Origin of the sequence: Thioclava sp. NG1 (assembly GCF_003122275.1) — a bacterium.
Taxonomy (GTDB): domain Bacteria; phylum Pseudomonadota; class Alphaproteobacteria; order Rhodobacterales; family Rhodobacteraceae; genus Thioclava; species Thioclava nitratireducens.
The window spans coordinates 111,686-223,380 of record NZ_QFBB01000006.1 but is presented as its reverse complement, the minus strand read 5'-3'; the positions used below and the strand labels follow the sequence as shown (position 1 = coordinate 223,380).

General features: G+C 63.6%; 110 protein-coding genes (2 of these 110 running past the window's edge). 61 read left to right on the top strand and 49 right to left on the bottom strand.

The features are described 5' to 3' along the window. The 5 genes from DEM26_RS13470 to fliF form a co-directional block, all read right to left on the bottom strand. Nucleotides 1-986 carry the 5' portion of a flagellar motor switch protein FliG gene (locus DEM26_RS13470; RefSeq protein ID WP_075775850.1) on the bottom strand. It extends 31 nt beyond the left edge of the window, so only the first 986 of its 1,017 coding nucleotides appear in the window; it begins with the start codon at nucleotides 984-986; its stop codon lies beyond the left edge, outside the window. A gap of 124 nt (nucleotides 987-1,110) precedes the next feature. After that, entirely contained in the window at nucleotides 1,111-1,974 is an 864-nt protein-coding gene (gene fliP / locus DEM26_RS13465; protein ID WP_088722925.1) for a flagellar type III secretion system pore protein FliP, read from the bottom strand. Next, nucleotides 1,971-2,372: a FliM/FliN family flagellar motor switch protein gene (locus tag DEM26_RS13460; RefSeq protein ID WP_075775852.1), complete on the bottom strand. Its 402-nt coding sequence runs from the start codon at nucleotides 2,370-2,372 to the stop codon at nucleotides 1,971-1,973. The genes fliP and DEM26_RS13460 overlap by 4 nt, the downstream gene beginning before the upstream one ends. Then, nucleotides 2,373-3,023: a FliH/SctL family protein gene (locus DEM26_RS13455; RefSeq protein ID WP_109172610.1), complete on the bottom strand. Its 651-nt coding sequence runs from the start codon at nucleotides 3,021-3,023 to the stop codon at nucleotides 2,373-2,375. A gap of 1 nt (nucleotide 3,024) precedes the next feature. Continuing rightward, entirely contained in the window at nucleotides 3,025-4,698 is a 1,674-nt protein-coding gene (gene fliF / locus DEM26_RS13450; protein WP_369907844.1) for a flagellar basal-body MS-ring/collar protein FliF, read from the bottom strand. A 174-nt stretch (nucleotides 4,699-4,872) separates the two neighbouring features. Between fliF and DEM26_RS13445 the strand changes: the two genes are divergently transcribed. Genes DEM26_RS13445 through DEM26_RS13430 form a run of 4 tightly spaced genes read left to right on the top strand, consistent with a single transcriptional unit; the run spans nucleotide 4,873 to nucleotide 7,364 of the window. Next, on the top strand, nucleotides 4,873-5,418 hold the full coding sequence (locus DEM26_RS13445) for a flagellar basal body-associated FliL family protein (protein ID WP_075775854.1): 546 nt from the start codon (nucleotides 4,873-4,875) through the stop codon (nucleotides 5,416-5,418). A 20-nt stretch (nucleotides 5,419-5,438) separates the two neighbouring features. Next, nucleotides 5,439-6,374, top strand: a complete 936-nt coding sequence (locus DEM26_RS13440; RefSeq protein WP_158275123.1) for a flagellar motor switch protein FliM — start codon at nucleotides 5,439-5,441, stop codon at nucleotides 6,372-6,374. Next, entirely contained in the window at nucleotides 6,355-6,735 is a 381-nt protein-coding gene (locus DEM26_RS13435) for a hypothetical protein (RefSeq protein WP_075775856.1), read from the top strand. Before DEM26_RS13440 ends, DEM26_RS13435 begins: the two co-directional genes overlap by 20 nt. Continuing rightward, nucleotides 6,729-7,364, top strand: coding sequence for a MotE family protein (locus DEM26_RS13430; protein WP_109172608.1), 636 nt, complete (start codon nucleotides 6,729-6,731; stop codon nucleotides 7,362-7,364). Before DEM26_RS13435 ends, DEM26_RS13430 begins: the two co-directional genes overlap by 7 nt. A gap of 78 nt (nucleotides 7,365-7,442) precedes the next feature. Here the strand turns inward: DEM26_RS13430 and flhB are convergent, their stop codons facing one another. From flhB to DEM26_RS13390, 8 genes are read right to left on the bottom strand one after another with little or no spacing between them, the layout of a single operon-like run. After that, nucleotides 7,443-8,576 (bottom strand): flagellar biosynthesis protein FlhB, encoded by a 1,134-nt coding sequence (gene flhB, locus DEM26_RS13425; protein ID WP_233243102.1) that lies wholly within the window; start codon nucleotides 8,574-8,576, stop codon nucleotides 7,443-7,445. 10 nt (nucleotides 8,577-8,586) lie between these two features. Continuing rightward, on the bottom strand, nucleotides 8,587-9,348 hold the full coding sequence (locus DEM26_RS13420) for a flagellar biosynthetic protein FliR (RefSeq protein ID WP_233243101.1): 762 nt from the start codon (nucleotides 9,346-9,348) through the stop codon (nucleotides 8,587-8,589). Nucleotides 9,349-9,351: 3 nt separating this feature from the next. Next, nucleotides 9,352-11,442 carry a flagellar biosynthesis protein FlhA gene (gene flhA, locus DEM26_RS13415; protein WP_109172606.1) on the bottom strand — a complete coding sequence of 697 codons (2,091 nt, stop codon included), beginning with the start codon at nucleotides 11,440-11,442 and terminating at the stop codon, nucleotides 9,352-9,354. Between the two features lie 7 nt (nucleotides 11,443-11,449). Continuing rightward, nucleotides 11,450-12,259, bottom strand: coding sequence for a lytic transglycosylase domain-containing protein (locus tag DEM26_RS13410; protein ID WP_109172605.1), 810 nt, complete (start codon nucleotides 12,257-12,259; stop codon nucleotides 11,450-11,452). Then, a complete protein-coding gene (gene fliQ / locus DEM26_RS13405; protein WP_075775861.1) occupies nucleotides 12,259-12,528 on the bottom strand; it encodes a flagellar biosynthesis protein FliQ in 270 nt (89 codons plus the stop codon). The genes DEM26_RS13410 and fliQ overlap by 1 nt, the downstream gene beginning before the upstream one ends. 16 nt (nucleotides 12,529-12,544) lie before the next feature. Continuing rightward, entirely contained in the window at nucleotides 12,545-12,865 is a 321-nt protein-coding gene (locus tag DEM26_RS13400) for a flagellar hook-basal body complex protein FliE (RefSeq protein WP_088720395.1), read from the bottom strand. Between the two features lie 7 nt (nucleotides 12,866-12,872). Beyond that, nucleotides 12,873-13,283 (bottom strand): flagellar basal body rod protein FlgC, encoded by a 411-nt coding sequence (flgC, locus tag DEM26_RS13395; protein ID WP_075775863.1) that lies wholly within the window; start codon nucleotides 13,281-13,283, stop codon nucleotides 12,873-12,875. 21 nt (nucleotides 13,284-13,304) lie between these two features. Beyond that, nucleotides 13,305-13,676, bottom strand: coding sequence for a flagellar basal body rod protein FlgB (locus DEM26_RS13390; RefSeq protein WP_088720394.1), 372 nt, complete (start codon nucleotides 13,674-13,676; stop codon nucleotides 13,305-13,307). An 86-nt stretch (nucleotides 13,677-13,762) separates the two neighbouring features. Between DEM26_RS13390 and DEM26_RS13385 the strand changes: the two genes are divergently transcribed. Beyond that, a complete protein-coding gene (locus DEM26_RS13385; RefSeq protein WP_199224671.1) occupies nucleotides 13,763-15,112 on the top strand; it encodes a FliI/YscN family ATPase in 1,350 nt (449 codons plus the stop codon). Between the two features lie 21 nt (nucleotides 15,113-15,133). Here the strand turns inward: DEM26_RS13385 and DEM26_RS13380 are convergent, their stop codons facing one another. From DEM26_RS13380 to DEM26_RS13370, 3 genes are read right to left on the bottom strand one after another with little or no spacing between them, the layout of a single operon-like run. Further along, the gene (locus DEM26_RS13380; RefSeq protein ID WP_109172604.1) at nucleotides 15,134-16,990 is read right to left on the bottom strand and encodes a tetratricopeptide repeat protein; all 1,857 of its coding nucleotides are present in this window, start codon (nucleotides 16,988-16,990) and stop codon (nucleotides 15,134-15,136) included. Continuing rightward, entirely contained in the window at nucleotides 16,987-18,333 is a 1,347-nt protein-coding gene (locus DEM26_RS13375; protein WP_109172603.1) for an FkbM family methyltransferase, read from the bottom strand. The genes DEM26_RS13380 and DEM26_RS13375 overlap by 4 nt, the downstream gene beginning before the upstream one ends. 3 nt (nucleotides 18,334-18,336) lie before the next feature. Then, nucleotides 18,337-19,479 carry a hypothetical protein gene (locus DEM26_RS13370; RefSeq protein ID WP_109172602.1) on the bottom strand — a complete coding sequence of 381 codons (1,143 nt, stop codon included), beginning with the start codon at nucleotides 19,477-19,479 and terminating at the stop codon, nucleotides 18,337-18,339. A 231-nt stretch (nucleotides 19,480-19,710) separates the two neighbouring features. On the opposite strand from DEM26_RS13370, the gene motA reads away from it, so the two are divergent. Both motA and DEM26_RS13360 read left to right on the top strand, forming a co-directional pair. After that, nucleotides 19,711-20,580, top strand: a complete 870-nt coding sequence (gene motA / locus DEM26_RS13365; protein WP_075775869.1) for a flagellar motor stator protein MotA — start codon at nucleotides 19,711-19,713, stop codon at nucleotides 20,578-20,580. A 7-nt stretch (nucleotides 20,581-20,587) separates the two neighbouring features. Beyond that, the gene (locus DEM26_RS13360) at nucleotides 20,588-21,025 is read left to right on the top strand and encodes a flagellar FliJ family protein (protein ID WP_109172601.1); all 438 of its coding nucleotides are present in this window, start codon (nucleotides 20,588-20,590) and stop codon (nucleotides 21,023-21,025) included. Here the strand turns inward: DEM26_RS13360 and DEM26_RS13355 are convergent. Then, entirely contained in the window at nucleotides 21,015-21,488 is a 474-nt protein-coding gene (locus DEM26_RS13355; RefSeq protein ID WP_109172600.1) for a hypothetical protein, read from the bottom strand. The genes DEM26_RS13360 and DEM26_RS13355 overlap by 11 nt on opposite strands. 163 nt (nucleotides 21,489-21,651) lie before the next feature. On the opposite strand from DEM26_RS13355, the gene DEM26_RS13350 reads away from it, so the two are divergent. Continuing rightward, on the top strand, nucleotides 21,652-22,047 hold the full coding sequence (locus tag DEM26_RS13350) for a DUF805 domain-containing protein (protein WP_075775872.1): 396 nt from the start codon (nucleotides 21,652-21,654) through the stop codon (nucleotides 22,045-22,047). 61 nt (nucleotides 22,048-22,108) lie between these two features. Here the strand turns inward: DEM26_RS13350 and ileS are convergent, their stop codons facing one another. Further along, the gene (ileS, locus tag DEM26_RS13345; RefSeq protein ID WP_109172599.1) at nucleotides 22,109-25,093 is read right to left on the bottom strand and encodes an isoleucine--tRNA ligase; all 2,985 of its coding nucleotides are present in this window, start codon (nucleotides 25,091-25,093) and stop codon (nucleotides 22,109-22,111) included. Nucleotides 25,094-25,477: 384 nt separating this feature from the next. Here ileS and DEM26_RS13340 point away from each other — a divergent pair, with 384 nt between their 5' ends. From DEM26_RS13340 to DEM26_RS13260, 17 genes are all read left to right on the top strand, one after another. After that, nucleotides 25,478-26,203: a hypothetical protein gene (locus DEM26_RS13340; protein ID WP_369907843.1), complete on the top strand. Its 726-nt coding sequence runs from the start codon at nucleotides 25,478-25,480 to the stop codon at nucleotides 26,201-26,203. Further along, nucleotides 26,193-26,594 (top strand): tol-pal system-associated acyl-CoA thioesterase, encoded by a 402-nt coding sequence (ybgC, locus tag DEM26_RS13335; RefSeq protein ID WP_088720385.1) that lies wholly within the window; start codon nucleotides 26,193-26,195, stop codon nucleotides 26,592-26,594. The genes DEM26_RS13340 and ybgC overlap by 11 nt, the downstream gene beginning before the upstream one ends. Nucleotides 26,595-26,709: 115 nt before the next feature. After that, on the top strand, nucleotides 26,710-27,405 hold the full coding sequence (gene tolQ / locus DEM26_RS13330) for a protein TolQ (protein ID WP_088720384.1): 696 nt from the start codon (nucleotides 26,710-26,712) through the stop codon (nucleotides 27,403-27,405). Between the two features lie 2 nt (nucleotides 27,406-27,407). Beyond that, the gene (gene tolR / locus DEM26_RS13325; protein ID WP_075775876.1) at nucleotides 27,408-27,887 is read left to right on the top strand and encodes a protein TolR; all 480 of its coding nucleotides are present in this window, start codon (nucleotides 27,408-27,410) and stop codon (nucleotides 27,885-27,887) included. A gap of 16 nt (nucleotides 27,888-27,903) precedes the next feature. After that, the gene (locus tag DEM26_RS13320) at nucleotides 27,904-29,160 is read left to right on the top strand and encodes a hypothetical protein (protein ID WP_075775877.1); all 1,257 of its coding nucleotides are present in this window, start codon (nucleotides 27,904-27,906) and stop codon (nucleotides 29,158-29,160) included. 102 nt (nucleotides 29,161-29,262) lie between these two features. Next, complete coding sequence (gene tolB, locus DEM26_RS13315; RefSeq protein WP_075775878.1) at nucleotides 29,263-30,585, top strand: Tol-Pal system beta propeller repeat protein TolB; 1,323 nt, start codon at nucleotides 29,263-29,265, stop codon at nucleotides 30,583-30,585. 71 nt (nucleotides 30,586-30,656) lie between these two features. Continuing rightward, entirely contained in the window at nucleotides 30,657-31,190 is a 534-nt protein-coding gene (gene pal, locus DEM26_RS13310) for a peptidoglycan-associated lipoprotein Pal (protein WP_075775879.1), read from the top strand. Between the two features lie 5 nt (nucleotides 31,191-31,195). Continuing rightward, the gene (gene ybgF, locus DEM26_RS13305) at nucleotides 31,196-32,029 is read left to right on the top strand and encodes a tol-pal system protein YbgF (RefSeq protein ID WP_341865723.1); all 834 of its coding nucleotides are present in this window, start codon (nucleotides 31,196-31,198) and stop codon (nucleotides 32,027-32,029) included. Between the two features lie 10 nt (nucleotides 32,030-32,039). Further along, a complete protein-coding gene (gene tilS, locus DEM26_RS13300; RefSeq protein ID WP_255415032.1) occupies nucleotides 32,040-33,263 on the top strand; it encodes a tRNA lysidine(34) synthetase TilS in 1,224 nt (407 codons plus the stop codon). 82 nt (nucleotides 33,264-33,345) lie between these two features. Then, on the top strand, nucleotides 33,346-35,259 hold the full coding sequence (gene ftsH / locus DEM26_RS13295) for an ATP-dependent zinc metalloprotease FtsH (RefSeq protein WP_075775881.1): 1,914 nt from the start codon (nucleotides 33,346-33,348) through the stop codon (nucleotides 35,257-35,259). 18 nt (nucleotides 35,260-35,277) lie between these two features. Further along, a complete protein-coding gene (locus DEM26_RS13290; protein ID WP_109172598.1) occupies nucleotides 35,278-36,087 on the top strand; it encodes a methyltransferase domain-containing protein in 810 nt (269 codons plus the stop codon). Further along, nucleotides 36,087-36,677 carry an MOSC domain-containing protein gene (locus DEM26_RS13285; protein ID WP_075775883.1) on the top strand — a complete coding sequence of 197 codons (591 nt, stop codon included), beginning with the start codon at nucleotides 36,087-36,089 and terminating at the stop codon, nucleotides 36,675-36,677. The genes DEM26_RS13290 and DEM26_RS13285 overlap by 1 nt, the downstream gene beginning before the upstream one ends. A gap of 81 nt (nucleotides 36,678-36,758) precedes the next feature. After that, nucleotides 36,759-38,426 (top strand): formate--tetrahydrofolate ligase, encoded by a 1,668-nt coding sequence (locus tag DEM26_RS13280; RefSeq protein WP_109172597.1) that lies wholly within the window; start codon nucleotides 36,759-36,761, stop codon nucleotides 38,424-38,426. Between the two features lie 67 nt (nucleotides 38,427-38,493). Next, nucleotides 38,494-38,814 carry a chorismate mutase gene (locus DEM26_RS13275; RefSeq protein ID WP_075775885.1) on the top strand — a complete coding sequence of 107 codons (321 nt, stop codon included), beginning with the start codon at nucleotides 38,494-38,496 and terminating at the stop codon, nucleotides 38,812-38,814. Continuing rightward, nucleotides 38,795-39,673, top strand: coding sequence for a bifunctional 5,10-methylenetetrahydrofolate dehydrogenase/5,10-methenyltetrahydrofolate cyclohydrolase (locus DEM26_RS13270; protein WP_088720379.1), 879 nt, complete (start codon nucleotides 38,795-38,797; stop codon nucleotides 39,671-39,673). The genes DEM26_RS13275 and DEM26_RS13270 overlap by 20 nt, the downstream gene beginning before the upstream one ends. Before the next feature lie 12 nt (nucleotides 39,674-39,685). After that, a complete protein-coding gene (gene folD / locus DEM26_RS13265) occupies nucleotides 39,686-40,588 on the top strand; it encodes a bifunctional methylenetetrahydrofolate dehydrogenase/methenyltetrahydrofolate cyclohydrolase FolD (protein ID WP_088720378.1) in 903 nt (300 codons plus the stop codon). 107 nt (nucleotides 40,589-40,695) lie between these two features. Beyond that, the gene (locus DEM26_RS13260) at nucleotides 40,696-41,550 is read left to right on the top strand and encodes a LytTR family DNA-binding domain-containing protein (RefSeq protein WP_088722939.1); all 855 of its coding nucleotides are present in this window, start codon (nucleotides 40,696-40,698) and stop codon (nucleotides 41,548-41,550) included. Between the two features lie 5 nt (nucleotides 41,551-41,555). On the opposite strand, the gene DEM26_RS13255 is transcribed toward DEM26_RS13260, so the two are convergent. The 13 genes from DEM26_RS13255 to DEM26_RS13195 all read right to left on the bottom strand — a co-directional run bounded on the left by DEM26_RS13255 (nucleotide 41,556) and on the right by DEM26_RS13195 (nucleotide 53,904). Beyond that, nucleotides 41,556-42,866 (bottom strand): ATPase, encoded by a 1,311-nt coding sequence (locus DEM26_RS13255; protein WP_075775890.1) that lies wholly within the window; start codon nucleotides 42,864-42,866, stop codon nucleotides 41,556-41,558. Nucleotides 42,867-43,006: 140 nt separating this feature from the next. Then, nucleotides 43,007-43,507 carry a prepilin peptidase gene (locus tag DEM26_RS13250; RefSeq protein WP_075775891.1) on the bottom strand — a complete coding sequence of 167 codons (501 nt, stop codon included), beginning with the start codon at nucleotides 43,505-43,507 and terminating at the stop codon, nucleotides 43,007-43,009. 4 nt (nucleotides 43,508-43,511) lie between these two features. Beyond that, nucleotides 43,512-44,384 carry a tetratricopeptide repeat protein gene (locus tag DEM26_RS13245; RefSeq protein WP_109172596.1) on the bottom strand — a complete coding sequence of 291 codons (873 nt, stop codon included), beginning with the start codon at nucleotides 44,382-44,384 and terminating at the stop codon, nucleotides 43,512-43,514. 27 nt (nucleotides 44,385-44,411) lie between these two features. Next, nucleotides 44,412-44,981 (bottom strand): tetratricopeptide repeat protein, encoded by a 570-nt coding sequence (locus tag DEM26_RS13240; protein WP_088720374.1) that lies wholly within the window; start codon nucleotides 44,979-44,981, stop codon nucleotides 44,412-44,414. A gap of 4 nt (nucleotides 44,982-44,985) precedes the next feature. Further along, nucleotides 44,986-45,993: a type II secretion system F family protein gene (locus tag DEM26_RS13235; protein ID WP_075775894.1), complete on the bottom strand. Its 1,008-nt coding sequence runs from the start codon at nucleotides 45,991-45,993 to the stop codon at nucleotides 44,986-44,988. Between the two features lie 10 nt (nucleotides 45,994-46,003). Continuing rightward, nucleotides 46,004-46,963, bottom strand: coding sequence for a type II secretion system F family protein (locus DEM26_RS13230; RefSeq protein WP_075775895.1), 960 nt, complete (start codon nucleotides 46,961-46,963; stop codon nucleotides 46,004-46,006). 12 nt (nucleotides 46,964-46,975) lie between these two features. Next, nucleotides 46,976-48,433: a CpaF family protein gene (locus DEM26_RS13225; protein ID WP_075775896.1), complete on the bottom strand. Its 1,458-nt coding sequence runs from the start codon at nucleotides 48,431-48,433 to the stop codon at nucleotides 46,976-46,978. A gap of 19 nt (nucleotides 48,434-48,452) precedes the next feature. Next, nucleotides 48,453-49,724, bottom strand: a complete 1,272-nt coding sequence (locus tag DEM26_RS13220) for an AAA family ATPase (protein WP_109172595.1) — start codon at nucleotides 49,722-49,724, stop codon at nucleotides 48,453-48,455. A gap of 262 nt (nucleotides 49,725-49,986) precedes the next feature. Continuing rightward, entirely contained in the window at nucleotides 49,987-50,634 is a 648-nt protein-coding gene (locus tag DEM26_RS13215; protein ID WP_075776016.1) for an OmpA family protein, read from the bottom strand. A gap of 17 nt (nucleotides 50,635-50,651) precedes the next feature. After that, complete coding sequence (locus DEM26_RS13210; RefSeq protein WP_088720370.1) at nucleotides 50,652-52,043, bottom strand: type II and III secretion system protein family protein; 1,392 nt, start codon at nucleotides 52,041-52,043, stop codon at nucleotides 50,652-50,654. A 210-nt stretch (nucleotides 52,044-52,253) separates the two neighbouring features. After that, nucleotides 52,254-53,123, bottom strand: a complete 870-nt coding sequence (cpaB, locus tag DEM26_RS13205; RefSeq protein WP_109172594.1) for a Flp pilus assembly protein CpaB — start codon at nucleotides 53,121-53,123, stop codon at nucleotides 52,254-52,256. A 104-nt stretch (nucleotides 53,124-53,227) separates the two neighbouring features. Then, the gene (locus DEM26_RS13200) at nucleotides 53,228-53,455 is read right to left on the bottom strand and encodes a hypothetical protein (protein ID WP_088725615.1); all 228 of its coding nucleotides are present in this window, start codon (nucleotides 53,453-53,455) and stop codon (nucleotides 53,228-53,230) included. A gap of 206 nt (nucleotides 53,456-53,661) precedes the next feature. Continuing rightward, the gene (locus tag DEM26_RS13195; RefSeq protein WP_088725616.1) at nucleotides 53,662-53,904 is read right to left on the bottom strand and encodes a hypothetical protein; all 243 of its coding nucleotides are present in this window, start codon (nucleotides 53,902-53,904) and stop codon (nucleotides 53,662-53,664) included. Between the two features lie 355 nt (nucleotides 53,905-54,259). Here DEM26_RS13195 and DEM26_RS13190 point away from each other — a divergent pair, with 355 nt between their 5' ends. Next, entirely contained in the window at nucleotides 54,260-55,150 is an 891-nt protein-coding gene (locus DEM26_RS13190) for a lytic transglycosylase domain-containing protein (protein WP_233243100.1), read from the top strand. A gap of 35 nt (nucleotides 55,151-55,185) precedes the next feature. On the opposite strand, the gene DEM26_RS13185 is transcribed toward DEM26_RS13190, so the two are convergent. The 5 genes from DEM26_RS13185 to tldD all read right to left on the bottom strand — a co-directional run bounded on the left by DEM26_RS13185 (nucleotide 55,186) and on the right by tldD (nucleotide 62,176). Beyond that, nucleotides 55,186-55,815 (bottom strand): CoA transferase subunit B, encoded by a 630-nt coding sequence (locus tag DEM26_RS13185; RefSeq protein WP_075775901.1) that lies wholly within the window; start codon nucleotides 55,813-55,815, stop codon nucleotides 55,186-55,188. A gap of 3 nt (nucleotides 55,816-55,818) precedes the next feature. Next, a complete protein-coding gene (locus DEM26_RS13180; protein ID WP_088720366.1) occupies nucleotides 55,819-56,523 on the bottom strand; it encodes a CoA transferase subunit A in 705 nt (234 codons plus the stop codon). Between the two features lie 185 nt (nucleotides 56,524-56,708). After that, nucleotides 56,709-59,312, bottom strand: coding sequence for a type I DNA topoisomerase (gene topA, locus DEM26_RS13175; RefSeq protein ID WP_109172593.1), 2,604 nt, complete (start codon nucleotides 59,310-59,312; stop codon nucleotides 56,709-56,711). A 101-nt stretch (nucleotides 59,313-59,413) separates the two neighbouring features. After that, complete coding sequence (gene dprA / locus DEM26_RS13170; protein ID WP_109172592.1) at nucleotides 59,414-60,553, bottom strand: DNA-processing protein DprA; 1,140 nt, start codon at nucleotides 60,551-60,553, stop codon at nucleotides 59,414-59,416. Nucleotides 60,554-60,751: 198 nt separating this feature from the next. Beyond that, complete coding sequence (gene tldD / locus DEM26_RS13165) at nucleotides 60,752-62,176, bottom strand: metalloprotease TldD (protein ID WP_075775905.1); 1,425 nt, start codon at nucleotides 62,174-62,176, stop codon at nucleotides 60,752-60,754. A gap of 168 nt (nucleotides 62,177-62,344) precedes the next feature. Between tldD and coxB the strand changes: the two genes are divergently transcribed. The 10 genes from coxB to DEM26_RS13115 all read left to right on the top strand — a co-directional run bounded on the left by coxB (nucleotide 62,345) and on the right by DEM26_RS13115 (nucleotide 71,317). Next, complete coding sequence (gene coxB / locus DEM26_RS13160) at nucleotides 62,345-63,223, top strand: cytochrome c oxidase subunit II (protein ID WP_088720363.1); 879 nt, start codon at nucleotides 62,345-62,347, stop codon at nucleotides 63,221-63,223. Nucleotides 63,224-63,257: 34 nt separating this feature from the next. Further along, nucleotides 63,258-64,193: a heme o synthase gene (gene cyoE / locus DEM26_RS13155; RefSeq protein WP_088720362.1), complete on the top strand. Its 936-nt coding sequence runs from the start codon at nucleotides 63,258-63,260 to the stop codon at nucleotides 64,191-64,193. A 3-nt stretch (nucleotides 64,194-64,196) separates the two neighbouring features. Next, nucleotides 64,197-64,391: a hypothetical protein gene (locus DEM26_RS13150; protein ID WP_075775908.1), complete on the top strand. Its 195-nt coding sequence runs from the start codon at nucleotides 64,197-64,199 to the stop codon at nucleotides 64,389-64,391. After that, nucleotides 64,388-64,981: a cytochrome c oxidase assembly protein gene (locus DEM26_RS13145; protein WP_075775909.1), complete on the top strand. Its 594-nt coding sequence runs from the start codon at nucleotides 64,388-64,390 to the stop codon at nucleotides 64,979-64,981. The genes DEM26_RS13150 and DEM26_RS13145 overlap by 4 nt, the downstream gene beginning before the upstream one ends. A 17-nt stretch (nucleotides 64,982-64,998) precedes the next feature. Then, on the top strand, nucleotides 64,999-65,802 hold the full coding sequence (locus DEM26_RS13140) for a cytochrome c oxidase subunit 3 (protein WP_109172591.1): 804 nt from the start codon (nucleotides 64,999-65,001) through the stop codon (nucleotides 65,800-65,802). Nucleotides 65,803-65,875: 73 nt separating this feature from the next. Beyond that, nucleotides 65,876-66,556, top strand: coding sequence for an SURF1 family protein (locus DEM26_RS13135; protein WP_199224669.1), 681 nt, complete (start codon nucleotides 65,876-65,878; stop codon nucleotides 66,554-66,556). Nucleotides 66,557-66,565: 9 nt separating this feature from the next. Beyond that, nucleotides 66,566-67,963 (top strand): threonine synthase, encoded by a 1,398-nt coding sequence (thrC, locus tag DEM26_RS13130; RefSeq protein WP_109172589.1) that lies wholly within the window; start codon nucleotides 66,566-66,568, stop codon nucleotides 67,961-67,963. Beyond that, nucleotides 67,960-69,219, top strand: coding sequence for a M16 family metallopeptidase (locus tag DEM26_RS13125; protein WP_075775913.1), 1,260 nt, complete (start codon nucleotides 67,960-67,962; stop codon nucleotides 69,217-69,219). The genes thrC and DEM26_RS13125 overlap by 4 nt, the downstream gene beginning before the upstream one ends. Then, entirely contained in the window at nucleotides 69,219-69,803 is a 585-nt protein-coding gene (locus DEM26_RS13120; protein WP_075775914.1) for a GNAT family N-acetyltransferase, read from the top strand. Before DEM26_RS13125 ends, DEM26_RS13120 begins: the two co-directional genes overlap by 1 nt. A 110-nt stretch (nucleotides 69,804-69,913) precedes the next feature. Next, nucleotides 69,914-71,317 carry an FAD-binding oxidoreductase gene (locus DEM26_RS13115; RefSeq protein WP_109172588.1) on the top strand — a complete coding sequence of 468 codons (1,404 nt, stop codon included), beginning with the start codon at nucleotides 69,914-69,916 and terminating at the stop codon, nucleotides 71,315-71,317. A gap of 123 nt (nucleotides 71,318-71,440) precedes the next feature. Here DEM26_RS13115 and DEM26_RS13110 read toward each other — a convergent pair whose 3' ends face one another. The 3 genes from DEM26_RS13110 to DEM26_RS13100 are packed head-to-tail and all read right to left on the bottom strand — an operon-like array spanning nucleotide 71,441 to nucleotide 73,267. Continuing rightward, nucleotides 71,441-71,863, bottom strand: coding sequence for an NUDIX hydrolase (locus DEM26_RS13110; RefSeq protein ID WP_088725621.1), 423 nt, complete (start codon nucleotides 71,861-71,863; stop codon nucleotides 71,441-71,443). Then, on the bottom strand, nucleotides 71,860-72,387 hold the full coding sequence (locus DEM26_RS13105) for an adenine phosphoribosyltransferase (protein WP_088720355.1): 528 nt from the start codon (nucleotides 72,385-72,387) through the stop codon (nucleotides 71,860-71,862). The genes DEM26_RS13110 and DEM26_RS13105 overlap by 4 nt, the downstream gene beginning before the upstream one ends. A 7-nt stretch (nucleotides 72,388-72,394) precedes the next feature. Beyond that, nucleotides 72,395-73,267 (bottom strand): S-methyl-5'-thioadenosine phosphorylase, encoded by an 873-nt coding sequence (locus DEM26_RS13100; protein WP_109172587.1) that lies wholly within the window; start codon nucleotides 73,265-73,267, stop codon nucleotides 72,395-72,397. A 143-nt stretch (nucleotides 73,268-73,410) separates the two neighbouring features. Here DEM26_RS13100 and DEM26_RS13095 point away from each other — a divergent pair, with 143 nt between their 5' ends. Next, on the top strand, nucleotides 73,411-74,289 hold the full coding sequence (locus tag DEM26_RS13095) for a DMT family transporter (RefSeq protein WP_088720353.1): 879 nt from the start codon (nucleotides 73,411-73,413) through the stop codon (nucleotides 74,287-74,289). On the opposite strand, the gene DEM26_RS13090 is transcribed toward DEM26_RS13095, so the two are convergent. Continuing rightward, nucleotides 74,279-74,878 (bottom strand): flavin reductase family protein, encoded by a 600-nt coding sequence (locus DEM26_RS13090; RefSeq protein WP_088722952.1) that lies wholly within the window; start codon nucleotides 74,876-74,878, stop codon nucleotides 74,279-74,281. The two genes, DEM26_RS13095 and DEM26_RS13090, sit on opposite strands and share 11 nt — an antisense overlap. A gap of 72 nt (nucleotides 74,879-74,950) precedes the next feature. Here DEM26_RS13090 and DEM26_RS13085 point away from each other — a divergent pair, with 72 nt between their 5' ends. Both DEM26_RS13085 and DEM26_RS13080 read left to right on the top strand, forming a co-directional pair. Continuing rightward, the gene (locus tag DEM26_RS13085) at nucleotides 74,951-75,433 is read left to right on the top strand and encodes a GNAT family N-acetyltransferase (RefSeq protein WP_109172586.1); all 483 of its coding nucleotides are present in this window, start codon (nucleotides 74,951-74,953) and stop codon (nucleotides 75,431-75,433) included. Between the two features lie 48 nt (nucleotides 75,434-75,481). Then, nucleotides 75,482-76,237 (top strand): EcsC family protein, encoded by a 756-nt coding sequence (locus DEM26_RS13080; protein ID WP_075775922.1) that lies wholly within the window; start codon nucleotides 75,482-75,484, stop codon nucleotides 76,235-76,237. 158 nt (nucleotides 76,238-76,395) lie between these two features. Here the strand turns inward: DEM26_RS13080 and DEM26_RS13075 are convergent, their stop codons facing one another. Continuing rightward, on the bottom strand, nucleotides 76,396-77,991 hold the full coding sequence (locus DEM26_RS13075) for a GMC family oxidoreductase (protein WP_109172585.1): 1,596 nt from the start codon (nucleotides 77,989-77,991) through the stop codon (nucleotides 76,396-76,398). Between the two features lie 168 nt (nucleotides 77,992-78,159). Between DEM26_RS13075 and DEM26_RS13070 the strand changes: the two genes are divergently transcribed. From DEM26_RS13070 to ptsP, 4 genes are all read left to right on the top strand, one after another. After that, nucleotides 78,160-79,368: a 3-deoxy-D-manno-octulosonic acid transferase gene (locus DEM26_RS13070; protein ID WP_109172660.1), complete on the top strand. Its 1,209-nt coding sequence runs from the start codon at nucleotides 78,160-78,162 to the stop codon at nucleotides 79,366-79,368. A gap of 67 nt (nucleotides 79,369-79,435) precedes the next feature. Beyond that, the gene (locus tag DEM26_RS13065; protein WP_109172584.1) at nucleotides 79,436-79,870 is read left to right on the top strand and encodes a DUF1178 family protein; all 435 of its coding nucleotides are present in this window, start codon (nucleotides 79,436-79,438) and stop codon (nucleotides 79,868-79,870) included. Nucleotides 79,871-80,026: 156 nt separating this feature from the next. Next, nucleotides 80,027-81,280 carry an aspartate kinase gene (locus tag DEM26_RS13060; RefSeq protein ID WP_075775925.1) on the top strand — a complete coding sequence of 418 codons (1,254 nt, stop codon included), beginning with the start codon at nucleotides 80,027-80,029 and terminating at the stop codon, nucleotides 81,278-81,280. Between the two features lie 40 nt (nucleotides 81,281-81,320). Continuing rightward, nucleotides 81,321-83,564, top strand: coding sequence for a phosphoenolpyruvate--protein phosphotransferase (gene ptsP, locus DEM26_RS13055; RefSeq protein WP_075775926.1), 2,244 nt, complete (start codon nucleotides 81,321-81,323; stop codon nucleotides 83,562-83,564). A gap of 170 nt (nucleotides 83,565-83,734) precedes the next feature. Here ptsP and DEM26_RS13050 read toward each other — a convergent pair whose 3' ends face one another. Together DEM26_RS13050 and DEM26_RS13045 are read right to left on the bottom strand one after the other, a co-directional pair. Then, the gene (locus tag DEM26_RS13050; RefSeq protein WP_075775927.1) at nucleotides 83,735-86,803 is read right to left on the bottom strand and encodes an efflux RND transporter permease subunit; all 3,069 of its coding nucleotides are present in this window, start codon (nucleotides 86,801-86,803) and stop codon (nucleotides 83,735-83,737) included. Between the two features lie 10 nt (nucleotides 86,804-86,813). Then, nucleotides 86,814-88,082 (bottom strand): efflux RND transporter periplasmic adaptor subunit, encoded by a 1,269-nt coding sequence (locus DEM26_RS13045; RefSeq protein WP_088727922.1) that lies wholly within the window; start codon nucleotides 88,080-88,082, stop codon nucleotides 86,814-86,816. A gap of 318 nt (nucleotides 88,083-88,400) precedes the next feature. Here DEM26_RS13045 and DEM26_RS13040 point away from each other — a divergent pair, with 318 nt between their 5' ends. After that, nucleotides 88,401-88,703 (top strand): hypothetical protein, encoded by a 303-nt coding sequence (locus tag DEM26_RS13040; protein WP_075775929.1) that lies wholly within the window; start codon nucleotides 88,401-88,403, stop codon nucleotides 88,701-88,703. A gap of 50 nt (nucleotides 88,704-88,753) precedes the next feature. Here DEM26_RS13040 and DEM26_RS13035 read toward each other — a convergent pair whose 3' ends face one another. The 3 genes from DEM26_RS13035 to DEM26_RS13025 all read right to left on the bottom strand — a co-directional run bounded on the left by DEM26_RS13035 (nucleotide 88,754) and on the right by DEM26_RS13025 (nucleotide 91,858). After that, nucleotides 88,754-89,854 carry a quaternary amine ABC transporter ATP-binding protein gene (locus tag DEM26_RS13035; protein WP_088720348.1) on the bottom strand — a complete coding sequence of 367 codons (1,101 nt, stop codon included), beginning with the start codon at nucleotides 89,852-89,854 and terminating at the stop codon, nucleotides 88,754-88,756. Continuing rightward, entirely contained in the window at nucleotides 89,847-90,758 is a 912-nt protein-coding gene (locus DEM26_RS13030; protein ID WP_075775931.1) for an ABC transporter permease, read from the bottom strand. Before DEM26_RS13030 ends, DEM26_RS13035 begins: the two co-directional genes overlap by 8 nt. 92 nt (nucleotides 90,759-90,850) lie before the next feature. After that, nucleotides 90,851-91,858, bottom strand: a complete 1,008-nt coding sequence (locus DEM26_RS13025; protein ID WP_075775932.1) for an ABC transporter substrate-binding protein — start codon at nucleotides 91,856-91,858, stop codon at nucleotides 90,851-90,853. A gap of 250 nt (nucleotides 91,859-92,108) precedes the next feature. On the opposite strand from DEM26_RS13025, the gene DEM26_RS13020 reads away from it, so the two are divergent. Then, nucleotides 92,109-93,206 (top strand): diacylglycerol/lipid kinase family protein, encoded by a 1,098-nt coding sequence (locus DEM26_RS13020; protein ID WP_109172583.1) that lies wholly within the window; start codon nucleotides 92,109-92,111, stop codon nucleotides 93,204-93,206. Further along, entirely contained in the window at nucleotides 93,203-93,988 is a 786-nt protein-coding gene (locus DEM26_RS13015; RefSeq protein WP_109172582.1) for a metallophosphoesterase family protein, read from the top strand. Before DEM26_RS13020 ends, DEM26_RS13015 begins: the two co-directional genes overlap by 4 nt. Here the strand turns inward: DEM26_RS13015 and DEM26_RS13010 are convergent, their stop codons facing one another. Further along, entirely contained in the window at nucleotides 93,989-94,468 is a 480-nt protein-coding gene (locus tag DEM26_RS13010) for a MarR family winged helix-turn-helix transcriptional regulator (RefSeq protein WP_075775934.1), read from the bottom strand. Between the two features lie 253 nt (nucleotides 94,469-94,721). Here DEM26_RS13010 and ectA point away from each other — a divergent pair, with 253 nt between their 5' ends. The 7 genes from ectA (at nucleotide 94,722) to DEM26_RS12975 (ending at nucleotide 103,559) form a co-directional block, all read left to right on the top strand. Then, nucleotides 94,722-95,252, top strand: coding sequence for a diaminobutyrate acetyltransferase (ectA, locus tag DEM26_RS13005; RefSeq protein ID WP_075775935.1), 531 nt, complete (start codon nucleotides 94,722-94,724; stop codon nucleotides 95,250-95,252). A gap of 48 nt (nucleotides 95,253-95,300) precedes the next feature. Next, nucleotides 95,301-96,587 (top strand): diaminobutyrate--2-oxoglutarate transaminase, encoded by a 1,287-nt coding sequence (gene ectB, locus DEM26_RS13000; protein WP_075775936.1) that lies wholly within the window; start codon nucleotides 95,301-95,303, stop codon nucleotides 96,585-96,587. A gap of 52 nt (nucleotides 96,588-96,639) precedes the next feature. Further along, nucleotides 96,640-97,041, top strand: a complete 402-nt coding sequence (locus tag DEM26_RS12995; RefSeq protein WP_075775937.1) for an ectoine synthase — start codon at nucleotides 96,640-96,642, stop codon at nucleotides 97,039-97,041. 10 nt (nucleotides 97,042-97,051) lie between these two features. Beyond that, nucleotides 97,052-98,482: an aspartate kinase gene (locus DEM26_RS12990; RefSeq protein ID WP_075775938.1), complete on the top strand. Its 1,431-nt coding sequence runs from the start codon at nucleotides 97,052-97,054 to the stop codon at nucleotides 98,480-98,482. Nucleotides 98,483-98,652: 170 nt separating this feature from the next. Beyond that, complete coding sequence (locus DEM26_RS12985) at nucleotides 98,653-100,071, top strand: cytochrome ubiquinol oxidase subunit I (RefSeq protein WP_109172581.1); 1,419 nt, start codon at nucleotides 98,653-98,655, stop codon at nucleotides 100,069-100,071. Further along, nucleotides 100,068-101,081: a cytochrome d ubiquinol oxidase subunit II gene (cydB, locus tag DEM26_RS12980; protein WP_088720344.1), complete on the top strand. Its 1,014-nt coding sequence runs from the start codon at nucleotides 100,068-100,070 to the stop codon at nucleotides 101,079-101,081. The genes DEM26_RS12985 and cydB overlap by 4 nt, the downstream gene beginning before the upstream one ends. Nucleotides 101,082-101,273: 192 nt before the next feature. Further along, nucleotides 101,274-103,559 (top strand): FdhF/YdeP family oxidoreductase, encoded by a 2,286-nt coding sequence (locus DEM26_RS12975; RefSeq protein ID WP_088720343.1) that lies wholly within the window; start codon nucleotides 101,274-101,276, stop codon nucleotides 103,557-103,559. On the opposite strand, the gene DEM26_RS12970 is transcribed toward DEM26_RS12975, so the two are convergent. After that, nucleotides 103,556-104,734 (bottom strand): MFS transporter, encoded by a 1,179-nt coding sequence (locus DEM26_RS12970; RefSeq protein WP_109172580.1) that lies wholly within the window; start codon nucleotides 104,732-104,734, stop codon nucleotides 103,556-103,558. The genes DEM26_RS12975 and DEM26_RS12970 overlap by 4 nt on opposite strands. Nucleotides 104,735-104,818: 84 nt before the next feature. Then, nucleotides 104,819-105,832, bottom strand: coding sequence for an NAD-dependent epimerase/dehydratase family protein (locus tag DEM26_RS12965; RefSeq protein ID WP_109172579.1), 1,014 nt, complete (start codon nucleotides 105,830-105,832; stop codon nucleotides 104,819-104,821). Between the two features lie 258 nt (nucleotides 105,833-106,090). On the opposite strand from DEM26_RS12965, the gene rplO reads away from it, so the two are divergent. The 8 genes from rplO to DEM26_RS12925 form a co-directional block, all read left to right on the top strand. Then, a complete protein-coding gene (gene rplO, locus DEM26_RS12960; protein ID WP_075775944.1) occupies nucleotides 106,091-106,558 on the top strand; it encodes a 50S ribosomal protein L15 in 468 nt (155 codons plus the stop codon). A gap of 103 nt (nucleotides 106,559-106,661) precedes the next feature. Continuing rightward, nucleotides 106,662-108,032: a preprotein translocase subunit SecY gene (gene secY / locus DEM26_RS12955; protein WP_075775945.1), complete on the top strand. Its 1,371-nt coding sequence runs from the start codon at nucleotides 106,662-106,664 to the stop codon at nucleotides 108,030-108,032. 30 nt (nucleotides 108,033-108,062) lie between these two features. After that, on the top strand, nucleotides 108,063-108,713 hold the full coding sequence (locus DEM26_RS12950; RefSeq protein ID WP_075775946.1) for an adenylate kinase: 651 nt from the start codon (nucleotides 108,063-108,065) through the stop codon (nucleotides 108,711-108,713). A 185-nt stretch (nucleotides 108,714-108,898) separates the two neighbouring features. Next, the gene (rpsM, locus tag DEM26_RS12945) at nucleotides 108,899-109,267 is read left to right on the top strand and encodes a 30S ribosomal protein S13 (protein ID WP_075775947.1); all 369 of its coding nucleotides are present in this window, start codon (nucleotides 108,899-108,901) and stop codon (nucleotides 109,265-109,267) included. Between the two features lie 15 nt (nucleotides 109,268-109,282). After that, the gene (gene rpsK, locus DEM26_RS12940) at nucleotides 109,283-109,672 is read left to right on the top strand and encodes a 30S ribosomal protein S11 (protein ID WP_038076914.1); all 390 of its coding nucleotides are present in this window, start codon (nucleotides 109,283-109,285) and stop codon (nucleotides 109,670-109,672) included. Between the two features lie 120 nt (nucleotides 109,673-109,792). Next, nucleotides 109,793-110,809, top strand: coding sequence for a DNA-directed RNA polymerase subunit alpha (locus DEM26_RS12935; protein ID WP_075775948.1), 1,017 nt, complete (start codon nucleotides 109,793-109,795; stop codon nucleotides 110,807-110,809). A gap of 140 nt (nucleotides 110,810-110,949) precedes the next feature. Further along, the gene (gene rplQ, locus DEM26_RS12930) at nucleotides 110,950-111,369 is read left to right on the top strand and encodes a 50S ribosomal protein L17 (protein WP_075776021.1); all 420 of its coding nucleotides are present in this window, start codon (nucleotides 110,950-110,952) and stop codon (nucleotides 111,367-111,369) included. Nucleotides 111,370-111,614: 245 nt separating this feature from the next. Then, nucleotides 111,615-111,695: the 5' end (the start) of a helix-turn-helix transcriptional regulator gene (locus DEM26_RS12925; protein WP_075775949.1), read on the top strand. Its footprint extends 531 nt past the window's final position; only the first 81 of its 612 coding nucleotides appear in the window; it begins with the start codon at nucleotides 111,615-111,617; its stop codon lies beyond the right edge, outside the window.

Sequence of the window (111,695 nt, the reverse complement as noted above, 5' to 3'; positions counted from 1 at the left end):
GGAATCCGGATTTCGTCCTCGCGCGACAACTCGAGCGCATAGTCCACAAGCGCGGATTGCGCTTCTTGCACCTCGCGCCCGCGCACCGGGCCCATCGCGGTCATTTCCTCGTTCAGCATGTCGCGCGAGCGGGCGGGCAGGGCGCTCAGGAAGTAGTCGCGTACCTCCTTCTTGGCCCCGCGCAAGGCGAGCGGAAGCGTTTGCCCTTCGACCCCGCGCATGACTTTGACGAGGCTCTGCTGGTCGAGCTTGCACAGATCGTCGAAGGTGAACATCTTCGCCTTGATCGCACCGAACGCCTCGGGAATACGTTTTTCCAGACGCTGGGTGATGTCGTCGAACAGCTTGCTATCGAGCTTGTTGAAGAGATCGGCCATGCGCTGCTGCGGGTCCGGCCCGGTATTGCGCGTCGCCGAGCTCATGAACTCTTTCTGCAACGTTTCTTCGATGTTCTGGAAGACGTAACGGGGAACGGTCTCGATGCCGATCATCCGCTCCAGCACTTCCATCATGCGCTCTTCGCCCAGAAGCGGCAGCACTTTCGAGGCGACCTCGGGTTTCACCTTGCTCAGGATCGCCGCGACCGTCTGGTCGTGCTCTTCCTTGAGATAATTTGCGATGATCTGCTCGTTAAGCGCCGAGAAGTTTTCCCAGATATTGCGTCCTACCAGCGGGCCCTGAATCTCGTTCATGATGTCGGAGACGCGCTCGTCGGGGAGGAACCCCTTGAGCATGCTCTCCGCCATCTCCATCGAGCCCACGAGGCCGCCGCCATCGCCTGCGGTTTCCATGAACTCGCTCATCACCTCTTCGACGATATCGGCGGGGATCGTACCAAGGGACGAGATCGCATGGGTGATCGAATGGATGTCGTAATCGTCGAGCCGCTGCATGAGCCCTGCGCCGTGTTTCTCCCCGAGGCAGAGGAAAAGAATCGCTGCCTTCTCTGGGCCACGCAGTTTCTTGTAATCCCGGGAGGTTCTCATCGTCGGCGCTCGATCTGTTCTGAGGTCTCGGCAAGGATAGCAGGCTATCCTTGTATTCTCAATCAAGATCGCGCGCTATTCTTTGTAGTGATGTGTTTTCTAAGGATAGGGGCGGCGCAGAGGCTTAGCCACCCCCGCCATAGGCGACGTAAGATTGCATCATGCTCCCTGCGAGCATGTACCAGCCGTCGATCAGCACGAAGAAGATGACCTTGAAAGGCAACGAGATCATCACCGGCGGCAACATCATCATGCCCGCACTCATCAGCACCGATGCGACGATGAGGTCGATCGCGATGAAAGGCAGATAGATCAGGAAGCCGATCGTGAAGGCGCGCCGCAGCTCGGAGATCATGAAGGCGGGGACGAGGGTGCGCCAGTTCGCCTCCTCCGCCGTGGCAGGCGCGGGCGTCTCGGGCGCGGGTTCGGCGTTTTGCCCCGCTTCGTTGTCGCGGACGAGATCGGCGAAGAGCTTCAGATCCTTCGGGCGCGTATTGGCGAACATGAAGGCCTTGAACGGCGCGCCGATCCCGACGAGCGCCTGTTCCTCGGTCACCGTGTTGTTCAGAAGCGGCCGCAGCCCCCCGGTCCAGGCATCGTCGAAGACCGGCTGCATCACGAAGAAGGTCATGAACAGCGCCATCGCGCTCAGCACCATGTTCGGCGGCGTCTGGTTCAGCCCCAGCGCTGAGCGCAGCATCGAGAAGACGATCACGAAGCGGGTGAAGCTGGTCATGACGACAAGGACGCCCGGCGCGATGCTGAGCACGGTCATCAGCGCGATCAGCTGAATGATCCGCCCGCTCAGGCTGGCCGATGCATCGCTGCCTGGCGCGGCATTGTTCAGCCCCTGCGCTAGGTCGCTCAGCAACCCGCCCGCCTCCTGCGCCTCTGCGCCGCTGCTGAAAGCGAGCGACGCTACGAGCGTCAGGGCGACAAGTGGCAGGCCGGGTTGCGCCGTCAGAAATCGCTTCGTGAGGTGGATCATCGTTTCGGGACGTAGTCTTTGACGATCTCGGTGAGCGTGACGCCGAGCCGGTTGTCGCCCACTTTCACCAGATCGCCCCGCGCCACCAGCCGGTCGTTGATCACCACGTCGACCGGCTCGCCAATCTTCTTCTCCAGCTCGATGACCGAGCCGCGGCTCAGGTTGAGAAGCTGCGAGATCGGGATACGGCTCTGACCCAGCACGATCTGCACCGAGAGCCCGACATTGAGCATCGCGTTGACGTTCTGCCCGTCGGCATCGCTTTCGGCCTGTTTGCTGGCGAGCGTATGCAGCAGGGTCTCGGCTGCAGCGGCGCGGGCTTCGCCCTGCGTCGGCTGGGTTCCGGTTTCCGGCGTCTCAGGCGGCTGCGTGGATTCGGGCGTATCGTTGTCGGACATTTACACGGCTTTCCTGATTGGTGTGGCTTGGGGAGAGATCGTCTGCCGCAGGGCGATGAGGATGCTGCGGCAGACCGTCTCGAAGCTGTAATCCATCACGCCGTCTTCCCAGTCGGCATGGATGTCGCCATCGGCAAGCGCCGGGTCCGCGACGATGTTCAGGGCGGGGCTGTTCGGCCCGGCGCTGGCCTCGATCACCGGCGTCAGCCCCGTGACATTGGCGGGGGAGAGGCGGATCGTGAGGCTCGGTTTGCGCAGCGCGATTTCCATCGCCCGACGGATCTGGGTCTCGACCCGCGCGGTCGAGCAGCTCTCGATGAATTCGGGGAAAACCTTCTCGCAAACGCGCAGCGCGAAGCCGCAAAGGTGTCGCTCCAGTGCCGCTTGATGAGCGAGCTGGTTGCCCAGAAGTGCGGTGATCTCCGGCGAGAGCTTTTCCAGCGCCTCGGTCTGGCGTGCCTCGAGCGAGGTCGTGATCTCGGTGGTAGCCTCGTTGCGGCCTTGCGCACGGCCCGCCTCGAACCCTTGGGCGCGCGCGGCCGCCGCCGCGGCATCGAGATCGGCCTGGGTGAAGACCCTCAGGCGTTCGGCGGCGCGGCGGGCGTCTTCCGCCTGCATCTCTTCATCGAAGTCTCGCTGGAAAACCGTCATGTCATGCCTCGTTGAGCAGCCAGCCGCGCAGGACCTTGAGGGCCTCTTGCGGTTCTTCTTCGGCGATCTTCTGGATTGCCGAGACCTTGCGCTTCAGGATCGCGCCGCTGATCGCGAAGTTGGTGACGAGCTCCTCGTCCCTGGCGGGGTCGTAGCGCTCCGCACGTTGGACGGGCGCTGCGGGCTCGGCGGCCTCCTGCGTTCGGGGCGCGACGGCACTGGCGGGCGCTGCGGGCAGGGTGTTGCCCGCGGGTGCCGCTGCTTCCGCCTCGCCCTCGGGGGCTGCGAGCGCCCCGGCGCCGGGCGCCTCGCTCAGCCGCGCGCGTTCGCGGTCGGCCCGGTTCAGCAACGGGCGCAGGCCGAAGACAAGCACCGCGACCACGATCAGAAGGGCAAAGACCCAGCGCAGGATCGACACGATATTGTCGGAGAGCCGCTGCATCAGCGTCGGGCCGACCGGGCCGCCGACTTCCATCGAGTAATCGATGAAGCGCAGGCTATCGACCGAGACTGTATCGCCGCGATTCTGGTCGTAGCCGATCGCCGATTTCACCAGTGCGGTGAGACGCGCGATTTCCTCGGGCGAGCGTTGTTCGTATTTCAGCGAGCCGTCGTCCTGCACGTTGTATATGCCGTTGACCAGCACGGCGACCGACACGCGCTTGACTGCACCCGCTTCGGTCGTGGTCTCGCGCCGGGTGTTGCCGATTTCGTATTGCACGGACTCGCCGTTCTTGCTGCGGCTGTCGGTCGTGCTGCTCGCGCCGGGGCCGCCAAGCGCGCCAGGGATGTTGTTCCCGGTGTTCACACCCGCATCGCCATTCTGCACACCCTTTTGCTGCTCGGCGTTGTTCTGGGTGGAGCGCACGACTTGCTGATCGGGGTTGAAGCTTTGCTGCACCACGACTTCACGCTGGTTGGACAGGTCGACATTGACCTGCACGCGGGCATTCCCCGCACCGACACGCGCCGTCAGGATCTGCTCGATCGAGCGCGCCATCCGGTCTTCGGTCGCGGCCTTGTTCGACTGGAGTGTCGCTTGCCCGGCCGCATCCGAATTCTCCGCGAGGATCGTCTCGCCGCTGGCCGAGAGCACCGTCACTCGGTTGCCGTCGAGATTGGGTACTGCCGCCGCGATCAGGTTGCGAATGGCCAGCGCCTCCTTGCGGCTGATGCCGCGGGTGGAGGCGGCGCGCACGATGACGCTCGCGCTCGGGTCGGGGCTGGTGCGCGAGAAGGCTTCGCGTTCGGGCAGAACCAGATGGACGCGGGCGCTGCGCACCCCGTCGATGGTCTGGATCGAGCGCGCCAGCTCGCCCTCCATCGCGCGCAGACGGTTCACATGCTGCATGAAGGTGTTCATGCCGAAGCCGCTTGCGTTGTCGAACAGCTCCCAACCGGGTTCGCCATCCACTGGCAGGTTCTTTTCGGCCAGCGCCATGCGGGCGCGGGCCATGTCTCCCTCCGGCACCGACACCGCGCTGCCGTCTGCAGACAGTTGCGTCTTGAACCCTGCCTGTTCGAGCGCGTCGACGATTCCGGCTGCGCTGGAGGGCGAAAGCTGGCTGTAGAGCAGCTTGTAGTTCGGGGCGGTCACGACGGATAGGCCGAAGACCAGCGCGAACACGCTGACGACGCCGACGGCCCCAAGCATCAGCAGCTTGCGCCGTCCCAAGGATTGAAGATTCCGCAAGAATTGCTGCACGGCGAACACCAGTTATTCTTCATCTACGCAATAGAAGCTATTCTATCTTTGTATTGCAAGTAAAGTACGGATGTATATACTTCACGACATCCAATGAAGATCGGGTTTTATCTTTAAGTTCGACGAAGAGAGGCGCGGTAGCCGATGACAGATGCGGCCGTTGATGGAGAAGAGCTTGCCGAAGCGCCTGCCGGGCGCTGGCGTGTCTTGCGTGACCACAAGCGTCTCGTGATGGCGGCGGGCGCCCTCGCGGTCGTGGCCATGTTCTGCGGTGGATTCGTCGCTTTCGGTGGCGTCTCTGCCCTCACCGGGGGCAAACCCGCAGAGTCGGCAGGCCATGGCGGTACCGGCGCGGGTGCCGCGGCCGGCGGGGACGCGCTACTGGATTTCGACGACATCGTGGTGAACATCACCGGGACGACCGCGGACGGCGCCTCCGCCGCGCGCTACCTCAAGATTCACCTAGCGCTGGTCTATCCCGAATCGCCAGAAGCCGAAGCCGCGATGGCCGAGAAGAAACCCTTCATCCGTGATACCTTCACTGGATTCCTCCGGCAGATGACGGTCGAGGATCTGCGCGGCAGCATCGGTCTCATCAAGCTCAAGGCGGAGCTGCTCAAGCGCGCCCGCGCGGTCGTCGGGGACAATACGCCGAGCGAGGTTCTCATCAGCGATCTGGTGGTGCAGTGACGATGGGGGAGCAGGCGGACATGGCGATGGCGGCGACGACGACGGCGGAGGTCGAGGACGAGATCATCCGCATGTCGATGCTCAATTACGAGCGTCTGCCGATGCTGGACGTGATCTTCGAGCGCTTCGTTCTGTCCTTCTCCAGCTCGCTCAAGTCGCTGACGGGTTCGGTGCTGGACGTGACGCTGGGCGACGTCGAATACCTGCCCTTCGCCGACGCGATGAAAAGCCTGCCCAAGCATGGTTTGATCGCGGTCGCGCAGGCCGATCCTTGGGATGACCAGTTTATCCTTTCGCAGGATCCGGTCTTCCTGTTCTCCGCGCTCGAACTGATGCTGGGCGGGCAGCCGACGGGGCGGGCGAAGGATGCCAAGAACGGCTTCACGACGATCGAGCGCCGGATGGGAGAGCAGGTCGCCGAACGCATCCTCGCCGACATGGCGGTGGGCTTCCGTCAGATTTGCGAGGTCTCATTCCAGGTCGACCGGATGGAGAGCAATCCGCAATTCGCGAACATCGCTCAGCCCAACAGTCCCACGGTCCGCGTACCGCTCAAGGTCAGCCTCGAAGGCTACCACGGCGAGGTTCATCTGATCCTGCCTTACTCGACGCTGGAGCCGGTGCGCCCGCTGCTCACCAAGATATTCTTCGGGGATCGGCTGGGCGCGGACAGCTCGTGGCGTACGCAGCTGAAACAGAAGATCGAAGGGTCGTCGGTGGCGCTGACCGCGCAGCTGCACGAGCTTGTGGTACCGATGCGCGAGATTCTGGACTGGAAAGTGGGCGACACGCTCGACCTCGGGATCGACGACACCCAGCCGGTCCTTCTGCTCTGTGCCGGGAGTCCGGTTCTCGAAGGCGAAATGGGCAAGAAGCAAAACGGGTCGATGGCGCTGAAAGTGACCGCGAACCTCATGGGAAAGGACGAGTGGAGCAATGATGTCGATGCTGATTAACGCGATTATTCTCGTGTCTCTTGTGGGGCTGATGGCCTATGGCGTGGTGATCACGCGACGGGTCAAGAAGCTGATGCTCGTGCTCGAGGAAATGGAGCCGCTCGTCGCCGCTTTCTCCGCGGCCGTGGACAAATCGCAGCTCTCCGTCGAGGAGATGAAGGATGCGGTCGCTGAGGCGCAGAAAGCGCCCGCGCCCGAACCGGCGCCCGCGCAAGAGGCTGCGCCCGCCCTGACCTTCAACTCGCGCCGCGCCGCGCCGAAAGCGCCGATGGGATTGACCCGCGTCACCGGCAAGGCAGAACTGGTTAAAAGCTTCTTCGAGCAGACCCGCGTGCGCCGGGAGGCGCAGGGGCAATGGTGAAGAGCCGCCCCCTGCAGGTTCTCGTCGGTGTGCTGCTGCTTTCGGGCGGCGCGAAGCTCGCGACCAGTCTTCCCTCGGACATGATCCCGTTCCCGGACTCACTTTTGCAGTCGGCTCTCGCAAGCGGAGCGGAAAAGCCGCCCGCGGTAAAGGCTTCGTCGGCGGACGCTCCCGGCGATGCCAAGAGCAGCTGCCCCCCGACGCCGGAGGAGCTTTTGATGTCCGTGCGGCAGGAGCGCGACCTTCTTGCGGAACAGAAGAAGAAGCTCGACGCCCGCAGCGCCGAGATCGAGCTTGCCAAGCAGGGGCTCGACACCCAGTCGCAGCATCTCACCGAGTTGAAGGACAAGGTGACCAAGCTGCTCGACCAGGTCGACAAATCGCATACCGCCGACGTCGATCGCCTCGTGTCGATCTACAAGAACATGAAGCCGGCGGCGGCGGCTTCGATCATGAACGACCTCGATATAGAGGTGACGGTCATGGTGCTGGCCACGATGAATGAGCGCGACGTCGCCCCGATCATGGCCGCGATGACCCCGGTGCGCGCGCGGGCCGTCTCCAAGATCATTCTCGAACGTTCGAAGCTGCCGGGCGACCAGAAGCTGGTCAACGTCAAGCTCAACTGAAACGCGCGGGCGTTCCGGCCCGCGCAGCTACCCGAATTTGCATCCGTTTTGGGGAAAAGGGGCGTTCAGCCCCTATTCTCATTCCTCGTCGACCCGCAGGACCGAGCCTTTCGGCGGCGCGCGCCGGATGTTGCGACGCAGATCCATGACATAGCCAATGATCTCCGCAACCGCCTGCCAATGCTCGACCGGCACGGTGTCATCCACTTCGATCGTCGCGTGCAGCGTACGCGCGAGGGGCTTATTCTCGACGATCGGCACCTCGTTCTCGCGCGCGATCTGCCGGATGCGGGCGGCCACGGCATCGGCCCCCTTGGCGACGCAGACCGGTGCGGCGTCGCTGCCCTGTTCGTATTTCAGCGCCACGGCATAATGCGTCGGGTTCGTCACGATCACGCTGGCGGTCGGCACGGCCTGCGCCATGCGCTGGCGGGCGCGCCTGCGTGCGATCTCCGCACGGCGGCCCTTGATCTGCGGATCGCCCTCGGAGTCCTTCATCTCGTCGCGGATTTCCTTGAGAGACATGCGCAGTTTGCGCCGCCACTCGAACCGTTTCCAGATGATGTCGCCGATGGTGATCGGCACGAGGAACACCATCGCTGCGCTCAGCAGCCATCCGGCCCGATGGGCGGCGTAGCTCGGAATGTTCTCGGGCAGGAAATTCTCGCCCTGCCAGATCCCGGTGACCGCGCGTTTCGCCACCCACAGCGCGAGCACGCCGATGACGAGAACCTTGGTGATGCTCTTGGCGAACTCGACCAGTGCGCCGGGCGAGAACATCTTCTTCAGCCCGCCGAGCGGCGAGAGCTTCGACAGTTTCGGCTTCATCCGCTCCGACGAGACCACGGTTTCGCCCTGGATCAACACGCCGAACAGCGCGGCCAGAAGCATCACGCCGAAGATCGGGGCGGCCCATCCCGCTATCTCGCCGAAGAGCATGCTGAGGATGTCGCCAATATCGCGCGCGCCTGCCGACCCTTGGCCAATCTTAACCTGGCCCGCCCCGGCGAAGACCTGACCAAGCGAGGTCATCGCCCGGCCCGCCACCAGTGGCAGGATGAACATCACGATCATCAGCAGCGAGAAGACCGACATCATGTTGCCGGTCTCGCGCGAGGAGGGCACGTCGCCTTTCTCGCGCGCCGATTTCAGCCGCTTGTCTGTCGGCTCTTCGGTCTTGGAGGATTTATCCTGTTCGTCGCCTTCGGCCACGGCGCGCTCCTTAGGGTATGACGAAAGTGCCGAGCCAGTCGGTGAACCGGCCGAGGAAGACATGCAGCATGCTGGGCGACGCCGCCGCAAGGATCAGCAGGCCCGACGCGATCAGCGCGGGTGCTGCGACGAAGAAGACAGGCAGCGCGGGCATCATCCGGTTTGCAAGCCCCATCCCGAGATTGAAGATCAGCCCCATGACGAAGAACGGCGCCGCGATAGCCGCCCCGATATAGAGGCTGGCCGACGCGGCCTTCACGATCTGCTTCGCCATGTCGCCCAGCAGCAGGGTGCCCGGCGGAAAGACGTCGTAGGAATAGAGCAACGCGCGGATGATGACGTGATGCGTGTTCGTGACGAAAATCAGCGCGACGCCCGAGATCAGCAGGAAGCTCGCGATCATCGTGGAGCCCTCGAACGACCCGAGGCTCGGCGCGAAAGCATTGGCGAGACCCGAGACCTGCCCGGCCTGATGCCCCGCAAATTGTAGCGCGCTGAACAGCACCCGTGCAGTCAGCCCGATCCAGATACCCGTCGTCACCTCAAACCCGAGATAGATCGCGAAAGTAACGAGATTGTCGGGCTGCATCGGCAATACTGGCGTCGCGGGATAAAGCGCGAGGCTGAACACCACTGCCATCGCCAGACGGCTTCGGGTCGGCACCTGCATCTCGCCGAAGCCCGGCATGAACATCATAGCGCTGCCCAGCCGGGCGAAGACTATGAGATAGCCGAATAGCTGCGCGTCGAGAAATGTGCTCAGCCCGCTCACCCCTCAGGCCCCGATCGTCCCGACCGTCTTCATGGCGGCCTTTCGGTGCACCTCGTTATGCGAGATCACCTGAGTCATCGGGCTTACGCGTTCGAGCATCGAGCGGACATAGCCACGCACTTCCGGCGCAACCATCAGCGCGGGCCATTCGTCGCGTGCGGCGTGGCGCTGGATTTCCTGACGCGCCTCCAGCACGAATTCCTGCACGCGCTGCGGCGACATCAGGAAGGTCCGCTCCTTGCCGTTGATCTTCACCGCTTCGCCGAATTCATGCTCCCACGCACCCGACATTGTCAGCACCGGCACGAAGCCCGAACCATCCGCCAGCGCGCGGCAGATCTGGTTCGCAAGGCGGGCGCGGACCCGCTCGGTGATCACGGCAGGGTTGGTGCTCGACGGCGCGGCCTCGGCCACCGCCTCGATGATGAGCGGCAGGTTGCGGATCGAGATACGCTCGGCCAGCAGCGATTGCAGCACCTGCTGCAGCAGGATTTCCGGGGCGGGGTTGGAGATGTCGCTCGCGAGTTTCTGGTAGTCCCGGTCCAGCTCGGCCAGAAGCTTCTTCACCGCGCCATAGGTGAGCAGTTCGGACATATGCTCCTTGATGATCTCGGTGAGATGGGTGGTAATCACGCTCTCGGGGTCCACGACCGTATGGCCCTGCTGTTCGGCCTCGGACGCGCGCGCCGGGTCGATCCAGACCGCGCTCAGCCCGAAGGTGGGTTCCTTGATCCGCTCGCCGGGCAGCTTCACCTGATCACCGGACGGGTCGATCACCATCACGAGGTTGGGGCGCAGCTCGCCTTTCGCCGCCTCGACGCCCTGCACGAGGATCGAATAGCTGTTCGTCGGCAGCATCGGGTCGTCCTTGATGCGCACCGAGGGCAGGACGAAGCCGTAATCCTTCATGAAAAGATTGCGCAGGCTTTTGACCTTGCCGGGCAGGGCGGCATCCATGCTCGAGATCAGCGGCACCAGTCCCGCGCCGAGGCTGAGGCGCAGCTCGTCGAGCTTGAGTTGCTGCTGCGTCGTCTCGGCCGAGGTCTCTTCCATCTGGGCCGCGCGGGCTTCTGCTGCCGCCGCGTCGCTGGCGCGCAGCGCGGCCTGCTCCTGCATCACATAGCCCAGCCCCGCGAGCAGCCCGGCCAGCGCGAAAAACACCACGATCGGGAAGCCGGGCAGCAGGCCGATCCCGCCAAGAAGCACCGCCGCCATGTAGAGCGCCTTCGGGAAGTTCGACAGCTGCCCGAGAACCGCCTCGTTCGCCGCGCCCTCGGTGCCGCCTTTCGTGACGATCAGGCCCGCTGCCAGCGATACCACCAGCGCCGGAATCTGCGTCACCAACCCGTCGCCGATCGTCAGCACGGTGTAGTTACCCGCCGCCTGAGAGACGCTCAGCCCGTGCTGAACGACGCCGATCAGGATGCCGCCGACGACATTGATCAGCGTGATGAGGATCCCGGCCACCGCGTCGCCGCGCACGAATTTCGACGCACCGTCCATCGCGCCGAAGAAGCCACTCTCGTCCTCCAGCTCCTTGCGGCGGCGCTTGGCCTCCACCTCGTCGATCAGTCCTGCGCCGAGATCGGCGTCGATCGCCATCTGCTTGCCGGGCATAGCATCGAGCGAGAAGCGCGCGGAAACCTCGGCGATCCGGGTCGAGCCCTTGGTGATGACCACGAAGTTGATAACCACGAGAATCGCGAAGATCACGATCCCGATCACGAAATCCCCGCCCACGATGAAGCGCGAGAACCCCTCGATGACGCCGCCCGCCGCGCCGGGGCCGGTATGGCCCTGGCTGAGAATGAGCCGCGTCGAGGAGATGTTGAGCGACAGCCGCAGCATCGTCACCACGAGCAGCAGCGTCGGGAAGGAGTTGAACTCCAGCGGCTTCGGGATCCACAGCGCCACCATCAGGATCAGCACCGAGACCGACAGCGAGATCGCGAGGCCGAAATCCAGAATGATCGGCGGAAGGGGAACGAACAGCATCCCGAGGATCAGGGTCACGCCGATCGCGAAGCCGATATCGCGGTTCTTGATGCCGAGCCCCACGAGGTTCTGGCCGAGACTGGTTTGTTTTTGGCTCATTGCGCGCTCAATTCGTTCGCGTGAAATTGGGAAGCACGGGTTGCAGGTCGTTCGTCGAATAGATCGAAAGCCGCATGTCCTGATCCGCCGTCAGATCGGCCGACCAGAAGACGGGCAGTTTGCGGCGCATGGGGCGTGGCGAGGCGGTCATGGTGGGCGCGTCCACGGAGGCGGCGCCTGCGAGCCGGACGAAATAGTCGCCCCGTTTCTGCGCCACCGCGAGATTGCGCCTTAGCGCGGTCAGATAGGTCTGGCGCGCCTCCGGGGTGAAGGAATGATACGAGCCTGCGGCGAGCCACCAATCCCCCGTCCGCCGATACAGATCGACCAGAAACCGCGCCGCGTAATCCACATTCGCCGCCGGATCGAAGGACTGAGCCAGCGAGTCAAACGCGTCCGGATGCCATTTGCGGTTCACCTGCATGCAGCCCGTATCGATCGAGGTGACGCCCGCTGCTTGCTTCTGGTGGACCCAAGCCATCGCCGCTTCGCGGCTGTCGAACACGCGCCCTTCGCCCGCGGCATTCACGCTCCACGGCCAGACGGTCAAGCGACCTTCATTGCGAAACCCCGCCTCCTGCAGCCCGATCGCGAGAAGCAGGTTGTCGGGGATGCCGTAGCGGTCCTGCGCCGCGAAAATCTGGCGCAGGCATTGCTGGTCATTGCCGAACTTGGAGGGGACGACTGTGGTTGCCTCGGGCACGGGGCGGCTGGAGGTGTAGAACCCCGCCCAGCCCTCGGCCCGCGCGGGGCCTGTCGCGGCGAAGCTCGCGATTGCAAGCGCCGCCAAGGCGCGAAACCACCCCGCCCGCGCCATCAGGTGGGCCCGTTCATGATGAGATCGAAGACGGTATCCGACAGGTGCGAGAGCGTCGCGTAGATGAAGGGCAGGGCGAGCACGAGGCCCACGAAGATCGCGACGATCTTCGGCACGAAGGTCAGCGTCATCTCCTGCACCTGCGTCAGTGCCTGGAAGATCGCGATGCCAAGGCCGACAAGCAGCGCGAGCGCGAGGATCGGGCCGGCCCCGAGCAGGATCGTCCAGATCGTGTCCGACATGATCGCATAGACATCGGCTTCTTCCATGATGCCCCCGCCTGCCTCAGATCGGCATCCGCATGATTTCCTGGTAGGCCTCGACCAGCTTGTCGCGCATCGCCACGGTGACCTTCACGGTGGATTCCAGCGCCATCGTCGCTTCGACGACCTGCTGCGTGCTGGCCTGTCCCGTCAGACCCGCCTGCGCGGTGGTATCGGCCGCACGCATGGTCTGGACCGCGTCTTCGGCGGCGCTCTTGAGCATGTCGCCGAAGCTTTGTCCCGCGGATTTGGCCTCCTGCGCGGAAGCAGGACCGCCACTCAGGTTGCGCGAGGCGCCATAGGCGCCCCGGATCGCTGCGTTGGAGAGGACTGGATCGCTCATGCGTCACCTATTTCAGAAGGTCGATCATCTCGCGGCGCATCTGGCGACCGGTCTCGAGCATGTTCAGGTTGGCCTCGTAGCTGCGCGCCGCTTCGCGCATGTTGCTCATCTCGATGATCGGGTTGACGTTCGGCAGTTTCACGAAACCCTCGGCATTCGCCGCCGGATGAGCCGGGTCGTATTTCAACACGAAATCAGAGGTGTCGCGACCGACTTCGGTGACATCGACCATCGAGGCGCCTGTCGCGTCATCGACCATTTCGCCGAAGGAGATGGTCTTGCGGCGGTAGGGATCCGCGCCCGGCGTCGAGCCGGTCGAATCCGCGTTGGCCACGTTTTCCGAGACGACCTTCAGTCGCTCGCCCTGCGCGCGCAGCCCGCTTGCCGCGATCGCACCGATTGATTTCAGAGGGTCCATGCTCATAGTCTGCTCCGCACGTTACTCTTTGCCGCTGGCGGCGTTGATAAGCTGGTAGGCCTTTCGATAGAGGTTCGCCGCCAACCGATATTGGTCCGCATTCTCGCTCGCGATCACGGATTGCTGCTCCAGCGCCACGTCGTTGCCGTCGAGGCTGCTGTCCCATGCCCCGCTGGCATTCACCGTCTCGACGGTGGTTTCGTGCGACGGGCCGCCGGTTGCGCGCGCCGCGTCGCTCTTCTCGAGGAAGCTCTGGAAGTCGGTGACGTCCCGCGCGCGGTAATTCGGCGTGTCGGCATTGGCGATGTTCTCGGCCAGCACCTTCTGGCGGGCCGCAAGCCACTGCATCCGATCCGAGGCGAGGTTAAAAAAGGATATCGTATCAAGTTTCACGTTGGATCGCTCCGTTTTCATGGATAGTATACTGGTGTGAGAATGGATTGGTAGGGTTTATCCTTGTGAATACGATTTTTTCTTCCTTGAATTATGCGGTTGACGAGGCCGATGAGGCAAGAATTGTCGGTCATGTCCATTCGGTCACGGGCCTGTCGCTGACTGTCGTCGGGCTCGAACGCGCGATGGGAATCGGCCAGCGCTGCATCGTGCACGGGCGGCGCGGTCCGGTTCTCGCCGAGGCGGTCGGTTTGAACGAGGCCGGAACCCGCGTTCTGCCGTTCGGCAGCTGGGATGGCGTCTCGGTGGGGGATCGGGTCGAACTCGACCAGCACGGCGATCTGATCCACCCCGATGAAAGCTGGATCGGTCAGGTCGTGGATGCGCTGGGCCGGCCCGTGCGCAGCGGCACTGGCTGGACCCCGGGGGAGATGGCGCGCGACCTCAAGGCCGCCCCGCCGCGCGCCTTCGACCGAAAGCGGGTCGGCGCGAAGCTCGAGACGCAAATCAAAGTATTCGACATCTTTACCCCGATCTGCCGTGGCCAGCGCATGGGTGTCTTCGCGGGCTCCGGCGTCGGGAAATCGACATTGATGGCGATGCTCGCGCGCAATACCGATACGGATGTGATCGTGATCGGGCTGGTGGGCGAGCGTGGCCGGGAGGTGCAGGACTTCATCCAGAACGACCTCGGCCCAGAGGGGATGGCGCGCGCGGTGGTCGTGGTGGCGACGGGCGACGAGCCGCCCTTGCTGCGCCGTCAGGCGGCGTGGACCGCGACCGCCGTGGCCGAGCATTTCCGCGATCAGGGCAAGCAGGTGCTGCTGCTGATCGATTCCGTCACCCGCTTCGCGATGGCGCAGCGGGAGATCGGCCTCTCCGGGGGCGAGCCGCCGACGACCCGGGGCTACCCGCCCACCGTATTCGCGGAACTGCCGCATCTGCTGGAACGGGCGGGACCCGGCGTCGAAGGGACGGGCGATATCACCGGGCTCTACACGGTGCTGGTGGACGGCGATGACATGAACGAGCCCATTGCCGATACCGTGCGCGGGATCGTGGACGGGCATATCGTGCTCGACCGTCACATTGCCGAGCAGGACCGCTACCCGGCGGTGAACGTGCAGAAAAGCATCTCGCGGATGCTGCCCGACTGCCACACCGACGCCGAGTATCGGATCATGCAGGCGGCCCGGCGCGCGCTGGGGAAATATGCCGATATGGAAGACCTGATCCGGGTGGGCGCTTACCGTCCCGGCGCCGATCCCGACACAGATGCGGCGATCCGCTTCCACCAAAGCGCGACGGTTTTCCTGTCGCAGCGGAAATCGGAGCAGCTTGGATCGATGCGGGCCTTCGCGGAAACCTACAGGCTGCTACTGGAAGCGGGTTTCGACGTGCCGCTTCCCGAAGAGGTAGATGGCGAGGGCGCGTAAGCCCGCGGTCCCGAGCGCCTCTTAAAGCGCGGCGATTTCCGACAGTGGGCCGCTCCAGTCGCCGAGCTGCGCCTGGCGATGAAGTTGCAAGTTTCCATACCAACGATCCGGGCTTCCTTGACGGCCCCAATACCACATGCACGCCGCCCCTTTCGGGATCAGCACATGGGTGTCGGGATGCCCCAGCGCACCGCAGAGATGGGCGGTGGTGTTGTCGATGCTCACCACCCGATCGAGCGCCATGATCTGTGCGGCGAACCCGTCGAGATCGGCGAACTGGTCGATTGCGGCATCGTGGAAAAGCGTCAGGTCAGGACGGCTGCGGGCGGCTTGCGCCAGCTCCGCCTCGCGGTCGCCATATTGCAGGTTTACCACCAAGGCACCTTCGGGCAGGGCCCTCAGCATCGTTTCGAGCGCGAGCGAGCGATGCGCTCCGGTGATCGCGTCGCTGCTGTGCCATGCGACGCCGACGATCGGTCGCCCCTGCGCCATCTCGCGATAGCGGGCCCGGGTCATCTCGACCTGCACCGGATCGGCGTTCAGATACCCGCCAAGCGGTCGCGCCGCGAGCGCCTCGACGCTGAGATAGCGCACGAGGTCACCGACGAAGATCATTTCCTCCGGAGCGACGCCCATCTTGTCGACCTCGGTGGTCTCCGCGAAGGCGATCCCAAGGCCGGAACGCTCGATCAAGGGCTTCATCCGGGCCTCGCCGACGAAGGTCACCTTTGCGCCGGCGGGCAGGGGAGCGCGCCCGATGATGGGCAGCAGCGCAAGCTGGTCGCCGATCCCCTGCTCGTCGACGAGAAAGAGGCGATCGCGGGTGGCAAGCCGCTCGGGCTCGGAATTTTCATAGGGAATGCGGCGGCGGTTCGCGTCGGGCTGGCGGCCTGCGTAATAGGGGGCTCCCGCCGCGAAATCGCCTTCGCCCATCAGGAAGGTGCCGTAGGCGCGCCGCACCCAGAGCCCGCCCCCGTCAACGAGGTGAAGGGCTTCGCGAAACGCGATCCGCGCCGCGCGAAAGTCTTCCCGGTCGAGGTGGCAATTGCCGGAAAATCCCAAAACCCGCTGGAACTGCGCGGGATCTTCGAAGCGATGCGAGAGGGTCTCGAGGGCGCGCTGGGTCTCGCCGCACGCACGTAGAGCCGCCATCCGAAGGGTGACGATTTCGTCGCGATGCGCGGGGGGCAGATCGGCCTCGGCCAGCAAGGCATCGGCGCCGACGATGAGGCCCCTGTAGTTCTGGCGGAAGAGTTTCGCCTTGAGCAAGCCGATGCGGTGCGCGATCGGCGCCGGCGAAAGTCGCGCGGCTTCCTCGTAGGCGGGCGCGGCTTCGGCATTGCTTTCGCCTGTGGCGAAGGCGTCGGCCGTGATGAACCAGATCTCGGCCGTCTTCATGCGCTCAGCCATCTTGCGCAGATTTCGTCCGGCCGTGGTCGACCGGTCGAGCCGCCCCATCAGATCGGCATAGAGGCGGGCCATCGGAACGTCTTCGCTGCCACGCTCGATTGCCTGCGCAAACAGATCGATGGCCGCGAAGATGTCGGCCCTGAGAACCCGCGCCTTACCCAGCCCTGCAAGCCCCATCGGATCGGTGGGCGCGATCAGCAGGGCGCGTTCGAAGAACTTCGTCGCGGCTTCGGCCTCGCGGCGGTCGAGCGCCACGGTGCCCAGCACGAGCCACGGGTGACGGTTCGCCGGATGCGCCTGGCTGACCTCATGCGCCAGCCGCGCCGCGTGCGGGCCGTCAGCCGCAGCGAGCGCCTCATAGGCTTCGTGCATCGTCAGCGCCGCTGCGCTGTCCGCGATACCGTAATACTTCGCGGCTTTCGCGGCCCGGGCGCGCCGGTCCTTGCGTGAGAGGGCGGTCTGGGTCATGCGCGTTCCCTCGGAATGGCGAAGTAGTCGATCGAGTGGATGTAGAACACGCTGTCGACCAGCACGTAGTCATGCGCGCGGCACCATTCCTGCGCGAAGGCGAGGAGGTTGTCGCGGCGGGTCTCGACCCAGATCAGCGGGCGGTCGCGCGCGATCAGCCCCTCGGCCCCGGCGAGCACGTCCAGCTCCATCCCTTCAGCGTCGATCTTGAGAAAGTCGGCGCGGGCGTCGGCCATCAGCGCATCCAGCGTCACGACCTTCAACTCGCCCGCTTCGTCAGCGATCAGTGTCGTGGCCCCGAGGTTGTTTTCCTGCGTCGTCTCTGCGCGGAAGCTGCCCTCCGCGCGGCCCACGCCGAAGCCCATGCCGCGCCGGTCGATCAGGCCGTCGATCCCGTTCGCGGCGATATTGCCTTCCAGAAGGGTCAGCGCCGCGGGGTTCGGCTCCACCGGATAGATGCGCGCCGGGTTCAGATGCTGTGCGTACCAGACGACGTGGTTGCCGATATTCGCGCCGACCTCAACGATATGCGGGTGCGTCACGCCGATCAGATCGCGCAGCTTCTCGAGCGAGCTATCCTCGAAGAACCTCCCCTGAAGGTGGGTGTTCTGGATGATGTCGAGCGGATTGGAGATCTGCATTTTCGCCGCCACGCCCCGATGTTCGAGCGGCGCCCAGACCGGATCGCGCTCGACCGCTTCGGCCCACATCCGCTCGACCTGCCGGGCCCAATCGGCCCCCGTCGCAGAGCGCGGCCCGGTGGAGTGCTGATCGCGGCGGTTGATGAAGAAGATCTCCGGGCGTTTCGCGCAGTGCCCGTTCTGCCAGAGTTGCAGGTAAAGCTTGTAATCCTCGCCCGTATCCATCGCCTCATCGAAGCCGAAGCGCGCCGCGAGTTCGGTGCGGATGAAAGCGCCGATCTGAACCGCGAAGAAGGGTGGCGTGGCGAGAAACTCTGCATAGCTGGAAAGCTCTGCCGGCTGACCGTCACGCAGTTGCGGCTCGCCCGCCGCGTCGAATTCGCAGATCAGCCCCCAAAGCGCATCGAGCGTGGGCTCATCGGCAAGTCGCGCGCCGAAAGCCTCGAACGCGTTCGGGGTCAGCACGTCATCCGCATCGAGGAAGAAAATCCACTCGATGCCTGCCTCCTGTGCCTGCCGGATGGCGGTGTTGCGGCGTGCCGAGCGGCCGTGAAGCCCTTGCGTGTCGTCCATCGCGTAGTGATGGATCTGGTCGAACGGACCCTTGGAAAAGCCGATCGCGGTCTCGACGGAGGGCGCGCAGCTTTCTTCGAACAACTGGCGATGGCCGGGGCCGATCGGGGTGATGATTGCGCAATCCATGGCTCAGCGCTCCTTGCCGCTTTGTTCATCCGCAAGCGACTGGAAGACGGATTCCCGGATCGTATCGAGCGAGACCTTCCGCGCCTCGCCATGGCTGAGCGCAGGCGTCAGGCCAAGTTGCAGCGCCAGCGCCGAGAAGAAGATCAAAGCGGCGCCGCCCAACATCGTGCGCATCTGCGGCTTCGCGCCCTCGCGCTTTGCTGGAAACTTGCCTGGCTCCGCGCGCGCCGGGGCAGACAGAGCAGCGGCGCGCGGTTTTGCGGCTTCGGGGGCGATGAAGATGTAGTGGTCGAGCGCGGTCAGTCGCGCCGTCAGCGGCGCCTGCCGCAAGGTCGCGAGAAGCGGGGCCGGGAAGTGATCCGCCGCGGCGTGGATCTGGCCGGGCAGGGCGGTTGCCCCCTGACGCGCGAGTTCCGCCACCGGGATGGCGAAGCTGCGAAGATCGTCGCGGAAATAGACGTCTCGGACCCCGAAGCTTTGCGCATCGGCGCCGGCCTCGTCGATGGTGATCCGCACGGTGTCGGCATCGAGGCTCAATTCGCAAGTCGCCATCAGCGCCTCGGCCCGGTGCGTATCGCTCAGCCGCCGGAAGCCGGGCGGGCCGCCATCCGCGCTCACCGGGGCCGTTGTTTCCGCTCGATTGGAAGGCACAGAGGCCGCATTCCTGCTCGTCGGCGGAGCGCTCGATGTCGCGGAGTGTGTCGGGTTCAACTCCGACAGGAGCCGCTCGACCTCGCGCAACGCAGGCGACACCGAGGCGGATTTCGCATCGGTCAGCGCTTCCGGGTCGAGCCCCTCGTCGGCGGCATAGGCGAAATTGATCGCGTAATCGCGGGCGATCTCCGGAAGGTTGTCGGTGTCCTGCACGAGCGACAGGATCTTCTGCTCGTCGGAGAACAGCATCCGCCGTGTCTGGTAGCCGTCGACCTTTGGAATGACGCTGAACTCATCCGCCCGCCAGTTCATCGATCGCGCGAGCCGGGGCAGTACCCGCTCGGCCTCGCTCGCGTGGAAGACCAGCATCGCGCAGCCGCCTTCCGGGTCGAGGCCGACGGCCAGACACATGTGCTGCGGCCATTGCTGGAACAGATGGCGCAGATCCTGCTCTTCGAGCAGAAAGGCTATGGCTTCCGCACTGGCGCTCATTCGATGCCCTGAATCCAAGATCAGTGTTGGAATTATCCTATCTATTCATGAATAATCGGTCAAGTTTCCTTATCTATAGATGGTATCGCGTGTTTTGTGCTTATTATTGTTAATGATTTTGGCATTTATACTTGACTTAACGAGAGCGTCACCGGAGATTTGCTCGAGATTTTGGGGAAACTGCGCCTGCCGGTGAAAGACTGGGGGCGCGAAGCATACGGACAAAGTATAATGACGATCATCCTTGGCCTGTTGGCCGTCGTGGGCCTCGTGTTCGGCGGCTTCCTCCTGTCCGGCGGCAGCATGGACGTTCTGATTCATGCCTTGCCGTTCGAAGGGATGATGATCGGTGGCGCCGCGCTCGGGTCGTTCCTGATCGCCAACTCGTTCGGGATGATCAAGCAATCGGGCCGGGGGCTCGTAAAGGTGCTCAAGGGCAGCAAGTGGAAGACGGCGGATTACACCGACCTCTTGAACCTGCTCTACGAGCTGTCGCGGCTCTATCGCAACAAGGGTATCATCGCGCTCGATCCTCATGTCGAAGCCCCGGAAGAGAGCGAGATCTTCAGCCGCTATCCGCGTATCCTGAAGGATCATTTCGCGATCCAGCTGATTACCGACAGCTTCCGGATGCTGGCGATGAATTTCGACGACAAGTACCAGACCGAGGACGTCATCAACCGCAAACTGAAGAAGCATCACCGCGAGGTTCTGGCCCCCGCCTCAGCGCTCCAGACCGTGTCCGACGCCTTGCCTGCCATCGGCATCATCGCCGCCGTTCTGGGCGTGATCAAAACCATGGGTGCGATCGACCAACCGCCGGAGATCCTGGGTGGTATGATCGGCGGCGCGCTTGTCGGCACCTTCCTCGGCGTGTTCCTTGCTTATTGCTTCGTGCAGCCGATGTCTGGCCGTCTGCGCCAGATCGAGGAAGAGGATTCCGCGTTCTATGCGGTGATCCGCGACATCTTCGTTGCGCTTGTGAGCGACCACCCGCCGAATATCTGCGTCGAGATCGGGCGCGGCAGCATCCCGACCGCGCATCAGCCGGATTTCTACGCCGTCGAGCAGGCGCAGAAAGACCTGCCGCAGGCGGCGTAACCGCGCAATGGCCCGCAACCGGATCGCGGCCCTGGAGGTGATCGGGCGGCTGCGGCGGCGTGAGCTCGAAGAGCAGGCCGGCGAGCTATCGAAGCTGAATGCGCAGGTCGCGCGGCTGGAAAGCGAGCGCGATACGCTGACAGCGCGCGCCCGCGCCGAGCTTCACGTCACCTCGCCTGAGACCGCGCCTTACGCCGCCGGATTCCGCGAGGCGGTGCGCGAGACGGTCTCGTGGCTCGATCAGGAGATCGGCACGCTGAACGAACGCCGCGTGCCGCTCGAAGGCCGGATGCGAGAGCTGTTCCGAGAGGCGAAGACCTATGACACGCTTCTCGACCGTGCCCGCGCCGAACGCGCGGCGGAGCTGGCAAAGCGCGAGCAGGCACAGGCCGAGGAGCGCACGCTGCAGCGCTGGCTGCGCGACAGGGATGCGGTCAGAAGCTGAAAATCTCGCCGAGATTGGCGATGATCGTGACGAGCAGGACAACGCCCGCAACGAGCAGCGCGATCCACCAGACATATTGGAAGACGATCGCCGCGATTCCGAGGCTCACCGCATAGCTCGGCAGTCGCCAGTTTTCGCGGAGTGCCGCTGCGATCCCCGCGAGCACGATCGCTAGGATCCCGAGGACCGGCGCCGCGAGGCCGAGGTAGCTGGAAGCCGGGAGTGGTTGCGGCTCCACCGGCTTCGGCGCAAGGCCGAAGAAGGACCGCCAAGCCGAGCGTTTGATCTCGCCAGCGATCTCGCCAATCTGACTTCCGGCAGAGGGCTGAGGCCCGTTCGCAATACCCGAGATCTGCAGGAAAACCAGAACCAACGCGGCCGCGCCCGCCAGCAACGCCCAGAAGCCCCAACTGCGAAACAGGGGGCGAAGCGGGGCGGGCGGATGGCTTTCACTTTGGGTCATTCCGCGAGGTTAGCCGCGAATCTTGACGCAAATAAGAAGAATGCACGTCGCGCGTTGACGCATCACGCGCCCACCGCACCTACCCCGCCGGATTCACGCTGGCGTGACGCGTCGTCCTGAGGCTAAGCTTCCTCGACAGCTCATCCACGAAGGGAGACGCCCGATGGAGTTCAGCGAAGCGATCCGCAAATGTTTCTCGAACTACGTGACTTTCACCGGCCGCGCGGCCCGGCCCGAATTTTGGTGGTTCGTGCTCTTCGTCTTTCTCGGGAACATCGTTTTCGGCTTGCTGGATCGCATCCTCTTCGGTCCAATGATGATGCGGGGCGGCGAAGCGTCGCTGCTGGGGGCGATCTTCTCGCTCGTCGTGTTCCTGCCGTCGCTCGCGGTGCTGGTGCGGCGGCTGCACGACCTCGACCGAACCGGCTGGTGGGCCTTGATCATGCTGATCCCGCTGATCGGGACGCTGGTCCTGCTCTTCTTCACCGTTCAGCGCGGCTCGCCGCGCGGTAACCGTTTCGGGCCGCCGCCGCTGCCGCCGCACCAGATGCCGTCCTGACCTGACATGAAAAAGGGCACCCAAGCGGGTGCCCTTCATTCCGTCACCGGATACGCGCCGCTCAGTCGAGCGCCGCATCGCACCGTTTGCAGGTGCCGGGATGCTCATGCGTGCCGACATCGGGCAGGATCTTCCAGCAGCGCTCGCATTTCTGACCGTCGGCCTTCTCGAAGACCACCGAGATGCCCGAAACTTCGGGCAGGCGGTATGCTTCCTGCGGAGCCGGGTCGGCGGTCAGCGCGATGTCCGAGGTGATGCAGAGATCCTCGAAGGGCACCGATTTCAGCGCCGCCAGAACGTCCGCATCCTCGACATGTACGACTGGTGCGGCCTCTAGCGAGGCTCCGATCACCTTGGCCGAACGCTGCACCTCCAGCGCTGCCGTCACCACGCGACGGGCGCGGCGGATGCCATCCCATTTCGCCGCAAGGCTCGCGTCGGCCCAGGCTTCGGGCGTCTCGGGGATGTCCTGCAGGTGAACCGAGGCATCGTCGCCCGGGAAGCGCGACAGCCACACGTCTTCCATGGTGAAGACGAGGATCGGCGCGAGCCAGGTCGTCAGGCGATGGAACAGCAGATCCAGCACCGTGCGCGCCGAACGGCGGCGCAGGCTGTCCTCGGGGTCGCAATAGAGCGCATCCTTGCGGACGTCGAAATAGAAGGCCGACAGGTCCACCGTGCAGAAGTTGAACAGCTGCTGGAAAACGCCCTGGAAATCGAAGGCGTCATAGCCCTTGCGCACCTCGGTATCGAGCTGTGCCAGACGATGCAGTACCCAGCGCTCCAGTTCCGGCATCTCGGTCGGATCGACGCGCTCGGCGTCGGAGAACCCATCGAGATTGCCCAGCATGAAACGCAGCGTGTTGCGCAGACGACGATAGCTGTCGGCGGTGCCTTTCAGGATCTCCTTGCCGATGCGCAGATCGGCGGTGAAGTCCGACTGCGCAACCCAGAGCCGCAGGATATCGGCGCCGTATTGCTCGATCACCTCCTGCGGCGCGACGGTGTTGCCGAGCGATTTGGACATCTTCATGCCCTTCTCGTCGAGCGTGAAGCCATGCGTCACCACATTGCGGTAGGGCGCGCGGCCCTTCGTGGCGCAGGCCTGCAGCAACGAGGAGTGGAACCAGCCGCGGTGCTGGTCGGTCCCCTCGAGGTAGACATCGGCGATGCCGTCCTCTGTCCCGTCGGCGCGGTCGCGCAGCACGAAGGCGTGGGTGGAGCCGGAATCGAACCAGACGTCGAGCACGTCGAAGATCTGTTCGTACTCGTCGGGATTCACGACGCCTTCCAGAACCTTCGCCTTGAAGCCGTCCTCATACCACGCGTCCGCACCCTCGGTCTCGAAAGCGGCGGTGATGCGTGCGTTGACCTCGGCGTTGCGCAGCAGGAAGTCTTCGTCGGTGGGCTTGGCGCCTTTCTTGACGAAACAGGTGAGCGGCACGCCCCAGGCGCGCTGACGGCTCAGCACCCAGTCGGGACGGTTCTCGATCATCGAATGCAGGCGGTTCTTGCCCTTTTCGGGCGTGAAGGTCACCAGCTCCTCGATCGAGGTCAGCGCGCGGGCGCGGATCGTGTCGCCATACTCGCCCATGCCGTCATCCAGCGTGTGGTCGATCGCGGCGAACCATTGCGGCGTGTTGCGATAGATCAGCGGGGCCTTGGAACGCCAGCTATGCGGATAGGAGTGCTTGATCTTGCCCTTGGCGAGAAGCGCCCCGGCCCAGGCCAGTTGCTTGATGTTCGACACATTTGCCGGCCCGTCCTTGCCATCAGCCGCGACGATCGCCTCGCCGCCGAACAGCGGCAGGTCCTTGCGGTAGCTGCCGTCGGGCTCGACGTTATAGGTCATCTGCAGCCCGTATTTCAGGCCCATCTGATAGTCGTCGTCGCCGTGGCTCGGTGCGGTGTGAACGAAGCCCGTCCCGGCCTCGTCGGTGACGTGGTCGCCGGGCAGGACCGGGACGTCGTAATCCCACTCGCCATTCGCGCCCTCGACGCCGGCATAGGGATGCGAGAGCGTCAGCCCCTCAAGCTCTGCCGCGCTGACATTGCGCACGCGGCTGAAGCTCTCGACTTTCGCCTGATCCATCACCGATTGCGCCAGCGCATCGGCCATCAGCAGCAGTTCGCCTTCCTCGGCGGTCGATTTCTCGCCCAGCGTGTCGACGCGGTAGAGCCCGTAGGCGATGCCCGGATTGAAGGACACGGCGCGGTTTTGCGGGATCGTCCACGGGGTCGTGGTCCAGATCACGACGCTCGCCGCGTGCAGCTGATCGGCCAGCAGCGCCTGATCCGCGGCGTCATATTCGACCGCATCCTCGGTCGGCATGTCGGCATTGCCGCCCCGGCGGACCTTGAAGCGCACCCAGATCGTGTGGCTGGTGTGGTCGTGATACTCGACCTCTGCCTCGGCCAGCGCGGTCTTCTCGACCGGCGACCACATCACGGGCTTGGAGCCTTGGTAGAGCGTGCCGTTCATCAGGAACTTCATGAACTCCTCGGCGATCACCGCCTCGGCATGGTAGTTCATCGTCAGATAGGGATCGGCCCAGTTGCCATAGACACCCAGACGCTTGAATTCCTCGCGCTGGATGTCGACCCAGTTCTCGGCAAAGGCGCGGCATTCGCGGCGGAACGCCACCACGTCGACAGCGTCCTTGTCGAGACCCTTGGCGCGGTACTGCTCTTCGATCTTCCACTCGATCGGAAGGCCGTGGCAGTCCCAGCCAGGCACGTAGCGCGCATCGCGGCCCATCATCTGCTGAGAGCGAGTGATGAAATCCTTCAGGATCTTGTTGAGCGCGTGACCGATATGGAGATGGCCGTTCGCGTAGGGAGGGCCGTCATGGAGCACGAAGCCGGGGCGCGTCTCCTTCGCGGCCTTCTCGCGCAGGCGATCGTAGACGCCGATCTTCTCCCAGCGCGCCAGCCAGTCGGGCTCACGCGCAGGCAGGCCCGCGCGCATCGGGAAATCGGTTTTCGGCAGGAAGACGGTGCCGCGATAGTCGGGGGCGGTCGTCTCGGTGGTCTGGTCGGAACTCATGGATAGGTCGTCCTTGGGAAAGGGAAGGGCGTGCGCGCGCACGCCGCGAGGCTTGGCGCAATATCCCGGCTACCCTGACGCGTCAGAGCGCCGGGCAAATAATTCGCGGATATGCAGCCAGCAAGAACATGCCGCCCTTATAGGCGTGAGGTGCAAGCGCGGCAAGCGCAGATCAGGGAGGGCTGCCGCCCGTCACCGTGGGTTCGCAATCGCCGAAGAAGAGGGGGCGCTGCCCCCACGCCCGGTCGGGCGCTCCCCCGGGATATTTGTGCCAAGCCGAAACGTCGTTGCAGGCAAAAGCCGGGGATGCGCGGCCGATCGGGCTGGCCCCCTTCCCCCCCCGGTCGCGATCTCTTAGGGTCGGGGCGAAGCGAGGGAGGCAGCATGGCGGAACAGGCAGAAATCACGGGCGAAATGGTGGAGCAGCTCTTCCGGCGCTCTTCCGACGAATATCTATTCGCACGTTGGGGGCGCCCCGTCGTTCCCGTCGTGTTCGGGGTCGAGGCGGCGACGCTTGCGACGGTGAAGGGCGCGGTCGAGGCGGTGGTGGCGCTGGCAGGGCACAAGATGGCCGAGACCGATCCCGAGCTGGGCGCGAACCTGATGATCTTCTTCTTCCGCGACTGGCAAGAATTGCTCGAGGTGCCCAATCTCGATCACCTGATCGACGGGTTGCAGGATCTGGTGATCCGGCTCGACGATCAGGGGGCGAACCAGTATCGCGTCTTCCGCTTCGACAGGGAGGGCGCGATCCGCGCCTGTTTCGCCTTCGTGCGGATGGATGCGGGGCTCGACGAGGTGCCCGCCGAGGTAATCGCGCTCAGCCAGGCGGTGCAGATGATCCTGCTTTGGTCCGACAAGGCCTTCGTGAAACGCTCGCCGCTTGCGGTGGCGGGCGGGGTGACCGTGCTGCGCCCCGAGATCGCTGCGGTGATCGCAGCTGCCTATGACCCGACGATGCCGGCTGTAGCGAAAGATCCGAGCCACGCGCTGCGTCTCGCGGCCCGCGCCGGCCTGCGTCAGGGCGAGGCCGCGGAGGCGGTGCGGGAATTGTCGCGCGAAGTGGGCGAGGCGGAGCCGGACGATCGGGAGAACGAGCATGGCGCATGAGTTTCCGATCCGGGTCTATTACGAGGATACCGACCTCGCGGGGATCGTCTATTACGCCAATTACCTGAAGTTCATCGAGCGCGGGCGGTCCGAATTCGTCCGCGCGCTGGGCGTAGATCAGGTCGCCATGAAGGCCGATTACGGGGTGGTCTTCGCGGTGCGCCGCGTCGAGGCCGATTACCTGCGTCCCGCGAAATTCGACGACGAACTGGTGGTGACGACCGACCTCGTCACCGAAACGGGCGCGCGCTTGGTGATGGAGCAGACCGTGCAGCGCGACGGCGAGGTGCTGTTCACCGCGCAGGTCACCATCGTCTGTCTCAACGAGGCGGGCGCGGCTCAGCGGCTTCCCGCCGATATTCGCCGGAAACTGGCCCCGAAACTGCATTGAAAAGCGGCGGGGTTTCGCCGGTTACATTGTTGTTATGGCGTTCCCCTTACTGCTGATATAGAATCGCTGGTAATCAGAGGCCCGATAACGTGGCCCCAACCGGCGAGCAGTACCTATGGACCATTCTTCGCTTGCGATGGCGCAGGAGATCGATTTCTCCCTGCTGGCGCTCTTTCTGCGCGCATCGCTGACCGTCAAACTCGTGATGATCATCCTCGTCGTGGCCAGCTTCTGGTCCTGGGCGATCATCATCCGCAAATTCATCGCCTATCGCGCGGCGCGCTCCGAGGCGGAAGCCTTCGACCGGGCCTTCTGGTCCGGCGAGCCGCTCGACGAGCTGTTCGACCAGATCGGCCCCGCGCCCGAAGGCGCGAGCCAGAAGATCTTCGCCGCCGGCATGTTGGAATGGCGCCGGTCGCATCGTCAGGACGGGGCGCTGATCACCGGCGCGCAAGCGCGGATCGAACGCTCGATGGATGTCGCGATCCAGAAGGCGACCGAAAACCTCAATTACGGGCTGACCTTCCTTGCGACCGTGGGCTCGATCTCGCCCTTCGTGGGCCTGTTCGGTACGGTCTGGGGGATCAAGGTCGCCTTCGAGGAGATCGCGATCTCGCAGAACACCTCGCTCGCCGTCGTGGCGCCCGGCATTTCGGAAGCGCTCGTGGCGACCGCGCTGGGTCTTCTCGCGGCAATTCCGGCGGTGATCTTCTACAACAAGCTGTCGTCCGATGCCGATCGCATTGCGGGCAACTATGAGGCCTTCGCGGACGAATTCTCGACCATCCTGTCGCGCCAGTTGGATAGCTGATCATGGGTGCGGGTGTTGCAAAACGCGGATCGGGCGGATCGCGGCGCCGCAGGAGCGGGCGCGGGCGTCACGCCGCGATGAGCGAGATCAACGTCACGCCGATGGTCGACGTGATGCTGGTGCTGCTGGTGATCTTCATGGTCGCCGCGCCGATGATGACGGTGGGCGTGCCGCTCGAGTTGCCGAAGACGGCGGCCAAGGCCGTACCGACCGAGCAGGAGGTGCCGCTGACGGTGTCGATCCAGGCGGACGGGAAGGTCTCGCTGATGAACTCGGAAGTGCCGCAGGATCAGCTGATCGACCGTCTCAAGGCGATCGCGGCCGAGCGCAAGAGCGACAAGGTCTTCCTGCGCGCGGATGGCAAGATTTCCTATTCTCAGGTGGTGCAGGTGATGGGCGCGCTCAACGGCGCGGGGTTCTCGAACATCACGCTCGTCACCGATACCGGGGGGCCGCAATTGACGGCGCCTGCGGGGAACTGAGCCCAGGGGGCATCGCATGAACCGTGCGGACAAGATCGGTTACGGCCTGTCGGGCGCGCTGCATCTGGGCGTGCTCTTCTGGGTCATTGCCGGGGGCCAGTGGTTCTTCCCGAAACCGAATAAGCCGGTGGTGATCTCTCAGGTCGCGGTGATGTCCGAGAAGGACTTCAACACGATGATGGCCTCGGCGCCGAAGGACGCGCCGCAGCCCACGCCGGATCCGGTCGCGCCCACGGCGCCCGATACGCCAACCGAGACGGCCCCGCCGCCCAAGCCGCCCGCGCCGGAGCCGCAGGCCAAGCCCGAGCCGGAACCGCAGGCGATGCAGCAGCCCGACCCCGTACCGGATGCGCAGCCCGATGTGTCGGCCCTGCAAGAGCCGACGCCGCCTGCCGAAGTGAGCGACACGCCGCCCGAGATCGTGCCGCCGGTCGAGGAGCCTTCGCCGACGGTCACGCCCGATATCTCGCCCGTGCCGAAGCCGAAACAGGCGCCGCGCGTTGCTCCCACGCCTGCGCCCGAGCCGCCGCCCGAGGCGAAGGTCGACCCGCAGGCTCAGCCGCAAGAGGCCCCCAAACCCGCCGACACGCCCGATCAGCCCACCGAGAAGCCGAAGGAGGCGACGGCGCCGCCCGAAGCCTCCACCGAAATCGTGACCGAGGCGAACAAGACCAAGGACAAGCCGGAAAGCTCCGCGCCGCTGGCCTCGCCGCGGCCGAGCGCCAAGCCGAAACCGCCCGCGCCGAAAGAGACGCAGACGGCTGCGTCCCCGGCAGAGAAGAAGCCTGAAGCGCCCAAGCCCGCCGAGAAGAAACCGGCTGAGCCGAAACAGGCTGAGAAAACGCCGCCGAGCGAGCCGAAGAAAGTCGACAGCGCCTCGGTCAACGATGCGCTTGCGGCTGCCTTGGGCGGTGAAGGCACGGGTGGCACCGGCTCTGCGCCGACGGGTCCGCCGATCACCGCGGGCGAGAAAGACGCGCTGATCGTCGATATCAAGCAGTGCTGGAACACCGGCGCGCTCAGCTCGGATGCGCTGCGCACCACAGTGACGCTGTCGGTCGACATGCAGCCCGACGGCCACCCGATCATCTCCTCGATCAAGCTGGTCGGGGCGACGGGCGGCACCGGCAACGCGGTCGATCAGGCCTTCGAGGCCGGGCGACGCGCCATCGTTCTGTGCGGTTCGGACGGGTTCCCGCTGCCGCCGGAGAAATATGACCGCTGGAAAACGATCACCATCGACTTCAATCCCGAAAAAATGAGGATGAAATGATGGCTCATCGGCGAATTTCCGCGCGGTGTCATGGGGTTGTGATGCACGATCGTGCCGCAGCGCGTTACAAACCGGGCAAGACCCGGAAAGGGAGTGTGTGACATGATGCGTTTCGTTCTCAGTTTGCTGGCCGCTGTGATGCTGGCACCCATCGCCGCAATCGCGCAGGATTCCGAGCCGCTGCATATCGAGATCACCGATGGTGTGATCGAGCCGATGCCGTTCGCAATCGCGGGTTTCATCCCCGAGACCCCCGACGCTGGCCAGATGGCGAGCCAGATCACGCAGGTGATCTCGAGCGATCTGACCGGGACCGGGCTGTTCCGCGAAATTCCGAAATCCGCCTATATCCAGAACGTGTCGAGCTTCGACACGCCGGTGAAATATTCCGACTGGCAGGCGATCAACGCGCAGGCGCTGGTCGTGGGGTCGGTCGGGATGCAGGGCGGCAAGGTGGTCGTGAAGTTCCGCCTGTTCGACGTGTTCTCCGGACAGCAGATGGGCGACGGGCAGCAACTTGCGGCCTCGCCGGCAAGCTGGCGGCGTCTGGCACACAAGGTCTCGGACGTGATCTATTCGCGCATCACGGGCGAGGGGCCGTATTTCGACAGCCGCGTTGTTTTCGTCTCGGAAAGCGGGCCGAAGGACAACCGCCAGAAGCGCCTCGCGGTGATGGATTACGACGGCGCGAATGTGACCTATCTCACCGATGCCTCGACCATCGTGCTCGCACCGCGTTTCTCGCGCGACGGGACGAAAGTGCTCTTCACCACCTTCGAGACCGGTTTCCCGCGCATCAAGATGCTCGACGTGGCGACCGCCTCGGCGAGGCTGCTGCCTGAAGTGCCCGGGACGATGACATTCGCGCCGCGCTTCTCGCCCGATGGGCAGAAAATCGTCTACTCGATGGAGCAGAACGGCAATACCGACCTCTGGATGATGAATGTCAGCACGGGCCAGACCCAACGCCTGACGACCTCGCCCGCGATCGAGACTTCGCCCAGCTTCTCGCCCGACGGATCGCGGATCGTGTTCGAGTCCGATCGCTCGGGTACCCAGCAGCTCTACATCATGCCGGTCGGCGGCGGCGAGGCGACGCGGATCAGCTTCGGTGACGGGCGCTATTCGACGCCGGTCTGGTCGCCGCGCGGCGATATGATCGCCTTTACCAAGCAGAACCAAGGCCGGTTCCATATCGGCGTGATGCGCACCGATGGCTCGGAAGAGCGGCTGCTGACCTCGTCCTTCCTCGACGAGGGCCCAACCTGGTCGCCCAATGGCCGGGTGATCATGTTCACCCGGGAGAGCCCCGGCGCCGAAGGCTCGGCCTCGCTCTATTCGGTCGACATCTCCGGGCGCAACCTGAAGAAAGTCTCCACGCCGGGCGCCGCGTCGGACCCGGCCTGGTCGCCGCTTCTGCCGTGAGGGCGGATTAACAAGCGTTAGAGAAACTGGTAGGCTCGCCCGCAATGGGCAGATCAACAAAGGCGGAACCAATGAAATTTGCAGTGAAGGCCGTGTTGGCCATCTCGATGCTGGGCCTCGCGGCCTGTTCGAACCCCGATCAATACGGCTCCGGTGCGACCGGTCCCGGCGGCGCGCTCGGCCCGGGCGGCGCTGGCATGGGTGGCGTCAGCCAAGGCGGGATTAACGATCCGAACTCGCCGGCCTATTTCAGCCAGACCATCGGCGACATGGTGCATTTCCAGGTCGACCAGTCGACGCTGACCGACACCGCGCGCGGCATCCTGAGCCAGCAGGCGAGCTGGCTGGTGAGCCACCCGAGCTACACCGCGATCATCGAAGGCCATGCCGACGAGCAGGGCACCCGCGAATACAACCTCGCGCTTGGGGCGCGTCGTGCCTCTGCGGTGCAGGAATACCTGATCAGCCAAGGCGTGGCCGGCAACCGTCTGCGCACGGTCTCCTACGGTAAAGAACGTCCGCTGGCAGTCTGCTCGACCGAAGAGTGCTACCAGAAGAACCGTCGCGCCGTGACGGTGATCTCGCAATCGGCGGTCGGGAGCTGATCGCGATGCTGAGAGCTTTGCTTCTCGGTGCGGCTGTTCTGGCAGCCGCGCCCGCGCTGGCTCAGGACGCGAACCGCGCCCAGACGCTGGCTGACATCAAGACCGAACTGGGACAGCTTCAGACCGAGATCGGTAGCCTGCGCCAGGAACTGAAATCCTCTGGTCAAGCCGGTCTGCAGAAGGCGGGCGGCGATTCCGCTCTGCAGCGCATGGACTCGATGGAGCTGTCGCTGTCGCATATGACCGACCGCGTCGAAGAGCTGGAAAACAAGATCAACCGCGTCGTCGCCGACGGCACGAAGCGGATCGGCGATCTGAACTTCCGGGTCTGCGAAATGGAAGAGAATTGCGACATTTCGAAGCTTGGCAAGACAGAGCCGCTGGGAGGCGAAGCGCCGAACACCGGTGCGTCGGTCACGGGTCCGGCTCCGGATTCCACGCCCGGACCCGATCTTGCGATCAACGAGAAATCGGATTTCGAGGCGGGCAAGAAGGCCTATGAGGATGGCGATTACGCCTCTGCGGCCGATCTTCTCACGACCTTCCGGCAGACCTATCCCGGTTCCCCGCTGACCAGCGACGCGATGTATTATCGCGGTCTCGCACTGCAAAAGCAGGGTGATGAGGCGGGCGCTGCGCGGGCATGGCTCGACGGGTTCTCCGCCGACCCGAAAGGCTCGCGCGCCGCGGACAACCTGTTGTCGCTCGGCAAGGCGCTGGGGCAGCTCGGACAGCAGAGCGAGGCCTGCACTACGCTGGGTCAGGTGAGCGCACGTTTCCCGGGTTCGTCGGCGGCGGGCGAGGCGCAGAACGCGCAGCAATCGCTGGGATGCCAGTGAGCGCTCTCCGGTGACGCTCGACGACATCGCAAGACACGGTTTTGACCCCGATGCGCCCCGGCGCGTCGGGGTTGCCGTTTCCGGGGGTTCGGATTCGATGGCGACGCTGGCGCTGTTGGCTGCGCATTTCGAGGTCGCCGCGGTGACGGTGGATCACGGGCTGCGCGCCGAGGCTGCCGAGGAAGCCGCATTTGTCGGGCGGTTCTGCGCAGATCGGGGTATTCCGCACACGATCCTGCGCTGGAACGGCGCCAGCGCCGAAGGTAACCTGATGGACGCCGCGCGCCGGGCGCGCCTTGGGCTGATCGGCGCATGGGCGGGCTCGACCGGGATCGGTCATGTCGCGCTTGGGCATACTGCCGACGATCAGGCAGAGACCTTTCTGATGCGGCTCGCGCGCGAGGCGGGGCTGGAGGGGCTGTCAGGCATGCGCCCACGCTTCGAGGCCGAGGGGGTGACATGGCACCGCCCGTTCCTGACCCAGACACGAGAGGCGTTGCGCGATTACCTGCGCAGGCAGGGCATCGCATGGGTCGACGATCCGTCCAACGAAAATGAACGCTTCGACCGGGTGAAGGCGCGACAGGCGCTTGGCACGCTGAAATCTTCGGGTGTCGATGCGCAGGCGATTGCCGGGGTGACGGCAAACCTTGCGTCGGCCAACGCTGCGCTGCATCGACTGCTGATGGCGGAGGTCGGGCGCCATGTCTCCGAGCAATCGGGAGATCTGCTGATCGACGCGGCGGGCTTTTCCGCGATGGATCCGGAGCTGCAACGTCGCCTGATCGTGGCCGCGCTGCGCTGGATCTCTGGCGCGGATTACGCGCCGCGCGCCTCGAAGGTGCAGACCCTGCTGGCGGAGTTGCCCCGGCAAGGCGACCGCACCCTGCACGGTTGCCGTATCACCACCGCCAAGGGCGCGCTACGCATCACCCGCGAGGCGCAGGCGGTGGCCGATCTGCGCGTGACCCTCGAAGATGGCGCCGCGACCTGGGACCGCTGGGTGGTCACCGGGCCCGCCATGGACGCCACGGAAGTCGCGGCGCTGGGGGAGGCGGGATTACGCCAATGCCCCGATTGGCGCGAAACGGGCCTTCCGCGTGCCTCGCTTGCCGCAAGCCCGGCCATATGGCGCGGCGAAACGCTTGTCGCGGCACCGCTCGCAGGCTTCGGGATCGGCTGGCAGGCGCGGATTTGCCGCGACGCATTCGACACTTGGCTAATTCGACGTTGAACCCGGGCGCGTAATGCCTATTTTCACTGAGGAAGAGGCGGCGACCGCAGGTCAGCCGCCCGATACGATTGGAGGATATTCCTTGGGTAATGCGCGCAATCTGGCCTTTTGGGCGGTGCTGTTCCTGCTGATTTTGGCCCTGTTCAACCTTTTCGGTGATGGGCAATCTTCGATGAACTCGTCCCAAGCGACCTATTCGGAGTTCATGGACGCCGTCAACAAAGGCGAGGTGAAGAACGTCCGCCTCGATGGCGAAGAGGTGCGCTACCAGCTCGCCGACGGCACGAGCTTCACCACCGTCAAGCCTCTGGAAGATCAGATCGCAGAGAAGCTGATCGACAAGGGCATCGCGGTGAGCGTCGTCAAACAACAGCAATCCGGCTTCATGTCGCTGCTGGGCGTCTGGCTCCCGTTCCTCGTGCTGATCGGCATCTGGATCTTCTTCATGAACCGGATGCAGGGCGGCGGCAAAGGCGGCGCGATGGGCTTCGGCAAGTCCAAGGCAAAACTGCTGACCGAGAAACATGGTCGCGTGACCTTCGACGACGTGGCTGGCATCGACGAGGCCAAGGAAGAACTCGAAGAGATCGTCGAATTCCTGCGCAACCCGCAGAAATTCTCGCGCCTTGGCGGCAAGATCCCGAAAGGCGCGCTGCTGGTGGGCCCTCCGGGCACCGGTAAGACGCTTCTTGCCCGCGCGATTGCGGGCGAGGCGGGTGTGCCGTTCTTCACCATCTCGGGCTCCGACTTCGTCGAGATGTTCGTCGGTGTTGGCGCATCGCGTGTCCGCGACATGTTCGAACAGGCCAAGAAGAACGCTCCCTGTATCGTCTTCATCGACGAGATCGACGCGGTGGGCCGTGCCCGTGGCGTCGGCATCGGCGGCGGCAATGACGAGCGCGAACAGACCCTCAACCAGCTGCTGGTCGAGATGGACGGGTTCGAGGCAAACGAAGGCATCATCATCATCGCGGCGACGAACCGGAAAGACGTGCTCGACCCCGCGCTGCTGCGTCCGGGCCGCTTCGATCGCCAGATCCACGTGCCGAACCCCGATATCAAGGGCCGCGAGAAGATCCTGACGGTTCACTCGCGCAAAGTGCCGGTGGGGCCCGATGTGGACCTGCGCACCATCGCGCGCGGCACGCCGGGCTTCTCGGGCGCCGACCTGATGAACCTCGTGAACGAAGCAGCGCTGATGGCGGCGCGCGTCGGGCGTCGTTTCGTCTCGATGGAAGATTTCGAGAACGCGAAGGACAAGGTGATGCTGGGTGTCGAGCGCCGCTCGATGGTCCTCACCCCCGAGCAGAAGGAAATGACCGCCTATCACGAGGCCGGTCACGCCATCGTCGGACTGTCGCTGCCGAAATGCGATCCGGTCTACAAGGCCACGATCATTCCGCGCGGTCAGGCCTTGGGTATGGTCGTCTCGCTGCCCGAGATGGACAAGCTCAACTACCACAAGGACGAGGCCAAGCAGAAAATCACCATGACGATGGCGGGTAAGGCTGCCGAGATCATCAAATGGGGCGAGGAACATGTCTCGAACGGCCCGGCCGGTGACATTCAGCAGGCGTCGGCCATCGCCCGCGCGATGGTGATGCGCTGGGGCATGTCCGACAAGGTCGGCAATATCGACTACGCCGAGGCGCATGAGGGCTATCAGGGCAACACCGCTGGCTTCTCGGTCTCGACCAAGACGAAAGAGCTGATCGAGGAAGAGGTGCGCGGCCTGATCGAAGAGGGCTATCAGGAGGCCCGCCGCATCCTCACCGAGCGGATCGAGGATTGGGAACGTCTGGCGCAGGGTCTTCTGGAATACGAGACCCTCACGGGCGACGAGATCAAGAAGGTCCTCTCCGGAGAGCCGCTGGGCGGTGACGACGATGACAGCTCCTCGGGAAGCCTGCCGTCGGTGACCGCGCTGCCCAAGACGTCCAAGAAAAAGGATCAGGGCGACGGCGGGGCGGAAACCACCCCCGAGCCTTCGGCCTGATCGCGCAGGTTCGCGAGAATGGTCACGCGTGACGCTTCAGTGCCGGGCGCAGCCGATTGGGATCCCGACGCTTATGCGCGGTTCCGCAATCTGAGGCTGCGCCCGGCACTCGACCTTCTGGCGCGGGTTCCGCATCTGCCAGAGCGCGGCAAGATCATCGATCTGGGCTGCGGCAATGGCGCGGTGGGCGAGACGCTGAACCACCAGTACCCCAAGCGTAAGATCGTGGGCGTCGACAATTCCGAGGCGATGCTCAAGCGCGCTGCGGCGACCGGCGCCTATCATCGCTGCGATCTGGTCGATATTTCCGAATGGACGTCCAACAAGCCACCCGCGATGATCTTCTCCAACGCTGCACTGCATTGGCTGCCCGATCACGCGAAGCTGTTCCCGCGTCTGGCCGGAGAGCTGCGCGAGGGCGGCGTTCTGGCGGTGCAGATGCCCGCCCAGCACGGCGCGCCGTCGCATCGCATCCTGCGCGACCTGTCGCAGGAGATGTTCCCCGACCGCTTCAACTTCGCCGGCTGGGTGCCGCCCGTGGCTCCGGCGGTGGATTACGCGAAAATGCTCAGCCCCCTCGGCGAGGTCGACATCTGGCACACCGAATATCTGCAGGAACTGGAGCCCACGCCGGGCGCGCATCCGGTCCGCCGCTTTACGGAAAGCACGGTGATGCGACCTTTCCTGCGGCTCTTGGGCGACACTGAAGCGCAGGTTCTCATCGAACGCTATGAAACCGCGCTGGAGACGGTTTATCCTTTGCGGGACGACGGCAGCGTCTTTTTCCCGTTCCGTCGTCTGTTTGTCGTCTTGTCAAAGAGGGGCTGATGGCCGCGCTGAAACCCACGCAATATCAAGGGGAGGTCGTCTGGCTCGGGCTGGTGACCACAGAGGGACAGCTGACCTCGACCCCGGTCGAAGAGATCGAATTCACCTTCGACGGTCCCGTGGGAGAACTGCATGGCGGACGCACACGTCCCTCTTGTTCGCGGGTCACAGATCAGCATCCCAAGGGCACCGAGATCGCCAATGTCCGCCAGCTGACGATCCTGTCGGCCGAGGAGCTGGCGGAGACCGCTTTCGCGATGGGCGTGCCGGAAATCGATCCGTCCTGGGTCGGCGCGACGATCGTGCTGCGCGGCTTGCCGGATCTGACCCATATCCCGCCCTCGGCGCGGCTTCAGAACGAGACCGGGCTGACCCTCGTCGTCGATATGGAAAACCGCCCCTGCGTCCTGCCGGGCCGGGTGATCGAAGAGCACTATCCCGATAAAGGCAAGCGCTACAAACCCGCAGCTCACGGACGGCGCGGCGTCACCGCATGGGTCGAACGTCCGGGCCGTCTGGTGGTCGGTGAGACGCTGCGGCTGCACATCCCCGATCAGCGCGCCTGGGAGCTGATGGACGAGGTCCGCTGAGGCGATTTAATCCCGCAACGGTCGCTTCTTTCCCTTTCGCCGCGTCGTCAAATGGTTACCCTCCGTCAGCAGGAGGACCAGATGACCAGTGATCTCGATATTGCCCGTGCCGCCACGCTGCGCCCGATGCCGGAAATCGCAGCGAAACTGGACATTCCTGAAGACGCCCTGATCCCCTATGGTCGCGACAAGGCGAAGCTGGAGGCGGAGTTCGTCGCTGGGCTGGATGGGTGCGAAACCGGCAAGCTGATCCTCGTCACAGCGATCTCGCCGACCCCGGCGGGCGAGGGCAAGACGACGACGACCGTGGGCTTGGGCGACGGGCTGTCCCGGATCGGAAAGCGCGCCGCGATCTGCCTGCGCGAAGCCTCGCTCGGCCCGAATTTCGGGATGAAAGGTGGGGCCGCGGGGGGCGGTTACGCGCAGGTCGTGCCGATGGAGTCGATGAACCTCCATTTCACTGGCGATTTCCACGCGGTCGGCGCGGCGCATAACCTGCTCGCGGCGATGATCGACAACCACATCCATTGGGGCAACGCGCTCGAGATCGACGCGCGCCGGATCACGTGGCGGCGTGTGCTCGACATGAACGACCGGGCGCTGCGCGACATCGTCGTCAGCCTCGGCGGCGTCGCGAACGGCTTCCCACGCCAGACCGGCTTCGACATCACCGTCGCCTCCGAGGTCATGGCCTGCCTCTGCCTGAGCCGCGACCTGACGGATTTGCAAGAGAGGCTCGGTCGGATCGTCGTAGGCTATCGGCGCGACCGCTCGCCGGTGACCTGCGCCGAGGTCGGAGCCGACGGCGCGATGGCGGTGCTGTTGAAAGAGGCGCTGCAGCCCAATCTCGTGCAGACGCTGGAGGGCACTCCCGCTTTCGTCCATGGCGGGCCCTTCGCCAATATCGCGCATGGCTGCAACTCGGTGATCGCGACGCAAAGCGCGCTGAAGCTGGCCGATTACGTCGTGACCGAAGCGGGGTTCGGCGCCGATCTGGGTGCTGAGAAATTCTTCGACATCAAATGCCGTAAGGCCGGACTGACGCCGAGTGCTGCTGTGGTCGTGGCGACGGTTAGGGCGCTGAAGATGAATGGCGGTGTCGCTAAAGCGGATCTTGGCGCGGAGGATGTTGCCGCGGTCGAGGCGGGCTGCGCCAATCTCAACCGTCACATCGCGAATATGAAGAAATTCGGCGTACCGGTCGTGGTCGCGATCAACCGCTTCACTGCCGATACCGAGGACGAGATCGCAGCGGTGCGCGCCGCCGCCGAGGCGCAGGGCGTGGAGGCGGTTCTATGCACACATTGGTCGGAAGGCGGCGCCGGAGCCGAGGCGCTGGCCGAGAAGATCGTCGCGCTTACCGAGCGCCCTTCGCAATTCGCGCCGCTCTATCCCGAGGACATGCCGCTGATCGAGAAGATCGAGACCATTGCCACGCGCATCTACCACGCGAGCGACGTCTATGCCGATCAGAAGATCCTCAACCAGCTGCGCGACTGGGAAGCCGCGGGCTATGGAAACCTGCCGATCTGCGTGGCTAAGACGCAGTATTCCTTCAGCGCGGACCCGACGCTGCGCGGGGCGCCCTCGGGCCATACGCTGCCGATCCGCGAGGTGAGGCTCTCGGCCGGGGCGGGGTTCGTCGTGGTGATCTGCGGTGAAATCATGACCATGCCGGGCCTCCCCCGGCACCCGGCTGCGGAGACGATCGGCCTCGATGCCGACTGCCGCATCACGGGTTTGTTCTAGGCGCGCGGTCTTGAGCTTGTTGGGCCAAGCTGCGATAGGGGGCGCAAGTGTTCCGGGAGCCTTGTCGATGAAAACCCCGTCCGAACTACACTCGATGGAAGAGCTACGCGTCGCGATCGATGCGCTCGACCGGGAGCTGGTCGAGATGCTCGCCGCGCGCACCCGGCTGATCGCCCGTGCGGCGGAACTCAAACAGGAAAATGGCTGGCCTGCACGCATCCCCGACCGGGTCGAGGACGTGGTCTCGAAGGTGCGCGCCGCAGCGGAGCCTGCCGGGCTCGATCCCGATCTCGCCGACCGCCTCTGGCGCGAGATGATCGAGCATTTCATCGGGCAGGAAGAACAGGTTCTGGGCAAGGGAGACCCCGATGAGCGCCACGATCATTGACGGCAAGGCGTTTGCTCAGGGCAAGCTGGACGAGACCTATGCCGAGGCGCAGCGGCTCTCGGAGGCAGGCTGGGCGCCGTGCCTCGTCTCGATCTCGGTAGGTGACGTCGCCGCCGCCGAACTCTATGTGCGCAACCAGAGGAAATATGCCGAGAAAGCTGGCGTGGCCTTCGAGGTGCGCAACTACCCCGAGACGATCAGCCTCGAACAGCTTCAGGGCGTGCTGGCCGGTCTGAACGCCGATCCGCGCGTCAACGGCATAATCATCCAGCGCCCGCTGCCCGCACATATCCCGGTCAAGGCGCTGCAAAAGGCGGTGCATCCGCTCAAGGATGTGGAGGGGATGCATCCGTCCTCGATCGGCAACATCGTCTATAACGAGCTGGAACTGGGCCCCTGTACCGCCGTCGCAGCGGTGGAGATCCTGAAATCCCTGCCGCTCCAGACCGAAGGGCTCAATGTCTGCGTGATCGGCCACTCCGAGATCGTGGGCAAGCCGATCGCCTTCCTGATGATGGGGCTCGGCGCCACCGTCACGGTGTGCCACCACATGACGCGGCAGGTCTCGGTGCATTCGCGCGCAGCCGATGCCGTGTTCGTCGCGGTGGGCAAGCCGGGGCTGGTGCACGGCGAAATGCTCAAGCCCGGCGCGGCCCTGATCGATATCGGCATCAACCGGGTCGAGGGGCGCACCGTGGGCGACGCCGATTTCGACAGCTGCGCCGAAGTGGCGGGCTGGATCACGCCCGTGCCTGGCGGGGTGGGGCCGGTCACGGTCTCTACGCTGATGAACAACGCGGTCCGCGCGACCCGCATGCAGATGGACCATTACCGCGCGACCTTCGCGGCGGCGGAGTGACGGAGGAATGAAATGACGGCGACGATCATCGACGGGAAGGCCTTCGCAGCGAGCGTGCGCGAGAAAGTGGCCGAGCATGTCACCCGGCTGCAGGAGGAACACGGCATCACGCCGGGCCTCGCGGTGGTTCTGGTGGGCGAAGACCCGGCCAGTCAGGTCTATGTCCGAAACAAGGGCAAGCAGACCCTTGAAGCCGGGATGAAGTCCTACGAGCACAAGCTGCCAGTCGAGACCTCCGAGGCCGATCTGCTGGCTCTGGTCGAGAAGCTGAACGCCGATCCGGCGGTGCATGGCATCCTCGTGCAGCTACCGCTGCCCGATCACATCGACGAGGAGAAGGTGATCAATTCGATCACCCCCGCGAAGGATGTCGACGGCTTCCATATCCTCAATGTGGGCCTTCTCGGCACTGGGCAGAAATCGATGGTACCCTGCACGCCGCTGGGCTGCCTGATGATGCTGCGCGATCAACTGGGTAGCCTCTCGGGGCTGAACGCCGTCGTGGTGGGGCGCTCCAACATCGTCGGCAAGCCGATGGCGCAACTGCTGCTGCGCGACAGCTGCACCGTCACCATCGCGCATAGCCGCACCAAGAACCTCGCGGATGTCTGCCGCGGCGCCGATATCCTTGTCGCGGCCGTGGGCCGTCCACGCATGATCCCGGGCGACTGGGTGAAGCCTGGCGCGACCGTGATCGATGTCGGCATAAACCGGATCGACGCGCCCGAGAAGGGCGAGGGCAAGACGCGGCTGGTCGGCGATGTCGATTTCGACAGCGCCAAGGAGGTCGCCGGCGCGATCACCCCGGTGCCAGGCGGCGTCGGTCCGATGACCATCGCCTGCCTGCTGGCCAACACGGTCACTGCCTGCTGCCGCGCGAACAATCTGCCCGAACCCGAGGGTTTGACTGCCTGACGAAAGTAGGTAAGGATTTCCGCAGGTTGGACAGGAGAAAACGGCCTTTGCCGTTGTCGGACCTGTGATGCTTGCGTTACCCAAGCGTCAATTGAGGCGTGGCGGCTATGGCAGGATTCTGGAAGACATATTGGCGGGCGTTGAAGATTCCGGCTCTGCCGGTGATCTGGATCGTCGCATCGCTTTTCGGTGTCGCCGCCGGTCCGTTCAACTCTCTCGAATCCATGTCCTTCGGCGCACGCTTGGTTTTCTGGCCGACCAGTATCGCCGTGGGCATTCTGATAGGCGCGGCAATCCGCATTTTCGTGCGGCGCAAGTTGGGTTTACGCTGTTTCCGATACGAGGCTCCGACCCTCGCGGGTCTCTCGGCTCTCGTGCTGACCGCGCCGCTTTACCTGCTCGTCCTGCTGCTTGCGGAGAAGCCGAATTTCGGCGGGTTCGAGATATTCCACATGGCCGCATATATCTTTGGCCTCTCGATGGCGGGATCAATCCTGCGGCACTGGATGGCGCCCGAGCAGGGGCGCCGGACGCGGTCGCGTGAGATCCATGCCGCTGCTTATCCGACAGAAGCGCCGAGCGGGGCCGATCCGTCGGCCGAGAAAGCTCCGACACGGCCCGCGCCACGTCTGCTCTATCGGCTCGAGCCGGACTTGCGCGCGCCGTTGATCCGGCTTGCGGTGAATGACCACTATGTCGACGTGGTCACCGAGGCCGGGCAGACCAGTCTGCTGATCCGGCTTGCCGATGCGATCGCCGAGACCGAGGGCGCGCCAGGCCTGCAGGTCCATCGCTCGCATTGGGTGGCGCGCGAAGCGGTGCGCGCGATGCGCAAGGAGAAGGGGCGGGTCTTTCTGGAGATGTCCGACGGCGAAGAGGTGCCTGTCTCGCGCACCTACCAGCCGCGCGTCGAGGCTGCGGGCTTCCCGCCTTCCGGAGCGGAGCGGATGGCCGCGCAGTAGCGCCGTCAGTGGACGATCACCTCGTCTTTCACGAACATGTTGTCCCAGGCGCGATCCACCAGCTCCGGTGTCATCTGATAGGGGATGCCCTCGAATTCGCAGATCGAGATCATCTGGTCGATCAAGAAGATCGGCTGATAATTGGCGTAGACATTGTCGATGGTGGGATATTTCACCTTGAGCAGGTGCAGCAGCGCTTTCTCATCCAGTGGCATCTGCCGCTTCTTCGCCACCATCTGGAAGATCTTGAGATAGTCGGATTGGTTCGGCCCGTCGATCTTGATCTTGAAGAAGATACGACGCAGCGCCGCCTTGTCGAAGATATCGTTCGGGTGGAAGTTGGTCGAGAAGATCACCAGCGTGTCGAAGGGCACCTCGAATTTCTCGCCCGACTGAAGCGAGAGGATATCGCGGTTCTCTTCCAGCGGCACGATCCAGCGGTTCACCAGCTTCTGCGGCGGCTCCGCCTGACGGCCAAGGTCGTCCACGATGAAGACGCCGCCCGCCGATTTGAACTGCAGCGGCGCGGTATAGGTGCGCGCGGTCGCGTTGTATTTCAGATCGAGCATGTCGAGCGACAGTTCACCACCGGTAATCACGGTCGGGCGCTCGCAATAGACGTAGCGCTGATCGAACTGCATCCCGCGCTTGCGCAGGGCGGTGGGATCGTCCTCCTCGACGGGGACGGGGGTATGTACGATAGGGTCGTAGACGGTGATGATCTGACCGGCATATTCGACGGCGCGAGGAATGAAGATATTGTCGCCGATCGCGTCGCGGATACCGTTCGAGATCGAGGATTTGCCATTGCCGGGGGGACCGTACATCAGGATCGAGCGCCCCGAGGAGACCGCCGGACCAAGTTGGCCGATCAGGTCGGGCGGCAGGATCAGGTGGCCCATCGCGCCCAGAAGCTGCTGGCGGGTCAGCTGGATGTTGCGGATCGACTGGCGCTTGACCTGCTCGCGATAGATCGTCAGCGGGACAGGCATCGCGCCGTAATATTCCGACTGTGCGAGCGCATCGAGCGCGCGGGCCTTGCCGCTATCGGACAGCTGGAATCCCATCTCGCCGCCGGAATTGGCGTGCAGCGTGCCCATCGCCTCCAGCAGACCGTGCTTGCGGCACATGTCGATCAATTCCTGCACCATGGTAATCGGCAGGCAGACCAGCTTCGACAGCGCGGAGGCCGTGTCCGTATTGGTGCGGAACATCGTCTTCAGGAGGATGTCGCGCATCACCACGACATTTAGCCCCGTTTCCTCCAGCGCGCGCGGCGGGACAGGGGCGATGACATTCGCGGTCATCATGTTCATCTGGCGCATCCTCTCGGCTATACGTCCCGTCTGATCGAAAACGGGGCGAAGATCGGTCCGGGCCAATCTTGCTGGCGATTGTGGCCAAAAGTTGGAAAAACAGGGTAATCGTCGCGATACCTGGTCGGCGGGCCGAACAATCAGCCAAGGGCCGCGAGCAGCAGATACGCCCAGAGCGTGCCTACCAGCGCCAAGCCCATCGGGAAGTCCTTGCGCTTCCAGCTGACCCAGTCGGGGGTCGCGTTCACCACTGCCGGGATTGCACGAAAGATGCGATGCGCAGCGAAGGCGGCCAGCAGGAAGGCGCAGAGCAGGAACATCGTCAGTTGCACGTCGAACAGGTCATGCGAGAAGAATGGCGCGGCGACGGCGGCGAATTTCGCGTCTCCCGCGCCGAAATGCGCGATCTGGTTCAGGATATAGCCGATCGCGAAGACGACGAGCGCATGGGTCCAACGCCATCCATAGACGTCGAGCGGCAGCAGGAGCGGCCCCGCCACCGCAAAGATCAACAGCAGCGCCAGTACCGCCTTGTTGCGGATCTTCATGTATTTGAGGTCGGTAAAGACCACCCAGGCGCAAACCGGGGTGATCAGCACCAGAAAGATCAGCGCCGACAGAGGCGGAGCAAGACCGAGCATTCCGTCAACCCTTCAGCGCGCTCGAGGGTCCCTGATCGAGCGCCTTCAGCGCCCGGTCGGCCTCCGCGAAATATTGCGGATTGGTGTCGATCGCGTCTTGCAGAAGCGTCTTGCCGATATTGACGTCGCCGCGCTTCACCGCCGCGAGACCCGCCGTATAGAGCAATTGCGCCCTCTCGGTCTGGGTCATGTCGATCACGGGCAGGTCGTATTTGCCCTGGCTCGCACGGGCGAGTACGAGGTTGTTCTTCGTGGTGAAGCGCGTCGGGTCGTAGGTGAGCGCTTCCTTGAACAGTCTCTCGGCGCCCGCCGCATCGCCGCGGCTGAGCTTGGAAAAGCCCCAGTTGTTGTAGATGCCCGCGGGCTTCGTGGTCAGGCCCGCCGCGGTCTCGTAGAAGCTGTCGGCCTTCTTCCACTTTTTCTCGCTATCGGCGACCATCGCCTCAAGCCGGTAGCGGTCGTAGGTCTCGTGGGTCGGCGGCACGGTGTCCAGCGTCGCCTTCGCTCCGGACCAGTCATTGGAGCGGATCTGCGCCTCGGCCATCGACACGCGGTCGTCATTGGTCGCGCCCGGCATGGCGATGACCTCCTGCCAGACCTTCACGGCCTGCACCGGCTTCTGAGCGCGCACGAGCGATTTCGCGAGGCCGCGCTTGGCGTCGATCCGGTCGGGGTGGTCGTTGGACAGCCGGGTGAAATAGGTAACGGCCTCGTTCGGGTCGGCGACCGTCAGCATGATGTCGGTGAGGTTGGTCTCGTCGACGGCATTCACGCTTTTCATCGCGCGCGCGACTTCGGCGTCGCTGTTATTGCCCATACAGCCAGAGAGGGTCATCGCGCAGCCAGCCAAGGCTGCCAGAAAGATCGGGTGGCGCATGTTACCTGCGTCCTTTTTGCTCGAGCCTCAGTGCTTCGTCAGCAGCAGGTAGTCACCGACCCCTTTCCTGACGAGCGTGAACTGCTTGTCCTGTGGCGCAGCGTAACCCGGCTCCTCGATTTTTGCGAGCGCCCGCGTGAGGTTTTGCTTGATCGCGTCCGATTGGCCACTGTCCAGCGCGAAGGCCAGTTTGAAGACGCGGGCGGCTTCGGCGTATTTGCCGCGCTCCATCAGAACGACGCCGAGGTTGTTCCACGCCGGCACGAAGGTCCGATCGGCTTCGGTCGCCCGGCGCAGCATCTGTTCCGCCTGGTTGAGACGCCCGAGCTTCAGGTCGGCCGAGCCGACGCCCGAGAGGATTTCCGCCGTGGCGCCATGCTGGCCTGCCGCGCGGTAATAGGCTTTCAGCGCAAGCTCGTATTCGCCCGCTTCCATCAGCCGGTGGCCGACGAGAAGCCCGTCGACCGCCTCCGCTCCGGGTTTGGTGCCGGGGGCGAAAGCGCCCCGTTTCTCAGCCGAAAGGCCGCCCGGGTTACAGGCGGCCAGTGCGGTTACTGTCAGCGCGGCCAGTATCAGGCCGCGGCGCTTTGGGATCATGCCGTCAAATGCCCATATTCTTGAAGTTCTCAAGCATATCATGGATCGACGGGCCAACAAGAATGATCAGAAGCGGCGGCACGGTGAACATCATCGTGCCCAGCGTCATCTTGGTCGGGATCTTGTTGGCGGCTTCCTCGGCACGCATGATCCGCTTGTCGCGCATGTCGGCGGCATAGAGGCGCAGGGCCTCTGCGATCGAGGTGCCGAATTGCTGCGACTGAATCATCACGGTCACAAAACTCGCGATATCCGGCACGCCCGAGCGTTCGCCGAAATTGCGCAGCACGGTCGCCTTGTCGAGACCGGCCTTGATCTCGTGCGCGACCATTGCGAATTCTTCCGACAGTGCCGGGTAGGATTTGTTCAGCTCTTTCGAGACGCGGATGATCCCCTGATCGAGGGACTGGCCCGCCTCGACGCAGACGAGGAGCATGTCGAGCGCATCGGGGAAGCCGTTCTGCATCTCGTCGGTGCGCGCTGCCACGCGCTTGTTCACCCAGTATTTCGGGCCGTAATAGCCCACGCCGCCGGGCCCGAGCACCCAGAGCACGGTGCCCAGCATCCCCATCGCCTGCCCTTCGGGCGCGCTGGAGTTGTAGAGCACGACATAGAGCGAGCCGAGCGCGAGCAGGCCGATGCCAGCCGCGAACTGAACCGCGTGGAAGGTGCGCACCGCATTCGGACCGCGATAGCCGGCCGATTGCAGCCATTTGCGCGACTCCGACAGTTCCTCGGCATTTTGCGGTTCGAGGAAGGCCGCGTATTTCTGCAGTTTGTCGTTCTGCGTGTCGCGCAGCTTCTGGCTGGGGCTGTCGTTGTTCGTGCTGGGTGCCTGACGCGGCGGGCGCGGGGCATTGCCACGGATCTTGTCAAAGGGGTCTTCGCGCTTCTTCAGGAGCGCGGGGACTGCAGCGAGCACGAGAAGCCCGCCAAGTCCTGCGAGCGCCATCATCGGACCCATCGGCCCGAGCGCATCGATCAGCATCTGGTTGATGGCAGCGAAATCCATTGGGCTCTCCTCAGACCTTGATGGTTGTCATGACCTTCATGAAGATCACGTTGGCGCCGAGCAGCAGGAACACCACGATCGCGGCCGGAATGAAGGCGGCGGTCGTTTTGACCTCGTCGTAATAGTCGGGCGAGACGACCTGAATGATCACCATCACCACGACGGGGAAGGCCGAGAGGAAGATGCCCGACCAGCGCGGCTCCGCGGTAATCGCTTTCACCCTGCGGAACAGCCGGAAGCGTGAGCGGATCACCTTGGACAGACCGTCGAGAACCTCTGCGAGGTTCCCGCCCGAGGTCTGCTGGATCGACACGGCGACCGCGAGGAAGCGCAGATCCTGCATGTCGAGCCGTTCAGCCATTTCCGAGATCGCCTCGGCCACATTGCGACCGTAGGCCGCCTCGTCGGCGATGATGCCGAATTCGGTGCCCAGCGGATCGGGGATCTCGCGCGCGACCGCCTGGATCGCGGAGGGCAGGGGGTGGCCGACGCGAAGCGAGCGCACCATCAGTTCCACCGCGTCGGGTAGCTGCTCCTCCATCAGGGCCATGCGTTTCTTGGCCTTCGAGTTGACCCAGAAATAAACGCCGCCCACGCCCATGAACAGCGCGAGGAAGATGCGGATGAAGATGCCGGCATCCGAGCTCAGCGTGAGTGCCATGAAGGCGGCGAAGCAGGCGAAGGCCATGATGCCGATCAGCGCCATCGGCGAGAACGCGATGTTGCCCTTCTGCGCCTTGTCTGCCAACAGCGAATAGAGCGGGATCGAGCGCGCGTCGCTATGCTGCGACGCTTCCTTGCGCAGACGCTCCAGCACCTCTTCGCGCCGTTCGCCCTTGTTGAGCATCTCGAGGCGGCGATTGACCCGCTTGTTGAGCGAGATCGATTTGCCGAAGACCAGCAGGTAGACGCCTTCGACGAGCAGCAGAACCGCGACGAAGATCAGCAGGTAGATAATGGGGGTCGCCATGGCGGAGTGTCCTTAGTCCTGCACGGGTTCGTAGATCGACGCCGGCAGGTCGTAGCCCCATTGCCGGAACCGATCGGAATAATGAGAGCGCACGCCGGTCGCGGTGAAGCGGCCGATGATCTTGCCGTCGGGGGCAAGCCCGAGACGCTCGTAGCGGAAGACTTCCTGCATCGAGATCACGTCGCCTTCCATGCCGGTGATTTCGGTGACCGAAACCATGCGGCGCGAGCCGTCCTGCAGACGCGAGGCCTGCACGATCAGGTTCACAGCCGAAGCGATCTGGCTGCGCATCGCCTTCATCGGCATCTCGATGCCCGACATCGAGATCATGTTCTCCAGACGCGCCACGCCATCGCGGGCGGAGTTCGCGTGAATTGTGGTCATCGAGCCGTCGTGGCCCGTGTTCATGGCCTGCAGCATGTCGATGACTTCCTCGCCGCGCGTTTCGCCGACGATGATCCGGTCGGGACGCATCCGCAGCGCGTTCCTGAGACAGTCGCGCTGGGTGACCGCACCCTTGCCTTCGACGTTCGGCGGGCGGCTTTCCATCCGGCCCACATGGGTCTGTTGCAGCTGAAGTTCCGCCGTATCCTCGATCGTCAGGATGCGCTCGGAGTTGTCGATGAATGAGGAAAGCGCGTTCAGGGTCGTCGTTTTACCTGAACCCGTCCCGCCCGAGACGATCACGTTGAGACGGGTCGCGACGGCGGCTTGCAGATAGGCCGCGATTTCCTCGGTGAAGGCGCCGTAACTGACGAGATCGTCAATCCCCAGCTTGTCCTTCTTGAACTTACGAATGGAGACGAGCGAGCCGTCCACCGCGATCGGCGGCACCATCGCGTTGAAGCGCGAGCCATCGGCGAGACGCGCGTCCACATAAGGGTTCGATTCATCGACGCGCCGGCCCACGGCCGACACGATCTTGTCGATGATGCGCAGCAGGTGGCGTTCGTCCTTGAAGGTGATGTCGCTCAGTTCGAGCTTGCCATTGCGCTCGATGAAGATCTGCTGCGGGCCGTTCACGAGAATATCGTTGACGGTGTCGTCCTTCAGAAGCGGCTCGAGCGGACCGAGCCCCATGACCTCGTCGTAAAGCTCTTGTTGCAGCGCCTGGCGGTCCTGCGCGTTAAGCGCGACCGAAAGCTCGGTCATCGCCTCGGCGGTGATGTCGGCGATCTCGGCGCGCAGCTCGCGTTCGGAGGCGTGCTCAAGTGCGGCGAGGTTCAGGTTCTCCAGCAGCCGCTTGTGCAGCTCCACCTTGAGTTCCTGAAGGCGCTGTTTGCGTTTCTTTTCCTTGTCGACGGCCACCGGGTCGGCAGCAACCTTCGCTGGGCCCATCTTGCGATGGACCACCTGCGTCTTCGGCGCAGCGTCGATCGGCGGCGGCTTGGCGGCACCGGGCACGGGCGGCGGGGGGGCGGCCTTGCCGTTGGTGGGCTTTGCCCCGTCTTTCTTGTAGCGCGAAAACATCTGGACGTGTCCTTTCGGGTCAGGCGGCTGCTTCGACGGCTTCGTTCAGCTCCACCAGCGAGCCGGCGAGCTTCTGGAATTCCTTGCGTAGCGGCACTTTCGGTGCCGAGAGCGCCAGTGGCAGCCCGTGATCGTTGGCCTGAGTGATCTGCTTGCCGCCATCGCTCATCAGCAGCTCGAGCGAGATATCGAGGCTCTCGGCCAGTCGCTTCACGCGGGCCTTGCCGTTGAGATCGGTGAATTTCGGCGCGCGATTGAGCACGTAACGCAGCTTCTCGGTCGGCAGCCCCTCGGACTTCAGCGCCCGCTGCATCCGCAGCACGTTCTGGGCCGAGCGCATGTCCAGCTCGATCAGCGCGAAGTAGAGATGGGCCTTGTTCAGCACCGTCTCGGTCCAGCTGACCACGGTCGAGGGCATGTCGATCACGACGAAATCGTAATGTGCCCGCGCCATGTCGATCAGGCGCTCCAGATCGTCGCCGCTCAGAAGGTCCAGCGGCAGCATGTCGGTCGGCGCGGTCAGCACGTCGAGCTTGTCGTTGAAGCTGAGCATCGCCTGTCGGAAGGTCTCTTTGTCCATATGCTCGGTATCGGCGAGCATTTCGTAGATCACCTCGCGGCGCGGCAGGTCGAGATAAGTCGCGGCGGCGCCGAATTGCAGGTCGAGATCGAGCAGGCAGACTTTCGGCGAGGTCGACGGGGCTTTCTTCTTCTTCTTTTTACCGTCGTGGATCGTCGCCATTTCCCAGGCGAGGTTCACCGCGAAGGTGCTTGCACCGACGCCACCGGACAGGCCGTGAACCGGGAGGACGACACCATCGTGGTTGCCGGTCGCCGCAAAGGTCGGCGCGTGGACGGGGGGCGCGGCTTCGACCGGCGGGGCGGCTTGGCCAAGACGCTCGATCGCGTCGTGCAGCGCGCCTTCGGGAAGCGGGTAGGGGACGAAATCATCCGCGCCGAGCCGCAACAGTTGATGCAGCGCGATCGGGCTGACCTCATCGGCGATCAGGATGACGCGGATGTTGCGGTCCTTCGCCTCGGTGATGATGCCGGAAATCTTGGTCAGCTCGTCCTCGTCTTCGCCATTGACGGCGATCGCGATGAACTCGAGCTGTTCCGCGTCGGGCTGGCCGAGGAAGATGACCGCTTCATCGAAGGTCAGATCGCCCCAGCTTTCGCCGAGCTCGGTTTCCATATCCTCGATCAGCAGATCGAAATTCGACACATCGCGGGACACGGTGCACGCCTGGATCGGGGCCGGCTCCGAAGTCATGATAGCTGCTGCAGTCATTGCCTCTGTCCTCTTTTTCGTGACCCGTGGCGCGGTTCGGTTAACTCTGTTCATACGCCGCGGACCGGACGCGACTCGCTGGACGCGCCTATTCCGTCGAGGCTCAATCTCGTTTCTAATCTGGGCGACATTGGGGCCAGACTGTTTCAATTGTGGGATATTGAGAGACGATAAAGAAAAACGGCGGGCTTTGTTGAAAGCGCCCGCCGTCTATGGGTCTCATTTGCCGAAATGTTGCGACAAGGTTAGCGAATTCAGTGGCTTAGTTGCCGCCGCCGCTATTGTTGTTGCCGCCGCCGGCTGTCGCCGAGGCGATATAGTCGCGATAGATTACCGCCGCGTATTTTCCGTCGAGCAGCATAGGCCGGCCCTTGGTCACGAAGCCGGAGACCTCGGTGACGGTGCGGCGATTCTGCGCGTTCGGAGCCTGCGTGTAGACAAGCGGATGCGTTTCGCCGAAGGAAACGACCGCCTCCAGCCGCGCGCGGGAGATGCCTTGCGACACGAGGAAATTCACCACCGCGCGGGCGCGTCGCATCCCCAAGGCCTTGTTGTAGGCGTCGGAGCCTACGAGGTCGGTATGCCCATAGACCCGGAAGCGTACCTCCGGGTTCTGCCGGATCCAGTTCGCCTGCATCAGCAGCGCATTGCGCGCCTGCGCATCGAGCACCGAGGAGTTGAAGGCGAAATGCACCGTGTTCGGCACGTCGGCGGCGAATTTGCGCGTCATGTTGATGACGTAGCTTTGATTGCCGCTCATCATCGCCTGGTTCTGCGCGATCGCGGAGCCGAATCCGAGGGAGCCTTCCGTGGTCGAGCCGACCTCGGAGTTGAAGACCTTGGTGCCTTCGGAACAGCCCGCCAGCAGAGCCACGGTTCCGACGGTGATCGCGAGGGTGCGCAGTTTCATGTTCCCAGCCATCTCGCTCACTCCATCACATAGCCATAGGACCCGGAGAAGTCCTGCTTGGCGACTTCCGCGGCAGGACCCTTCTGCGGTGCTCGACCGCCCGAGGTTCTGCCGTTGAGGAACAGCTCGGACTCGGTTGGCGGCTTCAGGCGATCCGTAGGCAGCACCAGCGTGTCGCCCTTCACGGGCGAGACCAGATGCGGCGTGACGATGATCACCAGTTCGGACTGCTTGCGTTCGAACTCGGTCGAACGGAACAGCGCGCCGAGCACCGGCACATCGCCGAGCCACGGGATCTGCCCCACGGAATCGTTGAAGTCGTCCTGCAGCAGACCCGCGATCGCGAAACTCTCGCCATCACGCATCTCGACGGTGGTCGAGGTCGAGCGCTTCTTGAAGGCGCTGACGTTGAAGGTCCCGCTCGTGTAACCGTTCGCCGTGTCGATCGAGGAGACAGAGGCGGCGATTTCGAGGTTGATCACGTCACCATCGACGACGCGCGGGGTGAAGGACATCTCGACGCCGAAGGGCTTGTACTGGATCGAGACGTCACCGTTGTTGAGCACCGGAATCGGGTATTCGCCACCGGCGAGGAAATCCGCGGACTGACCGGAAAGCGCGGTGAGATTGGGTTCCGCAAGGGTGCGAACCACGCCTTTGTTCTCAAGCGCCTGAATGAGAACGCCCAGCTGGAAGGTCCCTCGGGTCAGGCCGATGCCGATCCCGTTCTCGTAGCTCTGCGAGGCAGCGTTCGAGGCGGTCGTTGTGGTGCCCCCGAAGCCAGCCCCCGCGCCCAAGCCTCCGTTCGGACCGAGGCTGGCATTGATCGAGGAGCTGAGGCTTTTCGCGACCGAGCGCTGCATCTCTGCGAAGCGCACTTTCAGCATCACCTGCTGCGTACCGCCCACCATCATCAGGTTCGATACGCGGTCGGGCGCGTAGCGATTGGCCAGTTCCAACGCGCGGCTGAGTTTCTGTGCCGAGGAGACAGTGCCCGACAGCACGATACCGTCATTCGCGGTGCGGACCTGGATGTTTTCGCCGGGCAGGATCTGCTTGAGGCGTTCCTTGAACTCCGCGAGGTCCGGGGTCACCTGAACGTCGACATTGGAGATCAGCTTGCCGTCAGCGCCGAGGATCGTCAGCGTCGTCCGGCCCGGAACCTTGCCGAGCACATAGATCGAGCGGTCCGAAAGGGTCTGGATGTCCGCGATGCCAGGGTTGGCGATCGAGAGTTCCGAGAACGGCGTGTCGCTTTCCACGACCACCGCACGGTTGAGCGGAACGGTCAGCGGCGCTTGAGTGGCGCCGGACATGATCCGCAACGTGTCTGCCTGCACCGGGCCCATCGCCGCGATGCTCAACGCCATGCCACATAGGCAGGCCTGCATCAAAGTTCTAAATTTCATCTGTGACCCTGCCTCTCCGATCACGCCACTCGCAAATCTTCTGCCTGCTTAGGGACTGTTATGGTCCATTATTGCGGGAAAGAATGCGGCAAGACCTGTTTTTTTGCAAGAATCAATGGATTGAGCGTCGTTCTTGATGTGGAAAACGTGTCACATATGAAAGCGGGGCCCCGTAGAGCCCCGCGCAAGCGACTGATATTTGTCATTTATTTAATTCGTGCAGGGGATCGGCGTCTCGATGACTTCCGTGCCCTTGCGGGTCTTGATCGTGCAAACCTGCGCTTTTTCGACCTGTTTGACTTCTTCTTTCTTGATGCCAAGCAGCTCATCGCGGTTGATTTCGATCTGGCCGAGTTGCGCGCTGTTCTCCAAACCGACGAGCGAAAGGGTCAGGCGACCGGTGTTCTGCGCGAGCGTCAGGGCCGCGACCTGCTCGGGGCTGACTTCCGCCGTGACCGAGCGCGCGATCTGGGTCGCGCTGGTGCGGTCGGGATCGGTGCTCTGGTCGATCGCGATCAGTTTCAGGTTGCTGTCGATCAGCTTCGTGACGGGTTCGCCGTTGATTGAGCCGGACCAGTAGACATCGACAAAATCTCCCGGACGCAGGAAACCCGAAACTGCCGAAGTCGACGAAACTTGGATAGTGAAGGCGCGGCGTCCGTCAGGAAGGCTCGCCATGATGCCCGCGTTCTCGCCCGGTTGGGTGACACGCGACGCCAGAATGACTTCTCGCGGCGAAATCTCACGCATGGAGGCGCGCTTGCGCGTTTCGCCTTCAAGGAAGACAGCCCTCTTGGCCTCTTCGGTGCCGGGTTTTGCGGAGATCCTGTCGAAAGCATATTTCGGCACGGCATTTGCCTGCACCTTGATCACGGCGAGATCTTCCGGGCCGAAATGCTCGCCGTATTTGAGCGGTTTCCGCGCGACGACGACATCGGCGAGCTTGGGGGCATTCTTCTGCATCTCGGCCAATTGATCGCGTTCCGCCTGGAACTGCGCGATCTGTCCCTGCGCCATCATCACGGCGACACCAGCGAGGCCGACACCGGCCACGAGGAAAAGAACAAAAATCAGTCGCATCGCTTCTTCCTTCTGTTGTCTGATCGGCGACAATCCTGTGAATAGAGCCGCTTATTACAGATCAAAGTGGCGAAAACTTGGCGCATCCGCAGCACTGGTGAGTATCAGCCCTCGTCGTCGGCGAGTTCGTCGGCCGTGAAGGCAGGGGTAACTTCCTGCTTGTCGATATATTTTGCGATCTTGCCAGAAGTGCCGGCGGTCTGGGTCCAGATCATGGCAGTCGCCATGAAACCCAAAGCGACCAGCGATGCCGTGAGCACGACCCAATCGACCGTTACGGCGCCATCTTCCCCACGAAGTACTTTCTTCAAATTGAAAATCAGTTTGTTCATTTCTGTGTCTCGACTTTCTCAACGGGACCTTTGGTGAAAACTTGGCGGGAGGGAGTGGCGGAAATTGGGCGGTCGCGGGGTATTTTCTGCAACCTGGCGCGCCTGCTGTGCGCGACGCGTTAGTTCAGATTGCATGAGCCCGCGATTTGAAATGATGAGACCGCCCGGGAAGGGGCGGTCTCTGCATCTTCCGACTGAGCCGGAAATTACTGCGGCAGGTAGCCGTCAGCTTGACCAGCGGTGACTTCGTCAGCGGTGAAGGCCTCGGTCACTTCTGCGCCGTCGAGGTAGCTTGCGATCTTGCCCGACAGGCCAGCGGTCTGGGTGCGGACCAGGGCCAGGGCGGCGGCGCCGAGGCCGACGACGGCAGCGGTCAGCACAACCCAGTCAACGGTCACAGCGCCGTCTTCTTCGTCGTGGAACTTTTTGAGTTTGAAGAATTTCATCATGGTGTCTCTCCTAAGGTTTGTCTCTGCCCCGCAATCTCGGTTGGCGTCCGTGCCGGTTTCCGTCTCGCGGTATGGGGACATATGGCCTCCGGAACGTGGCGCGATTTGGGCGCATCGCAGGCGATTTCGCGAAAATGGAAATTCAGGCTGACGCGCAATCTAACCCATTGTGAAATAATGAAATAAAAATCCAAATTTTTTGGAACATTTGCATTTTGCGTCAGGATTCCGGTCATCACACCGCGATTCGTGGGACTCAAAGGGGCGGATTTTCTGGAATTTTTCTGGGTTTTCAGGGATAGTCGGGCCAAAGCGGCCCTCGAGAGCCGCGCGAGGCAGTGAGCAGGTGGCGCAGATGCGCAAGGTTTTCGCAGGGATTCTCTGCAGTGCGATGGTGGCCGTGGTCGCGCCCGTGGGGGCGGAGCCCGCAGCCCCCCTCTTCAAGAGCGTGAAGCCCAAGACGGTCAAACCGCCCGCGCCCGGCACCAAACGCTTCATCACCATCCAGATCGATCCCGAGGAACAGAAGCGCCAGCTTGCCGCGATGGCGAAGCAGCCCTGGGAGCCGGAAACGGCGCCTCCCGCGGACGACAGCGCGACGGGCGATGCTCCGGCCTCTACGCCGACGCCGCGCGTGCCGGCGCATTACGCGTGGTACTGGAACAAGGTCTCGCCGCGTCTGGGCCAGCGAGCGGGGCGGTTCGATCAGGCGATTTCCGCTCTGTCGCAAGGGCCGAAAGGTACGCGGGTGCGCGAGCCGCGGCTCAACGATCTGGCGAAGATTGCACGGGCGCATGGCACCGATATCCTGCGTTCGACCATCGGGACCGAGGTCTCGCCAGCGCTGGTGCTGGCGATGATCGCGGTGGAATCGGGCGGGCGGCATGACGCGCAAAGCCATGCAGGGGCCGTGGGGCTGATGCAGCTGATCCCAGCGACCGCAGAGCGGTTCGACGTCGAAGACAGCAAGGACCCGGCGCAGAACATCGCGGGCGGGGTGAGCTATCTCGACTGGCTGATGAAGGAATTCGACCGCGATCCGCTGATGGTCATCGCCGCCTACAACGCGGGCGAGAACGCGGTGAAGCGCAATGACGGCGTGCCGCCCTATGCGGAGACGCGCGACTACGTGCCTAAGGTGCTGGCGGCGTGGAACGTGGCGCGGGGGCTCTGTGCGACGCGCCCGCAGCTGGTGAGCGACGGTTGCGTTTTCCGGGTCACCCAAATGGCAAAGAGCGGCCCCTGAAGGCCGCTCTTTCCGTAACTAACCTATGGAGGCGATCAGTTGACGATCGTCGCCTCGGTCGCTTCGCGGATCTCGTCCTCGGTGACGCCCTCGGCGCATTCGACGATCTTCAGCCCGCCCTCGACCACATCGAGGACACCGAGATTGGTGATGATGCGGTTGACGACGCCGGTGCCGGTCAGCGGCAGGGTGCATTCCTTCAGCAGTTTGCTGTCGCCATGCTTGTTGGTGTGATCCATCACGACGATGACGCGCTTCACGCCCGCCACGAGGTCCATCGCGCCGCCCATGCCCTTCACCAGCTTGCCGGGGATCATCCAGTTCGCCAGATCGCCATTCTCGGCCACTTCCATCGCGCCGAGGATCGCCATCGCGATCTTGCCGCCACGGATCATCCCAAAGCTCATCGCGCTGTCGAAATAGACCGTGTTGGGCAGTTCGGTGATCGTCTGCTTGCCAGCGTTGATCAGGTCGGGATCCTCTTCGCCCTCATAGGGGAAGGGGCCCATGCCCAGCATGCCGTTCTCCGATTGCAGCGTGACGTGCACGCCCTCGGGGATGAAGTTCGGGACCAGCGTCGGGATGCCGATGCCGAGGTTCACATAGGTGCCGTCTTCAAGCTCCTGCGCCGCGCGGGCGGCCATCTGATTTCTATCCCATGCCATGGGTCAGGCCTCCTTCTTTTCGCGGGTGGTGACTTTCTCGATGCGCTTCTCATGTTCGCCCTGGATCAGGCGGTGCACGTAGATGCCGGGCAGGTGGATGCAGTCAGGGTCGAGCGAGCCCACGGGCACGATCTCTTCGACTTCCATCACGCAGACCTTGCCGCACATCGCCGCCGGTGGGTTGAAGTTGCGGGCCGTCTTGCGGAACACAGCGTTGCCAGTCTCATCCGCTTTCCACGCCTTCACAATGGAGACGTCAGCGAAGATGCCCTCTTCGAGGATGTAGTGCTCGCCGTTGAACACCTTCACCTCTTTGCCTTCGGCGATCTGGGTGCCGTAGCCGGTCTTGGTGTAGAAGCCGGGGATGCCGTGGCCGGCGGCGCGCATGCGCTCTGCCAGAGTGCCCTGCGGGTTGAATTCCAGCTCGAGTTCGCCGCTCAGATACTGGCGCATGAACTCGGCGTTCTCGCCCACGTAAGACGACATCATCTTCTTGATCTGCTTCGTGTCGAGCAGCTTGCCGAGGCCGAACCCGTCCACGCCGCAATTGTTCGACGCGACGGTGATGTCCTTGACCTTGCTCTCGACCAGCGCGTCGATCAGCATTTCAGGGATGCCGCAGAGGCCGAAGCCGCCTGCCGCGATCAGCATTCCGTCGAAGAGAAGCCCGTCGAGAGCCTCCTTCGCGGAACCGTAAATCTTGTTCATGGATATCCTCCGCTCATATGCGCGTGAAGATGACGCCGGGGCGGAGGGGAGTCAATTGCTGCGATGCGGCGAGGGTGGTGTGTTGGGGTCAACTTCGCGCGCGAGCGCGCCGGGAGGGGGCTCTGCCCCCGCGCTGTCGCGCTCCCCCGGGATTTTTTCATCAAGACGAAGTGGGCGCGGGCGCCTCACTCCTCGTCGGTCTTCTTGGCCGCCGTCTTTTTCGCCGCGGGTTTCTTGGCGGTCGGTTTCTTGGCGGTCGGTTTCTTGGCCGCGGACTTCTTCGCGGTCGTTTTTTTAGGCGCGGCTTTCTTCTTCGTGCCGCCCTTCTTGGCCGCCTTCGCCTCGATCAGCGGAAGCGCGTCTTCAAGCGTGACGGCTTCCGGTTCAAGCTCTTTCGGCAGGGTCGCGTTGATCTTGCCCCATTTGACGTAGGGACCGTAGCGCCCCGGCATGACCGCGACCGGGCCGCCCTCGGGGTGTTCGCCCAACTCCTTGAGCGGTTTCGCGGCGGCACCGCGCCCGCCTTTGGCGGCTTTCTGGGCGATCACTTCCACGGCGCGGTTCATGCCGATGGTGAACACCTCGTCCACTTCCGGCAGGTTCGCGTAGATGCGGCCTTTCTTGACGTAGGGCCCGTAGCGGCCGATCCCGGCTTCGACCAACTCGCCGTCCTCGGGGTGCGGGCCGATCTCGCGCGGCAGGCTCAAGAGCAGTAGCGCCTTTTCGAGGTCGATTTCCTCGGGTTTCCAGCCCTTGGGCAGCGAAGCGCGAGGGGGTTTCGGCACATCCTCGGTCGGCTCGCCCTTCTGGACGTAAGGGCCGAAACGACCGACACGCAGCGTGATCGCCTGCTCCTCGTCATAGCCCAGCACCTTGCCGTCGAGCGCCTGAACCTCATCGTCGCCATCGGGCGCCGACAGAGGTCGGGTGAAACGACATTCGGGATAGTTGCCGCAGCCGATGAAGGCCCCGCCGGAGCGCGCGGTCTTCAGGTGCAGCTTGCCACTGCCGCAAAGCGGACAGATGCGCGGGTCCGACCCGTCGGGGCGCGGCGGATAGAGATGCGGCGCCAGAACCTCGTCGATCTTGTCGAGCACTTCCGAGATCCGCAGCTCCGACGTCTCTTCCAGAGCTGCCGAGAAATCACGCCAGAAGCGCTTGAGCACTTCCTTATAGTCGCGATCGCCTGCGGAGATATCGTCGAGCTGATCTTCCAGATCGGCTGTGAAATCGTATTCCACGTAGCGCTTGAAGTAGTTCGACAGGAAGGCCGTCACCAAGCGCCCGGTATCTTCCGGGATCAGACGATTCTTGTCCTTGCGGACATAGCCGCGATCCTGAATCGTCGTGACAATCGAGGCATAGGTGGAGGGGCGCCCGATGCCGAGCTCTTCCATCCGCTTGACCAAGGTCGCCTCAGTGTAGCGCGGCGGCGGTTGGGTGAAGTGCTGCTCGGGCGTGATGTCGCCCTTCCTGGCCTCTTCGCCCTCGTGAATCTGCGGCAGACGGTTGCTGTCTTCGCCCTCATCGTCGTCGCGGCCCTGATCGTAGACTTTCAGGAAGCCGTCGAACACAACGACGGAGCCGGTCGCGCGCAATTCCACCTGTTCGTCGCCGGAGCCGACGAGAACGGTCGTCCGCTCGAACCGGGCCGCTTCCATCTGCGACGCGATCGTGCGTTTCCAGATCAGATCATACAGCTTCCACTGATCGTCGGAGAGCTTCAGCTTGTCGGGCGATTTCGACATATCCGTGGGGCGGATACATTCGTGCGCTTCCTGCGCGTTCTTCGCCTTGTTCTTGTACATGCGCGGGCTTTTCGGGACGTAGCTGTCGCCGAACTTGTCCTTGATCGCATCGCGCGCCTGCATCACCGCCTCGGGGGCCATGTCGATGCCGTCGGTCCGCATATAGGTGATGTGCCCCGCCTCGTAGAGACGCTGCGCCGCCGACATCGTGGCGCGCGCACCGAAGCCGAACTTGCGGCTGGCTTCCTGCTGCAGCGTCGAGGTCATGAAGGGCGGGTAGGGGTTGCGGTTGGCGGGCTTCGCCTCGACCGAGGTCACGCTGAGATCGCGCGAGGTGATCGCCTGCACCGCCATCTCGGCTGCGGTCTCGTTCTCGAGGTCATATTTCTCGAGCTTCTTGCCGCCGAGAACCGACAGGCGCGCTTCGTATTCCTGACCGCGCGGCGTCGTCAGGATCACCTTCACCGTCCAGTATTCGCGCGGTTTGAAGGCTTCGATCTCCATCTCGCGCTCGACGATGAGGCGCAGGCAAACCGACTGGACACGGCCCGCCGATTTCGCGCCGGGCAGCTTGCGCCACAGAACCGGCGAGAGGTTGAAGCCCACGAGGTAATCGAGTGCGCGGCGGGCGAGATAGGCCTCCACCAGTGGGGCATCGACATCGCGCGGATGCTTCATGGCTTCTTGGATTGCGGTCTTGGTGATCGCGTTGAAGGTGACGCGGGACACGTTCTTGCCCTTGAGCTTCTTCTCCAGCGCTTCCTGCAGATGCCACGAGATGGCTTCGCCTTCGCGATCGGGGTCGGTTGCGAGGATCAGCGTGTCGTCATCTTTCAGCGCGTCGGTGATCGCCTTGATGTGCTTTTTCGAGTCGCTAGCGACTTCCCATTTCATCTCGAAATCGTGCTCGGGATCGACCGAACCGTCTTTCGGAGGCAGATCGCGGACGTGACCGAAGGAGGCGAGAACGGTGTAATCGGACCCTAGATACTTGTTGATCGTCTTGGCCTTGGCAGGGGATTCGACGACGACAACGGCCATAAGGTCCTCACTATTCAGCGCTAAAGGGTCTGGGCGCGGAACATGTGGGGGTTTGGTGGGGATTGTCAATGCACCCTGGCGCTGAGGAAATCCCGCAGGCCTTAAACCGGGCGGCTGATCAGCCCGCCGCGATGGCGCTCTATTCGGCCCTCGATCTCGAGCGCGGTGAGGGCCTGTGAAAAGGCCGCAGCCGGCACGTCGAGATCGCGGATCACCTGATCCTCGGCGGTGGGGGAGGGGCCGAGCCGTTCGAGGATCTTCGTGCCCAGATCGGCAGGTTCCGGAGCTGGCTTTCCGGACGAACGCCGGGGGCTGGGTTCGGGTGCGGTCCGGGCGACGGTCGCTCTCCGCGCATTGAGCGCGGCCAGCACGTCCTCGGGCCCGCGCACCAATGTCGCGCCGTCGCGGAGCAGCGCGTTGCAGCCGCCCGCGCGCCCGTCCATCGGGTGTCCCGGGACGGCCATTACCTCGCGCCCCTGATCGAGCGCATCGCGCGCGGTGATCAGGCTGCCGGATTTCAGGGCCGCTTCGACCACGACGACGCCGGCGCTGAGCCCCGAGATAATCCGGTTGCGCGCAGGGAAGTGGCGCGCCTGCGGCTGCGTGCCGGGCGGGGCTTCGGTCAGCCGCAGCCCGGTCTCCGCGATCTGTCGGGCAAGCGTCGTGTTCTCCTGCGGGTAGATCACGTCGATTCCACCCGCCTGCACCGCGATCGTCCCGGTGGGTAGGGCGGCCTCATGGGCGGCGGCATCGATCCCGCGCGCCAGCCCGGAGACCACGCAGATGCCCGCCTCGCCCAGCCCTTCGCTCAACCGCTTCGCCATGCGCAGCCCCAGCGAGGACGCGTTGCGCGCACCGACTAGCGCGATCCTCGGGCGGGTGAGCAGCTCCGGCTGGCCAAGCGCCCAGAGCACGGGTGGCGCATCGTCGATCTGCGCAAGCGCGGGGGGATAGTCAGGCCCTCCATGAATCAGGAGCAGCGCCCCTGCGGCCTTGCCCGCCTTGATCTCTGCGCGGGCCTGTTTCTCGGGGAAAGGGGTGTAATCGGTGACGCCCGCCGCGCGTGCGACCTCTGGCAGGGCCGCGAGCGCTGCCGTCGCGGAGCCATGTTCGCCGATCAATCTGTGGAAAGTTGTGGGCCCGACACGTCGGGAGCGAATGAGGCGAAGAGCAGATAGTTCGTCTTCTTCCGTGGTGGGTGGGGTGAAGGGGGTGGGGTAAGAAAACAAATCTGTTTCCATCCGGCCCTCCGCCTCAATCGCCCACCCTTCTTGCCGTGTTATTCTTAATAAGTTGTTACCAAAACTCGGTGTGCGCGGCGTTTGGAAGGAATTTTCTGCGTTTTGACTGCAAATTTTCGGCGTCGCCGATTTGCAGCTGCTGATCGCGCGGGCGAAGCGGTCTTCATGGACCGTCCCGCCCGTATCTGTCGGAAACGATTACGCCGCCGAGCCGCCCACCGTGAGGCCGCCGATCATCAGGGTCGGCTGGCCGACGCCGACCGGTACCCATTGCCCCGCCTTGCCGCAATTGCCGATGCCGGGGTCGAGGGCGAGGTCGTTGCCGATGGCGCGGATATGCTGCATCGCGGTCGGCCCGTCGCCGATCAGGGTCGCGCCTCTTACTGGTGCGCCTACGACACCGTTCTTCACGCGATAGGCTTCGGTGCAGTTGAAGACGAACTTGCCATTGGTGATGTCGACCTGACCGCCGCCGAAGCCGACCGCATAGATGCCGTCCTTCAGATCGGCGAGGATCTCGCCCGGATCGGCATCGCCGCCGAGCATATAAGTGTTGGTCATCCGCGGCATCGGGGCATGGGCGAAGCTCTCGCGCCGCCCGTTGCCGGTGGCCTCGACGCCCATCAGCCGCGCGTTCTGGCGGTCCTGCATGTAGCCTACGAGCACGCCGTCCTCGATCAGCACGTTCTTGCCCGAGGGCGTGCCCTCGTCGTCGATCGTGATCGAACCGCGCCGATCGGGGATCGTGCCGTCATCAAGCACGGTGACACCTTTCGCGGCGACCTGCTGGCCCATCAGCCCGGCGAAGGCCGAAGATTTCTTGCGGTTGAAGTCGCCTTCCAACCCGTGCCCGACTGCTTCGTGCAACAGCACACCCGGCCAGCCCGGGCCAAGCACCACATCCATAACGCCCGCTGGCGCTGGTTCTGCGCGCAGGTTCACCAGCGCGATGCGCAGCGCCTCACGCGCGACGGGTTGCCAATGCGCGGGTTCGATCAGGCCCGACAGTCCGAAGCGTCCGCCGCCGCCATGACCGCCGGACTCGCGCCGCCCGTTCTCTTCCACGATCACCGAGATGTTGATCCGCGCCATCGGGCGGATATCCGAGACCAACCCGCCCTCGGGCCGAAGAATGAAGACCTCCTGCAGGCTCGCCGCCATCGAGGCCGAGACCTGCACGACGCGCGGGTCGAGGTCGCGGGCGAAGGCGTCGATCTCGCGCAGTATGTCGATCTTCGCCGCGAAGGGCGTGTCGGAGACCGGATCGGTATCACTATATAGATGCAGGTTCGTGCCTTTGGGCGGGGGCGCCATCGTGCCGCCGCCGTCGCCCACGGCCAGCCGCGCAGTTTCGGTCGCCCGCTTCAGCGCGGCTTCGGAAATCTCGGTCGAATGGGCATAGCCCGCGACATCGCCCTTCACCGCCCGCAGGCCGAATCCTTCGGAGGCGTCATAAGAGGCGGTCTTGACCCGCCCGTCATCGAACACGAGCGCCTCGGACCGACGCTGTTCGAGAAACAACTCGCCATCCTCGGCCCCCGCGGTCGCCTCGCGCAGCAATTGCAGGGCGCGGTCCTTGTCGAGCTTGTCCTCGAATGGCGCGAAACGGTCGGGCTGGGTCATCGTCTCTCCTCGGATAGCGATCAAAATTGCCAAAATGTCGCAGCTTTTGCTTGCGCCATCCTCCCAATATGATTTTAAAGTGAGAACACGCAACGGTGAACGGTTTGGGAGAGCCGGACGCCGTCGGGCGGCAGGGAGAAACGCCGCCAAAAGGGAGACATGGGACTTATGCGCTTTGCAAGCAAGGGCCGCGGTATCGCGGCCGCTGTCACGTCGGCTGTTCTGTCGACGCTCGTCGCCGGGCAGGCCTCGGCTCAGGACATGATCAAGGGGCTGCCGGTAATCGGTAAGCCGCATCTGGGCGGGACGGGGTTCCAGCCTGCGTCGTCCAACCTCGCGGAAGACCAGCAATGGCTCGACCATATGCTTCTGGTCATCATCGCCGCGATCTGCGTTCTGGTCTTCGCCCTGATCATCTATTCGCTGCTGCGCTTCAACAGCCGCGCCAACCCGACGCCGCGCAGCTTCACCCATAACACGCCTCTCGAGATCACCTGGACCTTCGTGCCGATCGTGATCCTCGTGGCGATCGGGGCCTTCTCGTTGCCCGCGCTGTGGAACCAGCAGGAAATTCCCGAGGGCGACATCACCGTGAAGGTCACCGGTTACCAGTGGTACTGGGGCTACGAATACCCTGATGAGGGCATTTCGTTCGATTCGCTTCTGCTCGCGAAGGAAGACCTCGAAGAGCATGGCTATGCACCTGACGAATACCTGCTGGCAGCTGACAACGCGATGGTGGTGCCGAAAGGCAAGACGATCGTCGTGCAAGTCACTGGCGCGGACGTGATTCACAGCTGGACCGTGCCGGCCTTCGCGGTGAAGCAGGACGCCGTGCCGGGCCGGATCGCGCAATTGTGGTTTAAGGCCGATCAAGAAGGTGTGTATTTCGGCCAGTGTTCGGAGCTTTGCGGCACCAACCACGCTTACATGCCCATTGTGGTCAAAGTTGTCTCACCGGAAGTTTACGCTAACTGGCTCGAGCGTGCGAAGAATGACTTCGCCTCGGTCGAGACGGATGGGGCGGTTCGGGTCGCACAGAACTGAATACATCGTGCGATAACACCCGAGGAACGCTTTCATGAGTGACATCAGCTATATTCGCCAACAGGACAACGAGGCGCGGTTCGGCGACTACATCGCGCTTCTGAAGCCGCGCGTGATGTCGCTGGTGGTCTTCACCGCTTTCGTTGGTCTCGTGGTGGCGCCGAATCCGGTGCATCCCTTCGTGGGCTTCGTCGCGATCCTGTTCATCGCGCTGGGCGGTGGCGCCTCGGGCGCACTGAATATGTGGTATGACGCGGATATCGACCGGATCATGCGCCGCACTCGCGGTCGTCCCATCCCGGCGGGCCGCATCTCTGAGCGCGAGGCGCTGGGCTTCGGGCTGGCGCTCTCGGGCATCTCCTGCGTGATGCTGGCGCTGGCCACGAATATCTTCTCGGGCCTGTTCCTTGCTTTCACCATCTTCTTCTATGTCGTCGTCTACACGATGTGGTTGAAGCGCGCGACGCCGCAGAACATCGTGATCGGCGGCGCTGCGGGCGCCTTCCCTCCGATGATCGGCTGGGCCGTGTCGACGGGTGGCATCTCGATCGAATCCGTGGCGATGTTCCTGCTGGTCTTCCTCTGGACGCCGCCGCATTTCTGGTCGCTCGCGCTGTTCATGAAGTCCGATTACGACGAGGCGAAAGTGCCGATGCTGACCTCGACCCACGGTCGGGTGGTGACGCGCAAGAACATCCTGTTCTACGCCTTCATTCTCGCCCCCATCGCTGTCGGCACCGGTTTCACCTCGATCGGCGGCCCGGTCTATTTCGCGACGGCGCTGATCATGAATGCGCTCTTCATCAAGGGCGCGATCGAGATTCACGCCCGCACCGAGGCGCAGGCGGAGGCCGACAAATACGCGGTCGAAAAGCGCTTCTTCTATTTCTCGCTCATCTACCTCTTCGCGCATTTCGCGGCTTTGCTGGCCGAAGCGGGGCTGAGCTATATCGGTTTGGGAGCTTGGTAAGCGATGGCAATCACCCGGGACAGTGACCTCCATATCCGCCGGTTCACCCGCAATGTGGGGCTTGGAGCGGTTCTTCTCGGGTTCGTCGCGATCGTCTTCGGCCTGACCGTGGTCAAGGTCGAGAACGGCTCGAAGATGGAAGCCTACGACCACCAGCCGCGTGCCTCGGTGCTGCCGGCGGAGGGCGCCTCGAAATGACCCAGCGCCCCACAGATCGGTCGAATACGCGCGTGCTGCTCTCGCTGCTCGCGGTGATCGTCGTGATGGGGGCAGGGGCTTGGGCTGCGGTGCCGTTCTACAACTGGTTCTGCAAGACCACCGGATATGGCGGCACGACCAACACTGCCGAGGTGCTGCCCGACAAGGTTCTCGACCGCGAGATTCTCGTGCGTTTCGACGCCAACGTGGCACCGGGCATGCCGTGGAAATTCAAGCCGGTCCAGACCGAGATGAAGCTGAAGATCGGCCAGAACGGGCTGGCCTTCTACGAGGCCTACAACCCGACCGATCACGTCATCGCGGGCACGGCGAGCTACAACGTCTCGCCCGATGTGGCCGGCTACTATTTCGACAAGATCCAGTGTTTCTGCTTCACCGAACAGGTGCTGCAACCCGGGGAGAGGGTGCAGATGCCGGTGAGCTTCTTCGTCGATCCCGGCATCGTCGATGATGCGGATGCGAAGCGGATTCACGCGATCACGTTGAGCTACACTTTCTATCAAACCGACCTTCCCGAGCCGGAAGACACCGCCTCGGTCCGTCAAAGGGAGACGGAGACGGTCAACTAGCCATCGGAGGGAGACGCATGGCCCACGCAAAGAACCACGACTACCACATCCTACCGCCCTCGATCTGGCCCTTCCTCGGTGCCGTTGGTGGCTTCATCATGCTCTTCGGGGCGGTGCTCTGGATGCAGAGCATCACCCATTACGTCTTCTTCGGCGGCCTGCTCGTGGTGCTTTATACCATGTATGGCTGGTGGTCGGACGTAGTCCACGAAGGCGAGACCGGCGATCACACGCCCGTCGTCCGGATCGGCCTGCGCTATGGCTTCATCCTGTTCATCATGTCCGAAGTGATGTTCTTCGCGGCCTGGTTCTGGAGCTTCTTCAAGCACGCCATGTACCCGATGGGCCCGATGAGCCCGCTCAAGGATGGCGTCTGGCCGCCCGAGGGCATCGTTACCTTCGATCCGTGGCACCTGCCGCTGATCAACACCGTAATCCTGCTGCTTTCGGGCGTGACGCTAACCTGGGCCCACCACGCTCTGGTCCATGAGAACGACCGCAGCCAGGTCAAGCAGGGGCTGATCCTCACGGTGATCCTCGGCGCGTCCTTCACGGTGCTGCAGGCCTACGAATACAGCCACGCGGCCTTCGGTTTGACGGGCAATATCTACGGCGCCAACTTCTTCATGGCGACGGGCTTCCACGGGGCGCACGTGATCATCGGGACGATCTTCCTGCTGGTCTGCCTGCTGCGTATCATGCGCGGCCAGATGACCCAGAACGAGCATGTCGGCTTCGAGGCCGCCGCCTGGTACTGGCACTTCGTCGATGTTGTCTGGCTCTTCCTGTTCGCGTCGATCTATATCTGGGGCAGCGCGTAAGCGCCCCCGGCCATCACACGCAAAATGCGCAGATCGGCGCGGGGGGCGACCCTCGCGCCGCTTTCTTGGAGGCTTGATGAAACGCTATATCTTTCCGCTGCTGCTGGGCGTCGTCGGCTGCGCGATCCTGATCTCGCTCGGCATCTGGCAGGTGCAGCGCCTTGGCTGGAAAGAGGCGATGCTGGCCGAGATTTCCGCCAAGATCGAAGGCCAGCCGCAGGCGCTGCCGCCTGAAGGCACCGACACCAAGCCGCTGAAATACGAACCCGTTACGGTAAGCGGGCGCACGACGGGCCAGGAGATCCTCGTGCTTTCGGGCCAGAAGGGAGTTGGCGCGGGCTATCGGGTCGTTGACGCCTTCCAAACCGATAAGGGCCGCAAGATCCTGCTCGATCGCGGCTTCATCCCTGAGGGCGAGAAAGGCACCGACCGCCCCGCAACGGATCTGACCGTCACCGGAAACCTGCACTGGCCCGAAGAAGCCGACAGCTACACGCCCAAGCCCGACGCGAAGTCCGGCATCTGGTTCGCCCGCGACGTGCCTGCGATGGCCGCGAAGCTCGGCACCGAGCCGATCCTGATCGTTGCCCGCACCGTCCAAGGCGCGGCGCAGGGCATAACGCCGGTCCCCGTCACGATCACCGGCATCCCCAACGATCACCTCGGCTACGCGATCACCTGGTTTTTGCTCGCAATCGTCTGGGCCGGGATGACAATCTTTCTTCTCTGGCGTATCAGGCGGCAACAGGCCTGAGGATTGACGATGCGTTATGTTTCCACTCGGGGCAAAGCCCCGGTTCTGAATTTCGGCGATGCGATGCTGACGGGGCTTGCCCGTGACGGCGGGCTCTACGTGCCCGAGACCGTGCCGCAGTTTTCCGCCGACGAGATCGCCGCGCTCGCAGGGCAGCCCTACGAGGAAATCGCCTTCCGCGTGATGAAGTCCTTCGTCTCCGAGACCTTCTCGGATGAGGAACTGCGCGGCGCCATTTCCCGCGCCTATTCCGGCTTCGGCCACGTCGCCCGCGCGCCGATGGTGCAGCTGGCGCCGAACCACTTCCTGCTGGAGCTGTTCCACGGCCCAACGCTCGCTTTCAAGGATTTCGCGATGCAGGTGATCGGACAGCTGTTCCAGGTCGAACTGCAAAAGCGCAATCAGAAGATCACCATCGTCGGCGCCACCTCGGGCGATACCGGCTCGGCCGCGATCGAGGCGTTCCGCGGGCTCGACAATGTCGATGTGTTCATCCTCTTCCCGCATGGCCGGGTGTCCGAGGTCCAGCGCCGCCAGATGACGACGCCCGTCGAGGGCAACGTCCACGCGCTCGCGCTCGATGGCGATTTCGACGATTGTCAGGCGAAGCTGAAGGACATGTTCAACGATTTCGACTTCCGTGACGAGGTCGGTCTGGCGGGCGTGAACTCGATCAACTTCGCCCGCGTGCTGGCTCAGATCGTGTATTTCTTCTCCTCCGCCGTGGCGCTTGGCGCGCCGCATCGCAAGGTCTCCTTCACCGTGCCCACCGGCAATTTCGGTGATATCTTCGCGGGCTTCCTCGCAAAGGAAATGGGTTTGCCGGTCGAGCGTCTGGTGATCGCGACGAACCAAAACGACATCCTGCATCGCTGCCTCGAGAAGGGCGATTACACCAAGCAGGGCGTCACGCCCTCGATCTCGCCGTCGATGGATATCGAGGTGAGTTCGAACTTCGAGCGCGCACTGTTCTGGGCCTACGGCAAGGACGGGGCCGCGATCGAGAAGCTGATGGACGAGCTGAAAACCGAAGGCTCCTTCACCGTCTCCGAAAACGCCATCGGTGCGCTGCGCGATATCTACGACAGCGGTTCGGTCGGCGAGGCGCGCACGATGGAAGAGATCGGCGATACGCTCAAGGAAACCGGCGAATTGCTTTGCCCGCATTCGGCGGTCGGCGTGAACGTGGGCAAAGCTGCCGTCGCACGTGACCCGGCCACGCCGATGATCACGCTCGCGACCGCGCATCCCGCGAAGTTCCCCGATGCCGTGGAAGAGGCGACGGGCATCCGCCCCGATCTGCCGCCGCGCATGGCCGACCTGTTCACCCGCGAGGAGCGTGTGACCCGGGTGCCGAACGACCTCGCCGACCTTGAAGCGCTGATCCGGGAGCGTCGCCGCACATGATCGAAATGACCACCCTGAAGAACGGCTTGCGTATCATCACCGAGACGATGCCGGGCCTTGCCTCCGCCGCGATCGGCGTCTGGATCACTGCCGGTGGCCGCCACGAACGCCCCGAGCAGAACGGCATCGCACATTTCCTCGAACATATGGCGTTCAAGGGCACCAAGACCCGCTCGGCGCTGCAGATCGCGGAAGCGATCGAGGATGTGGGCGGCTATATCAACGCCTATACTTCGCGCGAGATGACCGCCTATTACGCCCGCGTGCTGGCCGAAGACGTGCCGCTCGCACTCGACGTTATTTCGGACATCCTGCTGAACCCGGTCTTCGATCAGCGTGAGATCGAGGTGGAGCGCGGCGTGATCCTGCAAGAGATCGGCCAATCGCTCGACACGCCCGACGACGTGATTTTCGACTGGCTGCAAGAGGCAGCTTACCCTGATCAGCCGATGGGCCGCACCATCCTCGGCCCGGCGGAGAAGGTCCGCAGCTTCGCGCGCGACGATCTGTCCGGCTTCGTGTCCGAGCATTACGGCCCGGATCAGATGATCCTCTCGGCGGCCGGTAATGTCGATCACGCGGAGATCGTGAAACGCGCCGAGGATATCTTCGGTGACCTGCGCCCCGCGCTGAACCCCGCGCCTTATCCGGCGAAATGGGTTGGCAACGAGCGGCGCGAGATCAAACAGCTCGAACAGGCGCATTTCGCGCTTGGCATCGAAGCGCCCAGCTATCGCGACGCCGATCTATATACCGCGCAAGTCTATTCGGTCGCGATGGGGGGAGGCATGTCCTCGCGCCTGTTCCAGAAGATCCGCGAAGAACGGGGCCTGTGCTACACGATCTTCTCGCAGGCCGGCGCCTACGAGGACACCGGCATGTTCACCGTCTACGCGGGCACGTCGGGCGACGAGATTCGCGGTCTGGCCGAGCTGACCATCGACGAGTTGAAACGCGCGGCCGAAGACATGACCGAGGTCGAGATCGCCCGCGCCCGCGCCCAGATCAAGGCGGGGCTGCTGATGGGGCTGGAAAGCGCTTCGGCGCGCGCAGAACGCATGGCGCGCAGCCTCTATATCTGGGGCCGGGTGCCCGGGATCGACGAGGCCTCGGCCCGGATCGACAGCGTCACCCGTGACGCGGTGCGCGATTTCGGGGAACGGCTCGCGATCGGTGGTCGCACCGCGATGGCGCTTTACGGTCCGGTCAAGGATGCTCCCGAACTGGGCGCATTGCGGGAAAGGCTCGCCGCCTGATGTTCGCGCGCCGTCGTCAGCTGCGGATCGATACGGATCGGATGATCCTTCGTCCGCCGCAGCATGGGGATTATCGCCCGTGGGCCAGCCTGCGTGAGGACAGCCGCGCCTTCCTGACCCCGTGGGAGCCGAGCTGGTCCTCCGACCATCTCGGGCGCAAGGCCTTCTCCAACCGGGTCTACTGGGCCGCGCGCGCGATCGCGAATGGCACCGCGGTCCCCGTCTTCCTTTTCTCGCGCCGCGACGAGACGTTCCTCGGAGCAATTACGCTCGACAATATCCGGCGCGGACCGGCGCAGGCGGGCACGCTGGGCTATTGGATCGGCCAGCGTCACGCGCGTCAGGGTTACATGCGCGAGGCGATCGAGGCCGTCGTGCATTACGCCTTTACCAAGCTCGACCTCAGCCGGATCGAGGCGGCCTGCCTGCCCGAGAATGCGGCCTCGCGCGGGGTTCTGGAGAAATCCGGTTTCAAATACGAGGGCGTCGCGCAAAGCTACCTGCAGATCAACGGGCGCTGGCGCAATCACGTCCTCTATTCCAACCTGCGCTCGGATCGCCGGGGACGGACGGATGTCCGATAGGGGCGCCTGCGTTCGCGCGACATGTTGCGGGGCGAACGGCAGAGGGGGCGCTGCCCCCGCTGGCGCAGCCAGCCCCCCGGGATACTTAAGCCAAGCCGAAGGAGTCAGAGATGCGTACCGCCGCTGATGAAAGTTTCGTCGAGACGCTGCGGGAGGCGGTGCCGCGCCTGAGCCTCGGCGCGCCGGGGGCGTCCTATCTCGAAGAACCGCGCGGGCGCTATCACGGTATCGGCGGGGTGCTGGTGAAGCCGACGTCGACCGAAGAGGTCGCTGCGGTGCTGAGGCACTGCCACGCGGCGGGCGTCGCTGTGATGCCCTATGGCGGCGGCACCGGGCTGGTTGGCGGCCAGATCACCGAGGACGGCCCCGCGCCGGTGATCCTGAGCCTCGAGAAAATGAACGCGGTTCGCGCGGTCAGCGGCCATGTGCTGGAGATCGAGGCAGGCGCGACTCTGCTTGAGGCGCAGCAGGCGGCGGAAGGTGTGGAGCGGCTGTTCCCGCTGACCATCGCGAGCCAGGGCTCCGCCCGGATCGGCGGTGTGCTGGCGACCAATGCGGGCGGGGTGAACGTACTGCGCTATGGCAACGCGCGCGAGCTGTGTCTGGGCGTCGAGGCGGTGCTGGCCGATGGCACGGTGATCTCCGGCCTCAAGCATCTGCGCAAGGACAATACCGGCTACGATCTGAAGGACCTGCTGATCGGGTCCGAGGGCACGCTCGGGATCATCACGGCCGCGACGCTGCGGCTCTTCCCGCGCCCGGCGGCGGTCGGCACGGCGATGATGGTTGTCGAGAGCCCCGCCGCAGCGCTGGAACTTCTGGAACTGGCCGAGGCCAGGATGCCGGGCTGTGTCTCGGCCTTCGAGTTGATCTCGGGGCAGGGGCTGCGTTTCCTCGACGAGGTCGGACCGGAGGTACATCAACCTTTCGAGGTGCGCCCCGACTGGTCGGTGCTGATCGAGATCGGTCTGCCCGAGGGGCTCACCCCGGAAGAGGCGCTTGCGGAGCTGTTCGAGGCCGCCGAGGGGCTGGTCAGCGACGGGGTGATCGCAAGCTCCGAGAGCCAGCGCGCCCAGATGTGGTCGCTGCGCGAGAGCCTGCCGGAAGCGAACAAGCGGATCGGGTCGATATCGAGCCACGACATCTCGCTGCCGCTGCCGAAGCTGGCCGCTTTCATCGAAGAGGCGCGTGGCGCTCTTCTCGACCTCGGCAATATCCGGATCAACTGCTTCGGCCATGTCGGCGACGGCAATCTGCATTTCAACGCCTTCCCCGCCGAGGGGCGCGACCGCAAGGAATACGAGAACCTGCGCCGTGCGATCCCCGAGACGGTCTACGATCTGGTCGACCGTTTCGGCGGCTCGATCTCGGCCGAACATGGGATCGGGCGGCTCAAGGTGGGCGATCTGGAGCGCTACGGCGATCCGGGCAAGCTGGCCGCGATGCGCGCGATCAAGGCGGCGCTTGATCCCAAGGGCATCCTGAACCCCGGCGCGGTGCTGGCGGAGCGCTGAAGGCCAAGAGAAACGCGCCCCGCCAGGAGAGCAGGCGGAGCGCGGCGTTCTGGTTCACGTGTCATTGCAAGCAGCCGAACCATCTGGCCCGGTCAGGTTAGGTCGATTTGCGTAAGAAAGACGTTAACGCGGCCCCAGCGCGGCGGCCTGCCGCGCGATCCGTGCTACATCGCGGCTTAGGGGAAGGTCGTTCTCCATCCGGTCGACATCGACCCAGCGCGCATCCAGAGCGTCATCGGCGGCGACCGGCTCTCCGGCCTGCCACTGACATTCGACCGCGATCAGCACGAAGTGATGCTCCAGCGCGCCCGCATCGTCATGGGCAAGCACATCGAGCGCGTTGAAGGCATGGGTGGCCCGCGCCTGCACGCCGGTTTCCTCCAGCAATTCGCGCTCTGCCGCCGCGAGAAGCGTTTCGCCAAGCTCGACCTTGCCGCCGGGAAAGCCCCATAGCCCGGCATCGGGCGGGTTGGCCCGTTGCACCAGCAGGGCCTGTCCGTCGCGGATCACGACGGCGAGAATGGCGGGGACCGGACGGGGGCTCACGCCCCCTCGAATTCGCAGAGCACGCTCACATTCATGCCGCGGTCTTCGAGCAGTTTGCGCCCGCCCAGTTCCGGCAGGTCGACGATGAAGGAGAGGCCCACGATCTCGCCGCCCACGCGTTCGATCAGCTGGATGCCCGCCTGCGCGGTGCCGCCGGTGGCCAGAAGGTCGTCGACGACCAGAACCTTCTCGCCGGGCTTGATCGCATCCTCATGCATCTCCATCACCGCCTCGCCATATTCCAGCTGGTAAGCCTGCGAAATCGTCTGGCCGGGCAACTTGCCCTTCTTGCGGATCGGCACGAAGCCTTTCGACAGCTGATGCGCGATCGCGCCGCCGATGATGAAGCCGCGCGCCTCCAGCCCCACGACCTTGTCGATCTGCTGGCCCGCCCACGGGTGAAGCATCTGGTCGATCGCCATGCGGAAGCCGCGCGGATCGGCGAAAAGCGTGGTCACATCGCGGAACATGATCCCTTCATGCGGGAAGTCGGCGATGGTGCGGATATAGTCTTTGACGTTCATGGGATCCTCAGAGCTCGAGCACGCGGCCCGCGATGGTCTTCAGTTTGCGCGCCATCTCGGGGGCGCGCTTGTCGGGGGCGGTCATGATTGCGCTGTCGAGGGCGCGGGTGCAGCCGGTGGCGCAATCGCCCGCGGTGCCTTTCAGCAGACCCGGCAGGGCCGCGACCAGAGCGCGCGCCTTATCGGCATTCTTCATCGCGACGGCAACGACCTGCGCCACGTCCACGGCATCGTGATCGGGGTGCCAGCAGTCGTAATCGGTGATCATCGCGACGCAGGCGTAATGCAGTTCCGCCTCGCGGGCGAGCTTGGCCTCGGGCATGCCGGTCATGCCGATCACATCAGCGCCCCATTGGCGGTAGAGCTCGCTCTCGGCTTTGGTGGAGAATTGCGGGCCTTCCATCGCGACATAGGTGCCCCCCTCGTGGACGGTGACGCCGGTCTTGCGCGCGGCCTCGGCGCAGGCGGTCGAAAGCTCCGCACAGACGGGATGAGCCACCGAGACATGACCGATCATGCCGGGACCGAAGAAGGTCTTTTCGCGGGCGAAGGTGCGGTCGATATACTGGTCCACAATCAGGAAATCGCCCGGCGCATAGGCCTCTTTCAGCGAGCCTACGGCGGAGACGGCGACGAGATCGGTCACGCCCAGCTGTTTCATCGCGGCGATATTGGCGCGGTAGGGGACGGTGGTCGGCGTCTCGACATGGCCGCGCCCGTGGCGGGGCAGGAAAGCCATCTTCACGCCATCGAGGCTGCCGGTCAGTACCTGATCGGAGGGCGCGCCGAAAGGTGTCTCGACGGTGACCCACTCGGCCCCTTCCAGCCCGTTGATCTGATAGACGCCCGAGCCGCCGATCACCCCGATCATCCTGTACATTCCGCGCATCCTCCGCCTGTCTTTTCCGCGTCGCAGCGAGCCTAAGGCCCGGGCGCGCGGGAGGAAAGAGGGATTGCAGCTACTTGCCGCGCGGTCTATCGCCGATGGGCGAGGGAAATGGGAGCCCTCACGGGAGAGGATCTATGGAAAATATCCGCGGCTCGGTGCTGATGGTTGTCGCGATGGCGGCCTTCGCGATGGAAGACATGTTCGTCAAATCCGCCTCGAGCCATCTCGCGGTGGGCGTGGTGCTGATGCTGTTCGGCATTGGCGGCATGGCAGTCTTCGCAACCCTCATCATGGCGCGAGGGCAGCGGCTGCTGCACCCGGCGCTCGCCTCGAAGCCGCTGCTGATCAAGCTCGCGCTCGAAGTGATCGGGCGTCTCGGCTATACGCTGGGGATCGCGCTGACGCCGCTGTCGAACGCCTCCGCCATCCTGCAGGCGACACCGCTCGTCGTCGTCGCGGGCGCGGCGGTGGTGTTTTCCGAGCGTGTCGGCATCCGGCGCTGGGTCGCGGTGGGGATCGGGTTCATCGGCGTGCTGATCGTGCTGCGCCCCGGCCTCGACGGTTTCGTTCCGGCTGCCCTTTGGACCGTTCTGGGGATGCTGGGCTTCGCGGGCCGCGATCTGGCGACGCGCGCCTGCCCGCCGGTGCTGTCGAATTTCCAGCTCAGTTTCTACGGTTTCATGATGCTGATCCCGACCGGCGTACTGATCCTTCTGATCTTCGGCGGCGTCACGACGCCCGATCTTGTTTCGCTGCGCGATGTGGCCGGCGCGGTGGCCTTCGGCAGCCTCGCCTATTGGTCGCTGACGAAAGCGATGCGTATGGGCGAGGTTTCGGTCATCACGCCCTTCCGCTACACCCGCCTGATCTTCGCGCTGATCCTCGGGGCGGTCGTGTTCGGCGAGCGGCCTGACACCGCCATGATCTTCGGCGCGGCGCTGATCGTGGCGAGCGGCCTCTACACGTTGGTCGAAGGCCGCCGCAGCCGGATCCGCGCGCGGGTCAGAGCATAGGCCGCAGCATCTCGAAGGTTTCCGACACGGCCGCGTAATCGCCGCGGTTGCCGAGCCGCACGAGACGGTCGGGCGGCGAATAGAGCCCGTCCTTGAGGCAATCATCCGCGATGTGAATGCCAGTGACCTCGCCATGGACGAGGTAATTGCCCTCGCCCAAAAGCTTGATGACCTGCACGACGCGACATTCGAGCGAGGCGGGTGCCGCCGCCACGCGCGGGCAGTCGATGGTCTCGCATTCGGCTTTCTCGATCCCGCATTCGGCGAATTCGTCGGTACCCGCGGGATAGTTGGCGCAGGAGGCGTTCATCTGGTCCTTCAGCGCATAGGTCACGAGATTGGCGCAGAACACCCCCGCCTCGCGCAGTTGCGAGACGCTGTCCTTCGTGCCGTCGCGATCGGGCTTCACCCCGGTCGAGGCGAAGATCACCTGCGGCGGCGTATAGGCGACCGCGTTGAAGAAGGAATAGGGCGCGAGATTGTCGCCCATCTCGCTGCGCGTCGAAATCCAGCCGATCGGGCGTGGGGCGACGATGGAGTTGAATGGGTTATGCGCGAGAGGGTGGCCATCCGAGGTACGATAGAACATGCTTTCTCCTGTTTGATCCCGAACTTAGCGCATGCTACCGCGCAGGAAAGGGGCAGCCTGAAAGGGGCGGCGATGCACGAGCTCGCGCAAGAGACGGCAGAGGACTGGTGGGAGGTCGAGGCGCTTTACGACCTCTGCTTCGCGCCGGGCCGCACGGCGCTGTCCTCCTATCGCCTTCGCGACGGCGTCGATCCGGTCCGGGAGCTTTGCCTCACGCTGCGTCAGGACGGCATCCTTGCCGCCGTAATCCGCTACTGGCCGGTGCGGGTCGGCGGCAAGCGCGTCCTGCTGCTCGGGCCGATCGCGGTCCACCCGACGCGGCAGGGCGAAGGCCTGGGCGGAATTCTGATGCACGAAAGCCTCTCGCGCGCCGCCGATCTCGGCTGGGAGCGTGTGCTGCTGGTGGGCGACGCGCCCTATTACCAGCGCTTTGGCTTTTCAAAGCTCGACGATGTCGAGATGCCGCCGCCCACCAATCCTGACCGCGTTCTGGGACTCGAACTGGTGCCCGGTGCATGGGAGGGCGTGCACGGTCAGGTCGAGAAAGACGACTGATTGCCGAAGCGCTCCCGCCGCCCCATATCTGGAAAAGGCAAGGAGGCGATGATGGCAGATATTCTTCCCCCCGTAAGCGACCCTGCGATTCTGGGCCAGCTCGACACCCTCGCGAAACGCCACCGCGCAGCGGGCGGCGTGGTGATGCAGCTGATCGGCTATGTCGGAGGTTCCGCCGAAGGGCTTCTGAGCAAATTGCCGGGGCCCGTGCGCAACGGTCTGGATGGGGCGACCGAGCGCGCGCTTTCGGGCGCGATGACAGCCGCCGAGCGCTCGCGCGGAATCGTCGCGGACCGGCCCGACTGGATGAACCGCACGCTGACCACCGCAATGGGGGCCGCAGGCGGCGTCGGCGGTCTGGGCAGTTCGCTCGCCGAGTTGCCCTTCACGGTCACGATGCTACTGCGCGCCATACAGGGCATCGCCGCCGAACACGGCTTTGACCCGGCCTCCGAGGAAGTGCGGCTCGAATGTCTGCGGGTCTTCGCATCTGCCGGGCCGCTCGAGGATGATGACGGGATGGATCTGAGCTTCCTCGCCGCGCGCGCGACGATCACCGGGTCGAGCATGAAGTCGCTGATCGCAAAGGTCGCGCCTCGCCTGTCGATCGTGCTGGGTCAGAAACTCGCCGCCCAGGCCGCCCCGCTTCTGGGCGCAGTCGCGGGCGCTGCGGTGAACTACGCCTTCACCAGCTATTATCAGGAAATCGCCCGCGTCCATTTCGGGCTGAAGCGCCTTGCCCGGGACACCGGCACCGATGAGGGCGTTCTGCGCGAGGAGCTTGTCGCCCGCATCGCCAAGTGATCGCGGCGCCGCGCCCCTGTTTTCCGTCGAATGCCTCCGGCGGGGATATTTAGACCAAGAGGAAGGTAGCTTCGCTTCCTCTTGTCGAAAATATCCCGGGGGGCTCCGAAGGAGCGGTGGCAGCGCCCCCCTACGTACCACTAGGCGAGAGCAGCTTCTCAGCCCTTCGCGTCCTCCAGGATCATCTGCGCCGCCTTTTCGGCGATCATCATCGTCGGTGCGTTGGTGTTGCCCGAGGTGATCGTCGGCATCACCGAGGCATCCGCGATGCGCAGCCCTTTCAGCGCTTTCAGCCGTAGCCGCGGATCGACCACGGCACCGTCATCAGGCCCCATCCGGCAAGTGCCGACGGGATGGAAGATCGTGGTGCCGATATCGCCCGCGGCTTTCACCAGCTCAGCTTCGGTCTGATAGTCCGGGCCGGGCTTATATTCCTCGGGCTTGTATTTCGCGAAGGCCGGTTGCGAGGCGACACGGCGGACCTGCCGGATCGCTTCGGCGGCGACGCGGCGGTCGCCCTCGGTCGAGAGGTAATTCGGCGCGATTTCGGGATGGGCGCGGAAATCGGGCGAGGTGATATGCACATGGCCGCGGCTCTCGGGGCGCAGGTTGCACACGCTCGCCGTCATGCCGGGGAAAGCGTGGACCGCGTCGCCGAACTTGTCGAGGCTGACCGGCTGGACGTGATACTCCAGATCGGGCGTCTCCTTCTCGGGGAAGCTGCGGGTGAAGATGCCCACCTGCGACGGCGACATCGACATCGGCCCCGAGCGGAACAGCGCATATTCCATCCCGATCTTCGCCTTGCCCCAGAGGGTCGAGGCCATGGTGTTGAGACTCTTGACTCCCGAGACCTTGTAGATCACGCGCAGTTGCAGGTGGTCCTGCAGGTTCTCGCCCACACCGTTCACTTCGGCCACCGGGGTGATGCCGTGCTGGGACAGCACGTCGCCGCGCCCGATTCCCGAGAGCTCGAGGATCTGGACCGAGCCGATCGAGCCCGCCGAGAGCACCGTCTCGCCCGCCTTCACATCGTGGCTCTGTCCGTTCTGGTTGTAGCGGATGCCGATTACGCGCCCCTCTTCGATCAGGAGCTTCTCGACCTGCGCATTGGTTTCGATCCGCAGGTTCTGGCGTCGCATCGCGGGTTTCAGGAAGGCTTTCACCGCGCTCCAGCGCCAGCCGGATTTCTGAGTGACGTGGAAATAGCCGCCGCCCTCATTGGTGCCGGTGTTGAAATCGTCGGTGCGTGGGAACCCGGCCTCTTCGGCGGCCTCGAGAAAAGTATCGAGCATCTCCCAGCGCACGCGGGCTTCTTCGACCCGCAATTCGCCGCCAGCGCCATGCAGGTCGCTCTCGCCGCGATAGAAATCTTCCTGCTTCTTGAACAGCGGCAGCACGTCGTCCCAGCCCCAGCCGGGATTGCCCGCCTGCGCCCACATGTCGTAATCGCGGGCCTGGCCGCGCATGTAGATCATGCCGTTGATCGAGGAGCAGCCGCCGAGGATGCGCCCGCGTGGATAGAGCAGTTCGCGCCCGTTCAGTCCGGCTTCGGCTTTCGACTTGAAACCCCAGTCGGTGCGCGGGTTGCCGATGCAATAGAGATAACCGACGGGGATGTGGACCCAGTGGTAGTTGTCACGCCCGCCGGCTTCCAGCAGCAGCACCTTGTGCTTGGGGTTCTCCGACAGCCGGTTGGCCAGAACGCAGCCTGCGCTGCCGCCCCCGACCACGATGTAATCGTATTGCTCCATAAGCCCCTCCCGAACTGCGCCTCCGGGCAGGACTTTCGCAAGCTGCCGTCCGGGAAACAAGGCCATGGACCGTTCATTCGCGCAAAGTCGCTTTGCGAAAACGCAAGGAGGGGCTTGCCTGTGAGGGGGGTGATCCGTTCTATGGCGCAAATCTCGCCGGAGCCTTTCATGGTCCTTTACCGCCTTCTCGTCAGTATCGCGAGCCTGCCTGTTCTGGCGGCGTTGCTCTGGCGCGTTCTGCGCGGACGCGAAAGCCGGGTCGCTTTGTTGGAGCGGTTGGGCGGTGGGGAGGCCGCGCCGGGACGATTGTGGCTGCACGCGGCCTCGAATGGTGAGCTGACCTCCGCCAAGCCTTTGATCGAAGCGCTGCTGGCCGCCGATCCTGCGTTGCAGCTGTTGGTAACGGTGAACACGGTGACGGCGCGCGCGCTGGGGCAGGGCTGGAACGATGCCCGCATCGCGATCCGTATGGCGCCGCTCGACCATCGTGCGGTGCTGCAGCGGTTCCTGTCGCGCCAAGCCCCCCGCGCGCTGGTCGTGATCGAGAACGAGCTGTGGCCGAACCGCATGGCGCTGCTCGCGCAGGCGAAACGGCCGCTCTTCGTTATCGGTGCGCGGATGTCGGCCCGCTCGGCGGCGCGCTGGGCGAAGATTGGCATCGCGCAGCCGATGATGTCGCAGATCACCGCGCTCTCGGCGCAGGATGCAGGGTCCGAGGCGCGGTTCCTCGACCTTGGCCTGCCGCAAGAGCGGCTGATGCCCCCCGCCAACCTCAAGACCTCGATAACCGTCGCACCGGGCGTGCCGCTCGACTGGCCGCGCAGCGACACGGTGTTGGCCGCGTCGACCCATGAGGGGGAAGACGCGACGATCCTCGCCGCCTTTGCGAAGGCGCGCGCGCATCGACCGGGCCTGCGCCTGATCCTCGCTCCGCGCCATCCCCGCCGTGCGCCCCAGATCGCAGCTCTGATCGCCAAGGCCGGGCTGCGTCATACCACCCGCTCGAAGGACGGGCCCCCGACCGCGGAGGTCTATCTGGCCGATACGCTGGGCGAAATGGGCCGCTGGTATGCGAGCGCGGGCCTGTGCTTCGTGGGCGGCTCGCTTGTCGAAAAGGGCGGTCATACCCCCTATGAACCGGCGAGCTTCGACTGCGCTTTGCTGCATGGTCCGGATGTCGCGAATTTCGCCGCAGCCTATGCCGCACTCGACGCGGCAGGCGGCGCGCGGCTTTGCGCGACCGAGTCGGATCTCGCCGCTGCGTTCGTCACGCTCGACGCCGACGAACAGGCGGAAATGGCGCGCGCCGCGCGAGCGGCGCTTGGGCCGCCAGCCGATGTCGAAAGCATCGCAACCGCGCTCATCGCGCGTCTATGACCTGCGCCAATATGCTTGCATCGCGGGTTAAATAGCCTATTTGCTTACCCATTCGGGAGATGCAGAGATGATCCGTTATACGCTGCAATGCGAGAATGAGCACCGCTTCGACAGTTGGTTTCCCTCGGCCTACGGGTTCGAGGCGCTCAAATCGGCAGGCCAGCTGGAATGTGCGGTTTGCGGCTCGAAAAACGTCGAGAAATCGCTGATGGCGCCGCCCGTCGCGCAGACACGCAAAACGCAGGAGGGCGCGCCTGAGCGCCCCCTCTCGCAGCCGCATTCCGAGGCCGAGCAGGCTCTTGCCGCGATGCGTCGCGAGATCGAGAAGAACTCCGATTACGTCGGCATGAACTTCGCTACCGAAGCGCGCGCGATGCACGAGGGCACCGCCAGGAAACGCGCGATCCACGGAGAGGCGAAACTCGACGACGCGCGCAAGATGCTCGAGGACGGGCTCCCGGTTCTGCCGCTGCCCTTCCTGTCGACTCGTAAGACGAACTGACCCTTTTCGCTCTTTCCAAATATCCCGGGGTGAGTTCGCGAACGCGAAGAGGGGCAGCGCCCCCGAGCCGATCTGCAGGCCCGGAAACGCCAAATCTCTTGCGTGCCCCAACGGCTTGAGCTAGCAGAGGCGCGACTCTGCCCAAGGGGGATTTCCATGCCCATTCTGGTGATGAAATTCGGCGGCACTTCCGTCGCCGATCTCGACCGGATCGCAAACGCCGCCGAAAAGGTGAAGCGTGAAGTCGAGCGCGGTTACGATGTCATCGTGATCGTCTCCGCGATGTCGGGCAAGACCAACGAACTCGTCAACTGGGTCGAGACCACGTCGCCGCTCTACGATGCGCGCGAATACGACGCCGTGGTCTCCTCGGGTGAGAATATCACCGCCGGCCTGATGTCGCTGCGCCTGCAGGAGATGGGCGTCTCCGCGCGCAGCTGGCAGGGCTGGCAGGTGCCGATCAACACGACCTCTGCGCATGGCGCGGCGCGCTTCGTGTCGATCCCGCGCGAAAATCTTGACCAGAAATTCTCCGAAGGCTTCAAGGTCGCGGTGATCGCCGGCTTCCAGGGGTTGTCGCCGGAGAACCGGATCACGACGCTCGGCCGGGGCGGCTCGGACACGACCGCTGTGGCTTTCGCCGCTGCGTTCGGCGCGGAGCGATGCGACATCTACACCGATGTCGACGGCATCTACACCACCGACCCGCGCGTCTCCTCCAAGGCGCGCAAGCTCGACCGCATCGCCTTCGAGGAGATGCTGGAACTCGCGAGCCTCGGGGCGAAGGTTCTGCAAACCCGCTCGGTCGAGCTCGCGATGCGCTACAAGGTGCCGCTGCGCGTGCTAAGCTCCTTCGAGGAAACCACGGAGAATTCGGGCACTCTGGTCTGCGACGAGGATAAAATCATGGAATCGAAAGTTGTCTCCGGCGTCGCCTTTTCTCGCGACGAAGCGAAAATGACCCTCGTGACGGTCGAAGACCGCCCCGGTATCGCCAGCGCGATCTTCGGGCCGCTCGCGGATGCCGGTGTGAATGTCGACATGATCGTCCAGAACATCTCCGAGCGTCAGGCCGAGCATGAGGTCAAGGTCACCGACATGACCTTCTCCTGCCCGGTCAATCAGGTGGCCCGCGCCCGCAAGGCGATGGAAGATGCCCGCGACGCCGGTCTGATCCAGTTCGACGAGCTGGTCGCAGACGAGGACGTGGCGAAAATCTCCGTCGTCGGGATCGGCATGCGTTCCCACGCGGGGGTCGCCGCGAAGATGTTCAAGGCGCTGGCCGCCGAAAACGTCAACATCAAGGTTATCTCCACGTCGGAAATCAAGATTTCGGTGCTGGTCGACCGCAAATATCTGGAACTGGCGGTTCAGGCCCTGCATGATGCCTTCGAACTCGACAAGGCCTGAGTAACCCGAAGGGCCGCAGCAACAGGGACGACCTGCGCGGATGGTGGAACTGAGCGAAAGTGATAGTCGCACGCTGTTGCGACGCCTGCGCGATACGCTGGCCACGGAGGGCGACGGGCAGGACCGGCTCAACCACATCACCCAGATCATCGCGGATTCGATGGGCACCGAAGTGTGCTCCATCTATCTGTTCCGCGATCCCGAAACGCTAGAGCTTTGCGCGACCGAAGGTCTGAAGGCAGAGGCTGTCCACCACACGCGGATGCGTCTGGGCGAAGGTCTCGTGGGCCGCGTGGCGCGGTCGGGCCGCCCGATCAACTCCGCCGATGCGCCCTCCGAGCCGGGCTTCCGCTACATGCCGGAGACGGGCGAAGAGATTTACTCCAGCTTCGTCGGCGTGCCGATCCAGCGCGTGGGCGAAAAGCTGGGCGTTCTGGTCGTGCAGTCGAAGGACGAGCGCAGCTTCTCGGATGACGAACTTTATGGGCTCGAGGTGGTCGCGATGGTGCTGGCCGAAATGACCGAGCTTGGCGCCTTCACCGGCGGCGAGAATTCCGAGATCGGTGCGACTCACCGCTTCCCGGTCATGTTCCGCGGTGCGACCGGTCAGGAAGGCGCCGCCGAGGGGCGCGTCTGGCTGCACGAGCCGCGCGTCGTCGTGACGAACCCGGTCGCCGAAGATCCCGAGGCCGAGGCCGCGCGCCTCGAGGAGGCCATCACCGAACTGCGCGGCAAGATCGACGAGATGCTCGCCAGCCCGACCCTGATCGACAAGGATCAGCGGCAGGTGCTGGAGACCTTCAAGATGCTCGCCGCCTCCAAGGGCTGGAAACGGCGGATGCTCGAAGACATCGCAGCGGGCCTCTCTGCCGAAGCTGCGGTCGAGAAGGAGCAGAACGCCGCGCGCGACCGGATGCGCAAGGCGCCCGATCCGTACCTGCGCGAACGGCTCAACGATCTCGACGACCTGTCGAACCGCCTGCTGCGGCAGCTGACGGGGCAGGGCAGCGATACCGGTGCCGAGATGCCCGAAAACCCGGTGCTCGTGGCCCGCAATATCGGCCCGGCGGAACTTCTCGACTATGATCGCAAACTCAAGGGCGTGGTGCTGGAGGAAGGTTCCGTCGGCTCGCATGCCGCGATCGTCACCCGCGCGCTCTCGATTCCGCTGGTGATCCATGCGGGCCGGATTACGGCGGAGGCACTGAACGGTGACCCGATCCTCGTCGACGGCGATCAGGGTGTGGTGCACCTGCGGCCAGAGGAAAGTGTAGCGCATGCATTCCGCGACAAGATCGCGATGCAGGCCGAGGCACAGAAACGCTATGCCTCGCTGCGCGACCAACCTGCGGTCGATCGATCGGGCCAGATTGTCTCGCTGATGATGAATGCTGGGCTGATGGCGGATCTGCCCTCCCTGAAGGGCTCCGGCGCTGATGGGGTGGGGCTGTTCCGCACTGAACTGCAATTCCTGACCCGCACAAAGGTGCCACGCCGCGACGAGTTGGTTCAGCTCTACAAGCGGGTGATGGACGCGGCCGACGGCCGACGGGTGAATTTCCGCACGCTTGATATCGGCTCCGACAAGGTGGTTCCCTACATGAAGCCGCAGGACGAGCCGAACCCGGCGATGGGCTGGCGCGCGCTGCGGGTGGGGCTCGACAAGCCGGGTATCCTGCGAATGCAGCTGCAGGCGCTCTTGCGCGCAGCCGACGGACGCCCGACGTCGATCATGTTTCCCTTCATCGCGCTCCCCGAGGAATTCTACGCCGCGCGCGATACCTTGCTGCGGGTCCGCGATCGCGAGGCCCAGTTGGGCCGCACCGTGCCCGAAGAGTTGCGCATCGGCGCGATGCTGGAAACCCCGAGCCTCGGCTTCGCGCCGGACAGCTTCTATCGCGATTGCGATTTCATCTCGATCGGCGGCAACGATCTGAAGCAGTTCTTCTTCGCCGCCGACCGCGAGAACGAACGGGTGCGTCGCCGCTACGATACGCTCGACGGGTCCTTCCTGAACTTCCTTGAGCGGATCATCGCACGCTGCGCGGTTTCGAACACGAGCCTCAGCTTCTGCGGCGAGGATGCGGGGCGCCCGATCGAGGCGCTGACCTTCGCGGCGCTCGGCATTCGTACGCTTTCGATGCGACCCGCTTCGATCGGTCCGGTCAAACATCTGATCCGCCGCGCCGATCTGGGGGAACTGCGGCAGGTGATCCAGCAGGCGCGCAATGCAGGGCAATCCACTGTGCGCCCCGCGGTAACGAGCTACCTCGCGCATCTCTGACAGGGGCGGGGGCCTCTGAGGTCGCAATAAAAAAGGGGCGCTGCCCCCTCTGTCCTTCGTAAATTCACCCCGGGATATTTACGCCAAGGCGAAAGAGGTAAGCCTTCGCCTTGGCACACATTTTCCGCGGGGGCCTGGGGGCGCGAAGCCCCCAGTCTTTGCCTTCCGTCTCAGCCGGCGGCCAGACGTTTTTCCTCGGCCGCTTTGTAGGCTTTGTCCGAAGGCGCGATGAAGGTGTAGAACATCGGCACCACGAACAGCGTGAACATCGTCCCGATCAGGATCCCCGAAAAGATCACGAGGCCCATCGCCTTGCGTGCCTCTGCGCCCGCGCCTTGCGCGAGGATCAGCGGCACCACCGCCAGCGCCATTGCGGCGGTGGTCATCAGGATCGGACGCAGACGGGTCTGCGCGGCCTTCACGATCGCCTGCCGGCGGGTGAGGCCCGATTGCTCGCGCTGCTGGTTGGCAAACTCGACCATCAGGATCCCGTGTTTCGTGATCAGCCCCACCAGCGTGATCAGCCCCACCTCGGAATAGATGTTGAGCGTGCCCAAGCCGAGGTTCAGCGGCAGCACCGCGCCGAAGATCGTCAGCGGCACCGTCATCATGATGATGAAGGGGTCGCGGAAGCTCTCGAACTGGGCGGCGAGCACCAGATAGATCACCAGCACGGCCGCCGCGAAGGCGATCACGATGGTATTGCCTTGCTGAGTCTCGATCCGAGATTGGCCCGAATAGTTCACGAAGAAGCCGTCGGGCATCACCTGATTGGCGATGTCCACGATCGTCTGCACGCCCTCGCCGGTGGAGCCGCCGGGCAGGGGGAGCGCCGTGATCGTCGCCGCGTTCAACTGGTCGAACTGTTCGATCGAGGCGGCGTTCACGCCGGTGTCGATCTTCACGAGCGATGACAGCGGGATCATCGCACCCGAGGCGGAGCGGACGAAGTAGCGGCCCAGCTCCTCGGGATTCGCGCGGAATTCCTGAGGCACCTGCGGGATGATGTCGTAGCTGTTGGAGTCGCGGTCGAACTGCGCCACCGACGCTTCGCCGACCAACAGCCCCAGCGTCGAACCGATATCCGAGACCGGCACGTTCAGCGCCGCCGCCCGGTCGCGGTCGATCGTGACATTGACCTGCGGGCTGTCGAAGTTGAGTGAGTTCTGTACGACGATGAACTTGCCCGTGGCCTGTGCCTTGTTCTTGATCTCCTCGGCCACCTCGGCGACGCGTTTTGCGGAGTGGATCGACTGGATCACCACCGATATCGGCAGGCCGCCCCCGGTGCCCGGCAGCGACGGCGGCGCAAAAGCGAACCCCTTCAGGCCGGTCGATTTGCCCAGATCGCTCTGGATCTCCTGCTGGATTTCCTTCTGGCTGCGGGTGCGATCCGCCCAGTCCTTGAGCGCCCAGATATAGATACCCTGAGAGCTGTCGCCGCCGAAGCCCGCGATCGAGAAATCGGTGCGCACTTCGGGGATGTCGGCGGTGTCGCGTCCGACCTGGTCGATATATTTCTGCGTGTAGTCGCTGGTCGCGTAGCGTGGCCCGTTCAGGATCGCGAAGAGCGCGCCGTTATCCTCGTCCGGGGCAAGCTCGGAATTGGTGTTCATCAGCATGAACCCGGTCACGCCCACCAGCGAAACGACGATGAGCAGCGTGATCCCGCGCAGGTCGAGCGAGCCGTCGACGCGCCGTCCGTACCAGCCCGAGAGCCGATCGAAATTGCGGTCGACGAACGCCTGGAAGCCCTTGGACTCGCCATGTTTCAGCAGGCGGCCCGACATCATCGGCGTGATCGTCAGCGCGATGATCCCTGACAGGATCACCGACCCCGCGAGTGCGAAGGCGAATTCACGGAACAGCTGTCCGGTCAACCCGCCGGTGAAGCCCAGAGGCGCGAGCACTGCGGCCAGCGTGATCGTCATCGCGATGACCGGTCCGGTGATCTCCTTCATGCCCCGCACGGCGGCGGGGATCGGTTTCATCCCCTCTTCGATATGTCGGTGGATATTCTCCACCACCACGATCGCATCATCGACGACGAGGCCGATCGCCAGCACCATTGCCAGCAGTGTGAGAAGGTTGATCGAGTATCCCAGCGCCAGAAGCACTGCGAGCACCCCGATCAGCGAGAGCGGAATGGTCACGATGGGCATCGCCACGGAGCGCAGCGAGCCGAGGAACAGAAGGATCACCACGGTCACGATCGCGACCGCCTCGCCGATGGTCTTGAACACCTCGTGGATCGAGGCCGAGATCGTCTCGGTCGAGTCGTAGACCAGCTCGATCTTCATGCCTTCGGGAAGCGTTGCGTTGATATCGGGCAGCGCCTTGCGCACCGCCGCCGCCGTATCGAGCGGGTTGGCAGCCGGCGTCGGGTAGACGCCGAGGAACGTGCCCTCTTTGCCTTCGAAGGTGACGATCTCGTTCTCGGAGGCCTTGGCGAGCTCGATCTTCGCGACATCGCGGAGGCGCACCACGTCATCGCCCTTGCCGGTGATCGGCAGCTTGCCGAAGGCTTCGGGCGTCTGCAGCGTGGATTGCAACGTGATCGACTGGGCGACGTATTCGTTTTTCGTCTTGCCCGGGGCCGAGAGGAAGTTCGACGCCTGGATGGCGCCCACCACTTCCGACGCCGTGACGCCGCGCGCAGCCAGCTTGTCCGGATCGATCCAGACCCGCATTGCGTAATCGGAGGCGCCGATGATCTGGGTCTGCGCGACGCCCGGAATCGTGGACATGCGCGGACGGATCACCCGGCGCAGATATTCGGTCAGCTGCTCGGGGGTCATGTTGGGGTTGAGCGCCGCGAGATACATCAGCGCGAAGGTCTGGCCGGTGCCCTTCTGGATCACCGGGTCCTTCGCGGCCGACGGCAGTTGGCCCTTCACCTGCTGCACTTTCGAGAGCACCTCGGTCATCGCCGCGTCGGAATTGGACCCGAGCTTCATATGCACCGAGATAACCGAGGCCGAGGGTCGCGACTGGGTGGTGACGTAATCGACGTTCTCAGTGGTCGCCACGGCAGCAGCGAGCGGCGAGGTGATGAAGCCCTGGATCAGTTCGGGCGAGGCGCCGGGATAGGCGGTGGTGATGGTGACCACCGTTTCCTCGACTTCCGGATATTGGCGGACGGGCAGGTTAAAATAGGCCTGCGCCCCCAGCAGGAGCATGAACGCGCCCAGAACCATCGAGAGGACGGGGCGGCGGATGAAGATCTCGGAGATATTCATGGGCTTGGCCTTACTGCGCCTTCGCGCCGTCTGAGGTCGTGTCCGATGAGGCGTCCGACGTGGTGTCCGAGTCCCCCTCCGCGCTGGCGCTCGAGTTGCCGTCCGAAGACGTCTCGGAGTTTGCCGCGGCGTTGCCCTCCATGCCGAGGGCTTTCATCACCTCTTCGGTCGAGGGCGCATCGGGATCGGGCGAAATCGCGTTGTCGATGCTCACCGTCGCGCCGGAGTTCAGCTTGTTCTGACCCGCGTTGACGACCATGTCGCCCGCTTTGAGACCCTTGGTGACTTCGATAAGTTGGCCGGAGCGGCGTCCGAGCGTGATGAAGACCTGCTTGGCGACCAACTGCGGCTTATCCGCGCCTTCGGGGGTCTCCTTGCGCACCACGTAGACGGAATCGCCGTAGAGGTTGGAGCTGACCACGGTCTGCGGCAGGGCGATCACGTTATCCTCTGCGGGCAGCACGACAGTGACATGCACGAACTGGCCGGGCGTCAGCTTGCCTTCGCCATTGGGAACCTCGGCGCGCAGCGTCACGAGGCGCGAATTCGGGTCGATCTTGGGCTCGATCCCGGTGATCTCGCCTTTCAGGTCGACGGAGCCGTCCTCGGTTTGCACCTTGACGGTCTGACCCGCTTCGGCCAGCCGCGCCTGCTGCTCGGACAGGGTGAAGTCGACCCGCATATGATCGCGATCCTGCAGCGTCGCATAAGTGGTGCCGGTTCCGACATATTGGCCGACCTCCACCCGGGGAATGCCGATGATGCCCGCAAACGGCGCTGTCAGGCGCTTCTTCTCGAGCAAGGCCTGGAGCTTCGCGACGCTTGCGCGCGCTTCCTGTGCGCTTGCTTCGGCCTGATCGAGATTGGAGGTGGCGGACACGCCCCGGTCGGCAAGCTGACGCGCGCGCTTGAGATTGGTCTCGGCGAGGTCCTGAGCGGCCTTGGCCGAGGCCAGATCGGCGCGCTCGGAGCTGTCGTCGATCTGCAAGAGCACCTCGCCCTTCTCGACCTTGTCGTTCGCTTCGAAATGAATCGCCTGCACGGTGCCGCCCATTTCGACGGCAAGTTCGGTCCCTTGCACGGCGGCGGCGGTCCCGATCGCCTCGAGGCCCGGCTCCCAGGTGATGGGCTTCACTTCGCTGACCGAAACCGCCACGGGGGGCTGCTTCATATTCGCGAAGAACTGCGCGATCATCTTGGAGCGGAAAAGATTGTAGCCGACGACGCCACCCACCACGAGGATGAGGGCGACGAGAGCGATGAGGAGGCGTTTGATCATTTGGATGTCCCGTCAAAATCCCTGTTTGCGCATGGTTTCGGCCCCGCCGACCGACCCGCGCGCGATTTTTGAACCATTTGGTTCACGTCTGCGCCCTGTCAATACGCGAGCGACGCTAAAAGGATGGGTCACAGTGCCGTGAAGGCAAGGTGGAAAACCGGTGCGGCCAAGCAATACTTGGCGTTTTGTAACGTCAAGATCGCGGAAATCTGATTTTTTCCGCCTCGACCGGCAAAAAACGTGCATTATCTTTACTTGTACCTGCGATCCTGACGGCCCCGCGTCGCTTTGCAGCGGTGTCTGGTTCTAGGAGTTTGCATGGATCCCCTTTCTTTTTTGCGCATCGGTTTCGAGGCCGCGCGGATCGGCGTCGAGGCGCAAGCGGTGATCTCGATGCGAGTCGCGGGGATGATGGGGCTTTGGGATGTTTCCCCGCTCGAATCGTTCCAGATGATGCAGGAAAAGCCAGTGGCGGTCGCGGCGGCGGCAGAGGCTGCAGCTTTCGCGCTGATGCGCGGACAGACGGCAGATCGGGCGATTTCGGCTTCGATGACGCAGATCGGAAACCACACCAGCGCCAACATGATACGATTGTCGCGCCGCGGACCCAGCTGGTTCTGATGGGTTGAGCCGGGCAGGGCCGCCACGCTGGCGCGGCGGCCCCGTAGTCTTCAGGCGGCGCTGTCTTCCTCGACCGCGTCATCGCCTTCTTCGACGCTTGCGGGCGTGACCATGGCCGTCAGGATCGTCGGCATGTCGACCACGCCGATCGGCTTGTTCGCCTTGTCGACAACAGTCGCCATGCGCACCTCGGCATCGGCCATCCGGCGCGCGATCTTCTCGAGCACCGAGCTGGCTTTTACCTTCATCTTCGGCAGCTCGCCTTCCGGCAATGGCATCGCGATGGTCTCGGCCCGGATCACGCGACCCCGGTTCACCTCGCGGACGAACTCGGCGATGTATTCATTCGCCGGGCGCAGCACGATTTCCTGCCCAGTGCCCACCTGATTTAGCGCACCGTCGCGCAGGATCGCGATCTTGTCTCCCAGCCGCAGCGCCTCGTCGAGGTCGTGGGTGATGAAGACGATCGTCTTCTTCAGCTCCGCCTGCAGGTCAAGAAGTACCTTCTGCATGTCCATCCGGATCAACGGATCGAGCGCGGAGAACGCCTCATCCATCAACAGGATGTCGGCATCGTTGGCCAGCGCGCGGGCTAGACCCACCCGCTGTTGCATGCCCCCCGAGAGTTGGTTCGGGTAGTTGTCCTCGTAGCCCGCAAGACCAACGCGCGCGATCCATTTCTTCGCGATCGGCTCGGACTCCTTGCGGTCGATGCCCTGGATGTCGAGGCCGTAGCAGGTGTTTTCCAGCACGGTCCGGTGCGGCAGAAGCGCGAATTTCTGGAACACCATCGCGGTCTCGTGGCGGCGGAATTCACGAAGCTCCTCTTCGTTCATCTTTACCACATCGCGGCCATTATAGAGGATTTCCCCGGCCGTGGGCATGATCAGCCCGTTGATATGGCGGATGAGCGTCGACTTGCCCGAGCCCGAGAGGCCCATGATCACCGAGATCTTGCCCGGCGGCAGGTCGAGGTTGATGTTCTGCAGACCGAGCACATGGTTGTGCTTGTCGTTGAGCTCTTCCTTGCCCATGCCGCCCTGCACGACCTCCACGTAATCTTTGGGGCGCGCCCCGAAGATCTTGTAGAGATTTCGGATTTCGATGCCCGAGCGGGTCTCGTCCGCTGCGTTTGTCGTCGCATCAGTCATGGCCAGCCTCCGAATGTTTCTGCAGCCGCTTGCCGAACGCCTGGCTTGCGCGGTCGAAGATGATCGCGATCGCGACGAGCGCGAAGCCGTTCAGGAAGCCGATGGTGAAGAACTGGTTGTTGATCGCCTGCAGCACGTTTTTACCGAGGCCGCCGACACCGACCATCGAGGCCACGACGACCATCGCCAGCGCCATCATGATGGTCTGGTTGACGCCCGCCATGATCGTCGGCAGCGACAGCGGAAGCTGGACGCCCCAGAGTTTCTGACGCGGGTTGGCGCCGAAGGCGTCCGCGGCTTCGATGACTTCCTTGTCCACGAGGCGGATGCCCAGATTGGTCAGACGGATCATCGGCGGGATCGCGTAGATCACCACCGCGATCACGCCGGGCACCTTGCCGATCCCGAAGATCACGACGACCGGGATCAGATAGACGAAGGATGGCATGGTCTGCATGACGTCGAGCACCGGCGTCAGGATTTGCTGCATCCGGTCCGAGCGCGCCATCAGGATGCCGATCGGCAGTCCGAGGATGATCGCGATCAGCGTCGCCACGGTGACCATTGCGAGGGTGGTCATGGTGTCCTCCCACAGGCCGAAAATGCCGATGAAGGCAAGGCCCATGGCCGAGCCCATCACGATCTTCGGATTGCGCGAGGCGAACCACACCACGACGAGGATCAGCGCGAAGATTATGAACCACGGCGTGTCCACGAAGGCGTGTTCGAGAGTGTTGAGAAACCATTGAAGCGGCCGCGTGGCCGCGTCGATTTGATCGGAATAGGCGCGGACGATGCCGCGGAACCCGTCGTCGATGCCCATGCGCATGTGGCGTAGGGTGGAGTTGGGAAGGGAAGGGAACTCACAGAGCAGTTCCGGCAAGCCCCAGCATGAAGATGCCATCTTGTTATGTCCTCCGGTCGATTATTTGCGCCGGTTAAAAGAAAGCGCGCGCAAGGCTCCCCTTACGCGCGCCAAAATCTCGGTTCGCCCGCTCAGAGCGCGTCCTCGACCTTCTTGATCACGTCGTCGGAAAGCCACGCTTTCCAGACATCCGGATAGTTCTCGAGGAAGTAGTAAGCGGTGTCCTCGTTGGTGCCTTGGTTGTCGGCCTGCCAAGCGAGGAACTCGCCCACGATCTTGTTCGACCATTCACGCTTGCCAAGGTAGTCCATGGCCACCGCGTTGTTCTGGGCGAACTCCTTGGTCACGACCGTAAACACGTCCGAGGTCGGGTAGGCGTTGGGCTTGGGATCGACGCAATCGGCCTGCGAGTTGCACTCGTCCCAGGCTTTCTTGTCGTTCGGAACACCTGCGTCGAGCTTGACCATCGGGTATTTGCCGAGGATCGCCGTCGGTGCCCAGTAGTAACCCAGCCAGCCCTTCTTGGACTCGTAGGCATTGGCGATCGAGCCGTCGAGGCCCGCAGCCGAACCGGTGTCGACCAACTTGAAGCCCTTCTCCTCGGCCTTGTGGGCCTTGAAGCGGTTCGCGGTCGAGATCTGGCAGTTCCATCCCGACGGGCAGTTGTAGACGCCACCGATCGACGGCTCTTCGGGATCGGGGAACAGCTCGGGATGCTTCAGCGCATCGTCGACCGTCTTGATCTCGGGGTGCTCGTCGGCGACGTATTTCGGAATCCACCAGCCTTCTTCGCCGCCATCCTTGAGGATTTCGGCGGCGATCACGAGGCGGTCCTCGCTGACGGCCTTGTCGAGCGCGACCTTCACCGCGTTCACCCAAAGCTCGGGCGCGATATCGGGCTCGCCCTTCTCGTTCATCGAGGTGAAGGTGGGCATCGTGTCGCCGGTCACCAGCGTCACGTCACAGCCGTAGCCGTTTTCGAGAATGATCTTGTCGACCCAAGCGGCGACACCGGCCGAAGCCCAGTTCATTTCCGCTTCGGTGACGGAACCACATTCGCCGTCGGCGGCGAAGGCAGGCGCCGAGAAGGTCGCCAGCGGCAGCGCCGTCAGTAGCGCGGCAAGCGCTTTCTTGTTCATACAGGTCCTCCTGTTGTGGCAGCTTTGATTTGAAGCGATCCGCGCGGGCTGCCGCCGTGATACCGGTCGCGATAAGTCCCGGATTTTCCCGGGTTGGAATCCTCATGAAGTCACGCTCACGTGAGAACGCGCGCAGGACTTGCCAAATTCCGACACTTCTATGTCGTAAATAACCAAGTCGAGGCGCGCAACCTTTTCACGGACCTTTCCGGCTCCGTGCGGCGTTACAGCCGCACGAAGAGGTGAAAGCATGACAACCGAGCCCAAGGACTCCGTTTCGTCGGAGAATAACACGGGGTTTTCCGCCGCCGTGACCCCCGGTGCGGACTCCGCGCTTCCGTCCGGTATAAGTCACGGGAAAGACGTCGGAAATTCCGATTCTGACCCCGATTCCGGCGCCCCGCCGCAGCCGAGCGCCGCGCTGCGTCGCGAAGCGGTCGCGCTGATTGCGAACCCCTCTTCGGGGGGCAATGCCAAGGACGAGGAAGCGATCAGCCGCGCGATGGAGGCGCTTGGTGACGGTGCGTCGCTTTATCGATGGTCGCCGGAAAGCGACATCGTGGCGACCGTGCGTAAAGCGCTCGACGAGGGCGCGGAGATGATCGTGGCGGCGGGTGGTGACGGCACCGCGATGGCTGTCGCGGGTGCGCTGGTGGGGCAGGATGTGCCGATGGCCGTACTGCCGCTCGGCACCTTCAACTTCTTCGCCCGAGGTCTGCGTCTCTCCGAGGATCCGGAAGAGGCGGCGCGCGCGATCCGCGAAGGCAAGGCGCACTCGATCCGCGTCGGCGAAGTGAACGGGCAGGTGTTTCTGAACAATGCCTCGCTCGGCATCTACCCGTCGATCTTGAAGGCGCGCGAGGACATCTATGCGCGCTGGGGGCGCCGCCGGATCGTCGCGCATTGGTCGGTGTTCAAGACCTTCCTTCGGTTCCAGCGCCCGATGCAGCTGAAGATTACGGCTGACGGAAAAAAGCTGAGTCGACGCACGGCGCTCGTCTTCATCGCCCGCTCCGCCTATCAGCTCGATTTCTTCGGGCTCGACGGGGCGACCGTGATCAGCGACGACGCCTTCGCGGTGCTCGTGGCAAAGGCGCAGACCCGCCGGGATCTCTTCCGTCTCTCCATGCGCCTTGTGCGCCGCAAGACAAAGCAGGGCGAGGATTACGAGTTGATCCGGGCGAAATCCTTCGAGATCGAAACCGCGCGCCGGCGAGGCCTTCTGGCCTATGACGGTGAGAAATGCCGCGCTGAGAGCCCATTCCGCTTCAAGATGTCCGACGAGCCGCTCTGGATCGTGCTGCCCGCGACGCATGGCGAGACCGAACCCCAAGACGCAACTGCATGACACGTATCGTTCACCTTTCCGACCTGCATTTCGGGCGCAGCCTGCCCGAACTCGAGATGCCGCTTCTTACGGCACTGAACCAGCTCGAACCCGATCTGACGGTGATCTCGGGGGATTTCACGCAGCGCGCCCGGCGCGGTCAGTTCATGCAAGCTCGGATGTTCCTCGAGCAGATCGAGAGTGAGACGCTCGCGGTGCCCGGCAATCACGACACGCCACTCGACAATATCGTTCTTCGGGTGCTCAAGCCCTTCGGGCGCTACAAATCCGCGATCAATCACGATCTCGAACCTGTCTACGAGACCGACAGCTTCAAGGTGGTGGGCGTGAACACGGTCAACCGCTTCGCGTGGCAGCGCGGGAAGGTGCCCGACCGCACGATTTCCCGTCTGTGTCAGGAATTCGAAGAAGCGGGCGAGAGATTGCGAGTCGCAGTGATGCACCATCCGCTCGAACACGGCCCCGAGGTCGACAAGGCTCTCATGGAGGGGGCAGGGGACGCGCTGCAGGGCATGTCGGAATGCGGTGCGGATCTCGTGCTGTCAGGGCATCTGCACACCGGGTTGGTGGCCCCCTTCTCGGCTGTGCCGGGCATACTGTTCGTGCAGGCGGGGACGGGCCTGTCCTCGCGCCTGCGCGGCGAGCCGAATACGTTCAACGTGATCGAAGGGGGGCGCGACGCTCTGTCGATCACGCTTTACGGGGCGCGGGACATGAGCTTCGAGCCGATCGAGAACGAGAGGTTCATCCGCGCCCCGGACAGGACGTGGATCCGGGCCTGATCAGTTCGGCTTGCCGGAAATGTCGCCCCAATCCAGAACGGGGGCGGCGTCGATCTCATGCGCGTCGAGCATCGAGGCGACGCGCTCGAGCGAGGCGATGATCTGCGCCTGCTCCCAATCTTCCAGTGCCTCGAATCGGCGGACGAATATCTGCTGCAGGGCGTCTGGCGCCTCGTCGATCGCGCTCGCGCCGAGCTCCGTGATCACGATGTCGGTCTGACGGCGGTCCCGTTCGGAGCGCTGACGGGTCACCATGCCCTTGCGCTCGAGCTTGTCGATCAGCGCTGTCATCGTCGCCTGGCTCACGCCCATGCGCTGTGCGATGGCCTTGGGGGTCGACCAGCCTTTCTCGGAAATCACCTGAAGCACGCGGAACTGCGCAGGCGTCAGCCCGGCAGCCTTCGCCAGGTCGCGGCCGAACATTTCGGTCGCGCGCAGAATTCTACGCAAAGCGATCAGGCTCGTATCGACACGCTCCATCAGGCGGCGGGCCCCTTTTTTATCAAGACGACCCAGTATCGCAGAGAGTTCCGTGTTCTGCAATTGCTTGGCTTTGCTAAGCTTATTTCGTTCGCTTCTACTCATTTGCTTTGTCATACTAACGGTATTTAGGGCTTATAAGCAAGAATATAAGGCTATAAGCGGAACTTTTCCGGGTTCCATTAGTTAGGTGGTTGAAATTTTCGACTGCATGAACTACTTAGGCTACCGAAGCAAACGAGAGGAAAGAGCTGTGCCGCAAGTCGAGTCGATCAAGAAGGGTTCTGAACTGGTCTTCCGTAAGCCGGAGTCCGAAGACGGCAGCGAAATCTGGAAGCTGATCCGCCGCTGCAAGCCGCTTGATGAAAATTCGATGTATTGCAACCTTCTGCAGTGCGATCACTTCGGGGACACCTGTGTCCTCGTGGAGCGCGAAGGCGAGGTCGTCGGCTGGATTTCGGGCTACATCGCCCCGTCCGAGCCGGACACGTTCTTCGTGTGGCAAGTGGCTGTTTCCCCCGACGCGCGGGGGCTGGGTCTTGGCAAGCGTATGCTGCGCCACCTCATCCAGCGCGACGTCGCCGAAGACTGCACCAAGTTGAAGACGACCATCACCAAGAGCAACGAAGCTAGCTGGGCGCTCTTCCGTTCCTTCGCCCGTTCGATGGGCGGCGAGCTGACCGATGAGGCGCACTTCCACGAAGAAGACCATTTCGACGGCCACGCCTCGACCGAACATATGGTCACCATCACCTTCCCCGAGGAGGCGCGTGCTGCCGCCTGATCTCAGGCCGCGCACCCTCCTCTTTCCCCCAATTCTACGGAGTCCCCCATGACCGTTCATTCGACGGATAAGACGATCTTTACCCAACGCGAATCTGAAGCCCGCTCCTACTGCCGCGGCTTCGATACGGTTTTCACCAGCGCGCAAGGCTCGGAGCTGACCGACGCCGAGGGCAACACCTATATCGACTTCCTCGCCGGTTGCTCGTCGCTGAACTACGGCCACAACGACCCGGACATGAAGCAGGCGCTGATCGAGCACCTGACCGAGAACAAGATGGGCCACGCGCTCGACCTGCACACCGACAGCAAGGGCAAGTTCCTGCGCGCCTTCGAGGAGCATATCCTCGCCCCGCGCGGCATGGACCACAAGCTGATGTTCGTCGGTCCGACCGGCGCGAACGCCGTCGAAGCCGCGATGAAGATCGCGCGCAAGGCGACTGGCCGCACCAACATCATCACCTTTACCAACGGCTTCCATGGCGTGACCATGGGCGCTCTGGCCGCGACCGGTAACGGCTATCACCGTGGCGGCGCCGGTATGGACACGCATGGCGTGACCCGCATGCCCTATGACGCCTATGCCGATGGCGTCGATTCGGTCGCGCTGCTCGACCAGATGCTTTCGGACGCCTCGGGCGGGATCGACGCTCCGGCGGCGATCATGCTGGAGACGGTTCAGGGCGAGGGCGGCCTCAACGCCGCAAGCCCGGAATTCGTGAAAGGCGTCGAACAAGTTGCCCGCAAGCACGGTGCGCTGTTCATCATCGACGACATTCAGGCAGGCTGCGGCCGCACCGGTACCTTCTTCTCCTTCGAGGAGATGGACGTGATGCCGGACGTCGTGACCCAAGCGAAGTCGATCTCCGGCTTCGGCATGCCGATGGCGCTGGTTCTGGTGCGTCCCGACTACGACGTGTTCGGCCCGGCCGAGCATAACGGTACCTTCCGCGGCAACACCCATGCCTTCGTGACCGCCACCGTGGCGATCGAGAAGTTCTGGGCCGACGACAAGTTCCAGAAGGAACTGGCCGTGAAATCGGACGTCCTGCGTGAAGGTCTGGCCGCCGTGGCCGATCTCGTGCCGGGTGCCTTCCTCAAGGGCCGGGGCCTGATGCAGGGTGTCGATGTCGGCACCGGCGAGCTTGCCTCGGCGATCTGCGGTCGCTGCTTCGAGAAAGGTCTCGTGATCGAAACCTCGGGCAATGACGACCAGGTCGTGAAGGTTCTCGCACCGCTGACCACGCCGATGGAACAATTCCGCAAGGGGCTGGAAATCCTGCGTGAAGCCGCCACCGAGGTGACCGGTGAACGCACGGACATCGCGGCGGAATAATCCGCCGCCCCCTCCCCGGCGATCCAACGAATTCAAATACGGAGAAACGATCATGATCGTTCGTGATTTCAACAAGCTCAAGAACACAGACCGCGACGTGTCCGATGCCGACTGGAGCAGCGTTCGCATGCTGCTGGCCGACGACAAGATGGGCTTCAGCTTTCACATCACCACGCTGAAGGCGGGTTCGGACCACACGTTCCACTACAAGCACCATTTCGAGAGCGTCTACTGCATCTCGGGCAACGGCCACATCACCGAGCTCGACAACGGCACGCGCCACGAAATCAAACCGGGCGTGATGTATGCGCTTAACCTGCATGACCACCACCGCCTCGTCGCGGGGGACGAAGACCTCGTCATGGCTTGCTGCTTCAACCCGCCGGTGACCGGTAACGAGGTTCACCGTGAAGACGGGTCGTACGCGCCGGCCGAAGAACTGGAAAATTCGTAAGGGGGCCAAATTGACCCACCAGAATCACACGGTCGAAAAGATCGGCGGCACCTCCATGAGCCGCGTGGACGAGTTGCTCGACACGCTGTTCATCGGAGACCGCAAGGGCGCCGATCTCTATAACCGCATTTTCGTCGTCTCGGCGTTCGGTGGCATCACCGATCTGCTGCTCGAACACAAGAAATCGGGCGAGGCGGGCGTCTATGCGCAATTCGCAAAGGCCGACAGCGAACATGGCTGGCACGAGGCGCTGAGCCGCGTGTCCACCGCGATGATCGAAGCCCATGAGAATGTGCTCAAGCATCCCGGCGACATCGCGCAGGCGACCGAGTTCGTCCGCGAGCGCACCGAAGGCGCGCGCAACTGCCTGATCGACCTGCAGCGCCTGTGCTCCTACGGGCACTTCCGGCTCTCGCAGCATATGCTGCAGATCCGCGAATTGCTGTCGGGTCTGGGCGAGGCGCACTCCGCTTTCGTCACGACGCTCCTGTTGCAGCGCAACGGCGTGAACGCACGTCTCGTCGACCTGTCCGGTTGGCGCGACGAGACCGATCACGACCTAGAAGGCCGGATAATGGGTGCGATGAAGGACATCGATCCGAAATCCGAGCTTCCGATCGTGACGGGCTATGCGCAATGTGCCGAAGGCTTGATGCGGGAATTCGACCGTGGCTACTCCGAAGTGACCTTCTCCAAGCTCGCAGCCCTCACCGGCGCGCGCGAGGCGATCATTCACAAGGAATTCCACCTGTCTTCTGCCGACCCGAAGCTGGTGGGCGAGGGCAAGGTGCGCAAGCTGGGTCACACGAACTACGACGTGGCCGACCAGATGTCGAACATGGGCATGGAGGCGATCCACCCGAAGGCCGCCAAGACCCTGCGCCAGGCGGACGTTCCGCTGCGTGTCACCAACGCGTTCGACCCGGGCGATCCGGGCACGCTGATCGACGACAAGCCCGCCAAGGAAGCGGCGGTCGAAATGGTGACCGGCCTCGATATCATCGCGCTCGAAGTGTTCGAACAGGACATGGTCGGCGTGAAGGGCTACGACGCCAAGATCCTCGAGGTGCTGACGCGCCACGACGTTCGTATCGTGTCCAAGGCCTCGAATGCGAACACGATCACCCATTACGTCGATGCCCCGATCCGTGTGCTGCAGCGCGTCGAGAAGGATCTCTGCGAGATTTATCCCTCGGCGGAAATCTCGGCCCGGATGCTCTCGATGGCCTCGGTCATCGGGCGTGACCTGAGCGGTCTCTCGGTACTGACCCGTGGACTGCAGGCGATCGCGAAAGCGGATATGGAAAGCCTCGGCGCCACGCAGGGCCCGCGGAATGTGGACGTGCAATTCGTCCTCGAACGGGACGATCTTAAGCCCGTGATCAAGGCGCTCCACGAGGAGTTCATCCCGGAAGAAAGCGCCCTCAAGCAAGTTGCGTGAAAGACGTGACGCCAACTTTGTATAAAGCCCGTGCGGAACTCCGCGCGGGCTTTTTTCATTGAGCCTGCGACATCCCGCCACGCTGCGACGTTTGAACCATGGCCCGGCGGTTGCCGTACCCTCGGGTAAGTCTAGTTCTTATCACGTAACGTGCAGAAACGCGGACGACCATGAGCATATTCGACATACCGACACTCGATCTGGCGCGGGCGCAATTCGCCTTCGTCGTCGCGGCACACATCGTCTTCCCGGCCTTCTCGATCGGCACGGCGAGCTACCTGATGGTGCTGGAAGCCCTGCGGATGATCACCGGCAAACAGGTCTACCAGCGAATTTTCGAGTTCTGGAAACACATCTTCGCGGTGGTCTTCGGGATGGGTGTCGTCTCGGGCGTCGTGATGTCCTACGAGTTCGGTCTGAACTTCGCGCATTTTTCCGACAAGGCGGGCCCGGTGATCGGGCCGCTGATGGGCTACGAGGTGATGACGGCCTTCTTCCTCGAGGCCGGTTTCCTCGGGATCATGCTGTTTGGCCGCAACCGGGTGAACAAGTGGATCTACATGTTCGCGGTCACGATGGTCGCGGTCGGCACCTTGATCTCGGCCTTCTGGATTCTCTCTGTGAACAGCTGGATGCAGACGCCGCAGGGCTTCAAGATCAACGATGTCGGCCAATTCATTCCGACCAGCTGGCTCGAGGTGATCTTCAATCCCTCGCTGCCCTATCGTTTCGTTCACATGGTGCTGGCGGCCTATCTCACGACCGCGCTCGTCGTGGCGGGTGTCGGCGCGTGGCATCACATCCGGGGCAATGCGGACGATGCCGTGCGCACCATGTTCCGCATGGCGATCGGGATGATCCTCGTGACCGCACCGATCCAGATCCTCGCCGGCGACCAGCACGGGCTCAATACGCTCGAACATCAGCCTGCCAAGATCGCGGCGATGGAAGGGCATTGGGAGACCAGCAAGGGTGCCGGGCTGATCCTCTTCGGCATCCCGAACCCGAGCAAGGAGCGCACCGATTACAAGATCGAGGTGCCCTATGCGTCCTCGCTGATCCTGACCCACTCGCTCGATGGCGAGGTGCCGGGCCTCGGGGACTTTCCGCCGAATGAGCGCCCGCCGATGACGATCGTCTTCTTCACCTTCCGGATCATGGTGGGGCTCGGCTTCGCCTTCGCCGCGATCGGGCTCTGGGGCGGGTGGCTGATGTGGCGCAAGCGCCTGCATGAGCCGGGCCTGTTCCACAAGGTGGCGCTGGTCTTCGCGCCGGGCGGCTTCCTCGCGATCATCATGGGCTGGTTCACCACCGAATTCGGCCGCCAGCCCTACACCATCTACGGTCACTTCACGACGGCGGAGTCCGTGTCCTCGCTGACGGCGGGGCAGGCCTGGGCCGCGCTGATCGGGTTCGTCGTGGTCTATGCCTTCCTCTTCGGTTCGGGCACCTTCTACCTGCTGCGGCTGATGCGGCGCGGACCGGAAGGTGCCGAGCCGGTGGAGAACACGCCGCAGCGCGCAGGCGGCGTGGCGGGCGCGATGCTCGCCAATGATGTGACGACCGAGAAAGAGGGTGCCCACGCATGACCGGCTTTGCGCATTACCTGCCCGACATCTGGGCCGCGATCATCGCCTTCGCGATCCTGACCTACGTGGTGCTCGACGGGTTCGATCTCGGCATCGGCATCCTGTTTCCGTTCCTCGGCTCCGAGGAGAACCGCACCCGCGCGATGAACTCGGTCGCCCCGGTCTGGGACGGCAACGAGACATGGCTGGTGATGGGCGGCGGCGGTCTGCTTGCCGTCTTTCCGCTGGCCTACGGGATCATCCTGAACGCGCTTTATATCCCCATCGTCATAATGCTGCTCGCTCTCGCGTTCCGGGGTGTGGCCTTCGAGTTTCGTGGCAAGACCCGGCGCTGGCAGCGGCTGTGGGACCGGGCGTTCTTCGGCGGCTCGCTCGTCGCGACGCTGGCGCAGGGCGCGATCCTCGGCGGGCTGCTGCGCGGCCCCGAAGTGACCGACCGGACCTTTACCGGCGGCCCGTTCGACTGGGTGAGCTTCTTCTCGCTCGGCACCGCGCTGGCGCTGGTGGCGGGCTACGTGATGCTGGGGGCGGCCTGGCTGGTCATCAAGACTTCGCACGGGCTCTATGATCTGGCGCGCCGGATCGGGGAGCGCGCGCTGATCGCGACGCTGGGGTTCATCGGCCTCGCTTCGCTCGCCACCCCGTTCCTGCATCCGGAATATTATCACCGCTGGTTCCAATGGCCGGGCGTGATCTGGAGCGCGGTGGTGCCGCTTCTGCTGCTCGTGGCGGGCTTCGGCTACTGGACGGCGATCCGCTCGGACCGAGGCGTCGTCGCCTACCTGTCGGGGATCGCTATCTTCGTGCTGTGTTTCGCGGGACTGGGACTGTCGATCTTCCCCTATATCGTGCCCGCCTCAATCACCATCCGCGAGGCCTCCACACCGGCGATGTCGCAGGGCTTCATCCTCGTCGGCGCGGCGATTTTCCTGCCGATCATCCTTGCTTATACGGCCTATGCCTACTGGGTGTTCCGCGGCAAGACGTCCGAGCATGAACATCACTACTGAGTGAGGCGCGAGAACCGCTGGAACCGGGGGCGCAAACGCTTGGTTGGGTCTGCGTGATCCATATCCCGCGTACAGATTTCATGCCCGACGTTTTCCATATGTCGCCTTCAGCCGGTAAGTCCGGCCTACGCGCGTCCCTCGGGGCGCGCGTGCTCGTATCTGCGCGGACCAAAACCGGAGGAGCTGCGCGCCATGTCTGACAAGCTAGATAAACTTCCCGAAGAAAGCGGCCCGTCGGGCGGGTGGGGCTCGTTGAAGGGTATCGCCCGAATCTTCGGTGAATCCTGGCCTTCTTCGCCTGACGTGCTGCGCGAACTCGAGCGACAGAACAAGCCGGGCGGCTTCATGTGCGCCTCCTGCGCCTTCCCGAAACCTGCCAATTACCACCCGTTCGAATTCTGCGAAAACGGGGCGAAGGCGACGCTCTGGGAGATGACGAAATCGCGCCACACGCCCGAGTTCTGGGATGATCATACGGTTGCGGAACTCAAGGACTGGCCCGATCACGAGCTGGAAAAGACCGGCCGCCTGACCGCGCCGATGCGCTACGATCGCGCCTCCGACCGCTATGTCGAGGTCAGCTGGGACGAGGCCTTCGCCGAGATCGGTTCGATCGTGAAGGGGCTGCCGAAGAAAGAGGTCGTATTCTATTCCTCGGGCCATGCCGGGCTGGAAGCGAGCTATCTCTGGGCTCTGATGGCGCGCGCCTACGGCAACAACAACCTGCCGCAAAGCTCCAACATGTGCCACGAGACGACTTCGGTCGGCCTCAAGAAGGTGATCGGCTCGCCGGTCGGCACCATTCTCTGGGAAGATCTCGAAGAGACCGACTGCTTCTTCTTCTTCGGTCAGAACCCCGGCACCAACTCGCCGCGTTTCCTGCATCCGCTAAAGGCGGCGAAGGATCGCGGGGCGAAGATCGTCACTTTCAATCCGGTGAAGGAACAGGGGCTCGTCAGCTTCGTCGATCCGCAGAACCTCTACGACATGGCGCGGGGCCACGAAACCAAGATCTCCGACCAGTATCACCAGTTGAAGGCAGGCTCGGACATCGCGGCGCTGACCGGCCTGTGCAAGGCGGTGCTCGAAGAGGACGAGAAAGCCCAGGCGCAGGGTCGCCCAGCGGTCGTCGACTGGGAGTTCCTGAAAGAGCACGCGATCAATTACGACGAGTTCCTGACCTTCTGCCGCACGACGTCGTGGGAACAAATCACCGAGGAATGCGGGCTGTCCGAGGCCGAGCTGCGGCAGGCGGCGGATGTCTACATCCACGCCCAGAAGGTCATCGGCGTCTATGGCATGGGGCTTACTCAGCACGCGCATGGGGCGACCAATATCGGGATGCTGGTGAACTTCCTCGCGCTGCGCGGCAATATCGGGCGCAAGGGCGCGGGGTGCTGCCCGGTGCGCGGCCACTCCAACGTTCAGGGCCAGCGTACGGTGGGCATCGCCGAAAAGGCGAAGCTGATCCCGATGGACAAGCTGCGCGAGCTCTACGGTTTCGAGCCGCCGCAGGAAGACGGTTTCCACATCGTCGACGCCGCGCAGGCGATGCTGGAGGGCAAGGTCTCGGCTACCTTCTCGCTCGGCGGCAACTTGGTTCGCGCGCTACCCGATAGCGACCGGATAGAAGAGGCGTGGCCGAAGCAGAAGCTCACGGTGATGATCTCGACGAAGCTCAACCGTTCCCATCTCTATCCGGGCGAGGTGGCTTATATCCTCCCCTGTTTGAGCCGGTCGGAAAAGGACGAGCAGGAAACGGGTAACCAATACGTCTCGGTCGAGGACAGCTTTTCGATGATCCATGGCTCGCTCGGCAAGGGTGCGCCCGCGTCGGACAAGCTGAAATCCGAGCTGGCGATCACCTGTAGCATCGCGAAGGCGATCTGCGAGCCTAACCCGAAGCTGAAATGGGACGAGTGGGTGAAGGACTACTCCAAGGTCCGCGACCTGATCGAGGCGACCTACCCGGACGACTTCCGCGGCTTCAACGAGCGGCTGAACGAGCCGGGCGGGTTCTGGCGCGGCAATCCGGCGCATGATCGCATCTGGAAGACCGAGAGTGGCAAGCTGGAGTTCACGACGCCGTCCAAGCTCAACGCGCTGGGGTTCGACGACAAACCGGGCCGCTACCGGATGATCACGATGCGCTCCAACGACCAGTTCAACACCACGATCTACGGCTATTCGGACCGCTTCCGCGGGATCGAGGGGACGCGTGACGTGCTCTTGATGAACAAGATCGACATGGCCGATCTGGGGCTCGAGCACGGCGACCCTGTGGTTGTCCATGGCGACATGGATGATGGGGTCGCACGCAGCAAGACCGGGCTGAAGGTCGTCACGTTCGAGCTGCCGCGCGGCACGGTCGGGGGCTATTACCCCGAGTGCAACGTGCTGGTGCCGGTGGGGCTCAATGACGAGCTGTCGAAGACGCCCGGCTCCAAGGGCGTCCCGGTGCGTATCGAGAAAGCCTAAGCGGGAACGGCGGCGGGGCGACGGCTGTCGATCCACGCGATGGCGAGGAAGACAAGCCCCGCCGCTGCCAGCCCCGCACCGACATAACCTGTGGCGGTCCAGCCATAGCCTTCCGCCAGCGCGATCCCGGCAAGAAACGGCCCGATCGCGTTGGCGAGATTGAAGGCCGCGTGATTGAGGGCAGCGGCGAGCGTCTGAGCCTCGCCCGCGACTTCCATCAGCCGCATCTGCATCGGGATCACCATCCCGGCGGTCGAGCCGAGCGCGACCATCGCCACCGACATCGCGACCCAGTTGCCGATGGTGAAGGTGTAGAGGATCGACATCACCATCATCCCGCAAAGCAGGATCACCCCCGCGCCGAAGCGCGACCAATCAGAGAGCTTGCCCGAAATCCAGTTGCCCAGCGTGCCGCCCACCCCGAAGGCGGACAGTGCCACAGGGATCGTCCAGGCGGGGCCTGCCTGCGTGTCGATCATCGCCGCTGACAGGTAGGAATAGACCGCGAAGATGCCGCCGAAGCCGATCGAGCCTACAAGAAGCGTCAGCCAGACCGAGCGATTGGCCAGAGCACCGAGCTCGCGCATCGGGCTGGCGTTCGGATCGCGCGGTGTCGCAGGGGCGACGCGCGCGATCATCAGGGCCGAAGCCGCGCAGATCACCGCCACGATGGCAAAGCCCCAGCGCCAGCCGAAATTCTGGCCGATCGCCCCCGCCAGCGGCACGCCCACGATATTCGCGATCGTCAGGCCGGAGATCACCATCGCGATGCCCTGCGCGCGTTTGCCTACGGGCATCAGGTCAGCGGCGAACAGCATCGCCATCCCGAAATAGGCCCCATGCGGCAGGCCCGAGGCGAAGCGCGCCGCCATGAAGCTATCCATATTCGGTGCGAACCCGGCCAGCAGGTTCGCCACCGCATAGAACCCCATCAGCCCGATCAGGAACTGCTTGCGCGGGACTTTCGCGCCGATCACCGCCAGAAGCGGCGCGCCGATCACGACGCCAAGCGCATAGGCCGAGATCGCATGACCGGCCCGCGCCTCGGTGATCCCGAAATCGGCCGCGTAATAGGGCAGCAGCCCCATGGACGCGAATTCGATCACGCCGATACCGAAAGTGCCAAGGGCCAGCGACAGGATCACGGCCCGCGCGTGGCGGGGTTCGAGCGTCATGGTAGTCTCCGAAAATAGGCGTGTAGCGCGAGTATCAGCCCCGTGACTTAGGCGATTGCTGCGCTGCGGCAAGGGGCGCCCCGGTTATTTCCCGTAATAGTCGCGGAACCACGCCACGAATTTCGCGATCCCCTCGCGGACATTCGTCTGCGGACGGTATCCGGTAAGGCTTTGCAGAAGCGAGGCATCGGCCCATGTCGCGGGCACGTCGCCTTTCTGCATCTCCATGTAATTGCGCTTTGCGGGGCGGCCCAGCTCGGCCTCCAGCGCATCGACGAAATCCAGAAGCTTCACCTTGTCGGAATTGCCGATATTGACGATCCGGTAGGGGGCCACGGGCGAAAGGCTGTCGCCCTCTGCGATCTCGTCGCGCGAGGCGGGGCGCTCGGGGACTGCATCGATCAACAGGCGGATGCCGCGCACGAGGTCTTCGACATAGGTGAAGTCGCGATACATCTCGCCATGGTTATAGATGTCGATCGGGCGGTCGTTCAGGATCGCATCGGTGAACTTGAACAGCGCCATATCGGGACGGCCCCACGGCCCGTAGACCGTGAAGAAGCGGAACATGGTCGTCGGCAGGTTCCACAGATGAGCATAGGAATGGCCCATCGACTCGGTCGCCTTCTTCGTCGCCGCATAGATCGTCAGCTGCGTGTCTGCCTTGTCGGTCTCGGCATAGGGCATGTCCTCGTTCGCGCCGTAGACCGACGAGGTCGAGGCCATCAGCAGGTGCTTAACCTCGTGGCGGCGCGCGGCCTCCATCACGTTGAAGGTGCCCACGATATTCGCCTCGATATAGGCGCGGGGCTGTTCGAGGCTGTAGCGCACGCCGGCTTGAGCCGCGAGATGGACGATGATCTCGGGTTTGAACTCATCCGCCATCGCGTCGAAGGTCTCGAGGTCTTCGAGCATCCCCTCGGTCGCGGAGAAATTCGGGTTCTGCAGCAGCATCGCGTGACGGCGCTGTTTGAGGGCGACATCATAATAGTCGGTCATCCCGTCATAGCCATGCACCCGGTAACCTTCGTCGAGCAGCAGCTTCGCCAGATGGTAACCGATGAAGCCGGCGGTGCCGGTGATCAGGATGCGCGTCATGAATGTCCCTCGCAAATACTGCATCTGCAGTAGCGAGAGGGGGGTGGGAAGGTCAAGCGAGGCGCAGAAAATGTCCCCGGGCAGAGGAGGGGGAACGGCAGCCCAAGCCACCGCCCGAAGCGCGAACGCGGGAGTTGCGTGCGCGGGGCAAACGCACTATACGCCCCCGGTGGCCCGACGGCCGCATCAGAATCAACGCAAAAAGCCGTGTCCCTTCCGCACTCGCTTCGGGAAGGTGTTCCGGCAAGGAGAAGCGATATGAAACTCAATGAACTGCGCGACAACGAAGGCGCGGCCCAGAAGAAAAAGCGCGTCGCCCGCGGTCCCGGCTCGGGCAAGGGCAAGATGGCTGGCCGTGGTATCAAAGGTCAGAAGTCGCGTTCGGGTGTGGCCCTGAACGGTTACGAAGGCGGCCAGATGCCGCTCTATCGTCGTCTTCCGAAGCGTGGCTTCACCAAGCCGAACGCGAAGAAGTTCAACGTCGTGAACCTCGGCCAGATCGAGAAATTCATCGAAGCCGGCAAGCTCGACGCGAAATCGGACATCACCGAAGACGCTCTGGTCGCGGCCGGTGTCGTGCGCCGCAAGCTCGATGGCGTGCGTGTTCTCGCCAAGGGCGACATCAAGTCGAAAGTGGCTCTGAAGGTCACCGGCGCTTCGAAATCGGCCATCGAGGCTGTCGAGAAGGCTGGCGGCTCGGTCACGGTGGCGCAGGCCGCTGAATAAGCTGTTGTGAGCGGGCCCCGGCCCGATTACATAGGCGAAGGTTTTCTAGGCGCCGCCGACCGGGAACCGGTTGGGCGGCGCTTTACATGAAAGAGACGAGCATATGGCATCTGCTGCAGAGCAAATGGCGGCGAACCTCAGCTGGGACGCCCTGGGCAAAGCCACCGAGCTGCGCCAGCGCATCTTCTTCACCATTGGTTTGCTGATCATCTACCGCCTTGGCACCTATATTCCGGTTCCGGGCATCGACGCGCAGGCACTGCGCGAATTCATGCAAAGCGCGGGCTCCGGCCTTGGCGGCGTGTTGTCGATGTTCACGGGCGGCGCGCTCGGTCGGATGGGTGTCTTCGCACTCGGCATCATGCCCTATATCTCGGCCTCGATCATCATCCAGCTTCTGACCGCTCTGGTGCCCGCACTCGAGCAGATGAAGAAGGAAGGCGAGCAAGGCCGCAAAAAGATCAACCAGATCACGCGCTATGCGACCGTGGCCCTGGCGACCTTCCAGGCATGGGGGCTGGCCGTCTCGCTCGAGAAGGGCGATCTGGCACACGATCCGGGCCTGTTCTTCGTCGCAGCCGTGGTCATCACGCTCGTCGGCGGCACGATGTTCCTGATGTGGCTGGGTGAGCAGATCACCGCACGCGGCATCGGCAACGGCATCTCGCTCATCATCTTCGTCGGTATCGTCGCGGAAATCCCGGCGGCTCTGGCCCGCTTCCTCGAGCAGGGCCGCGCCGGTGCGATCTCCACTCCAGTGATCCTCGGGGTGATCCTGATGATCGCGATCGTGATCACCTTCGTCGTCTTCATGGAACGCGCGCTGCGCAAGATCCATATCCAGTATCCGCGCCGCCAGGTGGGGATGAAGGTCTATGACGGCGGCTCCAGCCACCTGCCGATCAAGGTGAACCCGGCGGGCGTCATCCCGGCGATCTTCGCCTCGTCGCTCCTGCTGCTGCCGACCACCATCGCGACCTTCTCGGGCCAGAACACCGGTCCCGTGATGTCGACGATCCTCGCCTATTTCGGCCCGGGTCAGCCGCTGTATCTGCTGTTCTACGTCGCGATGATCGTGTTCTTCGCCTATTTCTACACCGCGAACGTGTCGTTCAAATCGGACGAGGTCGCGGATAACCTGAAAAATCAGGGCGGCTTCGTGCCCGGCATCCGTCCCGGCAAGAAGACCGAGGAATATCTCGACTACGTCGTCAGCCGCGTTCTGGTGATCGGCTCTGCCTATCTCGCGGCGGTCTGCCTTCTGCCCGAGATCCTGCGTTCGCAGCTGTCCATCCCGTTCTACTTCGGCGGCACCTCGGTTCTGATCGTGGTCACCGTTTCGATGGACACCATCAACCAAATTCAGTCGCATCTTCTGGCCCACCAATACGAGGGTCTGATCGAGCGTTCGCAGCTTCGCGGCCGTTCGGGCAAGAAGAAGAAGGGGCCGCGCAAGCCGCCCGCGCGCCGCTAAATCCGCCAAGCGTTTTCAGGGGGAGCCGACATGGCAAATATCATTCTTCTCGGCCCGCCTGGCGCGGGCAAGGGCACCCAGGCCCGCCGTCTCGTCGAAGAGCGCGGCATGGTCCAGCTCTCGACCGGCGATATGCTGCGAGAGGCGAAGGACTCGGGCACCGAGATGGGCAATGTCGTCGCCGAAGTGATGGCCAAGGGCCAGCTGGTGACCGACGAGATCGTCATCGGTCTGATCGAGGAAAAGCTCGCCGCCGGTGGCGAAGGCTTCATTTTCGACGGCTTCCCGCGGACGCTGGGCCAGGCCGATGCCCTGGGCAAGCTGCTCGCCAAGATGGGCACCAAGCTCGACGCGGTGATTGAGATGCAGGTCGATGACGAGGCGCTTGTCGCCCGCATCACCGGCCGCTCGACCTGCGGTGGTTGCGGCGAGGTCTATCATGATCAGACCAAGCCCTGGCCCGCGGATGGCAAATGCGAGAAGTGCGGCGGCACCGACGTGAAGCGTCGTGCGGATGACAACGAAGAAAGCCTGCGCACCCGGTTGATGGAGTATTACAAGAAGACCTCTCCACTGATCGGCTACTACTACCACGCGGGCGATCTGTTCACGATCGACGGGCTGGCCGAAATCGAGACCGTAGCGACCTCGATCGCGCGGATTCTCGACCAGCAAGGGTAATCGTAAAAGAAGCCTTGACCCGGAGGGCGTTTACCTCTAGGTCACGGCGTCTCCGATGAGAATCGTTTCCGAAAAGGGAGAGATTCCCTCGGGGATTAATCGTGGGGTCCGAAGCGCCAGTTTCGGGCCTCGTGTTGTGAAAAAAGGGCCTGGGGTTACGGGCTCGCAACGAAAGGATACACGCTTTGGCTCGTATTGCTGGCGTCAACATTCCGACCGGGAAACGCGTCCCGATCGCACTTACCTACATCACCGGGATCGGTCCCCATTCGGCTAAGCAGATTTGCGAAGCCACGGGTATCGACGTGACCCGTCGCGTCAACGAGCTTTCGGATTCCGAAGTGCTCGCGATCCGCGAACATATCGACGCCAACTACACCGTCGAGGGCGACCTGCGCCGTGAAGTTCAGATGAACGTCAAGCGCCTGATGGATCTCGGCTGCTACCGTGGCCTGCGTCATCGTCGCAACCTGCCCGTGCGCGGTCAGCGCACCCATACGAATGCGCGCACGCGCAAAGGCCCGGCGAAACCCATCGCTGGCAAGAAGAAGTAAGGGGAGGCAGGACAAATGGCTCGTGATAAGGTTCGCGCTAAGCGCAAGGAACGCAAGAACATCGCCGCTGGCGTCGTTCATGTGAACTCCTCGTTCAACAACACCAAAATCCTGATCTCTGACGTGCAGGGCAACGCGATCTCGTGGTCGTCGGCTGGCACGATGGGCTTCAAGGGCTCGCGCAAGTCGACCCCCTACGCCGCTCAGATGGCTGCGGAAGATGCGGCCAAGAAGGCTCAGGAACACGGTCTGCGCACCGTGGACGTCGAAGTTCAGGGTCCGGGTTCGGGTCGTGAATCGGCGCTGCGCGCGCTGGCTGCGGTCGGTCTGACCGTCACCTCGATCCGTGACGTGACCCCGATCGCCCATAACGGCTGCCGCCCGCCGAAGCGTCGCCGCGTCTAATCTAGATTACGACGGTCGGGCCGTGCGGGATTCCCGTGCGGCCCGCCCGCATTTTTCGGTTTTATCCTCGGGCGTCCCCGACTTTGGGCATGGGTCTGGGACAGGTATGGAGGCAAACGCATGATCCACAAGAATTGGGCTGAACTCATCAAGCCGACGCAGCTTGAAATCAAGCCCGGCAACGACCCGCTGCGTCAGGCGACGATCGTCGCCGAACCGCTCGAGCGTGGCTTTGGCCTGACGCTCGGCAACGCGCTGCGCCGCGTACTGCTCTCGTCGCTTCAGGGCGCCGCGATCACCAGCGTCCAGATCGACAACGTGCTGCACGAGTTCTCGTCGGTCGCGGGCGTTCGTGAAGACGTGACCGATATCGTCCTGAACCTCAAGGGCGTGGCTCTGCGTATGGACGTTGAAGGTCCGAAGCGTCTCTCGATCTCGGCCAAGGGCCCGGGCGTCGTGACCGCTGGCGACATTACCGAGACCGCGGGCATCGAGGTCCTGAACAAGGATCACGTGATCTGCCACCTCGACGATGGCGCCGACCTGTTCATGGAATTGACCGTGAACACCGGCAAGGGCTACGTCGCCGCCGACAAGAACCGTCCCGAGGATGCGCCCATCGGCCTGATCCCCGTCGACGCGATCTATTCGCCGGTCAAGAAAGTCGCCTACGAAGTGCAGCCGACCCGTGAAGGTCAGGTTCTGGACTATGACAAGCTGACCATGAAGGTCGAGACCGACGGTTCGCTGTCGGCCGAGGACGCGGTGGCCTTCGCTGCCCGCATCCTGCAGGACCAGCTTTCGATCTTCGTCAACTTCGAAGAGCCGGAATCGGCTGGCAAGCAGGACCAGGACGACGGTCTCGAGTTCAACCCGCTTCTGCTGAAGAAAGTGGACGAGCTGGAACTGTCCGTGCGTTCGGCGAACTGCCTGAAGAACGACAACATCGTCTATATCGGCGACCTGATCCAGAAAACCGAAGCCGAGATGCTCCGCACCCCGAACTTCGGCCGCAAGTCGCTGAACGAGATCAAGGAAGTGCTCTCGGGCATGGGGCTGCATCTCGGGATGGAAGTCGAAGATTGGCCGCCGGAGAACATCGAAGATCTGGCCAAGCGTTTCGAAGACCAGTTCTGATTGACGAATTGAGGGGCGTTGGCTAAACGCCCCTTCAATGCCCGGACTGCCGGGGACTATCTGGGTCACAAGACCCCAAGGTGAGTCGGTGACACGCATCGCCGGCCTGACAAAGCAAAACGCAAGATTGGAGAATGACAATGCGTCACGCACGTGGCTACCGCCGCCTCAACCGTACTCATGAGCACCGCAAGGCGCTCTTCGCCAACATGGCTGGCTCGCTGATCGAGCACGAGCAGATCAAGACGACCCTGCCGAAGGCGAAAGAACTGCGCCCGGTCATCGAGAAGCTGGTCACGCTCGCCAAGCGCGGCGATCTGCACGCTCGCCGTCAGGCGGCCTCGCAGCTCAAGCAGGACCAGTATGTCGCGAAGCTGTTCGACATCCTCGGCCCGCGCTACAAGGAGCGTCAGGGCGGCTACGTTCGCATTTTGAAAGCCGGTTTCCGTTACGGCGACATGGCGCCGATGGCGATCATCGAATTCGTCGACCGCGATCTGGACGCCAAAGGTGCTGCAGATAAAGCACGCGTCGAAGCCGAAGAGGCTGCAGAGGATTGATCCTCGCAGATGATTTCCCTTCGAATTCAACGAGTACTGGGAAATCCCGCCTTTTGGGCGGGATTTTCTTATTTCCGCCTGCATTTTCACGCAATTCTCGCGCAAAAGGTTATTGCGCAGGTGTGAAGCTTTCGCGAGTGTAAACGCGAGGGCGAGTGGGGACGTAAAGCCACTGTCGGAGCGAACTCCGCAGGGCGCGAACACTTTTAAGTTGACCGGGTTAATTCCAAACTGTCTAAAAAGATATGTCGATACAGAGCAGAATCGATTTGAAACTCCGTGACTTGGATCGTTTAGCTCCAGGTGGTTATTTTGTTGGACTGCAT

Bases quoted from the DNA above. Each gene is read 5' to 3' on its own strand.
- DEM26_RS13250 (WP_075775891.1), bottom strand. From the start codon at position 43,507: ATGCTCGGTCTTGCTCCGCCTCTGTCGGCGCTGATCTTTCTGGTGCTG.
- DEM26_RS13280 (WP_109172597.1), top strand. From the start codon at position 36,759: ATGACCAGTGATCTCGATATTGCCCGTGCCGCCACGCTGCGCCCGATG.
- DEM26_RS13355 (WP_109172600.1), bottom strand. From the start codon at position 21,488: ATGACCCAAAGTGAAAGCCATCCGCCCGCCCCGCTTCGCCCCCTGTTT.
- DEM26_RS13275 (WP_075775885.1), top strand. From the start codon at position 38,494: ATGAAAACCCCGTCCGAACTACACTCGATGGAAGAGCTACGCGTCGCG.
- rplQ (WP_075776021.1), top strand. From the start codon at position 110,950: ATGCGTCACGCACGTGGCTACCGCCGCCTCAACCGTACTCATGAGCAC.
- DEM26_RS13185 (WP_075775901.1), bottom strand. From the start codon at position 55,815: ATGGCATGGGATAGAAATCAGATGGCCGCCCGCGCGGCGCAGGAGCTT.
- DEM26_RS13115 (WP_109172588.1), top strand. From the start codon at position 69,914: ATGCGTACCGCCGCTGATGAAAGTTTCGTCGAGACGCTGCGGGAGGCG.
- DEM26_RS13225 (WP_075775896.1), bottom strand. From the start codon at position 48,433: ATGTTTTCGCGCTACAAGAAAGACGGGGCAAAGCCCACCAACGGCAAG.
- cydB (WP_088720344.1), top strand. From the start codon at position 100,068: ATGACCGGCTTTGCGCATTACCTGCCCGACATCTGGGCCGCGATCATC.
- DEM26_RS13380 (WP_109172604.1), bottom strand. From the start codon at position 16,990: ATGACCCAGACCGCCCTCTCACGCAAGGACCGGCGCGCCCGGGCCGCG.
- flgC (WP_075775863.1), bottom strand. From the start codon at position 13,283: ATGGACCCTCTGAAATCAATCGGTGCGATCGCGGCAAGCGGGCTGCGC.
- DEM26_RS13410 (WP_109172605.1), bottom strand. From the start codon at position 12,259: ATGGCGCGGGCGGGGTGGTTTCGCGCCTTGGCGGCGCTTGCAATCGCG.
- DEM26_RS13195 (WP_088725616.1), bottom strand. From the start codon at position 53,904: ATGATGAAATTCTTCAAACTCAAAAAGTTCCACGACGAAGAAGACGGC.
- pal (WP_075775879.1), top strand. From the start codon at position 30,657: ATGAAATTTGCAGTGAAGGCCGTGTTGGCCATCTCGATGCTGGGCCTC.
- DEM26_RS13285 (WP_075775883.1), top strand. From the start codon at position 36,087: ATGGCCGCGCTGAAACCCACGCAATATCAAGGGGAGGTCGTCTGGCTC.
- DEM26_RS13095 (WP_088720353.1), top strand. From the start codon at position 73,411: ATGGAAAATATCCGCGGCTCGGTGCTGATGGTTGTCGCGATGGCGGCC.
- flhA (WP_109172606.1), bottom strand. From the start codon at position 11,442: ATGAGCCAAAAACAAACCAGTCTCGGCCAGAACCTCGTGGGGCTCGGC.
- fliQ (WP_075775861.1), bottom strand. From the start codon at position 12,528: ATGGAAGAAGCCGATGTCTATGCGATCATGTCGGACACGATCTGGACG.
- DEM26_RS13435 (WP_075775856.1), top strand. From the start codon at position 6,355: ATGATGTCGATGCTGATTAACGCGATTATTCTCGTGTCTCTTGTGGGG.
- DEM26_RS13025 (WP_075775932.1), bottom strand. From the start codon at position 91,858: ATGAACAAGAAAGCGCTTGCCGCGCTACTGACGGCGCTGCCGCTGGCG.
- ptsP (WP_075775926.1), top strand. From the start codon at position 81,321: ATGGTGGAACTGAGCGAAAGTGATAGTCGCACGCTGTTGCGACGCCTG.
- DEM26_RS13010 (WP_075775934.1), bottom strand. From the start codon at position 94,468: ATGGAGCGTGTCGATACGAGCCTGATCGCTTTGCGTAGAATTCTGCGC.
- DEM26_RS13030 (WP_075775931.1), bottom strand. From the start codon at position 90,758: ATGGCATCTTCATGCTGGGGCTTGCCGGAACTGCTCTGTGAGTTCCCT.
- DEM26_RS13290 (WP_109172598.1), top strand. From the start codon at position 35,278: ATGGTCACGCGTGACGCTTCAGTGCCGGGCGCAGCCGATTGGGATCCC.
- secY (WP_075775945.1), top strand. From the start codon at position 106,662: ATGGCATCTGCTGCAGAGCAAATGGCGGCGAACCTCAGCTGGGACGCC.
- DEM26_RS13190 (WP_233243100.1), top strand. From the start codon at position 54,260: ATGCGCAAGGTTTTCGCAGGGATTCTCTGCAGTGCGATGGTGGCCGTG.
- DEM26_RS13375 (WP_109172603.1), bottom strand. From the start codon at position 18,333: ATGGATTGCGCAATCATCACCCCGATCGGCCCCGGCCATCGCCAGTTG.
- DEM26_RS13040 (WP_075775929.1), top strand. From the start codon at position 88,401: ATGGATCCCCTTTCTTTTTTGCGCATCGGTTTCGAGGCCGCGCGGATC.
- DEM26_RS13075 (WP_109172585.1), bottom strand. From the start codon at position 77,991: ATGGAGCAATACGATTACATCGTGGTCGGGGGCGGCAGCGCAGGCTGC.
- DEM26_RS13235 (WP_075775894.1), bottom strand. From the start codon at position 45,993: ATGGATTTCGCTGCCATCAACCAGATGCTGATCGATGCGCTCGGGCCG.
- DEM26_RS13200 (WP_088725615.1), bottom strand. From the start codon at position 53,455: ATGAACAAACTGATTTTCAATTTGAAGAAAGTACTTCGTGGGGAAGAT.
- ileS (WP_109172599.1), bottom strand. From the start codon at position 25,093: ATGAGTTCCGACCAGACCACCGAGACGACCGCCCCCGACTATCGCGGC.
- DEM26_RS12995 (WP_075775937.1), top strand. From the start codon at position 96,640: ATGATCGTTCGTGATTTCAACAAGCTCAAGAACACAGACCGCGACGTG.
- DEM26_RS13445 (WP_075775854.1), top strand. From the start codon at position 4,873: ATGACAGATGCGGCCGTTGATGGAGAAGAGCTTGCCGAAGCGCCTGCC.
- DEM26_RS12950 (WP_075775946.1), top strand. From the start codon at position 108,063: ATGGCAAATATCATTCTTCTCGGCCCGCCTGGCGCGGGCAAGGGCACC.
- DEM26_RS13180 (WP_088720366.1), bottom strand. From the start codon at position 56,523: ATGAACAAGATTTACGGTTCCGCGAAGGAGGCTCTCGACGGGCTTCTC.
- tolB (WP_075775878.1), top strand. From the start codon at position 29,263: ATGATGCGTTTCGTTCTCAGTTTGCTGGCCGCTGTGATGCTGGCACCC.
- fliP (WP_088722925.1), bottom strand. From the start codon at position 1,974: ATGATCCACCTCACGAAGCGATTTCTGACGGCGCAACCCGGCCTGCCA.
- DEM26_RS13140 (WP_109172591.1), top strand. From the start codon at position 64,999: ATGGCCCACGCAAAGAACCACGACTACCACATCCTACCGCCCTCGATC.
- cyoE (WP_088720362.1), top strand. From the start codon at position 63,258: ATGAGTGACATCAGCTATATTCGCCAACAGGACAACGAGGCGCGGTTC.
- DEM26_RS13245 (WP_109172596.1), bottom strand. From the start codon at position 44,384: ATGCGCCACCCGATCTTTCTGGCAGCCTTGGCTGGCTGCGCGATGACC.
- DEM26_RS13145 (WP_075775909.1), top strand. From the start codon at position 64,388: ATGACCCAGCGCCCCACAGATCGGTCGAATACGCGCGTGCTGCTCTCG.
- DEM26_RS13105 (WP_088720355.1), bottom strand. From the start codon at position 72,387: ATGAACGTCAAAGACTATATCCGCACCATCGCCGACTTCCCGCATGAA.
- DEM26_RS13065 (WP_109172584.1), top strand. From the start codon at position 79,436: ATGATCCGTTATACGCTGCAATGCGAGAATGAGCACCGCTTCGACAGT.
- topA (WP_109172593.1), bottom strand. From the start codon at position 59,312: ATGGCCGTTGTCGTCGTCGAATCCCCTGCCAAGGCCAAGACGATCAAC.
- DEM26_RS13320 (WP_075775877.1), top strand. From the start codon at position 27,904: ATGAACCGTGCGGACAAGATCGGTTACGGCCTGTCGGGCGCGCTGCAT.
- DEM26_RS13080 (WP_075775922.1), top strand. From the start codon at position 75,482: ATGATGGCAGATATTCTTCCCCCCGTAAGCGACCCTGCGATTCTGGGC.
- DEM26_RS12935 (WP_075775948.1), top strand. From the start codon at position 109,793: ATGATCCACAAGAATTGGGCTGAACTCATCAAGCCGACGCAGCTTGAA.
- ybgC (WP_088720385.1), top strand. From the start codon at position 26,193: ATGGCGCATGAGTTTCCGATCCGGGTCTATTACGAGGATACCGACCTC.
- dprA (WP_109172592.1), bottom strand. From the start codon at position 60,553: ATGGAAACAGATTTGTTTTCTTACCCCACCCCCTTCACCCCACCCACC.
- DEM26_RS12985 (WP_109172581.1), top strand. From the start codon at position 98,653: ATGAGCATATTCGACATACCGACACTCGATCTGGCGCGGGCGCAATTC.
- DEM26_RS13370 (WP_109172602.1), bottom strand. From the start codon at position 19,479: ATGAGCGCCAGTGCGGAAGCCATAGCCTTTCTGCTCGAAGAGCAGGAT.
- ybgF (WP_341865723.1), top strand. From the start codon at position 31,196: ATGCTGAGAGCTTTGCTTCTCGGTGCGGCTGTTCTGGCAGCCGCGCCC.
- DEM26_RS13220 (WP_109172595.1), bottom strand. From the start codon at position 49,724: ATGACTGCAGCAGCTATCATGACTTCGGAGCCGGCCCCGATCCAGGCG.
- DEM26_RS13020 (WP_109172583.1), top strand. From the start codon at position 92,109: ATGACAACCGAGCCCAAGGACTCCGTTTCGTCGGAGAATAACACGGGG.
- DEM26_RS13090 (WP_088722952.1), bottom strand. From the start codon at position 74,878: ATGTTCTATCGTACCTCGGATGGCCACCCTCTCGCGCATAACCCATTC.
- DEM26_RS13070 (WP_109172660.1), top strand. From the start codon at position 78,160: ATGGTCCTTTACCGCCTTCTCGTCAGTATCGCGAGCCTGCCTGTTCTG.
- DEM26_RS13340 (WP_369907843.1), top strand. From the start codon at position 25,478: ATGGCGGAACAGGCAGAAATCACGGGCGAAATGGTGGAGCAGCTCTTC.
- DEM26_RS13015 (WP_109172582.1), top strand. From the start codon at position 93,203: ATGACACGTATCGTTCACCTTTCCGACCTGCATTTCGGGCGCAGCCTG.
- thrC (WP_109172589.1), top strand. From the start codon at position 66,566: ATGCGTTATGTTTCCACTCGGGGCAAAGCCCCGGTTCTGAATTTCGGC.
- DEM26_RS13240 (WP_088720374.1), bottom strand. From the start codon at position 44,981: ATGATCCCAAAGCGCCGCGGCCTGATACTGGCCGCGCTGACAGTAACC.
- DEM26_RS13430 (WP_109172608.1), top strand. From the start codon at position 6,729: ATGGTGAAGAGCCGCCCCCTGCAGGTTCTCGTCGGTGTGCTGCTGCTT.
- DEM26_RS12965 (WP_109172579.1), bottom strand. From the start codon at position 105,832: ATGACGCGCATCCTGATCACCGGCACCGCCGGCTTCATCGGTTACCAT.
- DEM26_RS13150 (WP_075775908.1), top strand. From the start codon at position 64,197: ATGGCAATCACCCGGGACAGTGACCTCCATATCCGCCGGTTCACCCGC.
- DEM26_RS12975 (WP_088720343.1), top strand. From the start codon at position 101,274: ATGTCTGACAAGCTAGATAAACTTCCCGAAGAAAGCGGCCCGTCGGGC.
- DEM26_RS13260 (WP_088722939.1), top strand. From the start codon at position 40,696: ATGGCAGGATTCTGGAAGACATATTGGCGGGCGTTGAAGATTCCGGCT.
- DEM26_RS13360 (WP_109172601.1), top strand. From the start codon at position 20,588: ATGGCCCGCAACCGGATCGCGGCCCTGGAGGTGATCGGGCGGCTGCGG.
- DEM26_RS13255 (WP_075775890.1), bottom strand. From the start codon at position 42,866: ATGAACATGATGACCGCGAATGTCATCGCCCCTGTCCCGCCGCGCGCG.
- cpaB (WP_109172594.1), bottom strand. From the start codon at position 53,123: ATGCGACTGATTTTTGTTCTTTTCCTCGTGGCCGGTGTCGGCCTCGCT.
- tolQ (WP_088720384.1), top strand. From the start codon at position 26,710: ATGGACCATTCTTCGCTTGCGATGGCGCAGGAGATCGATTTCTCCCTG.
- DEM26_RS13120 (WP_075775914.1), top strand. From the start codon at position 69,219: ATGTTCGCGCGCCGTCGTCAGCTGCGGATCGATACGGATCGGATGATC.
- DEM26_RS13050 (WP_075775927.1), bottom strand. From the start codon at position 86,803: ATGAATATCTCCGAGATCTTCATCCGCCGCCCCGTCCTCTCGATGGTT.
- ectB (WP_075775936.1), top strand. From the start codon at position 95,301: ATGACCGTTCATTCGACGGATAAGACGATCTTTACCCAACGCGAATCT.
- DEM26_RS13045 (WP_088727922.1), bottom strand. From the start codon at position 88,082: ATGATCAAACGCCTCCTCATCGCTCTCGTCGCCCTCATCCTCGTGGTG.
- coxB (WP_088720363.1), top strand. From the start codon at position 62,345: ATGCGCTTTGCAAGCAAGGGCCGCGGTATCGCGGCCGCTGTCACGTCG.
- rpsK (WP_038076914.1), top strand. From the start codon at position 109,283: ATGGCTCGTGATAAGGTTCGCGCTAAGCGCAAGGAACGCAAGAACATC.
- DEM26_RS13440 (WP_158275123.1), top strand. From the start codon at position 5,439: ATGGCGATGGCGGCGACGACGACGGCGGAGGTCGAGGACGAGATCATC.
- DEM26_RS13460 (WP_075775852.1), bottom strand. From the start codon at position 2,372: ATGTCCGACAACGATACGCCCGAATCCACGCAGCCGCCTGAGACGCCG.
- DEM26_RS13100 (WP_109172587.1), bottom strand. From the start codon at position 73,267: ATGTACAGGATGATCGGGGTGATCGGCGGCTCGGGCGTCTATCAGATC.
- DEM26_RS13230 (WP_075775895.1), bottom strand. From the start codon at position 46,963: ATGGCGACCCCCATTATCTACCTGCTGATCTTCGTCGCGGTTCTGCTG.
- folD (WP_088720378.1), top strand. From the start codon at position 39,686: ATGACGGCGACGATCATCGACGGGAAGGCCTTCGCAGCGAGCGTGCGC.
- DEM26_RS13125 (WP_075775913.1), top strand. From the start codon at position 67,960: ATGATCGAAATGACCACCCTGAAGAACGGCTTGCGTATCATCACCGAG.
- tldD (WP_075775905.1), bottom strand. From the start codon at position 62,176: ATGACCCAGCCCGACCGTTTCGCGCCATTCGAGGACAAGCTCGACAAG.
- DEM26_RS13455 (WP_109172610.1), bottom strand. From the start codon at position 3,023: ATGACGGTTTTCCAGCGAGACTTCGATGAAGAGATGCAGGCGGAAGAC.
- rplO (WP_075775944.1), top strand. From the start codon at position 106,091: ATGAAACTCAATGAACTGCGCGACAACGAAGGCGCGGCCCAGAAGAAA.
- motA (WP_075775869.1), top strand. From the start codon at position 19,711: ATGACGATCATCCTTGGCCTGTTGGCCGTCGTGGGCCTCGTGTTCGGC.
- DEM26_RS12970 (WP_109172580.1), bottom strand. From the start codon at position 104,734: ATGACGCTCGAACCCCGCCACGCGCGGGCCGTGATCCTGTCGCTGGCC.
- DEM26_RS13215 (WP_075776016.1), bottom strand. From the start codon at position 50,634: ATGAAACTGCGCACCCTCGCGATCACCGTCGGAACCGTGGCTCTGCTG.
- tolR (WP_075775876.1), top strand. From the start codon at position 27,408: ATGGGTGCGGGTGTTGCAAAACGCGGATCGGGCGGATCGCGGCGCCGC.
- DEM26_RS13350 (WP_075775872.1), top strand. From the start codon at position 21,652: ATGGAGTTCAGCGAAGCGATCCGCAAATGTTTCTCGAACTACGTGACT.
- DEM26_RS13035 (WP_088720348.1), bottom strand. From the start codon at position 89,854: ATGACTGATGCGACGACAAACGCAGCGGACGAGACCCGCTCGGGCATC.
- DEM26_RS13210 (WP_088720370.1), bottom strand. From the start codon at position 52,043: ATGAAATTTAGAACTTTGATGCAGGCCTGCCTATGTGGCATGGCGTTG.
- DEM26_RS13400 (WP_088720395.1), bottom strand. From the start codon at position 12,865: ATGAGCGATCCAGTCCTCTCCAACGCAGCGATCCGGGGCGCCTATGGC.
- DEM26_RS13270 (WP_088720379.1), top strand. From the start codon at position 38,795: ATGAGCGCCACGATCATTGACGGCAAGGCGTTTGCTCAGGGCAAGCTG.
- DEM26_RS13085 (WP_109172586.1), top strand. From the start codon at position 74,951: ATGCACGAGCTCGCGCAAGAGACGGCAGAGGACTGGTGGGAGGTCGAG.
- DEM26_RS13060 (WP_075775925.1), top strand. From the start codon at position 80,027: ATGCCCATTCTGGTGATGAAATTCGGCGGCACTTCCGTCGCCGATCTC.